The sequence below is a fragment of the Parascardovia denticolens DSM 10105 = JCM 12538 genome (genome assembly GCF_001042675.1).
GTDB lineage: Bacteria > Actinomycetota > Actinomycetes > Actinomycetales > Bifidobacteriaceae > Scardovia > Scardovia denticolens.
On record NZ_AP012333.1, the window covers coordinates 1,323,565 to 1,438,907 of the forward strand.

93 protein-coding genes, 5 tRNA genes and 1 CRISPR repeat array (2 of these 99 only partly in view) are annotated in these 115,343 nt (G+C 57.1%); of the genes, 20 read left to right on the top strand and 78 right to left on the bottom strand.

Annotated features, from left to right (window positions below):
• The 5 genes from PSDT_RS05500 to PSDT_RS05520 form a co-directional block, all read right to left on the bottom strand.
• On the bottom strand, window positions 1–545 hold the 5' portion of the coding sequence (locus PSDT_RS05500) for a hypothetical protein (protein ID WP_006288931.1). Its footprint begins 220 nt before the window's first position; only the first 545 of its 765 coding nucleotides appear in the window; its start codon is at window positions 543–545; its stop codon lies off the left edge, out of view.
• A gap of 122 nt (window positions 546–667) precedes the next feature.
• Window positions 668–1,561: an HAD family hydrolase gene (locus PSDT_RS05505; RefSeq protein WP_006288929.1), complete on the bottom strand. Its 894-nt coding sequence runs from the start codon at window positions 1,559–1,561 to the stop codon at window positions 668–670.
• 88 nt (window positions 1,562–1,649) lie between these two features.
• Entirely contained in the window at window positions 1,650–2,504 is an 855-nt protein-coding gene (locus tag PSDT_RS05510) for a sugar ABC transporter permease (RefSeq protein ID WP_223293577.1), read from the bottom strand.
• Between the two features lie 146 nt (window positions 2,505–2,650).
• Complete coding sequence (locus PSDT_RS05515) at window positions 2,651–4,060, bottom strand: carbohydrate ABC transporter permease (RefSeq protein ID WP_006290272.1); 1,410 nt, start codon at window positions 4,058–4,060, stop codon at window positions 2,651–2,653.
• Window positions 4,061–4,227: 167 nt separating this feature from the next.
• A complete protein-coding gene (locus PSDT_RS05520) occupies window positions 4,228–5,457 on the bottom strand; it encodes an extracellular solute-binding protein (RefSeq protein ID WP_006288923.1) in 1,230 nt (409 codons plus the stop codon).
• 214 nt (window positions 5,458–5,671) lie between these two features.
• Here PSDT_RS05520 and PSDT_RS05525 point away from each other — a divergent pair, with 214 nt between their 5' ends.
• The gene (locus tag PSDT_RS05525; RefSeq protein WP_006288922.1) at window positions 5,672–7,342 is read left to right on the top strand and encodes an alpha-amylase family glycosyl hydrolase; all 1,671 of its coding nucleotides are present in this window, start codon (window positions 5,672–5,674) and stop codon (window positions 7,340–7,342) included.
• A 6-nt stretch (window positions 7,343–7,348) separates the two neighbouring features.
• Here the strand turns inward: PSDT_RS05525 and prmC are convergent, their stop codons facing one another.
• The 11 genes from prmC to PSDT_RS05580 form a co-directional block, all read right to left on the bottom strand.
• Entirely contained in the window at window positions 7,349–8,332 is a 984-nt protein-coding gene (prmC, locus tag PSDT_RS05530; protein WP_006288921.1) for a peptide chain release factor N(5)-glutamine methyltransferase, read from the bottom strand.
• A 141-nt stretch (window positions 8,333–8,473) separates the two neighbouring features.
• The gene (prfA, locus tag PSDT_RS05535; protein ID WP_006288920.1) at window positions 8,474–9,574 is read right to left on the bottom strand and encodes a peptide chain release factor 1; all 1,101 of its coding nucleotides are present in this window, start codon (window positions 9,572–9,574) and stop codon (window positions 8,474–8,476) included.
• Window positions 9,575–9,779: 205 nt separating this feature from the next.
• Window positions 9,780–9,992 carry a 50S ribosomal protein L31 gene (rpmE, locus tag PSDT_RS05540; protein ID WP_006288919.1) on the bottom strand — a complete coding sequence of 71 codons (213 nt, stop codon included), beginning with the start codon at window positions 9,990–9,992 and terminating at the stop codon, window positions 9,780–9,782.
• Window positions 9,993–11,103: 1,111 nt separating this feature from the next.
• A CRISPR array of direct repeats spans window positions 11,104–17,223; the repeat unit is 33 nt; unit sequence ATTTCAATCCACGCTCCCCTTGCGGGGAGCGAC.
• Between the two features lie 238 nt (window positions 17,224–17,461).
• Window positions 17,462–17,752, bottom strand: coding sequence for a CRISPR-associated endonuclease Cas2 (gene cas2, locus PSDT_RS05545; RefSeq protein ID WP_006288918.1), 291 nt, complete (start codon window positions 17,750–17,752; stop codon window positions 17,462–17,464).
• 9 nt (window positions 17,753–17,761) lie between these two features.
• A complete protein-coding gene (gene cas1c, locus PSDT_RS05550; RefSeq protein WP_006288917.1) occupies window positions 17,762–18,793 on the bottom strand; it encodes a type I-C CRISPR-associated endonuclease Cas1c in 1,032 nt (343 codons plus the stop codon).
• Between the two features lies 1 nt (window position 18,794).
• Entirely contained in the window at window positions 18,795–19,487 is a 693-nt protein-coding gene (gene cas4, locus PSDT_RS05555) for a CRISPR-associated protein Cas4 (RefSeq protein ID WP_006288916.1), read from the bottom strand.
• 5 nt (window positions 19,488–19,492) lie between these two features.
• On the bottom strand, window positions 19,493–20,338 hold the full coding sequence (gene cas7c / locus PSDT_RS05560) for a type I-C CRISPR-associated protein Cas7/Csd2 (RefSeq protein ID WP_171821014.1): 846 nt from the start codon (window positions 20,336–20,338) through the stop codon (window positions 19,493–19,495).
• 48 nt (window positions 20,339–20,386) lie between these two features.
• A complete protein-coding gene (locus PSDT_RS05565) occupies window positions 20,387–22,300 on the bottom strand; it encodes a type I-C CRISPR-associated protein Cas8c/Csd1 (protein WP_006288914.1) in 1,914 nt (637 codons plus the stop codon).
• Complete coding sequence (cas5c, locus tag PSDT_RS05570) at window positions 22,297–23,016, bottom strand: type I-C CRISPR-associated protein Cas5c (RefSeq protein ID WP_006288913.1); 720 nt, start codon at window positions 23,014–23,016, stop codon at window positions 22,297–22,299. The genes PSDT_RS05565 and cas5c overlap by 4 nt, the downstream gene beginning before the upstream one ends.
• A gap of 9 nt (window positions 23,017–23,025) precedes the next feature.
• Window positions 23,026–25,470, bottom strand: a complete 2,445-nt coding sequence (locus tag PSDT_RS05575) for a CRISPR-associated helicase/endonuclease Cas3 (protein WP_006290255.1) — start codon at window positions 25,468–25,470, stop codon at window positions 23,026–23,028.
• Window positions 25,471–25,559: 89 nt separating this feature from the next.
• Window positions 25,560–25,633: transfer RNA gene (locus PSDT_RS05580), tRNA-Ile, on the bottom strand.
• Window positions 25,634–25,944: 311 nt separating this feature from the next.
• Here PSDT_RS05580 and ettA point away from each other — a divergent pair.
• Both ettA and PSDT_RS05590 read left to right on the top strand, forming a co-directional pair.
• Window positions 25,945–27,624: an energy-dependent translational throttle protein EttA gene (gene ettA, locus PSDT_RS05585; protein WP_006288911.1), complete on the top strand. Its 1,680-nt coding sequence runs from the start codon at window positions 25,945–25,947 to the stop codon at window positions 27,622–27,624.
• 82 nt (window positions 27,625–27,706) lie between these two features.
• Window positions 27,707–28,651 (top strand): acyl-CoA thioesterase, encoded by a 945-nt coding sequence (locus tag PSDT_RS05590; RefSeq protein WP_006288910.1) that lies wholly within the window; start codon window positions 27,707–27,709, stop codon window positions 28,649–28,651.
• Window positions 28,652–28,723: 72 nt separating this feature from the next.
• On the opposite strand, the gene PSDT_RS05595 is transcribed toward PSDT_RS05590, so the two are convergent.
• The 26 genes from PSDT_RS05595 to PSDT_RS05720 all read right to left on the bottom strand — a co-directional run bounded on the left by PSDT_RS05595 (window position 28,724) and on the right by PSDT_RS05720 (window position 61,069).
• Window positions 28,724–31,045 (bottom strand): glycoside hydrolase family protein, encoded by a 2,322-nt coding sequence (locus PSDT_RS05595; RefSeq protein ID WP_006290254.1) that lies wholly within the window; start codon window positions 31,043–31,045, stop codon window positions 28,724–28,726.
• Between the two features lie 141 nt (window positions 31,046–31,186).
• The gene (locus PSDT_RS05600; RefSeq protein ID WP_006288908.1) at window positions 31,187–32,146 is read right to left on the bottom strand and encodes a carbohydrate ABC transporter permease; all 960 of its coding nucleotides are present in this window, start codon (window positions 32,144–32,146) and stop codon (window positions 31,187–31,189) included.
• Window positions 32,147–32,180: 34 nt separating this feature from the next.
• Entirely contained in the window at window positions 32,181–33,086 is a 906-nt protein-coding gene (locus tag PSDT_RS05605) for a carbohydrate ABC transporter permease (protein ID WP_006288907.1), read from the bottom strand.
• Window positions 33,087–33,095: 9 nt separating this feature from the next.
• The gene (locus tag PSDT_RS05610) at window positions 33,096–34,427 is read right to left on the bottom strand and encodes a sugar ABC transporter substrate-binding protein (RefSeq protein ID WP_006290253.1); all 1,332 of its coding nucleotides are present in this window, start codon (window positions 34,425–34,427) and stop codon (window positions 33,096–33,098) included.
• 231 nt (window positions 34,428–34,658) lie between these two features.
• The gene (locus PSDT_RS05615) at window positions 34,659–35,735 is read right to left on the bottom strand and encodes a LacI family DNA-binding transcriptional regulator (RefSeq protein WP_006290252.1); all 1,077 of its coding nucleotides are present in this window, start codon (window positions 35,733–35,735) and stop codon (window positions 34,659–34,661) included.
• A gap of 23 nt (window positions 35,736–35,758) precedes the next feature.
• Window positions 35,759–37,801, bottom strand: coding sequence for a glycoside hydrolase family protein (locus tag PSDT_RS05620; protein ID WP_006290251.1), 2,043 nt, complete (start codon window positions 37,799–37,801; stop codon window positions 35,759–35,761).
• A 76-nt stretch (window positions 37,802–37,877) separates the two neighbouring features.
• Window positions 37,878–38,939 carry a LacI family DNA-binding transcriptional regulator gene (locus tag PSDT_RS05625; protein WP_048349428.1) on the bottom strand — a complete coding sequence of 354 codons (1,062 nt, stop codon included), beginning with the start codon at window positions 38,937–38,939 and terminating at the stop codon, window positions 37,878–37,880.
• A gap of 54 nt (window positions 38,940–38,993) precedes the next feature.
• On the bottom strand, window positions 38,994–39,683 hold the full coding sequence (locus PSDT_RS05630) for a YesL family protein (RefSeq protein WP_006288902.1): 690 nt from the start codon (window positions 39,681–39,683) through the stop codon (window positions 38,994–38,996).
• 2 nt (window positions 39,684–39,685) lie between these two features.
• Window positions 39,686–40,654 (bottom strand): carbohydrate ABC transporter permease, encoded by a 969-nt coding sequence (locus tag PSDT_RS05635; protein WP_006288901.1) that lies wholly within the window; start codon window positions 40,652–40,654, stop codon window positions 39,686–39,688.
• Between the two features lie 42 nt (window positions 40,655–40,696).
• Complete coding sequence (locus PSDT_RS05640; RefSeq protein ID WP_006290249.1) at window positions 40,697–41,614, bottom strand: ABC transporter permease; 918 nt, start codon at window positions 41,612–41,614, stop codon at window positions 40,697–40,699.
• A 71-nt stretch (window positions 41,615–41,685) separates the two neighbouring features.
• Complete coding sequence (locus tag PSDT_RS05645) at window positions 41,686–43,290, bottom strand: type 2 periplasmic-binding domain-containing protein (RefSeq protein WP_006288899.1); 1,605 nt, start codon at window positions 43,288–43,290, stop codon at window positions 41,686–41,688.
• Window positions 43,291–43,459: 169 nt separating this feature from the next.
• The gene (locus PSDT_RS05650) at window positions 43,460–44,734 is read right to left on the bottom strand and encodes an SGNH/GDSL hydrolase family protein (RefSeq protein ID WP_006290247.1); all 1,275 of its coding nucleotides are present in this window, start codon (window positions 44,732–44,734) and stop codon (window positions 43,460–43,462) included.
• A 10-nt stretch (window positions 44,735–44,744) separates the two neighbouring features.
• On the bottom strand, window positions 44,745–45,527 hold the full coding sequence (locus PSDT_RS05655; RefSeq protein WP_006290246.1) for an alpha/beta hydrolase family protein: 783 nt from the start codon (window positions 45,525–45,527) through the stop codon (window positions 44,745–44,747).
• Window positions 45,524–46,870 carry an MFS transporter gene (locus PSDT_RS05660; RefSeq protein WP_223293547.1) on the bottom strand — a complete coding sequence of 449 codons (1,347 nt, stop codon included), beginning with the start codon at window positions 46,868–46,870 and terminating at the stop codon, window positions 45,524–45,526. Before PSDT_RS05660 ends, PSDT_RS05655 begins: the two co-directional genes overlap by 4 nt.
• 140 nt (window positions 46,871–47,010) lie before the next feature.
• Window positions 47,011–48,102, bottom strand: a complete 1,092-nt coding sequence (locus PSDT_RS05665; protein WP_006290243.1) for an alpha/beta hydrolase — start codon at window positions 48,100–48,102, stop codon at window positions 47,011–47,013.
• Window positions 48,103–48,193: 91 nt separating this feature from the next.
• Entirely contained in the window at window positions 48,194–49,300 is a 1,107-nt protein-coding gene (locus PSDT_RS05670; RefSeq protein ID WP_006288894.1) for a LacI family DNA-binding transcriptional regulator, read from the bottom strand.
• Window positions 49,301–50,329, bottom strand: coding sequence for a hypothetical protein (locus tag PSDT_RS05675; protein WP_006288893.1), 1,029 nt, complete (start codon window positions 50,327–50,329; stop codon window positions 49,301–49,303).
• A gap of 123 nt (window positions 50,330–50,452) precedes the next feature.
• Window positions 50,453–50,983, bottom strand: a complete 531-nt coding sequence (locus PSDT_RS05680) for a DUF3180 domain-containing protein (protein WP_006288892.1) — start codon at window positions 50,981–50,983, stop codon at window positions 50,453–50,455.
• Window positions 50,980–52,005 (bottom strand): 2-amino-4-hydroxy-6-hydroxymethyldihydropteridine diphosphokinase, encoded by a 1,026-nt coding sequence (gene folK / locus PSDT_RS05685; protein ID WP_006288891.1) that lies wholly within the window; start codon window positions 52,003–52,005, stop codon window positions 50,980–50,982. The genes PSDT_RS05680 and folK overlap by 4 nt, the downstream gene beginning before the upstream one ends.
• A gap of 17 nt (window positions 52,006–52,022) precedes the next feature.
• Window positions 52,023–53,012, bottom strand: coding sequence for a dihydropteroate synthase (locus tag PSDT_RS05690; RefSeq protein ID WP_171821015.1), 990 nt, complete (start codon window positions 53,010–53,012; stop codon window positions 52,023–52,025).
• An 89-nt stretch (window positions 53,013–53,101) separates the two neighbouring features.
• Window positions 53,102–53,746, bottom strand: a complete 645-nt coding sequence (gene folE / locus PSDT_RS05695) for a GTP cyclohydrolase I FolE (protein ID WP_006288889.1) — start codon at window positions 53,744–53,746, stop codon at window positions 53,102–53,104.
• Window positions 53,730–56,135 carry an ATP-dependent zinc metalloprotease FtsH gene (ftsH, locus tag PSDT_RS05700; protein WP_006288888.1) on the bottom strand — a complete coding sequence of 802 codons (2,406 nt, stop codon included), beginning with the start codon at window positions 56,133–56,135 and terminating at the stop codon, window positions 53,730–53,732. The genes folE and ftsH overlap by 17 nt, the downstream gene beginning before the upstream one ends.
• 202 nt (window positions 56,136–56,337) lie before the next feature.
• Window positions 56,338–56,934 carry a hypoxanthine phosphoribosyltransferase gene (gene hpt / locus PSDT_RS05705; protein ID WP_006288887.1) on the bottom strand — a complete coding sequence of 199 codons (597 nt, stop codon included), beginning with the start codon at window positions 56,932–56,934 and terminating at the stop codon, window positions 56,338–56,340.
• A gap of 12 nt (window positions 56,935–56,946) precedes the next feature.
• Window positions 56,947–58,173: a tRNA lysidine(34) synthetase TilS gene (gene tilS, locus PSDT_RS05710; protein ID WP_006288886.1), complete on the bottom strand. Its 1,227-nt coding sequence runs from the start codon at window positions 58,171–58,173 to the stop codon at window positions 56,947–56,949.
• 2 nt (window positions 58,174–58,175) lie between these two features.
• Entirely contained in the window at window positions 58,176–59,432 is a 1,257-nt protein-coding gene (locus PSDT_RS05715) for a glycosyltransferase family 2 protein (RefSeq protein ID WP_006288885.1), read from the bottom strand.
• Window positions 59,429–61,069 carry an AI-2E family transporter gene (locus tag PSDT_RS05720; protein WP_006288884.1) on the bottom strand — a complete coding sequence of 547 codons (1,641 nt, stop codon included), beginning with the start codon at window positions 61,067–61,069 and terminating at the stop codon, window positions 59,429–59,431. Before PSDT_RS05720 ends, PSDT_RS05715 begins: the two co-directional genes overlap by 4 nt.
• Window positions 61,070–61,205: 136 nt before the next feature.
• Between PSDT_RS05720 and PSDT_RS05725 the strand changes: the two genes are divergently transcribed.
• Window positions 61,206–62,120, top strand: a complete 915-nt coding sequence (locus tag PSDT_RS05725) for a glycosyltransferase (protein WP_006288883.1) — start codon at window positions 61,206–61,208, stop codon at window positions 62,118–62,120.
• Between the two features lie 146 nt (window positions 62,121–62,266).
• On the opposite strand, the gene PSDT_RS05730 is transcribed toward PSDT_RS05725, so the two are convergent.
• Both PSDT_RS05730 and trmB read right to left on the bottom strand, forming a co-directional pair.
• Window positions 62,267–62,338, bottom strand: a tRNA-Glu gene (locus PSDT_RS05730).
• A gap of 132 nt (window positions 62,339–62,470) precedes the next feature.
• Window positions 62,471–63,418, bottom strand: a complete 948-nt coding sequence (gene trmB, locus PSDT_RS05735) for a tRNA (guanine(46)-N(7))-methyltransferase TrmB (RefSeq protein ID WP_006288882.1) — start codon at window positions 63,416–63,418, stop codon at window positions 62,471–62,473.
• 140 nt (window positions 63,419–63,558) lie between these two features.
• Here trmB and galE point away from each other — a divergent pair, with 140 nt between their 5' ends.
• The 3 genes from galE to PSDT_RS05750 all read left to right on the top strand — a co-directional run bounded on the left by galE (window position 63,559) and on the right by PSDT_RS05750 (window position 65,018).
• Window positions 63,559–64,569 (top strand): UDP-glucose 4-epimerase GalE, encoded by a 1,011-nt coding sequence (gene galE, locus PSDT_RS05740; protein WP_036737384.1) that lies wholly within the window; start codon window positions 63,559–63,561, stop codon window positions 64,567–64,569.
• A 254-nt stretch (window positions 64,570–64,823) separates the two neighbouring features.
• A tRNA-Asp gene (locus PSDT_RS05745) sits at window positions 64,824–64,897 on the top strand.
• Between the two features lie 45 nt (window positions 64,898–64,942).
• Window positions 64,943–65,018 (top strand) — tRNA-Phe (locus PSDT_RS05750).
• A gap of 141 nt (window positions 65,019–65,159) precedes the next feature.
• Here the strand turns inward: PSDT_RS05750 and PSDT_RS05755 are convergent.
• The 3 genes from PSDT_RS05755 to PSDT_RS05765 form a co-directional block, all read right to left on the bottom strand.
• The gene (locus PSDT_RS05755) at window positions 65,160–65,675 is read right to left on the bottom strand and encodes a low molecular weight protein-tyrosine-phosphatase (protein ID WP_006288880.1); all 516 of its coding nucleotides are present in this window, start codon (window positions 65,673–65,675) and stop codon (window positions 65,160–65,162) included.
• Between the two features lie 3 nt (window positions 65,676–65,678).
• Window positions 65,679–66,428, bottom strand: a complete 750-nt coding sequence (locus tag PSDT_RS05760; RefSeq protein WP_006288879.1) for a dihydrofolate reductase — start codon at window positions 66,426–66,428, stop codon at window positions 65,679–65,681.
• A 190-nt stretch (window positions 66,429–66,618) separates the two neighbouring features.
• A complete protein-coding gene (locus tag PSDT_RS05765) occupies window positions 66,619–67,494 on the bottom strand; it encodes a thymidylate synthase (protein ID WP_006290238.1) in 876 nt (291 codons plus the stop codon).
• Window positions 67,495–67,772: 278 nt separating this feature from the next.
• Between PSDT_RS05765 and PSDT_RS05770 the strand changes: the two genes are divergently transcribed.
• Entirely contained in the window at window positions 67,773–68,183 is a 411-nt protein-coding gene (locus PSDT_RS05770) for an OsmC family protein (RefSeq protein WP_006288877.1), read from the top strand.
• 167 nt (window positions 68,184–68,350) lie between these two features.
• Here the strand turns inward: PSDT_RS05770 and PSDT_RS05775 are convergent, their stop codons facing one another.
• The 3 genes from PSDT_RS05775 to manA all read right to left on the bottom strand — a co-directional run bounded on the left by PSDT_RS05775 (window position 68,351) and on the right by manA (window position 72,200).
• Window positions 68,351–69,430 (bottom strand): universal stress protein, encoded by a 1,080-nt coding sequence (locus PSDT_RS05775; RefSeq protein WP_006288876.1) that lies wholly within the window; start codon window positions 69,428–69,430, stop codon window positions 68,351–68,353.
• 162 nt (window positions 69,431–69,592) lie between these two features.
• Window positions 69,593–70,666: a CHAP domain-containing protein gene (locus tag PSDT_RS05780; RefSeq protein WP_143828280.1), complete on the bottom strand. Its 1,074-nt coding sequence runs from the start codon at window positions 70,664–70,666 to the stop codon at window positions 69,593–69,595.
• A 220-nt stretch (window positions 70,667–70,886) separates the two neighbouring features.
• Entirely contained in the window at window positions 70,887–72,200 is a 1,314-nt protein-coding gene (gene manA / locus PSDT_RS05785; RefSeq protein ID WP_006288873.1) for a mannose-6-phosphate isomerase, class I, read from the bottom strand.
• A gap of 57 nt (window positions 72,201–72,257) precedes the next feature.
• On the opposite strand from manA, the gene PSDT_RS05790 reads away from it, so the two are divergent.
• Window positions 72,258–72,542: a DUF2530 domain-containing protein gene (locus PSDT_RS05790; RefSeq protein WP_397224289.1), complete on the top strand. Its 285-nt coding sequence runs from the start codon at window positions 72,258–72,260 to the stop codon at window positions 72,540–72,542.
• A gap of 8 nt (window positions 72,543–72,550) precedes the next feature.
• Here PSDT_RS05790 and PSDT_RS05795 read toward each other — a convergent pair whose 3' ends face one another.
• Window positions 72,551–74,062, bottom strand: coding sequence for a sensor histidine kinase (locus PSDT_RS05795; RefSeq protein WP_006290234.1), 1,512 nt, complete (start codon window positions 74,060–74,062; stop codon window positions 72,551–72,553).
• Window positions 74,063–74,181: 119 nt separating this feature from the next.
• On the opposite strand from PSDT_RS05795, the gene phoU reads away from it, so the two are divergent.
• Window positions 74,182–74,862 (top strand): phosphate signaling complex protein PhoU, encoded by a 681-nt coding sequence (phoU, locus tag PSDT_RS05800; protein ID WP_006288871.1) that lies wholly within the window; start codon window positions 74,182–74,184, stop codon window positions 74,860–74,862.
• Between the two features lie 44 nt (window positions 74,863–74,906).
• Here phoU and PSDT_RS05805 read toward each other — a convergent pair whose 3' ends face one another.
• The 5 genes from PSDT_RS05805 to PSDT_RS05825 form a co-directional block, all read right to left on the bottom strand.
• On the bottom strand, window positions 74,907–75,497 hold the full coding sequence (locus tag PSDT_RS05805; protein WP_006288870.1) for a uracil-DNA glycosylase family protein: 591 nt from the start codon (window positions 75,495–75,497) through the stop codon (window positions 74,907–74,909).
• Window positions 75,498–75,717: 220 nt separating this feature from the next.
• The gene (locus PSDT_RS05810) at window positions 75,718–76,458 is read right to left on the bottom strand and encodes a phosphoglyceromutase (protein WP_006290232.1); all 741 of its coding nucleotides are present in this window, start codon (window positions 76,456–76,458) and stop codon (window positions 75,718–75,720) included.
• Window positions 76,459–76,508: 50 nt separating this feature from the next.
• Window positions 76,509–77,600, bottom strand: a complete 1,092-nt coding sequence (gene menA, locus PSDT_RS05815; protein WP_006288868.1) for a 1,4-dihydroxy-2-naphthoate octaprenyltransferase — start codon at window positions 77,598–77,600, stop codon at window positions 76,509–76,511.
• A gap of 52 nt (window positions 77,601–77,652) precedes the next feature.
• Window positions 77,653–79,254 carry a lysine--tRNA ligase gene (lysS, locus tag PSDT_RS05820; RefSeq protein ID WP_223293575.1) on the bottom strand — a complete coding sequence of 534 codons (1,602 nt, stop codon included), beginning with the start codon at window positions 79,252–79,254 and terminating at the stop codon, window positions 77,653–77,655.
• Window positions 79,255–79,427: 173 nt separating this feature from the next.
• Window positions 79,428–80,336 (bottom strand): beta-carotene 15,15'-monooxygenase, encoded by a 909-nt coding sequence (locus PSDT_RS05825; RefSeq protein WP_231859823.1) that lies wholly within the window; start codon window positions 80,334–80,336, stop codon window positions 79,428–79,430.
• Window positions 80,337–80,639: 303 nt separating this feature from the next.
• Between PSDT_RS05825 and PSDT_RS05830 the strand changes: the two genes are divergently transcribed.
• Together PSDT_RS05830 and PSDT_RS05835 are read left to right on the top strand one after the other, a co-directional pair.
• The gene (locus PSDT_RS05830) at window positions 80,640–80,951 is read left to right on the top strand and encodes a YhbY family RNA-binding protein (protein WP_006288865.1); all 312 of its coding nucleotides are present in this window, start codon (window positions 80,640–80,642) and stop codon (window positions 80,949–80,951) included.
• A gap of 63 nt (window positions 80,952–81,014) precedes the next feature.
• Window positions 81,015–81,091: transfer RNA gene (locus tag PSDT_RS05835), tRNA-Pro, on the top strand.
• A 133-nt stretch (window positions 81,092–81,224) separates the two neighbouring features.
• Here PSDT_RS05835 and PSDT_RS05840 read toward each other — a convergent pair.
• Window positions 81,225–81,806: a thymidine kinase gene (locus tag PSDT_RS05840; RefSeq protein ID WP_006288864.1), complete on the bottom strand. Its 582-nt coding sequence runs from the start codon at window positions 81,804–81,806 to the stop codon at window positions 81,225–81,227.
• A 271-nt stretch (window positions 81,807–82,077) separates the two neighbouring features.
• Here PSDT_RS05840 and PSDT_RS05845 point away from each other — a divergent pair, with 271 nt between their 5' ends.
• Window positions 82,078–83,517 (top strand): NupC/NupG family nucleoside CNT transporter, encoded by a 1,440-nt coding sequence (locus PSDT_RS05845; RefSeq protein WP_006288863.1) that lies wholly within the window; start codon window positions 82,078–82,080, stop codon window positions 83,515–83,517.
• Between the two features lie 122 nt (window positions 83,518–83,639).
• On the opposite strand, the gene PSDT_RS05850 is transcribed toward PSDT_RS05845, so the two are convergent.
• Window positions 83,640–84,368, bottom strand: a complete 729-nt coding sequence (locus PSDT_RS05850; RefSeq protein ID WP_006288862.1) for a deoxynucleoside kinase — start codon at window positions 84,366–84,368, stop codon at window positions 83,640–83,642.
• A 531-nt stretch (window positions 84,369–84,899) separates the two neighbouring features.
• On the opposite strand from PSDT_RS05850, the gene PSDT_RS05860 reads away from it, so the two are divergent.
• From PSDT_RS05860 to gdhA, 3 genes are all read left to right on the top strand, one after another.
• Window positions 84,900–86,882, top strand: coding sequence for a DUF4037 domain-containing protein (locus tag PSDT_RS05860; protein ID WP_006288861.1), 1,983 nt, complete (start codon window positions 84,900–84,902; stop codon window positions 86,880–86,882).
• Between the two features lie 106 nt (window positions 86,883–86,988).
• Window positions 86,989–87,651, top strand: a complete 663-nt coding sequence (locus tag PSDT_RS05865) for a DUF4125 family protein (protein WP_006288860.1) — start codon at window positions 86,989–86,991, stop codon at window positions 87,649–87,651.
• Between the two features lie 206 nt (window positions 87,652–87,857).
• Window positions 87,858–89,207 carry an NADP-specific glutamate dehydrogenase gene (gene gdhA / locus PSDT_RS05870; RefSeq protein WP_006291946.1) on the top strand — a complete coding sequence of 450 codons (1,350 nt, stop codon included), beginning with the start codon at window positions 87,858–87,860 and terminating at the stop codon, window positions 89,205–89,207.
• Window positions 89,208–89,325: 118 nt separating this feature from the next.
• Here gdhA and PSDT_RS05875 read toward each other — a convergent pair whose 3' ends face one another.
• The 8 genes from PSDT_RS05875 to arc all read right to left on the bottom strand — a co-directional run bounded on the left by PSDT_RS05875 (window position 89,326) and on the right by arc (window position 99,784).
• Window positions 89,326–90,615, bottom strand: a complete 1,290-nt coding sequence (locus tag PSDT_RS05875) for a hydroxymethylglutaryl-CoA synthase (RefSeq protein WP_006290228.1) — start codon at window positions 90,613–90,615, stop codon at window positions 89,326–89,328.
• Entirely contained in the window at window positions 90,612–92,015 is a 1,404-nt protein-coding gene (locus tag PSDT_RS05880; protein WP_006288857.1) for a hydroxymethylglutaryl-CoA reductase, read from the bottom strand. Before PSDT_RS05880 ends, PSDT_RS05875 begins: the two co-directional genes overlap by 4 nt.
• Window positions 92,012–93,343 (bottom strand): acetyl-CoA C-acetyltransferase, encoded by a 1,332-nt coding sequence (locus PSDT_RS05885; protein ID WP_036737534.1) that lies wholly within the window; start codon window positions 93,341–93,343, stop codon window positions 92,012–92,014. Before PSDT_RS05885 ends, PSDT_RS05880 begins: the two co-directional genes overlap by 4 nt.
• A 193-nt stretch (window positions 93,344–93,536) precedes the next feature.
• Entirely contained in the window at window positions 93,537–95,096 is a 1,560-nt protein-coding gene (locus PSDT_RS05890; RefSeq protein ID WP_006288855.1) for a proteasome accessory factor PafA2 family protein, read from the bottom strand.
• 3 nt (window positions 95,097–95,099) lie between these two features.
• Window positions 95,100–95,324 carry a ubiquitin-like protein Pup gene (locus PSDT_RS05895; protein ID WP_006288854.1) on the bottom strand — a complete coding sequence of 75 codons (225 nt, stop codon included), beginning with the start codon at window positions 95,322–95,324 and terminating at the stop codon, window positions 95,100–95,102.
• 110 nt (window positions 95,325–95,434) lie between these two features.
• The gene (locus PSDT_RS05900; RefSeq protein ID WP_006288853.1) at window positions 95,435–96,286 is read right to left on the bottom strand and encodes an inositol monophosphatase family protein; all 852 of its coding nucleotides are present in this window, start codon (window positions 96,284–96,286) and stop codon (window positions 95,435–95,437) included.
• A 190-nt stretch (window positions 96,287–96,476) separates the two neighbouring features.
• A complete protein-coding gene (locus PSDT_RS05905) occupies window positions 96,477–98,066 on the bottom strand; it encodes a proteasome accessory factor PafA2 family protein (protein WP_006288852.1) in 1,590 nt (529 codons plus the stop codon).
• Window positions 98,063–99,784 carry a proteasome ATPase gene (gene arc, locus PSDT_RS05910; RefSeq protein ID WP_006290226.1) on the bottom strand — a complete coding sequence of 574 codons (1,722 nt, stop codon included), beginning with the start codon at window positions 99,782–99,784 and terminating at the stop codon, window positions 98,063–98,065. Before arc ends, PSDT_RS05905 begins: the two co-directional genes overlap by 4 nt.
• Before the next feature lie 224 nt (window positions 99,785–100,008).
• Between arc and msrB the strand changes: the two genes are divergently transcribed.
• Window positions 100,009–100,992, top strand: a complete 984-nt coding sequence (msrB, locus tag PSDT_RS05915; protein ID WP_036737382.1) for a peptide-methionine (R)-S-oxide reductase MsrB — start codon at window positions 100,009–100,011, stop codon at window positions 100,990–100,992.
• 32 nt (window positions 100,993–101,024) lie between these two features.
• Here the strand turns inward: msrB and PSDT_RS05920 are convergent, their stop codons facing one another.
• From PSDT_RS05920 to PSDT_RS05945, 6 genes are all read right to left on the bottom strand, one after another.
• Window positions 101,025–102,230, bottom strand: coding sequence for an arginase family protein (locus tag PSDT_RS05920; protein ID WP_036737381.1), 1,206 nt, complete (start codon window positions 102,228–102,230; stop codon window positions 101,025–101,027).
• Between the two features lie 2 nt (window positions 102,231–102,232).
• Window positions 102,233–103,930 (bottom strand): ABC transporter transmembrane domain-containing protein, encoded by a 1,698-nt coding sequence (locus PSDT_RS05925; RefSeq protein WP_006290222.1) that lies wholly within the window; start codon window positions 103,928–103,930, stop codon window positions 102,233–102,235.
• On the bottom strand, window positions 103,923–105,533 hold the full coding sequence (locus tag PSDT_RS05930) for an ABC transporter transmembrane domain-containing protein (protein WP_169309812.1): 1,611 nt from the start codon (window positions 105,531–105,533) through the stop codon (window positions 103,923–103,925). Before PSDT_RS05930 ends, PSDT_RS05925 begins: the two co-directional genes overlap by 8 nt.
• 68 nt (window positions 105,534–105,601) lie before the next feature.
• Complete coding sequence (locus PSDT_RS05935) at window positions 105,602–106,909, bottom strand: PLP-dependent aminotransferase family protein (protein ID WP_223293544.1); 1,308 nt, start codon at window positions 106,907–106,909, stop codon at window positions 105,602–105,604.
• 98 nt (window positions 106,910–107,007) lie between these two features.
• Window positions 107,008–107,784, bottom strand: coding sequence for a type III PLP-dependent enzyme domain-containing protein (locus PSDT_RS05940; protein WP_006290220.1), 777 nt, complete (start codon window positions 107,782–107,784; stop codon window positions 107,008–107,010).
• Window positions 107,785–107,843: 59 nt separating this feature from the next.
• Window positions 107,844–108,233, bottom strand: coding sequence for a diaminopimelate decarboxylase (locus tag PSDT_RS05945; protein ID WP_006290219.1), 390 nt, complete (start codon window positions 108,231–108,233; stop codon window positions 107,844–107,846).
• Between the two features lie 476 nt (window positions 108,234–108,709).
• On the opposite strand from PSDT_RS05945, the gene PSDT_RS05950 reads away from it, so the two are divergent.
• Both PSDT_RS05950 and rpiA read left to right on the top strand, forming a co-directional pair.
• Entirely contained in the window at window positions 108,710–109,696 is a 987-nt protein-coding gene (locus tag PSDT_RS05950; protein WP_048349429.1) for a ribonuclease H family protein, read from the top strand.
• 72 nt (window positions 109,697–109,768) lie between these two features.
• The gene (gene rpiA, locus PSDT_RS05955; RefSeq protein ID WP_036737531.1) at window positions 109,769–110,467 is read left to right on the top strand and encodes a ribose-5-phosphate isomerase RpiA; all 699 of its coding nucleotides are present in this window, start codon (window positions 109,769–109,771) and stop codon (window positions 110,465–110,467) included.
• Between the two features lie 196 nt (window positions 110,468–110,663).
• On the opposite strand, the gene PSDT_RS05960 is transcribed toward rpiA, so the two are convergent.
• The 5 genes from PSDT_RS05960 to PSDT_RS05975 all read right to left on the bottom strand — a co-directional run bounded on the left by PSDT_RS05960 (window position 110,664) and on the right by PSDT_RS05975 (window position 113,439).
• Window positions 110,664–111,437, bottom strand: a complete 774-nt coding sequence (locus PSDT_RS05960) for an ABC transporter permease (protein ID WP_006288843.1) — start codon at window positions 111,435–111,437, stop codon at window positions 110,664–110,666.
• Entirely contained in the window at window positions 111,434–111,649 is a 216-nt protein-coding gene (locus tag PSDT_RS08430; protein ID WP_006288842.1) for an ATP-binding cassette domain-containing protein, read from the bottom strand. Before PSDT_RS08430 ends, PSDT_RS05960 begins: the two co-directional genes overlap by 4 nt.
• Window positions 111,640–112,077 (bottom strand): ABC transporter ATP-binding protein, encoded by a 438-nt coding sequence (locus PSDT_RS05970; protein WP_006288841.1) that lies wholly within the window; start codon window positions 112,075–112,077, stop codon window positions 111,640–111,642. The genes PSDT_RS08430 and PSDT_RS05970 overlap by 10 nt, the downstream gene beginning before the upstream one ends.
• 283 nt (window positions 112,078–112,360) lie before the next feature.
• Window positions 112,361–112,450, bottom strand: a complete 90-nt coding sequence (locus PSDT_RS08125) for a 30S ribosomal protein bS22 (protein WP_003817716.1) — start codon at window positions 112,448–112,450, stop codon at window positions 112,361–112,363.
• A gap of 83 nt (window positions 112,451–112,533) precedes the next feature.
• Window positions 112,534–113,439 carry a hypothetical protein gene (locus PSDT_RS05975; protein WP_006290216.1) on the bottom strand — a complete coding sequence of 302 codons (906 nt, stop codon included), beginning with the start codon at window positions 113,437–113,439 and terminating at the stop codon, window positions 112,534–112,536.
• Window positions 113,440–113,507: 68 nt separating this feature from the next.
• Between PSDT_RS05975 and radA the strand changes: the two genes are divergently transcribed.
• Window positions 113,508–114,908 (top strand): DNA repair protein RadA, encoded by a 1,401-nt coding sequence (gene radA / locus PSDT_RS05980; protein ID WP_006290215.1) that lies wholly within the window; start codon window positions 113,508–113,510, stop codon window positions 114,906–114,908.
• Window positions 114,909–114,990: 82 nt separating this feature from the next.
• Here the strand turns inward: radA and PSDT_RS05985 are convergent, their stop codons facing one another.
• Window positions 114,991–115,343 carry the final stretch of a hypothetical protein gene (locus PSDT_RS05985; protein WP_006288838.1) on the bottom strand. It continues 604 nt past the right edge of the window, so only the last 353 of its 957 coding nucleotides appear in the window; its start codon lies beyond the right edge, outside the window; it ends in the stop codon at window positions 114,991–114,993.

The following is a 115,343-nucleotide window of genomic DNA, read 5'->3' on the forward strand; positions in this document are numbered from 1 at the left end:
AAGCCCAGCAGGCTGATCCCCTGGTAGAGGAGCTCCTGACGGAAGCCCAGACGGAAGACGAAGATCCAGGTCAAGCCGATGATGACGGCGATGATCCGCCAGATCCAGCGGGTGAAGGATTCGAAGCGTCCGAGCCAGTCCCAGATGGCGAGGACGAAGGCGCAGACGGCCAAGGCCAGAACCGGGTTCTGGCTGCGCAAATCGACCCAAGTGCCTGAAGACACATAATCGTAAAGAGGCTCGCAAATCAGCCCCAGAGCCAGGAGGAAGCCCACGTAACGAGGTTTGAGCCCCCAATTCTCGTAATGGTCCAGGAAAAGCCAGGCCACCAGGGGCAGGGCCATCCAGGAGGCGGCCTCGCACAGGACGGCCACCGTCAGGACGGGCATGGGGATCTTCCCTAAGGTCAGGCCGTCGTTGCCGACCATGACCGTGGCGACCATCGACAAGGCCATGAAGAGGACCACGAAAAGGCTGAGACGGAAATCGCTGTTGCCTTTATGGATGCGGCCCTTCCGCTTTTTCGGCTCGCTACTCATCGGCATGGCGCTCCTTGTCTCGAAACCACAGAATCTGGCCTAACTGAAATTCCGAGACTGAAATTTGGTTGGATTGACAAATGACCTGAATGAATGTTACTACTGGTGTGGGCATCAGGCATCCGCCCTCACCAGCTCTTCCCCGTGATGAATTCGAAAACGGCCGGGTAATCGGCCCCATCCAGACAAAGCACGGCCCGGGAAGACCCCTCTTCCCGTGAGAGCTCGGGGATGGTTCCAGTCCGCAGGAGAATCCCGTCCACCCCTACTCCCCTGGCTCCCAGGATATCGCAGCCCACTTCGTTGCCTACCATGACCGCCCGACTGGCCGCGATAGCCCGGCTGGCCGTCTCTCGGCGGCCAGGACCGCTTCCCAGCCTATCGGAGCGATTTTCCGACCTGTCCGAGCCACTTTCCGATAAAGACAAGGAGTCGAGGATGCGGCTGAAGAAGCGGGGGGATGGCTTCTTGAAGCCGACCTGTGAGGAGAGGAAGATCTGGTCAAAGGAATCTTTGAGCGGTTCCATCTCCTGCTCGGTGAAAAGAAGCTGGGCGTTGGAAGCCAGGATGGTCATCACCCCCTCTTGCCTCAATCGCGCGAGGAGGTCGACGGCTTGAGGAAAGACCGCCAACTTCGAACGAGACCGGCGGCGGAAGAAGACGGCCGCGTCCGCGATCAGGCTGTGTATCTCCCGCTCCTCACGACCTGGCCCTACATCGAATCCGAAATCAGCCAAGGTTTTCCTGTAGACCGGCTCCAGGTCGATCTCGATTTCCTCGGTGTCCACCGACGGGTCGGAAGCCTCCCGATGGGCCAGCTCCTCTCTCTGCCTCATCTTCAGTTTGTCTTCCAAAGCGGATGCGGACGCCAAAGCAGGCGGCTTCGCGTGGCCCCCGGGCCAACCAGTGAGCCGGTCGGCCAGATAGCGGTGAAAGTCCTCCCACAGGCCGGGGTCGCCTTCGTCGGTGCGGATGTCCACCAAAGTCCCATAGAGGTCGAAAAGGGCATAAGAATAAGTCATGAGTCCATCTTCCTCGGGAAGGATCCCGGCCGACCGCGCGAACGCGAAAACGAAACGGCCGGCCGAGTCCTCCCGTCAGCCAAACCGATCAGCCCTTGACAGAGCCAGCCATGGCTTCCTGATAGAAGCGCTGCATGACGATGAAGAGGATGGCGATCGGGATGGAGACGCAGACGGCGCCCGCGGCGAAGCGGGTGTACCACTGGTAGATGTATTCCTTCTGCAACATGTTCCACAGCCCCAGGGCCACGGTCCATCCGCGCTGGTCACGGGCGATCACACCTGCCATCACGAAGTCGAGCCAGGGAGTCAGGAAGCCGGTGATGGCCTGATAGACGATCATGGGCTTGCAGATGGGGACGATGATCTTCCAGAAAACCTGCCAACGAGTGCAGCCATCCAGATAGGCGGCTTCGTCCAAGGAGGCGGGGATGGTGTCCATGTAGCCCTTCATCACGTAGAAGCCCGCGCCGGAGCCGGCCGAGTAGACGATGATCAAAGCGATGATCGTGGTCGAAGAACCGGTCAGCCCCATGGCCTTGAGGATGAAGTAGATGGCAACTACGGCCATGATGGATGGGAACATGCCCAGAATCAGGGCGATGTTCATGAAGGTCTTGCGGAAGTGGAAGCGCAGACGGCTCATGCAGAAGGCCACCGAGAGCACGAAGAACATGCTGATCAGGCAGACGAAGACAGCGATGATGAAGGTGTTCATGAACATCTGGGGGAAGTTCATGACATCCGTCTCCGTGAAGAGCTTCACATAGTTGTCGAAGGTGTAGTGAGTCGGGAAGAAGGTGTTTTGGTAAGCGCCTTGTTCCTTGTTGAAGGACTCAAGCAAGACCCAGACGATGGGCAGAATCCAGATGACGGCCATGATGGCCAGGAAGAGGTGGGTGAGGACGTCAGCAACCACCCTGCGGGTCTTCTGGTTCTTCAGGCCTTCCGCCCTGTTACGGTAAGCGAGGGATGGGTCTTCGGCCGCGCGGCCTGCGACCGCTTCCTTCGCGCGTCCGGCAGTCTGTTCGGCCACCTGGCCAGTCTGGTGAGCGGCCTGGTCGAAGCCCGGCTCAGTTTGCACGTCACTCACTGGAATCCCTCCTCATTCTTGTAGGAGCCGGAGTTACGATAGGTGATCAAAGACACCACCGCCAGGACGATGAAGGTCATGATACCAATCACCGCGCCGAGGCTGTAATTCTGCTTATCCACGGTCAACTTGTAAAGCCAGGTCACCAGAAGGTCGGTCTTTCCGGCCGAAGCGCCGACCGGCGTCGGATCGCCGTTGGTCAGCAGGTAGATGACGTTGAAGTTGTTGACGTTGCCCATGAAGGTGGTGATCAGATAAGGGGTCATCACGAAGAAGAGGTAAGGCATGGTGATCTTGCGGAAGATCTGCCACCAGTTGGCTCCATCGATCTTGGCCGCCTCGTACAGGTCGGCGGGGATATTCTGGAGGATGCCGGTCACCTGCATGATGGTGAAGGGGATGCCCACCCACAGATTGATGACGATGACGGTCACGCGGGCCCATGTCGGGTCGGACAGCCAAGGCAGGGGACCATTGATCCAGCCCCAGCTCTCCAGAAGCCGGTTGATGGCCCCATCCCGCTGGAGCATGGTACGCATGACCAACAGGGAGACGAACTGAGGAACGGCGATCGACATGGAGAAGATGGCGCGCCAGAAGCCCTTGAGTCTCGTCGTCTTCCTGTTGATGAGCATGGCCATGAACAGGCCCAGGAAGTAGTTGAGGAAGGTGGCGAAGAAGGCCCAGATCAGGGTCCAGGCCAGGACGCTGAAGAAGAGCGAGGCGTTGACCGTGGAGCCTGTGCTGGAGAAGACCTGCTTGAAGGCGGCGAAACCGGTCCAGCTGAACTGATCCACATGATCGGCGTCATAATTGGTGAAAGCCATGGAGATCATGAAGATCAAGGGCAGGATGGTGAAGATGAAGATGCCCAGGGTAGGCAGGAACATCATGGAAGTAGAAGCGTTCTCGTTGGCCAAGGACTTGAAGTCCTCGACGATGGTCGGGGCGTGTCCCCGCTCTTTGGCCAGGACTTCGGCCTTGTAGGCGGAGGACATGGCCAGGGACATGACCCAGATGAACAGGAGGACCAGGACGACGGTGATCACGCCGTAAAGGAGGACCTCCACGGAGGGATCGGGGTTCTTGTAGACCCAGAAACCGTTGACCTTGACCTTGACCTGCTTGCCACTGCCCAGCTTGGTCAGTTGGGAGAGATTGTGGGCGCCGTTGGCCACCATGAACCAGATGAAAAAGACCTCGATGGCCAGGAAGGCCAGGCCTTTGACGATCTGCTTGTGGACCAGGTTGCCGAGACCGAGAACGAAGAATGAAAGCTTGGCGATCACGCTGCCCTTCTTCAACGCATGCGCGAAGGAGAAGCGGGAGGGCGCGACGTAATCTTTACTGACTGCTTTTCTTTTCTTGCTCTTCACTGCGGAAGGAGCTTGAGCAGCTGTAGTCACAACCCACCTCCTTTGAGGGTGGAAATTTATAAGCCGATAATTAACGGAAGGGGCGCCAACAGCCAAGCGGCCGCGGGCGCCCCTTGCACTTGTCATCGCTCGGCGGGGCCGCCGAGAGGACTATTCTCCTCTCCGAGGCCCTACCGAAGGCATGCCCGCGGAGAAAGCTACTTCTTGTAGGAGTTCAACCAAGCGGTGGTCTTGTCCGCGCCGTTGCCGCTGTTGACGGACTTGTTGGCCAGGGACTTGCCGAAGGTCTCGCAAGGAGTCCAGAAGATGCTCATCTCGGAGATGATGGGCTGATTGACGGAGATGTCGGACACGGTGTTGATCTGAGCCACGGCGGCCACATCAGCCTTCACGGAAGAATCCTCGGCCAGGGTCTTGTCGGAAGGAACGATGCCACGCATCTTGAAGTGTTCCTGCTGAGCGTCCTTGGAACCAAGGAAGGCGGCGAATTTGGAAGCCCATTCAGGGGACTTGGAGTTCGGGTTGGCCGCGATGGCCTTAGAGCCGGAGAAGGGCTTGATCTGCACGGACTTGCCGTCCAAGGTGTAAGTCGGGGCAGGGGCGGCGGCGTAGTTGTCGCCCAAGGCCTTCTTGGCGTTCTCGGAATCCCAGGTGCCGGAGAAGAAGGCGTCGGCTTTGCCGCTCTGAACGGCGGCCAGACCGGAGCCATTGGAATCATCGGCGAAGTTGGGGTTGGCGACCAGCTTGGTCAGGTAAGCGGTCACAGAAGCCGCCTTGGCGAAGTTGACGCCGGCCTTGGCATCGGAGCCCTTGGATCCGAACAGGGAGCTGCCACCCACGCCCAGGTAGAAGGCGGGCAGGTACCAGGAATTGGAGATGGGGAAGGTCACCTTACCCTTGGAAAGCATGGTGTCGAGGTTCTTGATGTCGCTGGAGGAGAATTTAGACTTGTTGTAGTACATGAACCAGGTGTTGCCAGTGAAAGGAACGCCGTAGAGTTTTCCATCGGTGCCGGTGACGGACTGGATCATGGAATCGCTGTTCTGCTCCTTGACCTGCTTGGCGGCGTCATCGGACAATTCTGCGATGGCGTTGGCCTTGAGGAGGTCTCCCAGCTGATCGTTGGCGAACATGTAGACATCGGCGGCCGCCTTGGCATCGGTCTTCACCTTCTTGGAGGCGTCACCTTCGGGGACGACGACGTTCTTCCAAGTGAACTTGGTGCCGGAATTCTCAGAAGCGAACTTCTTCTCCATGGTCTGCAGCCAGGAGGTGCTCTTCGCCTGATCCTCCTGAGGACCCCATACAGTCAAAGTGACGGCGCCACCAGAGGTAGAAGAACCGCTGCTGCTGCTACCGCAGGCGGACAGGCCGAACATCATGGCAGACGCAGCGACGATGCTAATTACCTTAGTGAGTTTTTTCATAAGTAACTCTCCTTATGTATCCCATAACAATGCGGGATTCTTTTTCCTTCACGCTCAATGGCCAGTCGTCAATGGCTGATTTTGAACGTTCTAAACCAGAATAACAAATGCCTCCTCCTTTTCTCAAGGAACGACACGCCTGTTTTCAGGGAGCAACACGATCAATCCCTTCCCAGACCTTCCTTTGTAGCTTGACCGGCTTAGAATCCAGCCTATGAGCAACGAGGCGAAACAGTGGTTGGAAGACGCCGTCTTCTATGAAATCTACCCGCAAAGTTTTTATGATTCCAATGGGGACGGAATCGGCGACATCCCGGGCATCAGCGTCAAGCTGGACTATATCCGGGACCTGGGCTGCAACGCCTTGTGGATCAACCCCTGCTTCGACTCCCCTTTCAAGGACGCCGGCTACGACATCCGGGACTATACCAAGGTGGCCCCGCGCTACGGGACCAATAAAGACCTGATCGATCTCTTCGGCCAAGCCCACGAAAAAGGCATGCATGTGCTTCTGGACCTGGTTCCCGGCCATACGAGCGAAGAGCATCCCTGGTTCAAGGCCAGCAGCGAAGCCGCCCGTGGCAGCTTCTCCGACCGCTACATCTGGACCCGATCCGCCTTCGAAGCCCCGCAAGGCCAGCCTTTCATCGCCGGCGAGAGCGAGCGCGACGGGGCTTACGTCCTGAATTTCTTCAAATGCCAACCGGCGCTGAACTACGGTTACGCCCATCCGGACAAGCCCTGGCAGTGGATGGCCGGAAGCGAACCGGCCCGCAGGACGGAAGAGGCCATGAGCGAGGTGATCCGCTACTGGCTCTCCCGCGGCTGCGATGGTTTCCGCGTGGACATGGCCGATTCCCTGGTCAAGTTCGACGGGGACGACAAAACCTACACCATCGAGGCTTGGAAACGGATCTTCGCCCCCATCAAGAAGGACTTCCCCGCCGCCGCCTTCGTCTCCGAATGGGGACGGCCCTGGCTCTCCTTCAAAGCCGGTTTCGATATGGATTTCTATCTGGATTGGCGTTGGGACAAGCCGAACGGATATAACCGACTCCTGAGAAACACCGACTCCACCCTGGTCCGCGAGTCGGACCTCAGCTATTTCAACGCCGATTCCCCCTCCTCCCCCATCGATTTCCTTAACGACTATCTGCCTCAATACACCGGCGGCAAGCAAATCAACAAAGACGGCAGCTTCAGCTTCATCACCTGCAACCACGACACGCCCCGCATCGCCCCCCGCTTGCGGCCGGAGGAGATCAAACTGGCCTATGCCATGATCTTCACCATGCCAGGGGTCCCCTTCCTTTATTACGGGGACGAGCTGGGCCTGCATTACCGGAATCTGCCCACCAAAGAAGGCGGCTACGGCCGGACCGGGTCGCGGACCCCCATGCAGTGGACCTCTTATGACCCCCGGACCAACCCCACCTGCGGATTCTCCCAGGCGGATCCCCAGGACCTCTACCTGCCCGTGGACGAGCAGGATGATGGGATCAGCGCGGCGGCCGAGCGGGACGATCCCGATTCCCTCCTGAACTTCGTCAGGAAGCTGCTGGCCTTGCGGCACCGCTACCCCGCCCTCCGGTCGACTTCGGACTGGGAGGTCATCAACGCCGAATCCGGCCTGCGCTCTCTGACCTATCTGAGGAAGGACCCGGAAGGGCAGGACGACATTTCGGTCTGCATCAACCCCGGCAGGAAGGCGGAAACAGTGACCTTCGAGTTTCCCAGGCCCAGGCGGCACAAACTGCTCCTGAGCATCGGAGGCGAACCTGAGGTGGAGAGTCGGCCGGAAGAAAGGACCGATGGGTACGGCCGACGCCCGTCCATCTTCCGGGTGACCTTCCCCCCGCAAAGCGTCTGCATTCATCTGGTATGACGAGGGCTAACCCTCGGCCTTGTCGGCGACCAGGAAGCGGTCCCGCCCGGTCAGGTCCGGGGCTGTATGGGCCTGGGAGAAGCCGACGGATGTAGCGAAAGAGACCAGGGCGTGGGACTGGGAGCTGTCGTGTTCCATGACCAGCAGGCCGCCAGGCCGCAGGAAGGCCGCCGCCCGGCGGACGATCTTCTCCGGGATGACCAGACCATCGTCCGAGCCTCCGTAGAGGGCCACATCAGGGTCGTAATCGCGCACTTCCGGCTGCTGAGGGATCTGGGTGAGAGGGACGTAAGGCGGGTTCGTCAGAACCAGGTCAGCCTGGTCATCGAGCTGAGCCAAGGTCTGAGGCGAAGAAGCGTCCGCTTGAACGAGCTGATAACGGGATTTCAACTCCGGTCGGGACCAGAGGATCTGGTCCCGGTTTTTCCTGGTCCAGGCGATGGCCTGATCATCGATTTCCACCGCGTAGACTTGGGCCTTGCGGGCTTGCAGTTCGGTGACGGCCGCCAGGCCCACCACCCCGCTGCCGGCGCACAGGTCCAGGATGACCGGGGCGTCGATCGCTTGTTCGTCCACCCAGTCCAAGCCAATCTGGACCAAGGTCTCCGTTTCCTGCCGGGGAATGAAGACCCCGGGACCGACGGCCACCGTCAGGTAACGGAAAGGGGCCTTGCCTATGATGTATTGCAAAGGTTCCCTTGCGGCCCGCCGACCGACCCTCTCCTGCAGGTCCTGCAAAAAGGCCCTTTTGCCTTGGAGGGAGCCCTCGGACCCGGCCGGCAAGGCGACGAAGCAATGCCCGGCGGATTTGAGGTCGCCCAAACTGCCGCCCATGATGGAGGCCAAAGTCACGTCCGATTTGCTGACGCCGAAACTGTAGGCGATCAGAATCGCGGCGTCGTTATCCGCCTGTTCAATGCCGGCCTCGGACAGACAGCCGCTGATGGAGTCGATGACCTGACGGACCGGCGTCAGTAGAGTAAAATCCATGCAGGCCTACTCTTTCTGGGGATTCTCTTTCTGAGTATTCCCTTCCTAGACATTTATTCCTTTCCCCGGGTATTCCCTATCCGGGTATCCGGTTGGGGCAAACAAGCGGGTCGGCTTCATGCGGCCTATCCTGCCTCCGACCTAGTCTTGCTTGTTCTGGCTGGCCAGGCGAGCCTCTTCGTCGGCCTTGATATCGGAATCGATGACGGCCTGCAAATCGCCATCCAGAACGGCGTCCAGGTTATAAGCCTTGTAATTGGTGCGATGGTCCACGATGCGGTTCTCAGGGAAGTTATAAGTACGGATGCGCTCCGACCGGTCCAAAGAGCGAACCTGGGAGTGGCGCATATCGGCGGCTTCCTGGGCCTCTTCCTCGTGTTTCATGGCCAGAAGGCGGGATTTGAGCACGCGCAAGGCCGCCTGGCGGTTCTGGATCTGAGATTTTTCGTCCTGCATGCTGACCACGATCCCAGTGGGGATATGGGTCATGCGAACGGCCGAATAGGTGGTGTTGACCGACTGTCCGCCAGGGCCGGAAGACATGAAGATGTCAATCTTCAAATCCTTGGGATCGACCTCGATCTCGTCATCGTCATCGTCAGCCTCAGGAAAGACGATGACCCCGGCAGCGGAGGTCTGAATGCGGCCTTGGGATTCGGTCACGGGAATGCGCTGCACCCGGTGGACCCCGCCTTCGTATTTGAGAGAAGCCCAGACCCCGTCGGCCGGGGCCACGACCCCCTTGCTGCGGAAGGCGATCTGGATGTCTTTGACCCCGCCCAGCTCGGTCATGTTCTGGGACATGATCTCGGTGGACCAGCTGCGCTTTTCGGCGTAACGGGTGTACATACGCAGGAGGTCTCCGGCGAAGAGGGCGGCCTCTTCCCCACCGGCCCCGGCTTTGATCTCCATGATGGTGTCGCGGGCGTCATCGGGGTCGCGAGGGATAAGGGCGGTGCGCAGCTTCTCGGCCGCCTCAGGCAGGTCGGCCTCCAGCCTCTGGGCCTCCTGGGCGAAGCTTTCATCCTCGGAGGCGAACTCCTGAGCGGCTTCCAGGTCATCGCGAATCTGCCTGTAAGACTCATAGGCGGAGACGATCTGCCCCAGTTCGGCATGTCTCCGACCCAGTTTGCGGATCTTGTCCGGATCAGAGGCGACCTCGGGCTGGCTCATCTGCCTCTCGATCTCATGGTATTCATCCAAAGCCATTCGCGCTGCTGGAAAATCATCGGCTGTTGCCATCTGCCGTCCTTCAATCCGCAAATCCTGCGCTTTCGCGAGACCTGCATATCCCTTGTATCATCTCGATGTTTTATCGAGCCGTTTTTATTACACTGCTTTTATCAGACTGTTTTCATCCGGCTTCTGTCAAACCGCTTCAGCGAATAAAGAAAACGCCAGTCCCAAACATGACGGGCATGCTGAAAACTGGCGTTGAAAAGTCTGGCTACTTGTTCTTCTTGCCATAACGGGCTTCGAAACGAGCCACGCGGCCACCGGTGTCAAGGATCTTCTGCTTACCAGTGTAGAAGGGGTGGCAGTTAGAGCACACGTCAACGGTCATGTGACCGGACTTCTCGGTGGAGCGGGTAACGAAGTGATTGCCGCAAGAGCATACGACCTCAGTGGGCACGTACTCGGGATGGATATCCTTTTTCATATGATCTCCTAGGGAACTCAGGGAACCGGGTCGCCATGCCCCAGTGGCAGACGTGAACCGGAAACCTTGAGTGATTGTACGCCTTCATGCCGACTTGTCAAATCGGAAAGTAAATTCAGGTAAGAGCTGAACCAGTTACGCCATGATCGCATAGGCGCCGCTGGGATAGTGAAAAGCGCCAGGAAGACTTTGTTCTTACGTTCTAGTCTTATGGTTGGTTAGCGAGAACCTTATGCTCCATAGCCATGCCGATATCCCGGCATTACGAAATTTTAGAAATCCTGAAATAGGATCCAGCACTGGAATAAACCCCTCGCAGGGGTCCCAGCAGTGAAGCCTAGTGACTGATCCAATGAGCTTGAGGGACATATCATGTTTTCACATTTAGATGAGGTTGCAGGCCAGACGACTAGCGTTGAATAATCCAATAGCGTGCCTATATCGGATTGGAGTGTCCCGTGCCAGTGAATACAGTGTTGGATTGAGTGAAACGCCTGGGCTTGCTGACCGGCATCGCGAGCTTAATTCGTAGGGAGTGCATATGCCCTACCAGCAGAATAAGGACATGCGCATCATATAATCCGCGTCCCATCCACGATGCCAGCCTTCGCATGCTGATTCAACAAGTCGATAGCGTTTCTGTTAATGTGAGATATCACCAGTGAGTCCTACGGACTGGATGATTGACACGCTGATTATTTCGTTCACCATGCCATTTTCTCTGTGCCTATTTTGAATCTTACTAGCTGCTAATCTTTGTCTGAATTTCTCAGCGTACGACATGACTCGGCACCATCTCCGACTAGCTTTCCCGACCATAACTGTTGTGCAAGTCTCGCATCTCTTACCAGCACTGTAAAAAAATGCAGAAGAGTATAAAAGAGAACGTCTGGTTTCTATGCAGATTCACCGAAACTGCTCGTAAGCCAACAGTAAGCCTTCAGATAAGCTCCAATCTATCTGCTGAATTAGGATAAGACCCCTTGACATGATTTATGCGAATCAGAATCGTACCCAGCAGAAACGATCAATCACTGGAGGACTGACATTTTTAATCTATCCATTGTGAAAAAATCCATCATGACACTAGCCACATAGTCATCAGCATCAGGTTCCAATCCACGCTCCCCTTGCGGGGAGCGACCCTCCAGGAGCATTACACCGACCCCGGCAAGGTATTTCAATCCACGCTCCCCTTGCGGGGAGCGACCCGTAGCGAGGATGGGGGTGCGCTTGTCGGCGTTATTTCAATCCACGCTCCCCTTGCGGGGAGCGACCAGACATCTTCGACTTCCTTTCAAAAGTTGGAGTATTTCAATCCACGCTCCCCTTGCGGGGAGCGACCCTATCTGACGGCGAAAAACCATATCAGGAATCCATTTCAATCCACGCTCCCCTTGCGGGGAGCGACCGGTGGGCCGGCTGAACCGTCTGGTGGCGGGGTTATTTCAATCCACGCTCCCCTTGCGGGGAGCGACTGGCGGCCGACACGTACGTGTGGAGCGTGTGGGTATTTCAATCCACGCTCCCCTTGCGGGGAGCGACAGAGGGGCTTCAGGTTCCGGCAGTAGTCGATGAGATTTCAATCCACGCTCCCCTTGCGGGGAGCGACCGGGTGGGCCGACGTTTCCGGTGCTGTGAACACAATTTCAATCCACGCTCCCCTTGCGGGGAGCGACCGGCGACGTGAAAAGTAAAAACGACCAGGACTTATTTCAATCCACGCTCCCCTTGCGGGGAGCGACTCAGGCTCCCATCCTTGATGTTCCTTCCCAAAGGATTTCAATCCACGCTCCCCTTGCGGGGAGCGACTGGCGGGGTGCTTTCATCCAGGTGAGGATGTCGAGATTTCAATCCACGCTCCCCTTGCGGGGAGCGACAGGGAACTTCACCTCCGCGTGACGGCCGGTCAAGATTTCAATCCACGCTCCCCTTGCGGGGAGCGACGGGATAGTGTTATAATAGAACTATCAATCAATCAATTTCAATCCACGCTCCCCTTGCGGGGAGCGACATCGACAGGGAGCACCGGTGCTACTGCGAGTATCGATTTCAATCCACGCTCCCCTTGCGGGGAGCGACCCGTCGGGGTTCACGCTGTTGAGGCTGTTCCCGTCATTTCAATCCACGCTCCCCTTGCGGGGAGCGACCGTCACCCACCTCGGCCTCGCAGACAGCCACCTCATTTCAATCCACGCTCCCCTTGCGGGGAGCGACGTGCGCCCGTATGGGAATACGGCGACCTTCAATCTATTTCAATCCACGCTCCCCTTGCGGGGAGCGACCTCCGACTCCAACCCGGCGGCGGGGACAGCGGAATTTCAATCCACGCTCCCCTTGCGGGGAGCGACCACACGCTGTTCTTGTTGACGCCGAGGTGGTTGGCATTTCAATCCACGCTCCCCTTGCGGGGAGCGACCAGCGCATTGCCGTACGCCGTGGCGTTGCTTCTCAAATTTCAATCCACGCTCCCCTTGCGGGGAGCGACACTCCGGATAACCGATTTATCAGTTTGGCTTGGATATTTCAATCCACGCTCCCCTTGCGGGGAGCGACAGACAGGCTGGAGCTGACCTGCGACCAGTGGGCATTTCAATCCACGCTCCCCTTGCGGGGAGCGACTAACGTCGACGCCAAGACCAGGCTTCTGGTCAAATTTCAATCCACGCTCCCCTTGCGGGGAGCGACCTCAAAAGCAACCACAGCGTCGACTACGCGAGACATTTCAATCCACGCTCCCCTTGCGGGGAGCGACGCGGAGGATTGACGAGACCCGCCTCCGGGGATTATTTCAATCCACGCTCCCCTTGCGGGGAGCGACTACTGCCCGTCCTGCGGCAGGAAGGTGCGCCGGGTATTTCAATCCACGCTCCCCTTGCGGGGAGCGACTCACGCCATTCTGTGTAGCATATGTTACATTTCTATTTCAATCCACGCTCCCCTTGCGGGGAGCGACCCAGGATTCCAAGTCAGCGATGACCTTTTCGCGATTTCAATCCACGCTCCCCTTGCGGGGAGCGACCAAGACGGATGTCGACGACTCCACCAGCGAAGGATTTCAATCCACGCTCCCCTTGCGGGGAGCGACCAATCAAGGTGAGCTTGCTCCCCTCCCCGGTCCAATTTCAATCCACGCTCCCCTTGCGGGGAGCGACCCGGCTATCCGGAGCAATCCATTAAGGGGTGTATTTCAATCCACGCTCCCCTTGCGGGGAGCGACGAAGAGCGTCTTCCAATCATCCTTATTACCATAATTTCAATCCACGCTCCCCTTGCGGGGAGCGACACTCCGTTTCCGTGAAATGCAGGACGAACCGTTATTTCAATCCACGCTCCCCTTGCGGGGAGCGACCATCATGGCAGAGAACGGGCGTGCCGTCAGCCAATTTCAATCCACGCTCCCCTTGCGGGGAGCGACTGGATGCGGAATAAATATGCGGTATATTTATTCTATTTCAATCCACGCTCCCCTTGCGGGGAGCGACCGCAAATGTAACTTAGATTATTAAGCATGTACCATTTCAATCCACGCTCCCCTTGCGGGGAGCGACTGTTGATGACGAGGATGCGGCCGGTGGGTGTCATATTTCAATCCACGCTCCCCTTGCGGGGAGCGACGATATGATCAGATAAGCTACTAAGGAGGATGGCAATTTCAATCCACGCTCCCCTTGCGGGGAGCGACACGTATGATAGGCGACAAAGCATGGGACCTCGACATTTCAATCCACGCTCCCCTTGCGGGGAGCGACCATCGCCGACCTGGAGGCCTGGTTGGCCAAGCAAGATTTCAATCCACGCTCCCCTTGCGGGGAGCGACCCATGGTAGGTGTCCTTTCTGGTTAGTTTTTACCATTTCAATCCACGCTCCCCTTGCGGGGAGCGACCCATCAGCCTGGCGACTATGGTCCGTAATGGTCATTTCAATCCACGCTCCCCTTGCGGGGAGCGACTTCGCCGCGTCGGCCCGGTCGCCTCGTCGTCGGGATTTCAATCCACGCTCCCCTTGCGGGGAGCGACTAAAAAGTTGCGATAGAGAGCCCGGCGAGTGGGATTTCAATCCACGCTCCCCTTGCGGGGAGCGACTGATAACAACGAGGACAGTATCAATATTCACGCTATTTCAATCCACGCTCCCCTTGCGGGGAGCGACCACCGGCTATCCGGAGCAATCCATTGAGGGATGTATTTCAATCCACGCTCCCCTTGCGGGGAGCGACCCCTGCTCAAGAGGGCCGGAAAAGAAGGATATTGATTTCAATCCACGCTCCCCTTGCGGGGAGCGACCGAAAAGCCTGCCCCTCGTGTATAATAGGGAGCTATTTCAATCCACGCTCCCCTTGCGGGGAGCGACCGTCCGTGATGAGCCGCTCCCCTTTCTCTTCCGTCATTTCAATCCACGCTCCCCTTGCGGGGAGCGACCTCAATCGGTGGATTTTTATGACCTACACCTCAATTTCAATCCACGCTCCCCTTGCGGGGAGCGACCCGTGGCAGTTTGTCTTTTATGTAGGTCGGACTTTATTTCAATCCACGCTCCCCTTGCGGGGAGCGACACCGTTCCACTCTGTTTGCCTTGAGAGCGGGAGAATTTCAATCCACGCTCCCCTTGCGGGGAGCGACTGCACAGTTTTAAAAAGTATGCGATGCCGGGGATATTTCAATCCACGCTCCCCTTGCGGGGAGCGACTGGATGCGGAATAAATATGCGGTATATTTGTTCTATTTCAATCCACGCTCCCCTTGCGGGGAGCGACAACATCAAAAGTATGCATAGGGGCCAAACATACAATTTCAATCCACGCTCCCCTTGCGGGGAGCGACAGGTGGAGCCGGAAAAAATCGACATCAACGGTCTATTTCAATCCACGCTCCCCTTGCGGGGAGCGACACCTGAGCACGCTCCTGGGCGTCATCCTTGTCCCATTTCAATCCACGCTCCCCTTGCGGGGAGCGACTTGAGGTATCAAGGAGGTTAAGATGCGTTTACAGATTTCAATCCACGCTCCCCTTGCGGGGAGCGACCGATGTGTGGGATCTCGACCGATGGGATGACGTATTTCAATCCACGCTCCCCTTGCGGGGAGCGACTGGGGTTTGGCGGGGCCGGTCACCAAGTCTCGGCATTTCAATCCACGCTCCCCTTGCGGGGAGCGACCATGGTCATGCGGGTTGCCCGTTACTCGCCGTTATTTCAATCCACGCTCCCCTTGCGGGGAGCGACCTTGGATCAGGACAGTCTCGTTCTTGACAGGACATTTCAATCCACGCTCCCCTTGCGGGGAGCGACTTTTCTCGCATATGGCCCCATGCGTAGCGAGACGATTTCAATCCACGCTCCCCTTGCGGGGAGCGACGTCCTTTGACAGATTTTTTGGATAATGTCGTGTGATTTCAATCCACGCTCCCCTTGCGGGGAGCGACCCAGACCGACCAGGGGCCGGTCACCAAGTCTCGGCATTTCAATCCACGCTCCCCTTGCGGGGAGCGACGGATCTCCCCTTGTCTCATGCCGGTCAACAGACGATTTCAATCCACGCTCCCCTTGCGGGGAGCGACCATCGTGGATTCCGGCCACTCATCCAGCAGCTCATTTCAATCCACGCTCCCCTTGCGGGGAGCGACGCATCAGTATCAGCTTGGTAAGGATGGTGATAAAATTTCAATCCACGCTCCCCTTGCGGGGAGCGACGGGCCTGCCGGATGGGCGTCTGCTGGCTGGTGGTATTTCAATCCACGCTCCCCTTGCGGGGAGCGACTTACCGTGTCTGATAAAACAAGGTTGGAGACTTGATTTCAATCCACGCTCCCCTTGCGGGGAGCGACAGTTCCAAAAATGGTTCGTGCTTCTACCGGGGTATTTCAATCCACGCTCCCCTTGCGGGGAGCGACCCGTCAAGCCAGTCGGCGACGTCGACAAAGTCGCGATTTCAATCCACGCTCCCCTTGCGGGGAGCGACCTGGGCCGACCCCGGAAAGAGACACGCTCAGAAATTTCAATCCACGCTCCCCTTGCGGGGAGCGACCGTCAAGCCAGTCGGCGACGTCGACAAAGTCGCAATTTCAATCCACGCTCCCCTTGCGGGGAGCGACCGCAGTAGCAGTCCAAGTTGGTCCCATAGCACGGATTTCAATCCACGCTCCCCTTGCGGGGAGCGACCGCTTCCGGCGAAGCCGAACCCGTCGCCCGTGCTATTTCAATCCACGCTCCCCTTGCGGGGAGCGACCCGTCCACGGTGGGGAAGGTTTACCGGGTTGAATTTCAATCCACGCTCCCCTTGCGGGGAGCGACTTGCAGGAGGCCATCGGCAAGCAGACCGCCGTGCTATTTCAATCCACGCTCCCCTTGCGGGGAGCGACAGGTTATGCGATCCAATGGCCCGGCAATGTGTGGATTTCAATCCACGCTCCCCTTGCGGGGAGCGACTGAGTTCCTCGGCATGGATAATGTATTTGAGTTATTTCAATCCACGCTCCCCTTGCGGGGAGCGACCGCCGGGCGGGATAAAAGCCCCGCACCGGGTCGTATTTCAATCCACGCTCCCCTTGCGGGGAGCGACATGAAAACAACGTGAAGGACGATGAGAATCAGGAGATTTCAATCCACGCTCCCCTTGCGGGGAGCGACTCTTCAAACCTATCTTATAAAAATACGGGTTGTTATTTCAATCCACGCTCCCCTTGCGGGGAGCGACTTCAAAGGCGTTTCATTTCCTCCTATCCGGTCATATTTCAATCCACGCTCCCCTTGCGGGGAGCGACGGCTGCCCCAGCTCAATCATATACGATAACACAAATTTCAATCCACGCTCCCCTTGCGGGGAGCGACATAACATTGTCATGCAGCTTTTCGCATTCTACGAATTTCAATCCACGCTCCCCTTGCGGGGAGCGACCGCTGATAAAACCGATTGAAGGTGAATAATCATATTTCAATCCACGCTCCCCTTGCGGGGAGCGACCACTTCAATGATAGGACTGGTAATCCAATCAGTTATTTCAATCCACGCTCCCCTTGCGGGGAGCGACCAGGATGAGTACAAACCTGAGTATTTCGTCGATATTTCAATCCACGCTCCCCTTGCGGGGAGCGACAGGGACGGGGGGAATGTTCATCGCAATGTCTTCAAATTTCAATCCACGCTCCCCTTGCGGGGAGCGACTTTGACCTTGTTGTATGTGAGCCGGTTTATGATTTATTTCAATCCACGCTCCCCTTGCGGGGAGCGACCGCAGAAATGGACAAATAATCTCAGAAATCAAGACACGAATCCATCTCTATTCCTTTATTCTACCTATAAGAGGCAGAGAATTGACGCTTTTGTCATAAAATGTCTAAGACAAATAAGGCGCAATTACTAAAAACCATTTAGCTCATATTAAAACTTGGTGCGAAGATCCCAGGATTTCTATGACAGCTTCACCTCCGCACAACCGTAATGTTTCGCTTCCCATCTGGTCCCGAAACCTTAGATCATCATAATGCCATCCACCGGTATGTGCCGTTGAACACCTCGGTATTCTATTTTATTCGAGTATTTACTCCCAAGATTATAAAACCTTAAACTATCCACTTCCTCATCCATGATTTCGAACAAATCGTGTTTAAGCAAAAGATAATCCGCAGGAGTCACTTCACATTCGAAAACGCTGTTTTGTACTCTTTGACCAAATTTTGAGCACACCTTCGCGACCCTACGTAATCGCCTTTGCCCTGCAACCTCCATCGTATTCACATCATAAGCGACTATGACCATCATCATATTCCTCTACTTCCATAAAAATGACGGATATCCATCCAAATCTCCACGGATGACACGGGCAAGGAGGAGCGCTTGAGCATAGGGGACCAACCCCCATTGAATCTTCTCTTTGAGAAAAGGATGGGTCAACGTTTCCATTTTCCTCTTCTGCCACTCTGCAAGAAGCGTCTTCTTCCCGCTTTCATTCAGAAAAACACCGCCATTTTCCCGATGCTCGAAATCCTTTCCTGTGATGATACCCGTGTTCACAAGAGCAAGCACAAATCTATCGCCCAGAGGAGCACGCAGCTCCTCCATCAAGTCCAGAGCCAAGGATTCACGCCCTGGCCTGTCAACATGGAAAAATCCCGCATAGGGGTCCAGCCCCACCCCGTGAAGAGCTGCCGCGCAATCTCGCTCAATCAGCACATAGATGAAAGACATCAGGGCATTCATACTATCCATTGGAGGTCTTCTGGAACGATCCTCGAAGAAGAAATCCTCCTTATTGCGAAGAATCAGCTCATCATAAGCGGAAAAATATTGTTTAGCCGCCAAACCTTCAATGCCACGAAGCTTATCGAGACTGTTTGCATTCCTTGCGGATTTTATACTTTGAGCCAACTCTGCGCTAGCTTGCGACACCAAATCTATGTTAATCCTCAGTCCATGATCACGAATCGCTCGTTCCATCACCCAACGAGCGTTGAATATCTTACCTATGATCATATTCCGGGCAATCGGCAGAGCCCTCTCCTCATCTTCTGAAATCTCAAACTGTTCTTTACGCAACAGAATATTTCTATCAGCTTCGTCAAAAATCGAACAGTAATATCGACCGCGTGGAGAGAAAAAAGACAGGCTGATTCCCATTTCCGCGCATTTACCCATCAGTGCCGGGGAAGCGCCGCCATAGGTGAAGCTAAGAATGGATTCCAACGACCGCAAAGGAACTTTGCCAAGTTTTTTATCACCTTGAAGGATAAGAACATTCTCATCCTCAAGAGCCAAATAAGCATCCTCAGTCATAACAAATAACGTATTGAAGAGTTTTCTCATCCTACCTTTCCTCCTCAGAGTCGAGCATGGAATCCATATAAGAGCTCACCGATGGTATGGTGTATAGCTTCGGCAGACATAAATCCCGTAAGGAGCAGGCTTTGCATGCTTTTGTCGGCTTGACTTTCGGCGTTGCTCCACGTTCGAACAACCGATGCATCTCTGCGAACATCATCGTTACTTTTTCTCGCAGACCAGCCTCAAGCGGTACGACCTCTCTCCGCTTCACCTTTTGATAGAACAAGGCTCCCTCTGCGATATCGCAAGAGAGCATCTCTTCCAGACACATGGCCTCCGCACATAATTGGAGCCGGTCTGCGTCATTGTCTTTGGACTGCCCATGTTTATACTCAATCGGATAAGGAATCCACCTCCCCCTGCGCCCAATGAGAGGAACCCCTTGATTGGATTTATGGAATTCCACGACATCACAATCTCCCGAAATACCAAGCCTGCGAGAGAAAACCCGTAGATCTCTAAGGGTCAGTACATCTCCTCTCAATTCTGATTGGGCGTAATCATGCGCACGCGAATGTTCCAATCGACCAGACATAGTCAAATAGTTCTCTGACCACACTTGCTCGATGTGAATCAACGCCCATTGCCGCCGACAAAACGAAAAGTGCTGGATGCCGGAAAGGGCCAGCCATTGCTCTTCAGGATACTCGCTTGGCCCTTCCCGAACAATATCCATGCGTATCAGCGACCTTCCAATTTTTCGAACTGCAATCCCGGAATCAGACTCTGCTCAATACTGATATTCCCATCAGAATCCACCTTTACCGCCCTACGCACCTTTGCGGATGAATACTGACCACTCTTACTATCATGAGAGAACCATACAACCCAAAGGACCTCCATCGATCCTGAGGGCCGTGCAGAACTCTCATCATTTTCAAACAAGGTGACGAGGGCATGCTTAATAGCCTCTGCGTCTTCATCCGAGAACCCGGTTTTTTCAGCAAGCTGTGGGCTGATGCTCCCAAACGTAGTATAGATGGCACGGCCAGAAACACGATACTTCATACCCATGGTGTCCGGAGATTTCTTACCTGTATCAGTCGTCTCGCTATTCACGGATTTAGTGATCTGAATATCATCAATCGCCACCGGTGAAGTGGAAAAAGCCGGCTGTATAGTAACAGGACCGCGCACTCCCAGAGAGACCTCATCGACATCCTGTGCCTTTTTGAAAGCAAACACCTGACCGAATGCTCGCACATCAAACCACTGCCCGCATACCGCGTTCCGAACAAATTCCTTGTTTTTCTGTTCGTCCTTTGGTAATTCCTTCAAGAAAGAATTGAACCGATCCGATAATGACTTCTTCCCATCATCAGCTCGATCATCAGATTGGACGAAGATGCGTTTACCATCATCCTGAAGACGATTACGAATCTTCCGTTTCAACGCCACATCGGATACCTCACCGTATCCTTCCGACGTAGTGCGAGGACGATTCCCGTTGAGCGGATCTCCATTAGGATTCGCGTTTTCCGCGCTGAAAACTAGCGCAAAATCTATCTTATTTTGCAGCATGTGAATCTTACTCCTTATAACCTAGATATTGTGAATAATGCCGATTGTCGATTATCATGAGTTTACCGTTGCAGCTTCTTTCCTTTCCTTCGCCTTTTCCATGGAATATCGACGCTGGCAAGAAAAGCCCAGAAGGAAAGCGGGCGAAAGCGGAGAGTTATCCTCAAAGTCGTCACCATCGAAAAGGGCGACGACATCATCGATATCATTCTGAAAATAAGGCGCACCGTTACTAGCACCAATATAGGGGACAAGCTGTTTGTAAAGAGTCAACCACGTCGTACTCGGCTTTGCCACAAAATTCGACATTAGCTTCACCGCGTTGGTTGGTCTGGTTCCTTGAATCCCCTGTTTATACAGGACATTATTTTCGAATCGATCCGCTAAGGCCAATAACCGACCATATAGGTAGTCACGGTCTTTTCTTGATGTGTCCAGTTGCATCATTTTTTCCTTTCGCTCGGAACTCATTGGATTACTTGACTGTAATGCATCATCAATGAAGGATTTTTTCCATAGACTGCATGTCACTTCAAAAGATCGCCACCATTCCTTGAGATTATCGGGGCCGAAACTCATCGGTCGGGTAGCTCTATGGAAGGCGGACTCCAAAATTGCTTTGGGCATGCGCCTATTGCCAAACATGCACTCAATGAGTTGTTGCTTGACAATGCGCGAAAAGCGTTGATAGTTCTTGCTAGATCTGTCGCCTTCTACGCTATATGCGCTATTAATGATATCTCTATACGATGGAGCTCCGATATAAGTCACAACTTTTTGATTGGCTTTGTCAAATCGACTGAGAGGCCAGGCCATATCCACATGCCATTGCATGAGTTGTTCAAAGTATTGACTTTCTTCGAATTCACGGTAGAAAGTCACTCCCAGACGTCCAGACGTTGCTGCATCGAGAATGACCAAGACTATGGTTTTATAATGGTTGCTCAACACTTTGGGATTGCCGAAGCCACGAAGAAGACCACCGAATTGGCGAGCATAATCATAATCTGTTTCGACGAGCGCATCTTGAATGTTATGTATTCCTTCGTCATCTGCAAGCAGTGCCTCAACCGCATCAAGCGAATTTGCACTTGGCTCCACAATCTTTTCATTCGGAGTTTGCACGGCCCATAAAACGATGGCTTGAGTGTCCGTAAGCGTACCATGGGTATTCACCAACCACTTCAGAGTCAGATGAATCAGCTGCGAAGTATCCGCATCGATACGCAAAGCGTCATCTCGACCGGCGAATCTCCCTCGAAATGTGAAATTCGCGTTGTCATTAGCAGACACGAGCTTGGAATTCGCCGCAGTTTTTACTATGTTCTTGGGAAAATTCGCCGCCTGAGAGACAAACGGCAACCCTAGCATATCACGGCCGTTTTGATCCACGTTTTTCTTGAGATATGTCCGCCATAGCTTGCGGATTTCGTCCGAGTTCTCCACATGCGGGTCTCCTCCGCCGGGGACTTCTACCGCAAACCGTACTCCCGTTTTCTCATCTTTAAATCTTCCTTTATTATCCTTCTCAAGAAGATCGGTACCGTACTGCTTCGCATCCTCAGAAATGCTATGTTTCAATACATACCAGTAAATCGCGTTGAGATAGACATTATCCGCTTTCCACCGTGAAAGCTGATCAAGGTAAAGATCGACTTTTTCTCCGCCAATCTCCCTATCTAAATATTGGAGCTGGTCACACAACGGGTGAGGAACAGGTTTGCTCGTCCGTCCCGATGACTGTTCGCTACATGGAATAACAATCTGTTTTGGCTTGGCGCCTTTCTCGATCCGTATCAGTTCCCCGTCACTATCAATTGTCACACAAATCTGCGTTTTTAGAATGGTGCAGTTCAGAGGAAGAAGCACATTCCCAACGCCTTCCTCTCCATTGTCAGTAGCTTCTTCTTGGCCGGCTACCGATTGAATGGCGTCGTATGTTTGTATAAGGTTCGACCACAAACTCATTTTTCATCCTCCCCAACAAGGTGCATATTCTTCCCAATCGTGAACTCTTTCGCCTTGATCTTTTCATGTGACCGAATCACCCTGGAATCAAGCTGCTGCGAATCAGTCCGAGGAAACTCGATTATTCCATCTTTCATGACGGGAGTCCAAAAACGTGCCAAAAAGTCCTGGTCTGCATTCTCATCTGGATAGGAAAAACTGTGGAACATGTATCCTAAGTTCCACTCTCCATAAGAGTCATAAAAGCCAGGCTCTTCCCCGAAAACACATGGTTCTACATAACCTTGGCATTCTCTGGTCCCAAGAAAGACATCACGTCGGCCACCTTTTTCCACAGAACGTAAAGCGATTTGATGATGCTTATTCTCATCGCGATCACCAGCGAGTTCAGGGCGCTGATTGTTCCATTCGAAGTGAGCACGAATTTGATATTTGACGTCTTTAAGATACGTATAGTAGGAAAGATCATTCCCGCCATTATATTTTATCGGTCGAATACCCTTACTCTCAGTTTGCACACGGTTCATGACCCTTACAGCGTCGATTATCCAGATAATTGTTGGCTTCCAATAGATGCTTTCGACCATACCCTTCAAAGCCTGGTATGTGGGTACTTGATAGGAAAATTTCTCCCCTCCGACCCGCGTTGTGGCTTCCGAGAACAATGCATACCGCCCTGATATTGTGAATTCAATCGAATTCCTATGCTTCTGCATGTATCCTCCTCAATACATTTGTAAAGGCATTGGCGCCTCAACCGCTAAGCCGTACTCTTCGTTATAGTACTCTTGGTCAAGAACATATATTTCAAACGTGTCATCGACAAGATCAATTGCATGAGATTCGCGTAAGGATTGTTCCTCCCATTCAAAAAGCGAAATTGTATAATCTTGCAGATTATGTAACGCCTTATAGCGAGTATCCATATCGGATACGGAAAGGAGTTCCAGTAACTCTCCTGAATCTCCATACGGCACTATGACGTTACATGCTGCGCCAGGAATAAGATGAAAATTATCGCTTACCGTCTTGAACGCCTGTGCGTAATAGTAGGGAAAATCCGCTCCCCTGCGATTTTTGTATGTTCCTCGCCACATCCGATTTCGTGCGAGCAAATCATACGCAGAGGTATGGAATCCCTTCAATGGATAATCCATCTTACTGAATTGCTTCCGGTCATCGGGTTGAAGTCTTGCGAAATAACGACGATAATACTCCGTAAGCATGGCGTCGGATAGCAAATCCTCATCGGGATATTCCCTGATCAGCTGACTCATCAATTCTTTGCCAAGCTTGATATCAGGCAAATATGATAAACCCTTCTCATCCTTGACCGGGAAAACGTATACATTCTTGGGAGTCGGAGACTCTCCATTGCGGTTGCATCGCCCCGCGGCCTGCAATATGCTATCCAGCCCTGCCATCGCGCGGACAACGCAAGAAAATGAGATATCGACGCCGGCTTCAATCAGTTGTGTGCTAACGCAGATGATAGGTTTTGCCTCAGAAGATTTAGATGAATTTCGAATATGATTCAATTTGTCTTTCCTGTGCTTGCCGCACATGGAAGTGCTCAAATGGATAAGATCGAATTGCTTATCTTCATCTAATTTCCGCAAGGCCCGGTAAATGTTTTTCGCCTTAGATTTGAGATTTACGATAATCAGACAATTTCCATTCTCTCTCGCCCGGTCAAATGCAAATTCAGCGAGTTCGTCACAATCCTTATCTTTCGTAGAAGCAACAATATTGGTTCTTTTGAAAAGACCTAAATCATGCTCATTCAACTTTATGAGGTTTGGCTCTGAGGCTAAACATAAATTATCTCGATTCGTCTGCTCCAATAGTGGTTGCGTCGCCGAGCATAACAATATTGTCGAATCAAGGATTTCTGATAGGAAGCTAACGATTTCATTGAAAAGATTGATGGTATCGGTAGGCAAAGATTGAATTTCATCGAAGATGATGACGCTCTCGGCCATGTTATGAAACTTACGTAGGTTTGTCCCTCTAGCTGACATTATCGTTTCCAAGAATTGAACCATTGTCGTCACTATGATGGGATTATCCCATTGCTCTGCAACCAGTTTCCGCTTCTTCGACTTCGCGCTTTCCTCTTCCTTCTCCTCATCAGTACGCTCTTTCGTAATCTCTTCAATCGTTTCATTCATCGCACTTGAATAATGTTCGAGAATCAAATCATTATTCTCAGACAGGTCCAACATATCACGAAACGTTTGCGAAGTTTGCGTTGTAATGGACAAATATGGAATGACATAAATGATTCTTCGCTTACCTTGTTTTTGCGCATGCCGCATGGCGAAGTTCAATGATGCCAAAGTTTTCCCACCACCTGTTGGCACCGCCAGTTTATAAATCCCTGTCTTCCTGTCACTCGCCTGTCGACATGCTTGTGAAATCTTGCTTCGGATGGCATTGATGGAAGTTGTCGAATCAAAACCTGACATCTTTTTATCCAACTTGGAGATAAGTTCTTCCCACTGGACGATTTTCGGCTGATAAGTTGTACGGCTTTCGAATGATGCCGCATCTGTTCGATCCGCATCAACAAGACGCGAATATATATACTTTGCCAACAGTCCAAGGTAGAAAAACTTACTCTCACCGCTGAGCTGATTCCCCTGAGCATTTCTGATTTCGCTCATTTTAGTCCAAAAGGATCCGATTTTGTCAGTTGCTTCTAAGAATAACCTGCTTATTTGCGGTTGAAGGTCATTCAAGTTACGCTTGACTTCATTATACGAATATTTCTCACCTTGCTTATTCTCAGCCGAAAAATTATCAAAAAACGACTCCATTCCATCTTGATTCACGCAGTCTGGTAGCTCACCATGGTGCTTGGAAATGACAAGTTCAAGTAACTGCTGTGCTATCTTCGCATACCCGTTTTGGGCATCAAGGTCATTGATCATGAAAGCGCCCTGCCAGGCATGAATAACGGATCCTCTGATTCCATCATCAGATAGCAAATAATCTTGGAAATTTTTGCTTGCCTTACCGGCATCATGAAGGAAGGCAGCCAGCCGAGCTAAAGATGAGAATTCACCCTCAAATGCCCCGGATAGTGCAGCCGCGCCAGAAAGATGGCTCTGGAGCGTTTGGGTCCTTCCCGATTGATCTCTGCGAGCAAGCAAATCCTCCATGATCATTCCGCCTCCCTGCGCACCTGCGTATCCGCGGTCCCGGGTTTCACGGTCTGCGCGTTTTACGCGTATGGATGAAATTATGAAAACAGAAGTGGGGACGCAGGGGCTTGAACCCTGGACCGAACGATTATGAGTCGTTTGCTCTAACCGACTGAGCTACATCCCCGGACATCGCGCGATGCGGATCGCGAAACGCCAAACGCACAACCGCGGAATGCGCAAAGCAGAATGCAAAGCGCAAAAAGCGAAACCGGAACCGCATCATCCACCTTCTGATAATAGCAAACAGAAGCGAAGACGACATGGGCGGTCAGCTCCTCCCGTTAAAATGAGAGGAATCATCAAAGTTTGAATCAAATCCTTGAATCAAATCAAAAGGGAAAAGACCCGGAAATCCAAGAGACACAGACAGCCGGCTTTGTCGGCGACATTTCACATAATTTCAGATAATCAGACCAAGAAAAGAACGGGATTACATTGGCAGAATTCATTTATCAGATGATCAACGCCCGCAAGGCCTTCGGCGACCGGGTCATCCTCGACAACGTCACCTTGAGCTTCCTGCCCGGAGCCAAGATCGGCGTGGTAGGTCCCAACGGCATGGGTAAGTCCACCCTGCTGAAGATCATGGCCGGGCTCGAGACCGTCTCCAACGGCGAAGCCAGCCTCACTCCCGGCTACACGGTCGGCATCCTCCAGCAGGAACCCCCTCTGGACGAGAGCAAGACCGTCGGCGAAAACATCGAGATGGCTTTTGGGGACATCCAGCAGAAAGTCCGCCGTTTCAACCAGATCGGCGAAGAGATGGCCAATCCCGACGCTGACTTCGACGCCTTGATGAAGGAGATGGGCGAGCTGCAGACCGAGATCGACGCCGCCAACGGTTGGGATTTGGAAAGCCAGCTGTCCCAAGCCATGGACGCTCTGCAATGCCCCGACCCTGATACCCCCGTGACCGTCTTGTCCGGAGGCGAGCGCCGCCGCGTGGCTTTGTGCAAGCTCCTTTTGGAAGCCCCAGACCTGCTCTTGCTCGACGAGCCCACCAACCACCTGGACGCCGAGTCCATCCTCTGGCTGGAGCAGTTCCTGCATACTTACAAGGGAGCCGTCCTGGCCGTCACCCACGACCGCTACTTCCTGGACAACGTGGCCGAATGGATCTGCGAGGTCGACCGCGGCCAGCTCTACCCCTACAAGGGCAACTACACCACGTACTTGGAGACCAAGGCCAAGCGTCTGGAGATCCAGGGCCAGAAGGACGCCAAGCTGGCCAAGCGGCTCAACAACGAGTTGGAATGGGTCCGCTCCTCCCCCAAGGCCCGTCAGGCCAAGAACAAGGCCCGTCTGGAACGTTACGAGCAGATGGAGCAGGAGGCGCAGGCTTCCAAAAAGCTTGACTTCTCCGAGATCCAGATTCCGCCCGGGCCCCGTTTGGGCTCCAAGGTTCTGGAGGCCTCCCACATCCACAAGGCTTTCGGGGACCGCGTGCTCATCGACGACCTCTCCTTCACCTTGCCCCGAAACGGCATCGTGGGCGTGATCGGCCCCAACGGCGTCGGCAAGACCACCCTCTTCAAGACCATCGTTGGCTTGGAGCCTTTGACTTCCGGCAGCTTGGAAATCGGCGACACGGTCAAGATCTCTTACGTGGATCAGAACCGGGCCGGCCTGGATCCCAACAAGAACCTGTGGGAAGCCGTTTCCGACGGGAATGACTTCATCGAAGTGGGCGGGGTGGAAATCCCCACCCGTGCCTATGTGGCTTCCTTCGGATTCAAGGGTTCCGACCAGCAGAAGCTAACCGGGGTCTTGTCTGGCGGCGAGCGTAACCGCCTCAACCTGGCCCTGACCCTCAAGCAAGGCGGCAACCTCCTTTTGCTGGATGAGCCTACCAATGATTTGGATGTGGAAACCTTGGAAAGCCTGGAGAACGCCCTGATCGCCTTCCCCGGCTGCGCCGTGGTCGTCTCCCATGACCGCTGGTTCCTGGACCGCATCGCCACCCACATCCTCGCTTGGGAAGGCGACGACGAGAACCCGGCCAACTGGTACTGGTTCGAAGGCAACTTCCAGGCCTATCAGGAGAACAAGGTCCAGCGTCTGGGCGAAGAGGCCTCCAAGCCTCACCGTCTGCATCGCAAGCTGACCCGCAGCTGAAATCTCACGGATTTTGTCAGACGGTTTTATCGGATGGCTTCAGCGGACCCTCTCGGGGGCTATGTGGACTAAACTGTCCCCTATGACTTCTGTCAATCCTACGAATCCTACGGATCGGGGCAACGAAAGCAAGGCGGCCCCCATCTCTCCCATCGACCGTATCGTGGGGGTCCTCAAGCTGGGGACCCCCACGACTTCCCTGAATCATACTTATGTCAAAGGGGAAAGCCTTTACTTCCCCACTGGCCGTGTTTATGGCGGTCAGGTCATCGCGCAATCCGTGGTGGCAGCGGCGCGGACGGTCGAAGAAAGTCGTCTGCCTGAATCGATTCATGGCCTTTTCATCACGGCGGGGGATATTGGGCAGGACATTCTTTTCGATGTGGAAAACCTGCGCGATGGCCGTTCCTTCTCTTCCCGCAGGGTCAACGCCACCCAAAGGGACGGAGCCGTCTTCACCGCCATCTCCAATTTTCAGGAGAAGGGCCAGGACGGTTTCCACTATCAAGACCCGATGCCGGACGATCTTCCCGCCCCCGAAAGCCTCCCCTCCATGTATGATCTCATGAGCCCTTATCAGGAAGAGTCTCCCTTCGCCGATTATTACACCAATCAATCCCCTTTCGACATCCGCCATATCACTTCGGTCGTCCTGATGCATCGGGAAAGGGACGCTCAGGCTCGCAGGGACCGCCAGATGGTGTGGATGAAAGCGGATGGCCATGTGGAGGCGGACCAGGTGATCCATCGGGCGCTCCTCGCCCTCGGTTGTGACCAGCTCATGATGGAGCCAATCATCCGCCGCTCAGGCTACAGCTTCCTGGTTCCCGGGATTTCTTTCGCCTCGCTCGACCATTCCATGTGGTGGTATGAAGACATCGACATGAACGATTGGCTGCTTTTCGTGCAGGAAACGCCAAAAGCGGCCCATAGCCGGGGACTGAGCCAGGCTGAGGTCTATGACCGGTCAGGCAGGCTGGTGGCCGCCATGGTCCAGGAGGCCATGGTCCGCATCCCGAATCTGTGATCTGTGGTTCACCTGGGATTCCAGCAGCTGCCAGTGTTCCACAAGCTCGCATTCTGGTAGATCGCATTCCGCCTAATATTCCAGCCGATGAACCTCCATGGATTCGATGAGGTCTTTTCGCCCGATGAAAGTAAAAGACCGGGAGGAGAAGGGCCGGGATACAGCTGTAGCGGATGGAGCAGTAGCGGTCTCTGACGGATATGGTCTCCCCTCTTCGTGACTTTCGCGATTTCCGCGATTCCCGCTGCTCTCGTCAGTCCTCTCCTTGTCGGCAGATGAATCGCCATCGGTCTGTGGCGCGTCATCGGCATGCGAATCGTCATCGGCATATGACTCATCGTCCGCAAGCGAATCAAAAAGAACGGTGGCGGCATCCTGTCCATCGTTGAGGAAGACTTCGCAGACGGTCTCATCCATGAAAATCTCCAGTCGACGAACGGGAGAGACGGACGAAACCATCTCGACCTCATCGATCGGCAGGCCTTCCGTTCTCAGAACGACCCGTCCGGACTCGATTGAGCAAAACAACCGGGCCTTTCCTCTTTGCGCCAGCAGGAAGCGGCAAGGAGCCGAGGAAGCCCCCGTCGGATTTTCGTCAACAGCCATGCGTATATCGGCATAGTAGGGAGCCCCCTCGGTCGAAGCCAAGCACAGGTCATCGTTCGACCCCTTGCTTGTCCCCTCGCCTGAGTTTTCTTTAAGCTCCCCGCCCGACTTCTCGCCAATCTTTTCCCCCGGTCCCTTGCCCCACTGCAGGGACACAGGTTCGGCGATCAGTTCCTCATACACTTCATCCACCGGATGCATATACAGCCTGCCCTCGCGGCACGTCACCTGCCGGGGATAGGTCATGATTCCGTAGGAAGGGCTGGTTTCTTTGCGACGAACGCCATAGTGATCGCTGACCCAACCGATGACGATGCGTCGGCCACGGTCGTCCAAGAAAGACTGGCTGGCGTAGAAGGAATCGCCGAAATCGCACCAATCCGAGTTTTCGACTGAAAGGCGAGGATACCCCTGGCAGTCCTGCAGATGCCCCAGATACCAGCGGACGGGTTGGAAACGGCCATGTCCATCGCGGAAATGCATGAGGGCGCCCATGGCCACGGTATACCCACCCAGGCTGAAGACGTCGGGGCATTCGAAGGTCTTCGAAATCCCCTGCCGATAATCCATCAGGAGGGGACCTTGATAATGCCAGGAAGCGGGGTCATCCAAGGGCTGATCCAAAGAGCAGGAATAGCCCACGATGGCCGGAACCCAGTCCAGTCGCGGGTCCTGACCCGGATCCTCCTGCCAAGCGCAGGTGACGAAGTCCCCGTCATCGCCCCGCATATGGTCATAATCCAGCTTCTCCACCCCTTGGTCCCGGCGGAAAAAGGCGCAATCAACAGGGCGGACGGCGCCGGAGGAAGGGGAGGAGAGAGAGGAAGGGGAGGAAATGCCATTCCCCTCCCCTGACTCAAGAGCGTCGAGAGAGTCAGGCGAAGCGAGAGAGCCAGAAAAAGCGAGAGTGTCGGGCGAAGCGGGAAGATGTGTGGCCACGGCCATCAAGGCGGTCCCGGCAGGAAGCTTCGACCACGCGGACAAGGCGGTCATATCCACCTTGGGGTCGCGAAAGTCCGCCGCCAGACCAGGCAGGTTCCGGGGGACGACCTCCTCCTGCTCGGATACGTGGATTCCGTCCGCGCACAGGCAGGTGGTCTGGTACTCGATCTGATGCTTATCATCCTCCCCTAGCTGTTGGTGCCAGGTCAGGAAAAGGCGGATGGCGCTGGCCTGGCCCCCTAGGCAGGGCCGCCCCTCCTGATCAACGGTCAGCGCGGATCCGGAAAAGGCCCCGCCCCGAAGCAGGGAGTTCCGGTAAATCGCCTCCTGCGGGTCTATGGCCACCGGCAGGTCCACCCAGTGGATCAGATCCTTGCTGACGGCGTGCCCCCAGTGCATCGGCCCCCATTCCCAGCCGAAAGGGTTGAATTGGTAGAAAAGATGATACCGGCCCTGGAAACGGCAGAGGCCATTGGGGTCGTTCATCCACTGGCTGACAGGTTCCATATGGGTCGAAGTCTGCCGGGGGCCATAGGGGGTCAAAGCCTGAATCCCTTTGTCCAACAGGTCGGGGCAGTCGGTCAGGTAGGCGAAAGTCACCTCGACGCCCTGCGCGTGCGCCTGATAAGACCGGGTCGGATCCACGACGGCCGAGCAATGGAAATAGGACGCCAGCGGATTCACGTCGACCGCGACCAAACGCCCTTCCTGCGAGGCGTCCCCCACCGTTTTGACGACGATGCGCGGGGTCTGGCCTTCAGGCAGAAGGTCGGGCTGAACCTTCCCGTAAAAATCGACCCGCCGGTAGTCATCGCTGAAGAAAATCATAGTCTGTTCCTGCATCATTCACCTCCGAACTTCGTTCGTGGTAAAACCGATTCATCTATGCGAAAAAGACGCTATAAAGAAGGATGCCTCTTGCCCTAGAGATTCATCATATTATTTTGCAGCAAGAGGCACCTCCTTGCATAGAGCCTTTGGCCTACCTCATCCTTTCACTCCGGAAGCGGCGATCGAGCTGACGAACTGCTTCTGGAAGAGGACGAATATGATGATCACAGGAACGGTGATGACCGAGCTGTAGGCCATGATCTGCCCCCAGGAAGTCGTCATCTGCTGGAAGTACTGGACGCCGATCATGACCGGCCTCAAATCTTCCGACTGGACCACCATGAGAGGCCAGATGTACTGGTTCCACATCGGCAGGAAGCTCAGGATGACGACTGTAGCGGTCGCGGGGCCGGACAGGGGCATCACGATGCGGGAATAAATCCTGAACCAGCCTGCCCCGTCGACGCGGGCGGCCTCGTCCAGATCCCGGGGAATGGTTTCGAAATACTGGATATAGAGGTAAACGGAGAAAGCGTTCGCGACGAAGGGGATGATCTGCACCCAGAGGGTGTTGGTCCAGCCTTTGGTGAAATAAAGGCCGAACTGGTCGACCTGGGCCTTGGGCAGCTGGTTGACCCACCAGAGCAGGGGGATGGCGTAGGTTTCAAAAGGAACCATGAGGGTCGCCAGAATGAAAGTGAAGATGATCCCTTTCCCTCTGACCTGAAGACGTTGGATGGCGAAGGCCGCCATGGAGTTGACGACGACGCCCAGGGCGACCGTCACCACCGTGATGATGACCGAGTTCAGCAGGAAACGGCCGGCGGGGACCCGGGTGAAAACCTGGGAGTAGTTGTCCATGCTGATATGGCCCACAGGCAGGAAAGCCTTGAGCGAGCCCAGGTCAGACATGATTTCGTCATCGGGTTTGAAACTGGAGACCACCATGAAGATGAGAGGGAAGGCGAAGATGATCGCGAAAAGAATCCTGACGATCCATCCCCAGACGCTGAGATGGTTGCGTTTGTATTCGCTTTTCCTGATTTCGCTGGAAGCCTTCCTCCTGGCCTTTCGGTCGGAGCCGGAGCCAGCGGGCTGAAGTGTTGTTTGAGACATGATAAATCCTTTACTTGTTACCGGAAATGCCTGACTAAGCGTCTCGGGTCATTCGCCGCTGGATTCCGGAGATGATCATGATGATGACGAAGAAGACCAGAGCGATGGCCGATGCGTATCCCATCTCCTGCTGCTGGAAGCCTGAACGCACGGCTTCATACACGACCGTGGTGGTGGCGTCGCGGGGGCCGCCCTGGGTCATGACGTTGATTTGGGTGAACAGGCTCATCGCGGCGATGGTGATGGTGATCAGGATCATGTTCCTGGTGGATCTCAGGCATGGCCAGGTCACGTTCTTGAACTGCTGCCAGGGGGTGCACCCGTCCAGCTCCGCGGCTTCATAGAGTTCCCCGGGAATCGTCTGCAGACCGGAAAGCCAGATAAGCATATGCTGGCCGACAGCCTGCCAGATCGACATGACGATGATGGCCCCCAGGGCGGTTTGCGGGTTGTTGAGCCAGTCAACCGCCTGCCAGTGCCCAAAGGTCAGTTTCGCCATGACCTGGTTCAGCATGCCGTCATTCTGGTAGATGAACATCCACAGGAGGGAGACCACCACCATGGAAGTGATGACCGGCAGGAAGTAGACGGTGCGGAAGAAGACCGAGCTGCGGACCTGCTTATTGATCAATACCGCCAGGAGCAGGCCCAGACCTGCCTGGACAGGGACCACCACGATGGAGAAGATCACGATGTTGCGTAAGGCGTGCCAGAAAGTGGGATCGGAGAAGAGACGGGTGAAATTCTGGATTCCGATGAACTTAGTGGGGTTGGGGCTGATGGTCCTGGCGTTGGTGAAAGAAAGGCCGAAAGCCAGAACCATCGGGATGCCGATGAAAAGAAGAAGGAGGATGCAGGCGGGCAGAAGCATCCCCCACCCGACCGCGTTCTGATGACGGACCTCGTCGGAGACCGTTTTCGTTTTATTCGCTGCTGCCATTTCTACCTCCTACTTGCTGGCTTTCCGGTAATTGTCGGCACCGGCGATATTGCCATCAATGTGGTTGACGGCTTTATTCAGCCAGGAGTCAGTGTCAGCGCCGTTCATGATGTCACCTATGGTCTTCCTGAATTCGGTGGAAATGAAATTATAGGCAGGAGTCGCCGGCCGCATGGTGACGTACTTGCGGGAGATTCTGGTGAAGACCACCATGTCCCCTCCCTTGGCGAACTGCGGGACCATCTGCTGAGCCTTGGCCGTGGCGGGGATGTTCATGCCCGCCTTGGCCATCTGGGCGACGTACTTGTCCTGGAGGGAGAAGCGGATGTAGTCTTCCGCGGCGGCCTTGTTATTGCAGGTCTTCGTCACTCCAACGGTCCAGGACCCGCCGCCGGCGACCGACCCATGGCCGAAATCGGTCAGGGGCATGGCCACGATATCCTTGTAATCCTTGGCGTACTTCTGGAAAGTGCTCATGGACCAGATGCCGCCATAGAGCAGCCCGGACTTGTTGTTGACGAAATCCAGGGCGGTGTCGCTGCCTCCCCGGGAACTGATGTAGCCTTTGACGACCAGCATCCTCATCCAGTTGGCGAACCGGTGGCCGGCCGCGCCGTTCAGATAGCCATCGGAGCTGGTATAGGTCTTCCTGTTGACCAGGTCCCCCCCGAAGGATTGGAGGATGGGGGCATAGGCGTAAGCGTACCATTCGCTTTTATTGTCGGCGGTGCCGATTTCGAAGGGATACTGCCATCTGCCGGTTTTCTTCAGCTTGGCCAGGGCCTGGTTCATCTCGTTCTCCGTCCAGGGCTTGTCCACGGTCGCGATGCGGATTCCCAGCTTCTTCAGAACGGATTTGCGGGCGAACAAGGCCGTGGTGGCGTCAAAATAGCCGACGGTATAGGTCTGATTCCCCCACTTTCCGGTAGCGGAAGGCATCAGGTCTTTGATTCTCCTCGCAAGCGCAGGAGTGGTCAGAGGGGCCAGAATATTGGCCCATGCCCAGTAAGGGGTGTTAGGTTGATCCACGTCGACCATGCAGGGCAGATTCCCTGCGGACGAAGCGGAAACGACGGAATCGTTATAAGAGCTCTGAGGAAAAGCCTGGATCTTCACTTTCGCCTTTCTGCCGGGCCAGGCGTTATAATCGGCGACGATCTTCTGGACCGTCCCCAACTCTCCTTCCGACCCTGCCGTGTGGGTCCATATGGTTATTTCGTTGGCGTTGGATTTGGCCTTGGCCCGTTCCGCTTCACCGCAGGCGGACAAACCGGCGGCGCTGGTCACGGCCATGACGGCCGCGAGCAAGGCGGTCACCGCTCTCTTCGTTCGAAACAGCATCGTAGCCCTTTCGTTATTTTTCTTCCCGCTCTTTACACCACCGTAAACAGCAGTCACTGACTTTGTTATTCATGCTCAATGATGAGATTGAAAGGAAAACCCGCGCGAAACCTTCTTATCCAGAACCCTCGCTGCCAGGTTTTCCACTCCCCACTATATGATGTCAATCGATTGACGTCAACCTGGCGTTTTCCTCTTCCTCTCCCCTTTTCCAGCCGTTTCCAGATCCATTCAAGCGCCGCCGAAGACGATGGACCCCTTTTCGATGAGGGGGCAGGGCAAACGAACCGGACTGGCTGAATCCAGGGGAGGCAGAGGGAGGAAAGGCCCCTTCCGCCCTTCGCGTGAATCACGTCCGCGAATCCGGCCTCCCGCCTTAGGATCAATGAGGCTGATCACCTTGCTGACAGCCCAGTAGCCCATTTCGTAATGCGGCAGACCGATGGTGGTAAGACGGGGGACGAGGGTCTGCGCGAAGACCTGATGGTTATCCACTCCGATGACGCTGACGTCCTTGCCCACGTACAATCCCCGACGCGCGGCCTGAAGGTAGACGTAAAGCGCACGGGCATCGTTAAAGCAGAAAAAGCCATCAGGCTCACAGCGATCCCACAAATCCCCTACGGTCCGATAGTCCCCTTCGTCATTATCCACCGCCACCTCCCACTGGGGGTCAGGGGTCAGCCCCGCCTCCCGCAAAGCCTGATGGTAGCCCCGGCGGCGTCCTTCCTCGGCGATCATCGGTCCTGAACAACCGATGTAGGCGATCCTCCTGCATCCCGCTTCCAGCAGGCGCCGGGTGGCGTCGTAGCCGATGCGGAACTCATCCGGAGAGATGCTGGGGACCCTGTTCCCATCCGCATCCATCGCGTCCACTAAAACGGCTGGGCAGGCACGGATCTCCTGAGGAAGGTGAACATAACGGTTATACATTTTCGCATAGAGGAAACCATCGACCCCATAGCTTTTCAAGGCGTCGATCTCCTCCTTCTCGCTGGATCCGCCATCGGTGTTGACGGTCAGCATGACGTACCCGTTTTGGCTGGCGGCATCCTGCGCCTCCAGGATGAGCCGGCCGGCGAAAGGGGTGGTCGCCACCTCCTCGCTGACGAATCCCAGGATCCGGGTCTTATTCGTTCGCAAGGACCGGGCGAGGGGGTTCGTCTTATAGCCCATTTTCTGAGCGAGCTTGCGGATCCTGACCGCGTCCCCGGCCTTCACCCGCCCGCTGTCTTTACCATTGAGGACCAGGGACACGGTTGATACGGATACTCCCGCCTTCCGGGCTATCTCACGCATAGTAACCATGATTCCACTTTATCGGCTCAGCCTTACCTGGCGACCCTCCGCTTGTTCAGCGAGCGTAAACCATGCACGTCGAAAGAGGCGAAGCACTCCCCGCCATGGACGATTCGCAAACCCGTCTGGCCGGACGAACCGGAGCCATGGGGGTCATCGAAAAGAACCGTGGCGGCCTCTTCCCCATCGTTGAGGAACAGTTCGCATACGGTCCCGTCCATGAAAACCTCCACACGACTGACTGCCGGCAGATCGATGGCCAGGTTCAGGCGATCGGTGGGCAAACCATCGGTGGCCAGCCGTATCCGCCCTTTCCGTCCGAGCAGATGCAGGAGGCAATCCCCTTTGGATGCCAGGATCAGGTCGAAATCGCCGCGGAAGACCGCAGCGTCACCGGTAAAAAGCCGCAGATCCGCATAATAGGACCGCCCGGTCTTCTCAGCAAGATTCCCGTCATCGGCGAAAGCGATCGACGGCCCCAGCAACTCTTCGTAGACTTCTTCCACCGGGTGGCTGATCAGGCGGCCTTGCCGCAGATGCAGCTGACGGGGGTAAGTCATGACGCCGTTGGCGGGACTGGTGGCCGGGTTACGGATGCCGAACCAGTCAGCAACCCATCCGATGGCGATGCGCCGGCCGGAGTCATCCACGAAGGATTGAACGGCGTAATAAGAATCACCGCCATCGCACCAGCCGGACGAAGCCACCCGCATACGCAAGCACCGACCCGCATCGGCCGCCGTGGCGATGTCCCCGACATACCAGCGGACAGGCTGGAAACGACCGCCTCCATCCCTGTAATGCATCAGAGCGCCTATAGCGACCCACCGCCCGTCGAGCTTGAAAAAGTCAGGACATTCATAGGTCTTGGACACGCCATGCCGGTAATCCATCAGCAGAGGGCCGGCGTAATGCCAGCTCCCGGCGCGGGACAGATCGGCTCCTGCGACAGCCGTATAAGCAACGATGGCCGGGACCGATGAATGGTCGGCCTCCCATTCGCCTTTCCGATCCCAAGGGTTTGGGGCGAACCAGCCGCCATCGCCGCTCATATGCTCATCATCAAGGCTTTCCACCCCCTGGGCCCGACGAAAATCCTCCCCGAGCCGGGCGGGGAGATTCGTGGCGGCCACGATCACCGCTCGCCCTCGGGAACCTGCGCCTTTCGGCTCCAGCGCGGTCATATCGACCTTGGGATCGCGAAAATCAGGGGCGAGTCCGGGAGCCTCGTGGCCGATGACCAGGGACGGCTGACTCAGATGGATGCCGTCAAGGCTCAGGCAGGTCGCCTGGTACTCCACCTGATGGGCGGGATCCCCGTTTTTCTCCAGATGACAGGTCAGAAAAAACCGGATGGCATGGGCCCTGTCCCCCGGGCAGGGCCGACCCTGCCCATCAACGGGGATGGCGGAGCCGGAGAAGGCGCCGCCCGCATAAGAGGAATCGGAATATATCTCCGCCTGGGGATCCATGGCGAGAGGAAGATGGGTCCAATGGATCATGTCTTCGCTCACGGCGTGCCCCCAGTGCATCGGCCCCCACTTCCATCCGAAAGGGTTGAACTGATAGAAAAGATGATAACGTCCCTGGAACCGGCAGAGACCGTTGGGGTCGTTCATCCATCGGCAGGGGGGCTCGAAGTGGGTCGCCGTCTGGGAAGGGGGATCCCCCGGGATCCCCGCGCCTTCCCTTGCAGGAGACATGTCGATGAGCCGGATGCCCTTCTCCAGGATATCGGCGCACTCGTTCAGATAGGCGTATGTCACAGTCAGCCCCCGGACTTCAAGCTGATAGGCGGCGCCTTCTTTCAGTTGAGCCCACAGGTGGAAATAGACGTTTTCCGCCGGGGCTTCAAGGAGGGTCCTCTCCCCCGTCGATGAGTCGGTCATGACGATCCGAGGCCGGGGGTCGGCCCCGGGACCGATCCCCGTGGACAAGAGGCTGTTCCGAAGACCGCCATCGCCAGTGTCGGGGCGCTTGTCCACAAGTCCGTAAAAATCGATCCGGCTGTAGTCCCCGCTGGTTATCCGGATGGAAAACCGCGTATAAGCTGCTTTGTGGCTTGGTTGCGACATGATGAATCCTTTAGAAATGAAACGGTAAAGCTCCGGCCGTCGGCGTCCCCTTCGCTGAAGCGGGCGGCCGGATGCGTCAGCGATAAGGACAAGAGTCCCTTTTTATGAGGACGCAGTCGATCACAGTCTGGTGGGATGAGACCATCCTGGCCTTCGCGCCGCTGGGGAAGGTCATCGGAAGTCCTCCCATCCGCTTGCCTTCGATCTGTGAAACCATTGTGTCAACGGCCCAATACCCCATTTCGTAATGCGGCAGTTCCACAGAAGTCAGTCCCGGGTGCAAGGCTTTGATGATCAGAGGCTGATTGTCCACGCTCACGACGGTGATGTCCTTGCCGATCCGGAGCCCCCGCCTTTCAGACTCAGCGTAGATATATGTAGCCCTGATGTCATTGAAGCAGAAAATCCCATCAGGCTTCACGCGGTCGAACAGCTCGGCCGCTCCCCGGACGAGGTCTTCATCCGTATACTCGCTGTACAGCGATGCGCCGGATAGAGCATCCTTCGCAGGAAGGCCGGCCTCCCGCATAGCCTTGAAATAGCCCTCGGCCCTGAGATGTTTGGCTTGGATGTCATCCCTGGTATTGAAGAAAGCTATCCTCTTGCAACCGGCTTTGAGCAAAGCCTTCGTAGAAGAATATCCGATCCCCACCTCGTCGGGGGAAACCGCGGGGCAAACGCCTTTGCGGTCGGAGCCATCGATGATGACGGTCGGGTATCCTTCCAGGCCTTCAGGCAGGTCCACCACCTGGTTGAACATGCAGGCGTAAAGGAAGCCATCGACCCCATAACGTTTGAGAGTGTCGATTTCCTCCCGTTCCAAGGTCTTGTCACCATTGGTGTTCACCGTCAGGATCAGGTAGCCCGCCTGCCTGGCCGCCTCCTGGGCGCCAAGGATGATCCGTCCCGCGAAAGGGGTGGTCGCGATGGAGTCGCTGACGAAGCCCAGGATCTTGGAACTATTGGTCTTGAGGCTACGGGCCATGAGGTTGGACCTGTATCCCATGGACCGGGCCTTGTCCCTGATGGTCTGGGCCAGCGCGGGATTGACCCTTTTCTTGTCTTTGCCGTTCAGGACCAGGGAAACCGTTGCGGCGGAAACCCGAAGCTCGCGGGCTATGTCTTTGATGGTTACCATACGCTCCATTTCCTCCAAGTGTATCAGCCCTTGCAAAAGATACGGTTCAAGAAATCACATGTCCTCCTTCTTCTGCGTCAGGCCGTTTTCAGGGGCCGGGCCTTCTTCGCGCTGGCGGGCGGCGAAACCCGGCAGATGACCAAAAGAGTAGACCACCGCCTGAGCCGAGAAGATCGTCAGGGACAGGCCGAATCCCACAAAGACCCCCGGCCATTGGACGCAGACCCACCCGATCAGGAAGAAGACGGCCAGCAACATGAGGCTGCAGAGAGGCCGGGCGACGACCATGCCCAGGGACGTGCGCAGAATCCACCAGAGGCTTTCCTTGAAGTGGACGAACATCACCCATGATACAGCGCAGAAGAGGAGGAAGGCGACGATGATCACGACGAGAACGCCTGAAACCGCCAGGCCGGCCATGCCTGTGCGAAGGTTCCAGTTCACGACCCAGTAGTCATAGGCCAGAAGGAGCCCCAGACCGAGCTGAAGATACCCGATCGGCTGGGATTTCGCGAGACTGGCCTTCCATTCACGATGGAAGACGGCCCAGGTCTGGCGGACCTTCCATGACCGGTCGTCTTCCAACAACCAGATCCGGTACGTGGCGTTGGCGGCCGCTATGGAAGGGAAGAGGCCGATGATGACGAATCCCATGACCGTATGGACCAGTATGGCCACATTGACCACGAAAACGGTCAGGATCATTCGGCAGAAACGTTCGTACAAGGTCGCGAATTTCGCCATCGTCAGCCTTTGACCGCTCCGAGCATCACGCCCTTGTTGAAGTACTTCTGCAGGAAGGGATAGAGGACGAACAAGGGAACGGTCGCCACGATGATGATGGCGAACTTGATCTGATCCGCCGCCCTGATCTGGTCGAACGTCCCTGCGTTGACGGTACCCGCCGTCTGGTTCACCAGCAGAAGCTGCTGAAGGATGTTCTGCAAAGGCTGCTTGTTCCAGTCGGTCACATAAATCAAACCGGTCATGAAGTCATTCCAGTGCCCGACGAAATAATAGAGGCCGATGACCGCGAGGATGGCGGACGACAGAGGAAGGACGATGCGGATGAAATATCCCATATAAGACAGACCATCCAATTTGGCGGCATCAAAAAGCTCCTCCGGAATGGACGTCTCGAAGAAGGACCGGGCGACGATGACATTATAGACACTGACCGCGCCTGGCAGAATGAACACCCACATCGAATTGAGGATCCCCATCTGCTTGAAAAGCAGATAGTTGGGGATGAGACCGCCGGAGAAAAACATGGTCACCGTGAAAAGGAAAATGATGACGCGGCGCGGCTTCCACTCGGAACGGGAAAGGGCGAAAGCGCAGGGAATCGTCACCACCATGTTGACCAACGTCCCCAGGATGCAATATATCAGCGTGTTCTTATAACCATTCCAGATCTGACCATTCTCGAAGACCTTCCGATAGCCGCCCCATGTGACGCCCTGAGGAAGGAGCTTGACCTGCCCGTTGGCTACGGCGCTGGGATCGGAAACGGATGAGACGAGGACGAACCAGAGAGGATAGATCATGGAGATCACGGTCACGATCAGCAGACCGTAAATGATGATGGTAGCGACCCAATCGGAAGGCTTCTTTTTGTAATGGACCTTCGGATTCCATGGGATGTCGGCCGATTCTGTGGCCGTCGACCTGGCGGCCTGAGGCAGGCGGGAGGGGGCGTCCTTTTCAGGGCCCATCCCCGGTTCCTTCTTTCTTTCGGATGATGTCATTGTTTCTCCCTAGAAAATGCTGGCCTTGGTTACCTTCTTGGACAAGAAGTTCGCCGTGATCAGGAAGAGGAAGTTGATTACCGTGTTGAACAGTCCGATCGCCGTGGAGTAGGAAAACTGACTGTTCAAGATGCCGATCTTGTATGTGTATGTGGAGATGACTTCCGTGGCAGGCAGGTTCAGGGAATTCTGCATGAGGAAGATCTTGTCGAAGCCCACGCCCAGGACGGAGCCCATGCTCAGTATGAAAAGCACGGTCATGGTGGGCATGATGGCGGGGATGTCGACATACCAGATAAGTTGGAAACGACCGGCCCCGTCGATTTTCGCCGCTTCGTACAAGGAAGTGTCCACGGATGACAGAGCGGCCAGATAGATGATGGAATTCCATCCCACATGCTGCCACACCTCGGAAATCCAGTAGACGGCCGTGATCCAGCGCGTGCTGCCCAGAAGGCTTGTGCTGCCGAAGAATTGCCCGAGGATTCCCGACCCCGGGGTCAGGAAGATGTTGAGCATGGAGACGATCACCACTACCGAGATGAAATGGGGCATATAGGTGATGGTCTGCACAAACCCCTTGATTTTCGCGGAAGCGATCTGGTTGATGAGCAAAGCGAGGATGATCGGGGCTATGAAACTCATGACCAGGGTCCACAGGCTGATGCGGATGGTATTGCCCATGATCTCGCCGAACAGGGGGCTCTGGAAGAATTTCAGGAAGTATTTGAAGCCTGCCCAATCGCCTCCGGTGAGACCTTTCTCGGGATCGAATTCGCGAAAGGCCAGCTGGATCCCCCACATAGGGATGTAGGAGAAGACAAGGACGAAGACGAGAGCGGGGGCGGCCATGATCCACAGGTGCCAGTAAAGCCGGAAATGGCGGCCGATCCGCTGTGGTAAAGAGAGTTTGCTTGTGCGTGACATTGATGTCCTTTTGGATGAAGGGACGGGACGGCGGATTGTCGCGTCCCGTCCCTTCGGCGGCGTTTCAAGGCTTATTTGACGGCCTTGTCGTAGGCTTCCTGCCAGATTCTGATATTGTCCTTAAGCCCGAGAGACGGTTCGGAGACCTTCTTCACGTACTCGTCCCATTCCTTATCGACGTTGCCGTTCTGGAACCATGATGCGATCTTGTTGTTCGCATAGTTGGAAATGGAAGTGTTGTTGTCGGAGAGGGTGTCCAGCTGGGCGCTGGTAGGCTGGGTGTAGATCGGGATGACGTCCCTGGTGGGATCGACATGCTTCAAGGCCTCCTCATCGGCCTTATTCGCATCCGTGACCGCATCGGCATTGGTGTCGTTCTTGATGGTGATGGTATCCGGAATCCAGCCGGCGAAACGATCCTGAGCGGAGATCTCACGGGTGTCCACATACTTTTCGTAAACCTTGTCGGAAATCGTGTACGTGCTGCCGCTCTTATTCACATACTTGCCCAGGTCGCCGTAATACTGTTCCACCGAAATCTCCGGGTCGTACATGGCGTTGACCACCTTCCATACGGCCTGCTTATTCGGAGCCTTCCTGGAGACGGTCAAAGCGTAGGCGAATTCGGTCCAATTCTGGCTGTAATCCCATTTGACCTGGCTGTCAGGCATGGAGGCGCTTTCCTTCAGGGGAGGAACGGAAACGTATTGGTTGGAGAGTTTGCCGAAAGCGTTGTTGGCCGTCCAGTCAAAGACGAAACCGGTCAGGGCGGTCTTCCCGTCGCTATTGGTCTGGGCGGTGTACCTGGAACTGTCACGAGTGAGGGAATCCTTGGGAATCAGCCCTTCGCTCTCCAGCTTATGCAGGTACATGATGCTCTTTTTCAACGCGTCACTGGTGTAATAGCTTTTGACCTTGCCGTTCTGCACATAGTAGCCCTGACCGGAAGCGGACGACCCCATGAAATTGGTCGCCACTCCGGAGGAGTTCATAAGGGTCAGAGGCGACCAGATGCCGAAGTTGAGGCCATGGATGTTCATAGGGACCTCGTCCGCTTTGCCGTTGCCGTTGGGGTCTTTGGTCTTGAAGGCCTTGAGCACGTTCTCCAGCTCGTCCCAGGTCGCAGGCATCTTCAGACCCAGTTTGTCCAGCCATTTCTTGTTGATGAACATATGGGTGGCGGAAACGCGGTATCCTTTGCCTCGATCGGAAGGAAGGATCTGGATCTTTCCATTATCCTCCACCATCTTGCGCACGATCGGCTTGGCGGCGAAAAACTTCCTGACATTGGGAAGTTTGTTGAGAGAAGGCTCGATGTCTTCGAATTCCGAAGAATACTTGGAGATATCGGTCTTGTCATAAAGAGCCAGGCCGATATCGGGGAAATCGCCGGCGGCCATCTTGGCGGCTTTCTGCTGGCCCCAGGCGTTATCGGTGATCTCCGTCCATTGGATATGGCATTTGCAACGGGTTTCCAGCTGCTTCGCCCATGCCGTATCCGCGAGCTTCTGAGTGGTCGTATTCCGACGAACGGTGATGCGGACGATAGGCTTGCCGTCCGCATCAGTGGCCGAAGCTCCGGATCCGCCACATGCGGCGAGGCCGATGGTCATGGCGCCCGCGCAAGCGATCGCGATGAGTCTGCCGATACCACTCTTTCTATGCGTTTGAACCATTTTCTTCCTTTCGTATGACTCCCCGGTCATCACTGACCGGCTCCGTCATCGATTGACTATTCCGGGCTATTGAACCGCCCGATTGACATTATCGTGTGTTAAACGTTTAACGTCAAACGTTTAACACACGGCGTGTCGTGAAAATGGCGCAAACGGATGATCAACGTGCTCAGGCGCTTGGAAAGGAATCAGCGAAGCTCATCTTCGTTTCCCGGTCGCCTCCGTTTGCCGGCGGGAAAGCCCTTGGAAAACCCTTGCGCGGAAAAACCTTCCCAACGAAGCGTCGGGCGATTTCCTCATAAGTTTCCGTACTAGGATGAAGGCCATCAACCAGGGCGAGTCTCTCCACGTCTTCCGGCCCGAAGAGTTCCAGACCGTTTAAATAGGCAATATTCTCACCGCGAATGCGCCGTCTCCGGACGACCCTTTCGACTAAGAAGCGTGATTGCCCCAATGTCATGGCTCCTTTGGCTATGTCAGCTTTGTCCCCATAGCAGTAGCAGGTCATGGTTCCGTCCTCATGAAAACGGATGTCAGCGGGCCCTGGGACATCGTCGCTTCCCGGCCAGTAGATGGATGACACCAGCAGGATCGGAGTATCGGGATGACCCTGCCGTATGATGTCCAGGAAGCCATGAAGCGCAGGTTCGAAAACCCGCCGGTCCATGGCTCTCTCCCCGACGATGTTGACCCCGCAGGAGATGGAGATGAAATCGGCGTCAGTCTGGGCTATCGCTCGCGCCACAAATGGATCCAGCATGCATTGACCGGAGAAGCCCAGGTTGGTAACTTCGATGTCCACCTGGCAGGCTGCCGCGACCGGCCAGACGGACAAAGGCGTTTCCGCCTGGTAGCAGTCGCTGATGGAACTCCCATGATGGATCCATGCAGGGCGACCTGATTCAGGTGCAGGGGAAATGGGAGCATCGACCTGCAGATAAAGAAGTTCAGTGGAAAAAGACTGGGGCAGCCAAATCGTGACCGTTTTATCCCCCTGTGGTAAATCAGAAAAAACCACACGGGATTCCTCGCTGATCCGCGTCAGAGAAACCAGATTCCCCTCTTCATTGATAACCCGGATGATGTTGACCGGGGCAGGCACATCAGCGAACTTTCGGCCATCTACTGTGCAGGAAAATCGTTTTTCCTCCGGAGGCCCGCCTTCGAAATCGGTTCTGGTACAACGGACCCCCAGACTGACCCTTCGCGCTGTTATGCGGAAGGCAAGGCGAATCCCAGATCCGCCGCAGACCACAGATTTGACGGACTCATACATGAATTCAGCGAATTGGCCGAAAGCCTGTCGAGGAAGGCGGATTGGCATAAGACCAGGCTTGCCGCCATTCTCCCCTTGAGTCGGGATGACATCCAAGGCGCCAATCAGACGAACCGGGGTTCCATCAGGAAGAGCGATGATTTTGCTTGTTTCCCGCATCTTTCCCATCGATTTCCTCCTATGCCAACTGTTTTCCGAGAAAATCAGCCGCGTGTTCGGTAACAAACTCCCTGTCAGGGACGGAAGCCCAGCCATGATCGGCGTCTTCACGCACCAGCAAAACAGCCTGCTCGCCCCACATGTCTTTATACCTCCGAGCATATGAAAGCGGGACGAAATCCCTGGTCCCATGCATGAGCAGAACTTTCCCCTTAAACGGCTGCGCACGCCGATAAACATCAATCGAGGATGCGTCATCCACCATGGCAGGGCCCATCTTCATCCCCATGAAATCAAAAGACTCCCCAGCCTTGAAATTCGGCAATGGTTTACCTTGGATAAAGCCGGAAGCGATTTCATCGACGAAGAAGGCGGCGGTTGAACACATGACCATGGCCTTGACGGGAATCTCACTTTCGGCAGCCACGATGCTGCAGATGACCGCGCCGAGGCTAAGCCCACCGAGGGCGATTCGATCCTTATCCACATAAGGCAAATCCGCAACAGCTCGTAAAACCTGGCAACCTTGGCGAACATCCTTGGAAACACTTGTATCAAAGAATTCACCATCGCTCTCCCCATGACCCGCGCGATCGTAGGTCACAACTACCAATTCGCGAGCAGCGAGTGCCTTAGCCATTTGCACAATGAAACAGGAAACATCCACACGGTTTCCGCCGAATCCATGAAAAAGCACTGCTGCGGGATAAGACTGGCCTTCGTCAATGCCTCCTTCTGGCTCATAAACGGCTCCTCGAAGGGTCTCGCCTTCCACTTCACAAGAGAACGGACGCAGCTTCATTTTTCATCCTCCTTTCTGGAAATCAGAATATCTTGATCCGCTTCCTTCGCGTTGTCCTTGCGCTCTTCATCGAAAGTGTTGATCGCATCCTTGTGGAATCCGAGCCAGCCGATGAAGAAGCCGACTGCCGCGAGAACGGTGACGCAGATGTAAAGAGCGTTGATGTTCAGGGCGAGGAGGGCAGGGGTGACAGCGCTCAGAATGGCTGCTATCAGCCGAGAGACTGCATAGATGGCTCCCTGAGCGCTACCTCGGAGCATGGTTGGGAAGGATTCCTGCGTCCACACCTTCATGATGGTCTCGTAACAGAAAGCGCCGGCAAAGGTTGCGATATAAGTCAAAGCCGCGAGGGAGTAGATATTGAATCCAAAAATCACGGGAATCGCGATGGAGAAGGTGACCAAGACAGATCCAATGACATAATAGGGCATGCGCCATTGAGTATCGGTCACGGCCATGAACCAGGCGGCGCCGACGATGGCGAGAGGCATATCGACCAGGGTGACGGCAGAATAGGTGGACACAGAGATATGGGCGATATTGTAAGCCACGTAGGTACCAAAGCTGGAAGCGAGAGTGATGGAAATGCCGACTAGGGCGTAATAGATGACTAAAGTCAGGAAAGGTTTACGATAAGGCTTCTTGAAAAGATCGGACAAAGCGGCGTTGTCCGCTCGCTCAGTGTGAACGCCAGCGGCCTTCTCCGCATGGGCCCGGAGCCAGGAATCGGTTTCTGGAATAGTCAGACGAAGCAGAAGGGTGATGACTGCGACTGCGCCGAAGGCGGCGAAAATGATTTTGCCGCCGAATACTCCAGCGTTGCCAAAGAAGATTCCCAGCAGGACTGACATCAGAATGCCAAAGCCGCCAAGCAGGTTGGAGAACACCAGGATCTTTCCACGGTTTTTATCTTCAGCGGTCTCCGAAATAGTCGCCAAGGCCACAGGTAGGTCAGCGCCGACACCAATGCCCAGCAACAAAATTGCCGGGAGTAAAAACCCGAAACCGGTGTTGAACAAAGGAAGGAAAGATCCAATGACGATAATGCCCATAGTGATGGTGAAGATATGACGACGACCAAAGCGATCCCCTAGACGACCTCCGAGGAGCGAACCGATGGCGACGCCGATAGTCAAAGAAGCGGTCAGGAATCCGACCTGATTACCGGTCAGACCGCCCTTCTGGAAAAGAACAAGAGCAGTGGCCACACCAGTGATGGCTGCTTGATCGACGAAAGTAGCCATGCCACAAACGAAACCGACCCACCATGGGTTTGGTTTGCGCTGGATTTGCGCGTTTGGACTAGTAGAAGACATCTTTATCCTCCAGATATGTTTTCCCATTCCCCGCATCCATGCGAAGGGAATGACTTGATTCTTGAAATTGAGATTTTGCCTGAATACTTGTTGAATCGCGCCAACCGTTCATCGTCGATTTTCTGTTTACGGCTACTGCGATTCCCACGTTGATATTTGTAAAAAAGCTATCCTTGGGTTGAGGTTGTGGCCGCCTCCTTCCGTTTGAGCAAGCTCTCCTTGATCCCTTGACACAGGAAATCCAAGGCGTGCAAAGATTCCGGCAGTTCAGGGGTTGGATACCAATTGAAGAAACCGTGCAGCATTCCGGCCGCCTGGTACGAGTGCGTTGGAATTCCTTCTGCTTTCAAAGCCCTGTCGAAAGCGAAAGTCATACCCGCAAGGTCATCCCATTGGCAAGCTATGAGCCAAGCGGGCGGGAAATTCGACAAATCCCCTTGACCAGGGATAACCAAGCCCCGATCCTTTTCCAAAACCACGGAATCCAACCCACAGTAGTCCCGATACATGGTGAGGCAATCCTGGTCCGTGAAGCGCAAAGGGTCTGGAAGCAAAGCAGCCAGTCGGTTTTCATAATCGCCTTCCAGACTGGCCAATCTGCAGAAGAGCCCATAGACGCTGAAAAAACCCTGCGGACTTTTCAGCCTGGTCTGGCCAGCTAGTCTGTCCTGATTGATTTTCAGACATGCGGCCGCTGCCAAATTCGCTCCCGCACTTGCCCCTCCAAGAAAGAATGACACCTCTTGGCTCAAGTTGCCAAGCTCATTTTTGCTTAAAGAATCACCAGCCCACAGCCATGCGGAAACCACTTGCTCCAACGCTTGCGGGAAGAGTCCTTCCTCTGCGTCCAACCGGGACAAGGCGTAGTCAAGATTGAGGCAGCTGATTCCGGTGCGATCACAAATTTCCGCGCAAACAGCATGAGCTTCCGGCCAGAGTGGCGAGCCTTGGCTGAAGCCACCTCCATGGAGCCATAGCAAAAGGGCGTCTCTCGACCCCTTGCGTCGCTCATGTACTGGACGGTAAAGTTTCGCAGATACGGATGACAAACCCCTCTCCCCCGGAATACGGATGTCGGATATCTCCACCGACTCAGGACTGTTCCACTTACCTGCCGACCGCATAAAATCATCAGGAAGACTTCTTCCAGTGGGATCATTCTTATAGATTTCTACCATTTTCCTGGCAAAGAAAGGCGCGAGACCAAGAGAAATCCAGTCTTGTTCCCTGGAGGTATCCATCACGTCATTCACTGCCATAGTCCTGACTTTCGTGTCTACAGCTTTGCTAAATGCTTTTAGCAAAGCTAAGAACCATTATAGCATACATAATTGGAATTGTCAAAAAGAGTCACATACGAGGGACCGCGACGGAATTCCCTTCGATCAAAGGCATGGAAATCAGAATGCGCCTTCCCGACGAAGATGTCAGCCTTGTCTTGTCTTTCCCCAACAAAGCCCTGACGGCCTCGGTACCGAGCAATTGATGCGGTAGCTGAAAAGAGGAAATCTGAGGTACCGCGGCCTGGGCCAGCTCACTGCCATCAAAAGAGACAAGTGAGATATCCTCAGGGACGCGAATCCCTTGGGACCATAAGGCCTGGAAAACACCCACAGCCAGTTCATCATTCGCGCAAATAATCGCTGTCGGCAGCTGTCTCCACCCGCAAACCTCCCGGCCAATCGTACGCCCGCTTTTAATATCCCATTCATCACTAGTTATAAGCTTCCACAAAACATGACCAGCTTGCGCCATGCTTTCCTCAATCCCAGCGAGACGTTCCTGTAACGCCAGGGAATCCATGCCTTTCCAAATCCTCCCCTGGTAAACGCCTCGAGAGAAATTTCCAGCGAAAGCGATGCGATCCGTATGCCCATGGTCAAGTAACAGTCGCGCAGCATCCCGGCCCGCCTGCTCCTCATCCGGAAGAATCGAGACCAGGCTAGGATGACTATCATCGACACAATTCAGGAGCACCAGAGGAACCGTGGAAAGAATGTCGGGAACTTTGACTCGCCTTGTGAACATGGTGGCGAAAACAATCCCATCGACCTGCCGATCCAAGAAGGACTGAGCCAGCTGAGTCTCAAGTTTTTCGTCACCTTTGTAATCCGCAGCCATCAAGAGCTTACGGAATTCCCTTGACTCGTCAATCGCGCCGGAAATCATGGCGTTAGCGTGGGAAGTGGAAACTAGGTAATCAGAAAGGAGACCGATGACTTCGGATTTCCCCGTGCGCAACGTCCGAGCAAGAGGATTTGGACGGTAGCCCATTTCCCTTGCGATCTTTTTCACCCTGGTCGCTGTTTCTCGCGAAATCCGTTGGTCATCGCGCCCGGACATGATGAAAGACGCTGTAGTCAGGGATACGCCTGCGGCTTGAGCCAGCTGGGATAGCGTCACTTTGCCATGCGAAGGCCGCTTATGATGCGTCCCCTTCCCCTTATCCTCCACCATCTAGCTCCTGGGCGCGATGACGTTGGCGAAGTGGTTGGCCCCCATCGTCGAGGATTCGGGCAGGAAGGCAGGGTCATCCGGGTCCATCTGGGGATCAGGAACCGTATGGACCTCCACCGGGGTGTCGGGGAAGATCTCCTTCCCTTTGCCGGCGTTGTCGCGGATCAAGGCTGCGAAGGAAGCGTCGTCATGGAAGACGACCATATTGGAGTCATCCAGGAAGGCGGCGATTTCGCCGAAAGTCGGATAGTCCAGATTCTCTTTCGCGGCGGTGACGGCGGACGAAAGGGCGGATGAAACCGTGGGAGCATCTCCCCCCATCGTCTTGGCAGAAGGGCCTCCGGCAGCCAGGACCGGTGCGGCTGGCATAGTGCTCGACCCGCCCAAGTCGCGGGCCAGAGCCTCCCACCCCCGATAGGCCACGAAAGCATCCTTGCGGCTGTTCGACCGCCCGAAGACCCGGCTGACATACCAGGCCCGGGGATCGCAAGTGACGTCTTTGAAAGCCTGGTTTTTCTTCCAATTGGAAGCCTTACGAACTTTGACGATGGGGGTCGCCTGCGGGGTGACGATGCGGTCCAAGACCAGTTTGCGCAGCCTGGTCCACAAATCCCGGGCGTCCTTGAAGCGACGGGCGTTCCCAGAACCATCGGCGGACCGGCGGGAAGCGTACTGGCACAAAGCGGACAGGTGAACGACGGTCATCTCCCCCGACAGGGAAGCCTTCTGCGAATCCTGTGGTTCCCGAGAATCCCCCGAATCCGCGGAATCCTGCCAATCCTGCGGAAAATCAGCGAAATCCTCGACCGTTAACCGGTTCCCTTCCAATAAGTCGGCCACATCAAGGAAGACATTGGGCCGGTCCTTCAGGAAACGGTCGGCGCCCAGGGGGTACTGCTCCTGCGGAGGATAGGTGTGCAAAAGGGCGGCCGGGGAATCAGAGCCGACAGTGGAGTCATATACATAAAGCGAGATGGGTTTGCTTCCCTGGCTGGGGGATGTGGGAACGCGCAAGAGATAATGCGTCATAGGGCACCTTTCACAACATCGTGGCTTGAATCACCGTCGCCAGCGCAGCCACTTCCAGTGTAGCATGAAGACGCCGCCGGGCCCGGCGGCCTTTGGCGCTTCGGTGGTTCGGCGCTTCGGCCGTCAGCGGTCCCTCCCCTCCTGAGCGGCCACGGGCGGCTGATAGGAACGAAGGGGATCCTTACCCTTCTGAGACGGATTCTCCGGCCCATCCTCAGGGGGACGCTGGCACCAATGCTCGCCGATGATGCCGAAGACCACATCCAGCAGGCAGACCACCACGGCCGAGGCGCACTGGATGACGGCCGTCCGGTAATAGTCCAGCTGGATCCGGGGTAAGGCCATGACCAGCTGTCCCGCGTACCAACCAGCCAGGCCGGAGCACGACAGGCTCAAGGCTTTGCTCATGATCAAGGCGTTGACGGCGACGTTGGGGTTGATCTCCTTGCGGTCCCCCCGGGTGTAGCGCCGGACCTGGTAGGCGAAGAGAAGGATGACCAGGCCGGTGACGAAAAGGATGACCAGGATGTACCAGGGCACTCCCAGCAAAGAGACCCCTGACCGTTCGGTGATGAATTCCAGGACCCCTCCCGCCAGAAGACCGATCAGGAAGATGATGACGAAATACCACCATGGGGTGAAACGCGCTTTCATGCTGTACCTCCCAGAATCCACACGTCGGAGACCCTCGTGACCGCATCCCGGTCCGGGGCCCGCCGAAGCAAATCGATGATCGGCCCTCCATGCTCCCCCGGCAAGACGGCCTCGGGAGCGATGTCCGCCCAGGGGGCCAGGACGAAAGCCCGCTGCCAGGCGCGGGGGTGGGGCAAGGTCAGGTGAGGGTCCTGTCTGACCTGGCCATCGTAATCGATGATGTCCAAATCCAAAGGCCGCGATCCCCAATGCACTTCGTGACTGCGCCCATGAGCGGATTCGATCAGCTGGAGGGAAGACAGGAGCGAGTCGGGAGTATGGACGGTCTGCAGCAGGACGATGGCGTTGGCGAAATCGGGCGTGCCGTCGGGCATCCCCCAGGGCCGGGTGCCATACAGGGGCGAGATGCCGGTCACCTGATTGCCCGGGATGGCGTCCAGGGCGACCACGGCTGAGCGCAAAGTCTGTTCTTTGTCCCCCAGATTGGATCCCAGGGAGATGACGGCCTGATGGATTGTCTCCTCTTGATGGCCTTTTCCCCGGTCTTCCTGCCGGTCCGCCTGGCCATTCCCGCTTGTTGCGCCGCTGGATTCCTCGCCGCCCGCCGCACTGGCCTGACCTCCAGCCTCGCTGGCCGCCGCCTCGCCGGCTTCGGAGATCCCGGTCCTCTGGTTGCGCTCGATGGTCACGCTGACGTCATCGAAATCCACGGCTATGGGGGCATGCGGCTTATGGACGGTCACGCGGACTCGGTTCACCCGGTAGGAAAGGAGGACGGAATCGGCTATTTTCTGGGCCAGACGCTCGATCAGATCCACATGCTCCCCTTGGACCACGGACACGATCCGGTTGGCGATCTGGTCATAGCTGACGGTATCGGCCAAGTCATCGCTGCGGGTGGCGTCGGACAGGTCCAGGTACAGGGTCACGTCGATGATGAATTCCTGGGGCTCCTCATGCTCGGCTGCCAGAACCCCATGCCGACCCTGAACATGCAATCCGGTGATGGTGATCTTATCCATGTTCCTCCCCGCCTCTTTCATTTGACTTCGTTCCGGGTCTTCCGCCGGTCGTATTCCCGCAAACGGGCCCCGGCGATAAGGGCTCCCCGGTTGCCGCTTATTTCATGGACCCGCACGGCCCACGCCCCCCCTTCGGCGATCAAAGCGGTCAGGCCAGCCGTGACCGCGTCCCTGCCGGCCAGGGTCAGCCCGGTTTCGGGCATGGCTGCGGACCCCCCGAAACGATCAGCCATATCGACGATGAAACGTTTACGGGAAGCGCCGACCAGCACCGGATATCCGCTGGCTTGAAAGAGATCCAGAGCGGCGATCAGAGGCAGGTTGGTCCCCTCTCCGGGTTTGGAGAAGCCCAAACCAGGGTCGATGATGATCTGGTCCTGACGGACGCCTGCGGCGAGGACGGCCTCGACTTCCCGCCTGAGTTCCTCGCGGACCTGCTGGACCAGGTCGGGCTCGTGGTCAATCCGGACCGGATCCTGGCCGTTCTGGTTCTGGCTCTGGCTCATCCGCCCCTGGACAACCTCCCGCCTGGCCGAAGACGCGCCGGCACCCGTCGTCAGCCAGCCCCTCCAATCCTGGACGATGTATGGGCACCCGACCTGGGCGACCAAGGCAGGCAGGTCCGGGTCCAATTGGCCGCCGGACACATCATTGATCACATCTGCCCCGGCCTCTAAAGCGGCCCTGGCCACCGAAGCCCGGGTGGTGTCGATGGACAAAGGCAGCTCGAATCCTTCGGAGCGTAAGGAGGAGACCACAGTCCTGATCCGCTTCTCTTCCAGGTCGGCGGGGACGCGACGGGAGCCAGGACGGGTGGACTCGGCCCCGATATCGATGAGGTCCGCCCCCTGCCGCGCCATGTCGAAGGCGTGCTTCACGGCCGCTTGCGGATCCAGCCATAAGCCCCCGTCGGAGAAGGAGTCTTCGGTGACGTTGAGCACCCCCATCAGCAGGGTGCGGTCCAGGTCTTCGCCGGCCTTCCCCTTCAGGCCCAAACGGGCGTTCATCGCGGCATTTGCTGACATCCCGTCGGCCGCCATCTGTGCTGTCTTGACCATCGTTCCTCGAAATCCTTCCTTCGCGTTCCCTATACCGGCTAACGCAGCTGCGGAGCGTCCAGGATAAGCCGCAGGGCCTCGGCCCGGGTGTCGGATTGACGCAGATAACCGCGCACGGCCGAGGTGACGGTCCGGGCTTGGGATTCTTTGACCCCCCGCATCGACATGCACATATGCTCGCAATCGGTGATGACGATGGCCCCTTTGGCCCCGAGCTCATCCATGAGGGCGTCGGCGATCTGCTGGGTCATGCGTTCCTGGATCTGGGGGCGATGGGCGAAGACCTGGACCAGGCGGGCCAGTTTGCTCAGGCCCACCACCCGGTTCTTATCCGGAATGTAGCCGATGTGGGCGAGGCCATGGAAAGGCAGAAGATGATGTTCGCAGACCGAATAGAATTCGATGTCCCTCACCACGACCAGGTCCTCGGTGGCCACATTGAAACGGGCGCCCAAAACGTCCCGAGGGTTCTGGCTCATGCCGGAGAAAATCTCCTGACTGGCCCGGGCGATGCGGTCCGGGGTGTCTTTGAGCCCTTCCCGGTCGGGGTCTTCCCCAATGGACTGCAGATACAGGCGGACAGCCCGCTTGACCCCGTCCGCGTCAAACGGACGGGATGGACAGGATGGATAGGGAGGACGGGGCGAACGGGATGATTCGATTCCTTCAGTCGTTTCGCTCATCGTCATCATCCTGTGGAGTCGAAGTCGAATTCGGATCCGTTGGCGAGCCTGTCACCGGATTCATCGGTGGATTTGCCGGCTGATCCGTTGGCGGATTGGGGATCATCGGCTGAGCCGGAATCGTCGGCTGACCTGGTGTCCCTTGCGGATTCGGAGCCACCAGCGAATCCGGAGTCCCTTGCGGATTCGAGGTCCCTTGTGGGCCGGGAGCAGGCTGGGGAGCGGACGCCGTCTTCGCGGACGTGGCGTCCACGGCCACGGACGAGCGCAGATTCTCGGGAATCGGCACCGGAGGCAGATCCGAATCCGGCCTGTTTTGGTCGGACAGCCACAGCTGGCGTTCCGGAGCCTTCTTCAGATGGGAGAAGATCTCATCCAGCTCTTTCCGGTTGAGGGTCTCCTTGACCAGAAGCTGGCGGACCAGCTCATCCAGGACGTCCCGATTATCGGAGATGATCTTCCAGGCCTCGGTGTGAGCGGTCTCCAGAAGGGTCCGCACTTCCTCGTCGATCACCCGGGCGGTCGCCTCGGAAATCCGGCGGCCTTTCAAATCGTCCAAACCGCCTTCCTGCTGGGAATCTTCCCACTTGACCGAACCCAGGCGGGAGGAGAAGCCGTATTCGATGACCATGGCCCGGGCGATCTGCGTGGCCTTCTCGATGTCGTTGGAAGCGCCGGTGGAAGGATCATGGAAGACCACCTCTTCCGCGGCCCGGCCACCCATGGCGTAAGTCATCTGGTCCAAAAGCTCGTTACGGGTCTGGGAATAGCGGTCTTCGGTAGGCATGACGGCCGTGTAGCCCAAAGCGCGTCCACGGGGCAGGATGGTCACCTTGGTGACCGGGTCCGTGTAATGCAAGGCCGCCGCGACCATGGCATGGCCTCCTTCATGGTAGGCGGTGTTGCGCAGCTCCTTCAGGGCCATGCCGTTGGACCGGCGACGGGGGCCGGACATCACGCGGTCGATGGCCTCGTCGATGGCCCGGTTGTCGATCAGGTCCGCGTTGGACCGGGCGGTCAGCAAGGCGGCCTCGTTCAAGACGTTGGCCAGGTCGGCCCCAGTGAAACCGGGGGTTCGGACGGCCACGGTATGCAGGTCCACATCAGGCACGAAAGGCTTGCCTTTGGCGTGGACTTTCAAAATCGCCTCGCGGCCAGCCAGGTCCGGGGCTTCCACGGCCACCTGGCGGTCGAACCGGCCCGGGCGCATCAGGGCCGGGTCCAAGACGTCAGGCCGGTTGGTGGCGGCGATGACGATCAGGTCGGTGTCATTGCTGAAACCATCCATCTCCACCAGGAGCTGGTTCAAAGTCTGTTCGCGTTCGTCCACGCCCCCAGAAGCGGAAGAGCCACGACGACGGCCGACGGCGTCGATCTCGTCGATGAAGATGATGGCGGGCGCGGTCTTCTTGGCCTCGTCGAAAAGGTCACGCACACGGGAAGCGCCCAAGCCGACGAACATCTCCACGAAGTCGGAGCCGGCCATGGCGTAGAAGGGGACGCCGGCCTCGCCGGCGATGGCCCTGGCCAGGAGGGTCTTACCGGTACCGGGCTGGCCGTATAGAAGGACGCCGCGAGGAATGCGGGCGCCGAGCTTCCGGTACTTCTGCGGGTCTTTGAGGAAGTCCCGGATCTCCTCCACCTCTTGGACGGCCGCCTCTTCCCCTGCCACGTCGGCGAACTTGGTCTTCGGCACTTCGCCTTGGAGGAGCTTCTTGTTCTTGGGGCTGCCCAGGCCCAGCATCTCGCCGGCCCCGTCCCCCATCCGGCGGAAGAGCCACCACATGGCCAGGAAGAAGAGCACCAGAGGCAGGAGGGAGGAGACCAGGAGGGCCACCAGGTTGTTATCGGTGACGGTGGTGGAATCGAAGCCGTTGACCGACTGGGACTTCTGCACGGCCTGGAGGACCTGCTCCACTTGTCCGGCGACGTAGTAGAACTTGACGTCCTTCCCATAATTCCTGTTGACGGTGATCCTGTCGGACTTGGGGTTGTACTCCTGGGCGATAAAATCGCGGTCCAGCCAGATCTCCACCGAGGGTGACGTGCTGTTGGTCACCTTGACGTAACGGATTTTGTAAGGGGTCTTGACGATGGTCTTCTTGCCGTCTATGGTGGTGCCGACCTTGCGGGCGCTCTTGCCTTGCAGGATGCTCAGGCCCTGTTCGGTGGTGATGGTGCCCGCGCTGTTGTTGCTTCTGTTCATGAAATAGAAGCTGGCGATGACCAGGACGACCAGCAGGACGATCCAGACCACGCTGTTGGTCCACCAAGGGCCGGACCCCTGGGGGTTGCCCTGGTCGTTCTTGTTCCCCTGGTCATTCCCGCGGTTGCCGGGGTTTCGAGGATTCTGGAAGGGGTTCCCCTTCGGGTCTTGACCATAGGCCATTGGCACACTCCTTGACTAGCCGAAAGTCTTCTGACGCGAGGCTCTCGGAAAAACGAATCTTTAATCTACCGTGAAAGGCTGAAATCCATCTGAGTTTCAGCCGAAAGCTGTCCTCTCCCTGATGGGTCCGACGGTTTTCTTCCGCGCTTTTCCTGTTTCCTCATTGTTCTGCCTGCTATCGTTCTCTTTGTTCCTGTTTCGCTTATTCAGCCTGGTTCGTCTGGCTCCCGGTCGCCCGCTTCTCCACTTCCTGGTAGACGGAAGGCTTGAGGACGGCGATGGAGTCCAGGTTCCGATACCGCTCGTCATAATCCAACCCATACCCGACCACGAACTTATCGGGTATTTCGAATCCCTTGTATTTCACCGGGACATCGAACTTCCTACGGGCCGGCTTCCCCAGCATGGCGAAAATCTCCACCGAGGCCGCTCCCCTGCTTTTGAGCTCGTTCACCAGCCAATCCAAGGTGAAACCTGAATCGATGATGTCCTCGACGATGAGCACATGACGGCCAGCCACGTCGGTGGACAGGTCCTGACGCACGGTCACCTTGCCGGCAGACCGGGTGCCTGATCCGTATGTGGACAAGCTCATGTAGTCGATTTCCACCGGGATGGTCATGGCTTGGGAAAAGGTGGTCATCACGTTGGCCGCCCCTTTGAGCACGGCGATCAGCAGAGGATCCTTCCCCTCGTAGTCCTCGCTGACCTTGACGGCCATCCGCCTGATCTTCCCTTCAAGAGCTTCATGCGAAATGAGCTCTTCCGCGATATCGTCCTGAACGTCTTTGATTTGCATGCGTTCATTGTCTCATGACTGACTGACCTTGGAAAGGTAGGCGTAAATGTCGCTCGGGGCCTTCTGCCTGCGCGCTTTGACCAGGGTCAGGCGCCGCCCTTCGCCTCCCGGCCCAGGCAAGAGGCCCGACCGGCGCGGACCGACCAGAAAGGCGTCAGCCTGAAGGATGAAATTCTCCTTGATAGGGGATCCCGATCTCTCCAAGAGGCGGTAAAGGATCCGGGTCCGCAAGGCACGGTGGTAGGAGGGGTAATCCACCAGCCTGGCCACGGCACCGGCGCCAGCCCCGGGCAGTTCAGCAAGTTCGGGCAACTTCGCCTGCTCCGACAGTTCAGTCTGCCCAGTCAGCTCCTCCAATTCAGGCAGATCCGCCAATTTCGCCAGCTCAGCTTGCTTGACCGGCTGGCAACAGGCCTGGAAGGCGGTATCCGCCTGCGATTCCAGGTAATCGAAGTCCTCCTGATTCCTTTGCGTAGCCCCCGCCCAGACCTTGACCATATCCGAACCGGCGAAAGCGTTCAAAGCGGGGAAGAAATCCTGCCGGATCCGCGAGCGCAGGGGATAGTCACCAGGAAGCGGCCCCAGTGAGGCTTCCCCGTTGGCGGGGTCGTCCCACCAGGCCAGACCGGCCGCCCGACAGATGGCCTCTGTATCCTGGCGGGAGATCGCTTTCAGGAAAGGTCGGAGGATGAGGACCGAGTCTTTCTCGGTCCTCGCGGGGATGCCGGCCAAGGCCCGCAGGTCGGGATGCCGCAAGAGGCCCAAAGCCACCGTTTCCGCCTGGTCCGTAAAGGTGTGGGCCAGCAGGAGGCAGCGGCTCCCCTCGTGGCGGGCCAAGTCGGTCAAGGCCTGGTATCTCGTTTGGCGGGCTGCGGCCTCCATCCCCTGTCCATGGGGGTCCTTGACCTGCACCTTCCTCACGACGACGGGGGCCAATCCGAGCTTCCGGCATTGTTCGGCCGTCTGATCAGCCACCTGGCCGGAATCAGCCTGGAGCTGGTGGTCGATGATCGCGGCCCCGCAGCGGATCCCCCAGGAAGCGCAGACGATCCGGGCCACATAGGCCAAGGCCAAGGAATCCCTGCCGCCGGAGCAGGCGACCAGGACCAGAGGGGCGTCCGGGGCGGGATTATGCCGCCCATGGGAGGCGAAAAGCCGGGATTGCAGGCCCAATCCGGCGTGAGCCAAGGAATCCTTCACCGCCCCGATCGCCTTTTTCAACTGTGGGGAATAGACCATCGTCAGGCCTCCATCTTGGCCGCTTGGGAGGTCGGCACCCCCTTATGGGCGATGGGCTTCCATTGGGATTTGGCGAAGATGGCCACGAAGGCGATGGGCACGTAAGACAGCATGAAGAAGGGGAAGCTGAGGCAGTAGGCCACCAATTCCTTGTTGCTGGCCTGGATCCTCTTCCTCTCCAGGATGCAGACGAAGGCGGCCAGGAGGATGAAGCCCACGATGGTCATCAGCAGGGTCAAGCCGTAGGCGGACAAGCTGGCCACCTGGCTCTGCCAGGAGACGTAGCCCAAGGCCGAGTAGACGGCGGACAGGCCGTAGCGGATCAGGGAGATGATCATGAAGGGGCAGATGGTCAGGCTGAAGTCCACGGCCGACAGGTCCCTTTCCCTGACCGTCCAGCGGATCAGGCTGAGGCCGTAGTAGCGGAAGACCTGCAGGAAGCCCTTGCTCCAGCGGACCCGCTGGTCCCAGCTTTGTTTGAAGGAGACCGGCTGTTCGTCATAGAAGACGGCGGTATGGCAGTAGCCGATGTGGTCCCCGTTGAGGATGCAGTCCATGGTGAATTCCACGTCCTCGGTGATCAGATGGAATTTCCAGCCGGCGTTGCGCTCCATGACCTTCCTGGAGAACATGAAGCCGGTGCCGCCGATCCACCCGTTGTTGCCCAAGACGGAACGGCCGGAGTTGAGCAGGCGGGATTGGAAGATGAACCAGAGGGCCGACCCGGCGGACACCCAGTTCTCGGAGGTATTGGTGGAATTGCGGTAGGAGGTGACGGCGTCGAAGCCTTGGTTGAAAGCCTTGTTCATCTCGCTGACGTAGTTTTTGTCCACGATGTTGTCCGCGTCGAAGATGAAATAGGCGTCGTAGACCTGGTCGAGGCCCTCGCCCCGGATATGGTTGAGCATGTATTTAAGGGCGTAGCCTTTGCCCACCTGTTCCTTGTTGAAGCGTTCCAACACATGGCATCCCAGGTCCCGGCAGACTTGGGCGGTCTGGTCGGTACAGTTGTCGGCCACCACCCAGATGTCCACCAATCGCGAGGGATAAGTCTGGTTCTTCAAGGATTTCACTAGGTTGCCGATGACGGCCTGCTCGTTGCGGGCGGAGATGAGGACGGCGTAATGTTTGTCTTCCGGGGCGTCGGGATAAGTGACCGGCTTGGCCAGGAACCCCACGACGAAATAGAGGGCCTGGTAGCCAAAACTCAGGATTCCGAGGATGAGGATGATGACGTCAAGAAATTGCAGAAGAATCATGAGGTCCACTTCCCCCTCGGCCCGCGGCCGGCCGAGCCCGACGCCTTGTTTTTCCTGGCTTTTGAATCGGCCGGGGCGGATGCCTCTTCCTCGGACGGCTTTCCCCTGGACGGTTCTGCCTTAGATGGTTCTTCCCCAAGCGACTTTCCCTCGGAAGATTCCGTCGCGGAAGGCTCTTCCTCGACGCCGACGATCTTCTTGCCGGTCCTTTGAGGCCGGTTCTGCGGGATGGCCACCGTCTGCGACTGGTCTTCCTCGGCCATGGTCTTATAAACCGGATAAGACCCTTCTTCGAAAGACTCCTTCGAAGAAGCCTCCTCATCCTTGACCTCCACCTTCCGGCGCAGGTCCATGACCCGCTGGGCCATGACATGGGAGGAGGAACCCCGCGAAGTCCGGGGCAGCTTCTCGGACAAGGGGTTGATCACGTTCTTCTCCAAGGCCTCCGCCCCGGTGACCAGGCCGGACTTCTTGACCGGCTTGGGGTCATCCATGAGGTCGGAATCGATGAGGTCATAAGAACGCATGTAAGCCTGAAGCAGAGCCTGGATGCTGGCGGTGATGGGCAGGGCCAGGAAGGCTCCCAAAGCCCCGAACAGGCCGCCGAAGAAGAAGACGGACAGGAAGGCGACCGCGGGGTTGAGGTCCATCGTGTCTTTGGAGACCCGAGGCTGGAAAAGCATGTTCTCGATCTGCTGGTAGACCGTGATGTAAATCAGCAGGTAGACCGCATACTGCCAGCCGTTGGTCCCCCACGCGGAGATGATGGGGATGACCCCGCCCAGGTAGGTCCCGATGGTGGGGATGAACTGGGAGACCAGGCCGCACCAGATGGCCAGAGGAAGCCAGTAAGGGATTTTGAGCAGGATCATGAAAAGGGCCAGGAAGGTCCCGTTGAGGATGGCCAGGATGAAGCGGCTGTAAAGGTAATTGGAGATTTGGCCCTGCACCGTGGTCCAGATCACGATGAACTTGCGCTGGGACCTGCGAGGGATCCATTTGCAGACGCTGCGCCGGAGCTTGGGCCCAGCCGCGGAAATGTAATAGGCGACCAGGAGAATGGTCAGGATGGCCATCAGGCCCGAGACCACGGACGAAACGGTCGAATAGAGCTGGCCCAGATAGCCTTGGCCGTGGCGGGAGAGCTCCCGCAAGGCGCTGGTGCTCAAGTCGTTCATCTTCGGCAGCTCATACCCGGTCCAGGAAGAGATGGAATTGCGGATGTCGTTGTAGGTATTGGGGATGGTGGCGATGAGTTTGGTCGCCTGCTGGACCAGCATGATGCCAAAAACCGAGAAGAAGGCGATGACCACGACCACGAAGCCGATGATGGTCACCCCGGCCGCGGCCCCCCGCTTCCAACCATGCTTGACCAGGCGGATGATGAGCGGTTCCAAGGCCAGGGAGATGAAGAGGGCGACGATCACGTAGAAGACCACTCCGGAGATCTTCGGCCAGGAGTTCCAGACGAAGATACCCAGGAAAATGGCGATGACGGTATAGAACAAACCCCGCCCCAGCCATTCCGGCGGGCGGCGGGAGTCCCCTTTGGCGGGGAAAATCGTGGCCAGGTCAATCCGTCGGATGGCGCTGGTCTCAGAAATGTTGACGGTGTCCTCGTCTTTATCGGCATCCATCTGAATCGCCCCCAATGCTTTTTAGTAGGTCCATTATCGCATAGCCATCGAAGAAAGCGGCGGCCAAGAGCCAAGCGGGGAAACGGCCGACCGAGGGGCGGGGGCCGATGGCGAGGCCCTGCCTATAATGGGACGCATGGCATCTGTTTCGATTATCATCCCCGCTTGGAACGAAGCGGATCGCATTGGCCAGTGCCTGCTCAATGCGACCACCCAGACGGTTCCGGCGCATGAGATTCTGGTGGTCGACAACAAATCCACCGACCAGACCGGTGCCATCGTCGAAGACTTCATCTCCCGCAACCCGGACAGCCGCGTCCGTCTGCTTCACCAAGACCAGGTCCAAGGCCTCATCCCCACCCGCAATTTCGGCTTCAATCATGCCACCGGGGACGTTTTGGGCCGTTTCGACGCCGACTGCATGCTCAAGCCGGATTGGGTGGAGGTGGTCGGCCAGCTGTTCGACCAAGATCCGGAAGTGATGGGGGCCACCGGCCCCTGCACCTACTATGACATGCCCGGCAAAAGCATCAGCCTGGCCGGGGACAACAAGATCCGCAAGCATATCTACGTGGCCGACGGCAAAAGGCAGCTCCTGTACGGGTCCAACATGGCCATCCGCCGCAGCGCCTGGGAAGTGATCAAGGACGAGGTCTGCCTGGATCCCCAGGACGTGATGCATGAGGACATCGACATCTCCCTCCACCTGTTCGACCACGATTTCGAGACCGTCTACAGCCCCCAGATGATCACCGCCTGCTCGGCCCGCCGCATGGACACCTCCCTGCCTTCCTTCCTCAATTACATGAAGCGCTTCAAGAACACCTTCGAAGCCCATCCCGGGCATTGGCGCACCAGTAAACCCGAATACACCCTGACCGCCCTTTACCCGGCCATCCACCTCTTCTACCCCACTTATCAGAAGCATCTGGAAAAGCATGACATCGACGCGGCCGAAGAGATGTGGATCAAGGAATGGATCGAGCTGGCCGAGCAAGACAAGATGGACCTGCCCGACCAGGTCTTCCCCGACGACCAAGAGGAAGGCTGACCCCGCGATCAAGAGGAAGGCTGATACCATCCGGCGGAATACTCGCCCCGACCGACGGAATCCAGCGATGGAATCATCCGTATGTCTTCCATCTGTGGATTACCGGGCGAATCAAAAAAAGCCGGTCATATGACCGGCTGTATTTGTACCCCCGAAGAGAGTCGAACTCTTGTTGTCAGATTGAAAGTCTGGTGTCCTAACCGTTAGACGACGGGGGCGCACTTGATTAGAGTATACGAACGGCTGGATTTGCGCAAACGTCGGGACTCCCCGCGTGTTGTGCCGCCCTGTTTGCCATCTATTCGCAAGCCACCCGCCCTTACTTCCGTAAAGTTGCCCCTATTTGCCACTTACTTGCGGATCCGATAGGTGAAGTCGTGGATGACCCGCCCAGCCTTGATCCCCTTCTTCTCGAAATTGGTCAGGATCCGCCCTTCGAACCGGTGCGATTCCTGGAAATCGGCATGGGGCAAAGCATAGGCCTGGTCCGCCGTCCCCTTGCTCACGTGCTCGATGGGCAGGCTGACGGTCAGGGTGCCGATGTTGGAAAAATCATCCCGCCCATCCATCATCTCATGTACGTGGAGGGCGTAATCGCCGATGTCGGTGGCGATCCGCCAGACCCCGCCGGACGCCAGGGCCTCGCCCACATGGGAGATGAGGGGCTCCTGGACGATCCTTCTTTTGTGGTGCTTGGTCTTGGGCCAGGGGTCGGGGAAGAAGGTCCAGACTTCGCTGATGGATCCGGCCTCGGTCCGCGCGAAAAGCTCGGGGGCGTTGACTCGCGCGATGCGCAGGTTGGACAGGCCGTTCTTGCCGGCGAGGAGGAGGGTATGGGCGACACCGGGCTTGTAAACTTCCAGGGCCAGGTAGTTGACGCCGGGATGGGCAAGGGCGGCGGCGGCCGCGTTCTCCCCCTGCCCGCTCCCGATCTCCACAATCAGGGGATGGTCGTTCCCCCAGGTCTGACGGATGAGGTCCGCAGAAAAGACGAAATCCTCGGGGACCCCCAGCTCGTGGTCCGCCTGGCCGAAATCGAGCAGATGGTCAGGGGCGTAATCCTTCCAGGCATGTTCCAAACGCTTATCCAGCCGGGACGACCTGCGCACGAAGGAAACGATCCCCCGGCCAACGAAACGGCGGGGAGGTCCTTGCCGGTCATGGTCGTCGGCGCCTCGGCTTTGATCACGGTCTTGGCTTCGACCTTGGTCCTGTTTGTGGCCTTGGCCTTGGACTCGGCCTTGGCCTTTTCCTTCATCCGAGATCGAGACGGAAGAAGGAGATTCGTCTGTAGTCATAGGGGGTATTCTAGGGGATGGAGAGGAAGAGGAAGGCATTTCTTACATTTTCGAACACGTAACGAACATTTTCTAACATTTTTTCGTCAAGGGAGAGTATGATGCGAAGTGTCACTTCAAGTTCAACGATTGGAAGAATTATGACAGTTCTCGTCACGGGTGGCTGCGGTTACATCGGAGCCCACGTCGTTCACGCTCTCCATCGGGCCGGTCAGGAGGTCGTCGTCGTCGACGACCTCTCCTACGGTAAGCCCTCCCGCATCGAAGGGGCCCGTCTCTACGGCATGGACATCGCCGCACCCGGCGCAGACAAGCGCATGGCCGAAATCATGAAAGAACACGGGGTCGATTCCGTCATCCACTTCGCCGCCCGCAAGCAGGTGGGCGAATCCGTGGAGAAGCCCCTCTGGTACTACCAGCAGAATCTCAACGGCATGCTGAACGTCCTGTCGGCCATGAAGGAATCCGGGGCCAGCAAGCTGGTCTTCTCCTCCTCCGCCGCCACTTACGGCGTGCCACCGGTGGATGTGGTGCCCGAAGACGTGGTCCCCATGCTCCCCATCAACCCTTATGGCCAGACCAAGCTCTTCGGCGAGTGGATGGCCCGGGCCTGCGAGAAGTCCTTCGGCCTGCGCTTCTGCGCCTTGCGTTACTTCAACGTGGCCGGCTGCGGCCCCGTCGAATTGGAAGACCCGGCCACCCTCAACCTGATCCCCATGGTCTTCGACCGCCTCAGGCAGGGCAAGGCCCCCGCCATCTTCGGCGCGGACTACCCCACTCCCGACGGCACCTGCGTGCGCGACTACATCCACGTATCCGACCTGGCCGACGCCCACCTCGCCGCACTGTCCTACCTGGATCGCGATGAGCGCAAGTACGACGCCTTCAACGTTGGCACCGGCGAAGGCACCTCCGTCCGCCAGATTGTGGATGAGATCAAGTCCGTGACCGGTCTACCTTTCACCGAGTCCATCGAAAAGCGCCGGGCCGGTGACCCGCCGCACCTGATCGGCTCCCCCAAGCGCATCAACGAAGAGATGGATTGGCACGCCAAGTACGACGTGCATGACATCGTCGAATCCGCCTGGGCCGCCTGGCAGGCCAATCCCGACCACCATATTGATGTGGCCACTTGGAAGCAGGTCGACTAAGCCGCCAAGACAGGCTGAAAGGCTGGACCGCCCAGCCGGGCTTCCCGAGCTGTTCCGCTAAGGAAGACGGCCAGGCAAGGCAGCCAAGCCATCAAAGCGAATCAAAGGGGCTGGAATGTATTTTCCAGCCCCTTTCCCTTACTATTCCTTGACTTTTCAAGGTCTCTCCAAATTCATCGCAAATGCGACATGCCGATACTTGCGCCTGGGCTGGGCCTCCTGTATAGTTTCTTTCTGGTTGCTGATGCGACTGTGGCTCCGTAGCTCAGCTGGTTAGAGCGCCGCCCTGTCACGGCGGAGGTCACCGGTTCAAGTCCGGCCGGAGTCGCTTGGAGTGAAAACCCGGTTCATCCGGGTTTTTTTAAAGCTCCTTGGCTCTGTAGCTCAGTTGGTAGAGCGTACGACTGAAAATCGTGAGGTCAGCGGATCGATGCCGCTCGGAGCCACCAGAAAATGACTTTTAAGCCCCGCTAAGGGGCTTTTATTTTGTGGATTAAGTGGCACAAATCGCAAGTACGAAATGCGATATGGCGGAATTAAGCCACTCTTAATTTTTTTACTTGCGTTTTGTGTCACTTTCTTCACTAGACTCAGCCCAACTGCCGGCGCACCCAACCCACGATGTAAGGGGCCACCTGCTCGATCTGGTCCATGGCGATCTCGAAATCCTCCGGTCCCCCATACCAGGGGTCCACCAGGTCGATCTTATATTCCTGCCCAGGCTGGGGAGTCGGCAGGCTGGGGTCGAACGAGCGGTACATATGAACCTGGCCCGCCTTGGACGCCGGGACCTGACGCAGGAGGGAGCGCATGTGCGAGGCGGTCATGGGGAGGAAAAGATCCGTCCGTTTGATTTCGTCAGGCGTGATCCGGTGTGCGAAATGGCCGCGGGGCAAGGAGTAGCCCCGGGCCGTCAGAACCCGGCGGGCTCGGGGATCAATGGGATTGCCGTATTCCTCCGAACTGATCCCGCTGGACTCCACCTGCACCCGACCGGACAGGCCGGCGTCGTCGAAGAAGGCGCGTAGGACGATCTCCCCCATGGGCGACCGGCAGATGTTCCCCGTGCAGATAGTGGAAACCGTGTATTTACCGGCTGTGGTCATGGGTTATTCGCCTTTCAGGCGGTCCGCCCGCGCAGCCTGGTCGTGGTCGCGGTCGCGGTCATGATCCCGGTCCCTATCGATCCGGGTCAACGTACGGAAACGGTAACGGGATATCCCTTGGTCCTTCTCGGGCTTCTGCCAACCTCCATCCCAGCTGCATTCGAAAACGCCTTGGGCCAGGAGGCCATCCACGTCGGGGGCGAAGGCGTCCGCGTCCACGATGGCGTCCACATCGGTCAGATAGATATTCTGGGCGTAAGGAAGCATGGCCTGGTAGATCCGGGCCCCGCCAATCACCCAAATCTCCCCCCGGCGGATGCCGTCATCCGGGATGGCCGGCTGGGAGGCGATCCTCAGGGCTTCATCCACGCTGTCGGCCACGGTAGCGCCCGGAGCCTGGTAATCAACCTGGGACGATATGACGATGTTGTCCCTCTGGGCTAGGGGCCGACGTTGGGAGTTCAGGGACTCCCAAGTCCTGCGGCCCATGATGACCGGGTGGGAGATGGTCAGCTCGCGGAAACGCTTCATGTCTTCGGCCAGATGCCAAGGCATCCCCCCATCGATTCCGATGGCCCCAGGCCGGCCGTCAGGCGTATGGGCCTGGGCCCAAATCAGATTGATACAGGGAGAGGAGAAATTGTCGGCATCGTCATCGATGGCTTCTTCCTCCCATGCCTCCTCGGCGAATTGGAATCCTGCTTCATTGTCAAGAGATTGGTGGTAACCACTGCGACTACTGTCATGCTCCATATCGAACTAACTCCTTGTAAAACGAATAGTCCCCATCATACACGATGGGGACTGATAAGCCGAGGGGAAAGTCAAGCCGGGGGAAGACCGGCCGACCAGTCTAGTAGCCGAATCCAATTGCCGAATCGGGCGCCTCAATCAAACGGACAAATCAGACGCCAGAATCAGACGGCCGAATCCAACTGCCAGATCAGACGGCCACGGGAGCGGCGATCTTGGCCCCATGCTGGTAATTCAGCACATGGAAGTCCTCGTACTGGTAGTCGAAGAGGGAATCGGCCTTGTCCATGACCAGCTGGGGGTAAGGATAAGGCTGACGGGACAGCTGTTCCAGGAACTGGTCCACATGGTTGTCGTAGATGTGGCAGTCTCCCCCGGTCCAGACGAACTCGCCCGGCTCCAGACCCGTCTGCTGGGCCATCATGCAGGTCAGCAGGGAGTAGGAGGCGATGTTGAAAGGCACGCCCAGGAACATGTCGGCGGAACGCTGGTAGAGCTGACAGGAAAGCCTGCCATCGGCCACATAGAACTGGAAGAGGGCGTGGCAGGGAGGCAGGGCCATCCTCTCGACTTCGGCGGGATTCCAGGCGGAGACGATCATACGACGGGAGTCGGGGTTATCTTTGATCATCTGAAGCACATTGGCGATCTGGTCAATGGTGCGATGGGAGTCGTCCTTGGTCGGCGCCGGCCAAGACCTCCATTGGACCCCGTAGACCGGGCCGAGCTCGCCGGTCTCCGGGTCGGCCCATTCATCCCAGATGTGCACCTTGTTCTCCTGCAGCCAGCGCACGTTGCTGGAGCCTTTGAGGAACCAGAGGAGCTCATAGGACACCCCTTTGAACCAGACGGATTTCGTGGTGATCAGGGGGAAGGAGCGGGAGAGGTCGAAACGCATTTGTTTACCGAAGAGGGAGATGGTCCCGGTGCCGGTCCTGTCCGATTTGAGACTGCCGGTCATGAGGATCTCCCGGGCCAAGTCTTCGTAAGGGGTGGGGACGTCCGACTGGGGACGGGCGGGGACGCAGGCGCGGATCGCTTCCAGTTCTTCTTGTGTCAAAGCCATGGCTCCATCATATGGTCAGTCTGGGATAGAGGACTCGGCCGCCGCCGACTATTGAGACCGTTCCGCTCTTAGCGACAGGGGCAAATGAATGAGCCTGTTGTAGAGTTGTAGCTGAAAGCCGGCGGAGCCGATGGCTCCGGCCAAGGCGGCGGTTTCGGTTGCTCCGGCAGATCCGTTGCTCCGGTTGCTCCGAGAACCCCGGTTGCTCCGACGAAGAATATAAGAATATACGGAAAACACGAAAGATTCGGAAAACAAAACACGGAAAAGAGGTAACGATGGCACGTTTATGGGTGGACCGCAAGGCTGATGGAACCTGGGTCGGACACAAGGAAGGCGGGGCCGAAGTGGTCTTCGGGCACGGGGACGACGTCTTCTCCCCCGGCGATCTGATGAAGATCGCCCTGGCCGCCTGCGCTGGGCTGTCCAGCCAATTCGCGGTCGAATCCACTTTGGGAGAGGGAAAGGGGGCCATCATCGTGGTGGATGGCACCTACGATGACGCCACCGACTCCTACCTCAACTTCAGCGAGCAGGTCGTGGTGGACGCGACCGACGCCAAGATGGACCAGGCCGCCGCCGATAAGCTCAAGGAGCGGGTCATCCGTCACATCAACAAGGGGTGCACCGTCAAGCACACCTATCAGCAGGAGACCCCTGTGCGTATGGATGTGGCCATCCGCCACTGATCACGATGCGGATGCCGCGGCAGGTTCCATTGCGGATGCCACGACCGCTCTGACTAGGAAAAACGAAAAGCCGGGGGGCTGACCCCGGCCTTTTCCGTATTCCTTTTTTGAGAAGAGGGATCCCAAGAGGTCCTGAAAGATCCCGAGAGTCCCGAAAAGTCCAAATCCTACAGGGACTGGGCGCTTTGCGGGTCGATGGTGGACGCGACGTCGGCCGCCACTCCCTCATCCGGGCTTTCCAGCGACACCTGCCGCACGCCTTCCACGGTCTCCAAGGGGACGGGGGGCACGTCGGCGGCGGAGCGCGGGTTCTCGTTCATCTCGGTCTCAGCGGCCTCCACATACTTGCGTGGAACCACGTAAACCGGGCCCACCGCATGCTGAATCAGCCCTTGACTGACCGACCCGAAGATCAGGCCGGTGAATCCTCCTCTGCCGCGGGATCCGACCACGACCACGTCGCTGGTCTTGCTGGCCTTAGTCAAAGCGTCCACGGCGGACCCTTCCAAGACCTGTTCCTCGATCTGCAAATCCGGATATTTCTCCCGCAGAGGCTGGGTCCTCACCTTGAGGTCATCCAGGTAAGAGGCCATGATGTTCTTCTGCTCGTCCTCATCCAGTCCATTGGCCCCCACCGGGGTGATGCCGGTCATGGCCGGGACGGCGGAAAGCACGGTCAGCTTCGCCCCCCATTGGTTGGCGAATTCGGCCGCGATCTGGATGGCCCGGACCCCCCACTTGGATTCGTCTGCCCCCACCACCACGTTCTTGATGGTGTTGCTCAGGTGCATGACATTGCCTTCGTCGTCGGTGTAAGGGATGACCACGACCGGGCAATAGGCCGCCGCCGGCAGGCTGGAACTGGTGGTCCCCAGCATGCGCTCGGCCAAGCCGCCTTTGCCTCGGTTACCGATGACAATGAGGTTGTAGTTGTGGGAGAGCTCGATGAAGACGCTGGCCGTGTCCCCGGTGACGATCAAGGTGGTCGCCTTGACCCCCTGGGCTTCGGCTATGGCCTTGGCCTTCATGAGGATGGTTTGCGCGTCGTTATGCGCAGCTTTGTCATCCCCCATGGAGGTATAAGTCACATCGAAGGAGACGGCCGCGTAAGACGGCAGGGAATATGCGCAGACGATATGCAGGGTCAGACCGGCGTGATGGGCGTAATTCGCAGCCCACCACACGGCTTTATAGCTGGCGTCGGAGCCATCGACCCCGACCAGGATGGCTTTGTCGTACTTTGCCACGATTCCTCCTTTGGAACGCACGTCCACTTTCCTTCAATTTTACGCAATTTTCATCGACTTGCATAAATGACAATCAGGAAAGGCGTGTCCCAAGAGGACAACCTGCAAGAAATCCCCGTGGAAATCCCTATAAAGAAACCCTCTATGGGAATCAGCGGAAAATCAGCTATGGATGAACTGGAAGTTACTCGGATTGCTGATGGTACGGATGTGAATCACGCCCTGCCACACGGCCCCGCATTCGGAGATGGTGACGGTCCCATCAGGATTGACGGATTCGACGATGGCCACGTGCCCGTAAGAGGGGTCGGAGCCTTCCTGGCCAGGGGCGAAGACCATGACATCGCCCACCTGGGGCTTGTTGTCCACGGCGTAACCCATGCCACGGGCAGAAGCGGCCCACTGACCGCCGTTGCCGAAGTGGGACCCCACCGGCAGACCCAGCTGGTGGCGGCGCAAGTAGGCCCACCAGGTGCACTGGGAGAATTCGTAGGCATTGCCGGAGTCCCCGGTCGCATGGTTGACCTTCATGGTCTCGGCGGCGGGGGCGGTGTAAGAGAAGAGGGTGGTCGGCTTGGAAGTGGAGTCAGCCTGGGAAGCGACGAGGGCGGAAGTGGACGGCTTGACGACGGATTCCACTTTGGCCTTCTGGGTGGAAACGCTCAACTTAGCCGTGTCCACATTGGAGGAGTTCGTATCCAGGTTCCAGCGGGCGGAAGAATCCTCGGTGACGGAAGCGGTCTCAGTGGCGGAAGGCTGGGATTGGCGGTCTTCATGACGGCTGACGGAGGAGGAGCCCAAGGACTGGCTCTCCACCACTTGGGAGGAGGAAGAGCCGTGGGCGGCCAAAGTCTGATTGGCGGCCGAGGCGTAAACGGTCCCGATGGTCCCCATGAGCATGGTGGCTGCTGAGGCGACCATGAATTGCCCGCGACGGGCCGATTTCTGTTCCATCAGGCGCAGGTCTTTGCGGGTGACGGGGGCGGAATTCAGCTTCTCCAGCAGGGCGAGGTCCAGGTCATGCCGGACGGCGAAACTGGGGGCATGGGCGGGGGTGGTGTCTATGGGGACGGCTGGCGCCAGATGCCGGCCGGGCTTGGGTCTGTGGGAGGTCACGGAAAGGGAGGATCCACCAGTCGCGAGGTCGACGTGTTTCCCAGCGCCGGAAGCCTTTCGGCCTGCCTGCGAGTGCATGGTATGGCGCGACGAGGGGCTGACGTGTGCTCCATGTGACATAAAAGGTCCTCCTTGATAGACCTCCACCACCATAACAAGGCCGATAGAGAAATTCAATTTATTTGTGAAGATTTCTCCCGAATCGTGGAATCGGACGGAAGAAACACGTCCAAAATTGTCCACCAGTCGCCTGGGAATCGCCTGACGAATCCCCCTGTCAGCGAAAAGCCCGTCATGGCTCCCGTCGGAACCATCCCTCGCGACCGGCCAGGCAAGGCCATCACAAAGCGCACGAGGCCAGGATGTAGGATCCGGGTGCGGGACTCCCTCCGCTGACGGTCACCGATTTTTCGCTGGCGGGGATGAAGGCGGCCTCCCCCTGTTTCAGGTCGAGCACCTGGCTGTTGGTCCGGCAGCGGACGATCCCCTCCAGACAGACGATCACGCGGGGGCCGCCTTGCGAAGCCAGGACATGCTGGGGGCCCACCGCTTGGGCGAAGCGGGCCTGGGCCTGGCGCAGGCGGTCGCTGACCGCCCACCAGTGGTCCGGCTCCTGGCAGCGGGGGTCCACATGCCCGTACGCCAACATGAATTCCTGCAAAGTAGGCCGGTAAGTCACCACATCGGCCTGGAGGATCATCTTGATCAGGCCGGAGGAAGGGTCCAGAGGAGGGGCCGGCCGGCAGTCCATGTTTTCCAGGAAACGCGGCAGGTCTTTGTACTTCCCGGTCAGACCGGCCCGCAGAACGTTGTCGGAATTGGTCATGATCTCGGCCCCCGTCCCTGACAGGTAGGCGTGCACGATCCCGGTGGGGATGAAAACGGATCCGCCCTGTTGCAGTTCCACCGGGTTCATCATGGCGATCGCCAAGGCGCTGCGGTCAGCAGGAAAAGCTTCGGCCGCCCGGGCCGCATGGGCCAGGGGACTCCCCGGGTCGCATCCGAAGGAAGCCCGGATGATGGCCTGGCTGACGGAAGGGTCCCCTTCCCGGCAGGTCCCGTCCTCTTCCCAGCCCAAGGCTATGCGAAAGGCCTGATTGACGGCGTTCCGGGCCCCGGTCTTGCCTTTATCGGCCCCGGCCAAAACCTCCACCATCCTGTGGGCCAGAGGATGCTCGACCATGCTCAAGGCCGCGATCTGCTTCCTGAGGGGCAGAAAACCGACCGAAGCGCTGAAATCCTCCAAGGCCACCACCATCTCATGCTTGGCCACAGGGTCTTTGAAAGTCCGGCAGGGGTCCGACAGGTCCAGGCCCGACTCGCTCTCCCTGGCGAAGCCTTCCCTCGCCCGGTCCAGCGAAGGATGCACCTGCAAAGACAAGGGCACTTGGGCGGAGATGATTTTGAAAAGGAAAGGCAGGGAGTCCCCCCACCTCTGGACCACCTCGTGCCCCAACATGAATTCAGGAGCCCGGTCGATGGCCTCCGCCAAATTGATCCGGTCCCCGTCCACATCCAAGACCGAGGGGGATTCGGGATGGCCGCTGAACCATAATTCGGCCAAAGGGCCCGGTTCGTCAAGATGGAAGAGGCTCTGCAGGCGCTGGGTGGACCCCCAGGCGTAGTTTTTGCGAACCGGCTCAATCCGATACATATGGCCTCCTTAAAGCCCCATCAACATCATAGCAAGTCCCGTGCGGTTGGCGACCTCATGAGTACAATGGGGGACGTGAAACTCGCGCCTATTTACGATCCTGAAGTCCGCAAGCCAGCCCCCCATGCGGCGCAGGTGGATTTGCGCGTTCTTTTTTGGGTGGGGACCATCCTCTGGGTCATCGCGGCGGTCGTCTACGGCATCCTCATGCTGCTGGGCCATCAGATGCGCAGGGAACTCCATATCTGCCTTTTCGGCGTCCTCATCGGGGCCCTTCTGCTGGTTTGGGAATTCCTCAACCGCAAACAGTACCGCCTTTTCGCCCTTTTCCCGCAGAGTTGAGGGGAGCATCAGGCCAAAGGCAGGGCCACGGTGAAGGTCGATCCTTGGCGAGGGGCCGACCACACACCCACCGACCCGTGATGGGTCAAAGCCACATGCTTGACGATGGCCAACCCCAGGCCAACCCCGTCAGCCGTCCTCTCGTTCTGGTTCTTGCCCCGATAGAAGCGCTCGAAGATCCTCTTCTGATCCTCCTTGTCCATCCCCTGACCGTGGTCGATCACGCGAATGAGGGCGGAACGGCCGTCAGGCGACCGGCTGGAAGTGAGGACCACATCGGAATGGAAGGGCGAATACCGGATGGCGTTGTCGACCAGCTTTTCCAAGGCGGCCACCATCTCCTCCTTGTCCGCATGGATGAAAAGGCCTCCCTGGCAGCGGACGTCGATCCTGATGTTCTTGGTGGCGGCCGACGCTTTCAAATCGGCCGCGGCTTCCTGCAGCAGAGGAGCGACTTCCATCCGGTTTTCAGGCGATGGGACCAGGTCTTCCTGGGCCTTGAGCAGAATGAGCAGGTCGGCCACCAGATGGTTGAGATGCTGGCTTTCCTGGGTGACGGTCCGCGCGTCTTTCTGGAGGATGGCCTTGTCCATCTTGCCCTCTTCGATGTCGCGGTTCAGGTCGGCCCCCAATTTTTCCAAGGCTTGAGCGGGAACTAGGAGCTGCTGGCTGATGTTGGTGACGAAATCATCGCGGATCCGGGCGAAACGGCGTTCCTGGCTTTTGTCCTGGACCAAGACCAGGACCAGGTGGGCGGAGATCTGGCGCACGGTCACGGTCAGCCAATTGCGCCTAGCCACAAGCTGCAGCTGCCTGTCTTCCTCGGATAAGTCGGATGGGGCGAGGGCGGCTGGCGAGGCCTCCGCACTGATTGAGGCCGGACCCTTTTCCCCGCCTATGGCAGGCAATGCAGGCAAGGTGGCTCCCACCCGGGCCGGCAGGGCCATATCGTCCGGCGTATGCGTGACCAGGTCGAAGATCTTCCTCTCCCCGCTGCCCCTTACCTGATGGATGGCCTCCAGCAGCTCCTCGTTGCAGACAGAGTCATTGCGGGCCAGCCCCAATTGATACACCTGCGGGGAGGAACGGACGATGTCGTCGTCTTCATCCACCACCATGGTGGCCGCGTCGATGGTGCTCAAAATGGTGATGGCGGACGGGGCCAGATCGTCTTCCTGCTTTCCTCCCGGCCTCTCGTCATCATCGGAATCATCGTCGAAGTCATCGGAATCGTCATCAGGGCCATCGCCCCGGCCACTGCCTCCCCCTCCCCTACGGCGATGCTTCCGGTTGTGCTTCCACCACCAGACGGCGTCGGACAAGCTATGTCGGTTGGTTGGCCGACCGCGGCCTTCCGTCTGCGCCTCCGCCTCCGCCGAGCCCTGTCTCGCCCTGCCCCGGGCCGAAGCGGCCAAGGAGCGGATCCACCGGATCAGGAAGTAGGCCACCGTCCCCAGGCCGATGGCGAGCATGACCAAGAGGATGGACAAGGCGGAAAAGGCGAAGGCGTCGAAATGCATACTCCCATTGTGACACAGATATGGCAAGTCCGCCGGCCCGGGCCCGGAATTTATGGCCGATGCTTTACCATAGAGACCATAAGGAACGACAAGGCAGCCGGACAAAGGATGGGACAGCGATGCGAGTTATCTTCACCAAGGAATTGAAAATGGTCGCCGATGACCTGGACCGTCTGAGCAAGGGCGTGCATCTGGCGATCGACCAAGCCGGCAAGGCCTTGTTGGACAGCGACATAGATACGGCCCAGGCGGTGATTGACGGCGACGCGGCTTTGGACAAGCTGGAGAACGACATCCTCAACCACTGCGTGACCCTTCTGGCCCAACAAAGCCCGGTGGCCACGGACCTGCGCATGGTCGTCTCCACCCTGCGTCTGGCGGCCACCTTCGAACGCATGGGCGACCTGGCCCGGCATATCGCGGAAACGGCCCGCCGCGCCTACCCCCAATGCGCCATCGACGATTCCGCCCGCGAGGTCTTCGAGCAGATGCAGCAGTTCGTCTCCCACGCTTCGGCCCAGCTGACCACTATCCTGGATACCCGGGACGTTCGCATGGCGGAAAGGCTCATCATCAATGATGACAAGCTGGATGCCTTGCACGAGAAGACCTTCGAGCTGGCGACCAGCGACGCCTGGCCGGCCAGCCGGCAACAGATCATCGATCTGGTCCTCCTGGGCCGCTACTATGAACGCTTCGGGGACCACGCCGTTTCCGTGGCCCGGATGCTGGTCTATATGGTCTCAGGATTCGACCCCACCAAAGAGCCTCAGCTGGAGAGGGACCAGGAAGTCTCCTAGCCTCTTTTCCCCTCTCCCTCACTCCTTCCCCCTATAAATAATATCTATTCCTCGTTCAGAATCCCCCGAATCCTCTCTTGCAAGAGGGGGATCACTTCCTCCTGGTACCAAGGGTTCTTCTTCAACCAGAGCTGATTGTGCCAAGACGGATGAGCCAAAGGCATGAATTCCGGCAGGTAGCGGTCATAGTCCCGGATGATGTCCGTCAGCTTGACCGAATTCTTCTGATGCAGATAGGCGTGGACCGCGTACGTTCCAACCAGAAGGCTCAGCTCGATTTTCGGCATGAGCTTCAGAAGCCGCGGATGCCATTTTTCGGCGAAACCCGGCCTGGGCGGCAGGTCGCCGGATTTTCCGGCTCCGGGGAAATAGAAATCCATGGGCATGATGGCTATGCACGGGGAGGTGTAGAAGGTCTCCCGATCCACCCCCATCCATTCCCGCAGTTTGTCTCCGCTGTGGTCGTTCCATGTCTGCCGGGTCTCTTGGGCTATGCGTCCCGGGGCCTGGCCGATGATGACCAGCCGGGCTTGCTGATTGACTATATATAAGGGATCGATTCCCTGTCTGGTGTAGTCGGCGTTCTGTTCATCGGCCTTGATGTCTTCGAAGATCTTGGGGAAGGAATCAGTCATGCTCGTTCACCGCCTTGTTCTCGTCTGTCCTCATGGGTCCTGATTGGCCTGGATTGGCTCTAACCGGCTCTAACCGGAGTTAATCGACACTCTGGCAGGAATCCGGGTACGAAAAGGTCCTCTGACCTATCGGACTAGAGGACCCTGCTGAAAAATCAGCTGCTTTTCGCTTGGCGGCTTTGCTCCGCCGAGCCTTAAGCCTTATTCGGCCTGCTTTAGCCTACTTCTGGCCTTGGGCGGCGACGGCGGCTGCGCCTGCCGCGGCGGCTTCGGGATCCAGGTATTCGCCACGGGGCTTGATGGGCTTGAAGTTCTCATCCAGCTCATACAACAGCGGAATGGCAGTGGGGATGTTGACCTTGGAGATCTCTTCCTCGCTCAGGTTATCCAGCATCTTGACGATGGCGCGCAAGGAATTGCCATGAGCGGCGATCAGGACGGTCTTGCCGGACTTAAGTTCGGGGACGATGTCGCTCTCCCAGTAAGGGGTGACGCGCTCGACCACGTTGGCCAAGGCCTCGGCTTCGGGAACCTCGGAAGCGGTGTAACGAGGGTCGTGAGCCTGGGAGTATTCATCGTCAGGGTTGATGTCAGGCGGCGGTGTGCCATAGGAACGGCGCCAGATCATGAACTTCTCGTCGCCGTACTTTTCGCGGATCTCGGTCTTGTTCTTGCCCTGCAGAGCGCCATAGTGACGCTCGTTCAGACGCCAGCTGCGCTTGACGGGGATCCACAGGCGGTCTGCCTCATCCAAGGCGTAATTGGCGGTGTTGATGGCACGACGCAGCAAAGAGGTGAAGACGATGTCAGGCAGGACGTTCTTCTCCTTGAGAAGCTGACCGCCACGCTTGGCTTCTTCCACGCCCTGCTCAGTCAGAGGGACGTCAACCCAGCCGGTGAACTGGTTTGTCTTATTCCATGCGCTCTGACCATGTCGGAGCAGTACTAATTTGTAAGTCATGGTCCCGATTTTACCCACCGGCTCAGACGAGGACGGGCGCGCATCAGGCCTCAAATCAGAGGCAGGAAGGCGAAAGGAAGGAAGGAAATGGCGGAAAAGCTGATGGCCGCGGAGACCAAAGTCAAGGCTCGCCGGAAATCCCGTCGATGCAGACGAAGCCAGAGCGAAACGTCCATGACCGATTGGATCGATAAGCCGGTCAAGCAACAAACTATCATGGTCGCGAGTGAAGAACGGGGCGGAAGGGGGTGGGTCCCGGATGCGATCAGAGGAATGAAGGGAGAGGATACAAGCAGGAAAAAGGCTCCGGCCTGGGCAAGGAGAAGGGCCCCGAGGCAGATGGCAAAGACGGCCTCCCCCCTCTTCCTGCCCCAACGAACCATGAGCGTCCTTTTGCCATGGAATTCGTCATCATCGATATCGCGCAGATTGTTGACCATCATCAGACAGGCGGAAAAAAGCCCGGGAATCAGGCAGGCGAGAAAGGTGAAGACGTAGGCGAATATACAGGTACAGGTGAAGACAGGCTGAGCCGATCCGGATCGGACGAATCCGGCCGGAGGGCAAAAGGGCCAAGGGGAGCCAAGCACGCAGTCCGTCCCCAACACGGCGACAGGGCCGAAGAAAAGAAAGGCGGCGACTTCCCCCCAGCCTGCCATCCCGTAGGGATGCCGGCCACTGGAATAGGCCCAGGCCGCGGCCAAGCATACGACGCCCACCGCCATCAGCGCCCACAGGCCGGTAAGGGTCACAACCACCAACCCGGAAAGGCAGGCCAAAGCCAAAAAGCCCACAGCGACGGCCAGAGCCGCCTTAGGCCTCACTCCGGAAGCGACCAGCCGGACAGGGCCGGAAACGGGGCCATCCTCGCGGTTCGCCCTTCTGGCCTCATCGCGACCCCTGGTCCCATCGGAGTAATCATTGAGGAAATTCACCCCGATCTGCAGGTTCAGGCTGACCAAAAGACAGAAGGCGGCCAGCAGCCAGAACCGCGGCCATCCATCGGCAGATCTGGGAAACCCCTGCAGACGGGCCAGGACGGTGGCGGTCACGACGGGGAGGAAGGCCATGGGCAGGGTCCGCCAGCGAAAGCCGGCCATCCACAAGGCCAGCCTCCGCCGTCGCTCTTTTCGCCCGTCCATGGGAATCCTTCCCGCCCGGTCCCGACCATCGAATCGGCCAGGAACCCTGATTTTAAGCCTGAAGAGGTTTGACCAAGGGGAAGGTGATGGTTTCGCGGATGGTGGCGCCGGTCAAGGCGATGAGCAGACGGTCGATTCCCATGCCCATGCCGCCGGCCGGGGGCATGCCCACGCCCAAAGCTTCCAGGAAGTCCTCATCGATATCCATGGCTTCGGAGTCTCCGGCCAAAGCCATCTTGGCCTGGTCCACGAAGCGCTGCCTCTGGACGACCGGATCGTTCAGTTCGGAATAGGCGGTGGCGAGCTCAAAGCCGCGCACATACAGATCCCACTTCTCCACCTGTCCGGGAATAGACCGGTGGGACTTGGTCAAAGGCGAAGTCTCCACGGGGAAATCGCGCACGAAAGTCGGCTCCCACAACTGGCGGGAATCCTCCGTATAGAAGTGTTCCCACAGGTGTTCCACCAGTTTGCCGTGGTTCTCCACCTCCTCCCGTTCCACGCCCAGCTTGTCGGCCAAAGCGGCAAGGTGTTCCACGGAAGTCTCCGGAGTGATCTCCTCCCCCAGCTTCTCGGACAAGGAACCATACATGGTGATGGACTTCCACTCCCCGCCCACGCTGTAAGGAGTACCGTCAACCAGAGTCAACTCGGTGGTGCCGAAAGCGTCGATGGCCGCCTGCTGGACCAAGGACTGGGTCAGTTTGGCCATGGTGTCATAAGTGCCGTATGCCTCGTAGGCTTCGACCATGGTGAATTCAGGCGCATGGGTGCCGTCCGCCCCTTCGTTGCGGAAGTCGCGGTTGATCTCGAAGACCTTATCGATGCCGCCGACCAGCATGCGCTTGAGGAAAAGCTCAGGAGCGATGCGCATGAAAAGATTGATGTCGAAGGCGTTCATATGCGTTTCAAAAGGACGGGCGGTGGCCCCGCCATGATTGGTCTGCAGCATGGGGGTCTCGGCTTCCAGGAAGCCACGCTGATCGAAGTTCCGACGCAGGGAGGCCACCACTTTGGCCCGGTTACGGACCATGTCGCGGGACTTCTGGTCCACGATCATGCCCAGATAAGGCTTGCGGGTGCGCTGCTCTTCGTTCAGCTCCTTGTGCAGGGCCGGAAGCGGGCGCAAAGACTTGGAGGCGATCCGCCACTGGTCGACCATGATGGACAGCTCGCCGGTCTTGGAAGCGATCACCCGGCCATGAAGGAAGAGGTGGTCGCCCAAATCCACCAGCTGCTTGTAAAGCTTGAGGGAGTCAGCTCCGACTTCCCGCTTGGAGACCATACCTTGGATATGGGTGCCATCCCCGGCGGCCAACTGGACGAAGCAGAGACCACCGCCGTTGCGCAGGAAAAGCACGCGGCCGGCCAAGCCGACGAAGTCGTCGGTTTCGGCCCCGGCCTCTAGAGTGGATTTGCCTTCCTCATCCGTATATTTGGTTACCACTTCCTCGATGGTGGAGGTGATATCCAGCTTGACAGGATAGGGGTTGATGCCTTCTTGCAGCATGAGGGCGCGCTTGGCCACGCGCATCTGCACCTGTTCGGGATGGGCGCTGGGGCCGAATTCCTTGTTGGAGACGTCGATGGCATCATCCAGGCTGGAGCCGGCATCGATCCTGGCTTGGATGGCCGCGTCCTGGTCCTGGAGCATCTCCGCATGCTTGATGGTTTCCAGCCCCCGCTCGGCTTGGTCTTGATCGGCCTGCAACTGGGCCTGATCATTGGCGATGGCGGCGTTGAAAGCCACATCCTCGCTCACGTCTGTCATTTCCCCTGCCTATCTGCTAACTAAAACTTACTCCGCCTTAGTTTACGCAAAGCCCACTACCGCTTTCCGCCTGACGAATCGGACTGATGACCCCGCCGTTTGACCTTGTCCACAAGCTTGCGCACCACGTGTACAGGCAACCAAATGAAAACGCATATCGCCAGCGCGGGAAGCACGATCATATAAAAGGGGATGGTGGGGTCGCGCAGGACAGAGCTCGCCACGGCGATGGACAAGCAGTAGACGGAGGCCAGTTTCAGGCCATACCTTTTTACTAGGTGACGCATGCCTGCGGCAAAACCGCCGGAGAACAAGGGCTCCTCCTCATTCCCTTCATCACCATCATCATCCTCTCCTCCGCCCTCACCCGCATAATCATACCTGAATTTCCGGCCCCTGAGCCGCATAGTCGCTTCGTAAGAGAACTTCACGAACATCTGTCCAAGCAGATACGAGGACACGGCCACCAAGATAATGCCTAATACGCTATAAGTCACTAACCCCATGAGGGCGGTCGCCACGATGCCGATCACGAAGGCGATGTCCTGCTCTTTCATCTGGTCTTGAAAAGACTTTTGGGCGGGAGGGTCCAACTCCTCATCAGACAGCGTCTTCTTACGTCTGCTCTTACGCTTGAGCCGATGATGCAAAGCGAAAGCGTTCCACCCCATGCCAATCACGAAGGCGATGATGGTAAAGACCAGCACCACACGCCACCTATAGGAGGAAAAATAGACTGATAGGTCCGGCTGCGACCGCATGGCTTCGACAACGCTCAGGCACATCCCTAAAACCACGGAATCAAGATCGATCAGGAAAGTGTAAAAGGCCACCAGGACCCCGGAAAACCGAGGACGCTTGATCAACAGGGCCATGATGGGGGTCATCTCAGCGCAGGCCCAGCATAGGGCGAAGAAAACCGTGACCGCGCCGGCGAAATCCCCGAGGAACTTCCACTTCGGCATAGCGTCGGTCATATCCATCGCAGCCCAATTATCCAGGGCCCCGATAATAAGGCAGAATGGCGAGAGGGATAAGAAGTTGGGAGAGTCGTCCAAATCGATATAGGAGCGAAAATACCAGGGAAGATTCGCGTCCCGAGGATTCGCGCCTCTTGTCTTCTTTTTCCTTGACATACGCTCGCTTGGTTCCTTTTGCTCAGACTGGAAGGTTGGACAGGTACCATTCTAAGCCCTCTTTCGATACCGTTGGATAGCATGAGAACAGTAATCGGATAATCACCTCCAAGCAGCCACGATAGGATAGCAATGGCACGACCACTGACAAAAACGCAATTGAAGACTCTGAAAACCATGGCTATGCCTCTGAAGCCCTTGCTCATCATCGGCAAGAACAACGTGACCGACGCCGTGGTCAAGCAGGCGTTCGGCCTCTTGGCCCAGAAAGAACTGATCAAGATCCAGGTTCTGGCCGATACCTCGGAGGTTACGGTCAAGGAGGCGGCGGAAGACCTGGCTGGTCAGCTGGGGGCGACCGTGGTGTCCGCCATGGGCAACCGGGCCGTGCTTTTCAAGCGTTCCAGCCGCAAAGACATTGAGCATATCAAGCTGGGAGCTTGACACACGGCTCACCCTGGCCGATTTGATTTCCGAGCCTTGGGCTAGTATCTTCTGTGTTGGTAACGGGCTGTAGCGCAGCTTGGTAGCGCGCTTCGTTCGGGACGAAGAGGCCGTGGGTTCAAATCCCATCAGCCCGACCAAAAAGGAGACCCCGCTTCATGCGGGGTTTTTCTATATTCCGATTATATTCCCCTGCTCTGCGGCCGTATCTGGCGGCGAACCCAACGGCTTCCTTCAGCTACGTTCATCAGTCATGCTTTTCACCAGCCATGCTCAATCGGCTGGTTTGGCCTCGGGATGGAAATAATGATGCCGGCAGACGGAGATGTAGGTCTCGTTGCCGCCGATCTGGATCTGCTCCCCCTCATAGACCGGCCGGCCGTCCTCGGTCCGCAAGACCATGGTCGCCTTTTTGCTGCAGAATTGGCAGATGGTTTTGATCTCCTCAATCTTATCAGCCAATAAAAGCAGATGGTAGGACCCTTCGAAAAGCTTGTTCTGGAAATCGTTTTTGAGTCCGAAGCACATGACCGGCACTTTAAGGTCATCCACCACCCGGGCCAGGTCATAGACATTCTTCTTCGACAGGAACTGGCATTCATCCACCAGAACGCAGTAAGGCTTCGTCTCCAAACCTTGGAGGAAGGCGACGATGTCGGTATCGGGATGGATGGGGACGGCCTGCCGGGTGAGACCGATGCGGGAGGAGATGTTGCCGTAGCCGGAGCGGGTATCGACGGCCGAAGTCATGAGGACCACCGATTTGCCTTGCTCTTCGTAGTTATGCGCGACCTTGAGGATCTCGATGCTTTTGCCTGAGTTCATGGTGCCATAACGGTAATAAAGCTGGGCCATTGTTCTCCTCCTTAGGACGACGATCGGAAGGGCGAGCCGTCATCAATTCTTACCACGAGATGATTACCGGCTTGGGAGGGGCCCGACACACATCGCCGTCGGCCCGTCTCATATAGAGAACGGGCTTCTCCCTTGATTTTCCTTGTCATTCCACGCCGACGGGCGGTCAAATGGCATCTTTGTGTTTTATCTCACTTTCTCAGGGCTTGCCCTCCATCAGACCCGGCCGATACCATGAAGAAGTTGTCTCAAAATGAAGGAGAACTGTTCAATGAGCCCTCTCTACCTAACGCTCAACATAGTGGGAATCCTGGTCTTCGGCTTCGTCGGCTGGCTTTTCTCCCATGACCGCAAACACATCGCCTGGGGATCGATCGGCATCATGGTCGTCCTCAACATCTTCATCGCCTGGTTCCTCACCTCGTTCTCGTGGGGGCGGGCGGTCGTCAGCGCGACCGCGGCCGGCTTCACCCAGATGGTCAACGCCGCTTTCAAAGGCATCAACTTCGCCTTCGCGAACTGGGTCGGCCCCAATGGCATCAACCCTAAGCCGGTGAATTTCGTCGCCTCCTCCCTCCTGCCCATCCTCCTGGTCGTCCCCATGTTCGACATCCTCACCTACATCGGCTTCCTGCCGTGGATCATCAAGTGGGTCGGCCGCGCCTTGAGCTTCATCACCAGGCAGCCGAAATTCGAGACCTTCTTCTCCGTGGAGATGATGTTCCTGGGCAACACCGAAGCCCTGGCCGTATCCAAGCTGCAGCTGCAGAAGATGAAGCCGGCACGGAACCTGACTCTGGCCATGATGTCCATGAGCTGCGTGACCGCCTCCATCCTGGCCTCCTATATTCAGATGGTCCCCGGCGAATTCGTCCTGACCGCCGTCCCCCTGAACTGCATCAACGCTTTGATCGTGGCCAACCTCCTCTACCCCGTTGAGGTTTCCAAGGAAGAGGACACCATCGCCACCCTGGCCGATGAGGCCGAATCGCAGGCAGCGGCCGCAGCCTCCGCCGACGCCACCAGCGCCGAGGCCGCCGCCCCTGCTTCCGCACAGGTCGTGGAGACCGCCGCCGAAACCGAGACCGTGGCCGAAGCGGTCGAGCCCGCCGAAGGCGATCAGACCGAAAAGTCCGTCTCCTCCTGGTTCTCCAAGGTCTTCAAGCGCGATAAGAAAGACGGCGAGCAGAAGGCCGTCAAGCCCCAGCGTGAGCCCTTCTTCTCCTTCCTGGGCGATTCCATCCTGGGCGCCGGAAAACTGATCCTCATCATCACCGCCAACGTGATCGCCTTCGTGGCCTTGGCCGCCCTGATCAACATGCTGCTGGGCCTGATCAACCCCAACCTGACCTTGGAGCGCATCCTGGGCGTCTTCCTCTATATCCCCTCCCTCCTGTTGGGTCTGGACCCCGGCACCGCCTGGAACATGGCCGGCTATATGGGTATGAAGCTGGTGACCAACGAATTCGTGGTCATGAGCGAAATCACCAAGACCATCGGCACCTTCGCCCCTCATTACAAGGCCGTGCTGACCGTCTTCCTCACCTCCTTCGCCAACTTCAGCACCATCGGCATGGTGACCGGCTGCTTCAAGGGTCTGGTGGGCAAGGAAAAGAACGACCTGATCGCCAAGAACGTGGGTCGTTTGCTCTTGTCCGGTATCCTGGTTTCCCTCTTGTCCGCCGGTATGGTCGGCCTCTTCGTCTGGTAAACCATCAATAAACCAGCCAATCACAAGTGAATATCAAAAGGCCCGGCGAATGACCGGGCCTTTTCCTTACTTTTCCTTATCAATCAAAGGCAAAAGCTAAGCGAGCGAAGTGCGGCGGCTGGCTAGAAAGCCTGGACCCCTTCGTAGCGCTTGCTGCGCAGTCGGTCGAAATCGGACTGGCTGAGGGTGCCCACTTCCACCATGGCGGATTCGATCTTGTCCAAGACCTGGTTGCGATGGTCCTTGTTCTCGGCGAAGTCGAAATGGTTGCCGTCTATGGTCACCAAAGCGGAAGACTTGTAGTTGTCCTTCCAATCGGCGTAATAGTCGATCAAAGTGCTGTAGTACTCCTTGAGAGAGGGATCCTCATCCACCTGTTCAAAAGGACGGCCCCTCTTCTTGACCCGGTAGAGCATGGTTTCCAGGTTCACGTCCACGAAAATCATGAGGTCGGGGGACTTCTTTTTGGCCGCGTAAGGCAGCTCTTCCAGCATGTTGTCCAGCAGGGACTTGTAGATGTTCCACTCTTCCTCGGTGGCGTGGCCCTGATCGGTGTTCATCTTCATGAAGATGGAATCCTCGTAGATGGACCGGTCCAGGATGTTGTTGTCTTCCTGCATGGCCTTCTTGATCATGGCGAAGCGACGGTTGAGGAAGTAGACCTGGAGCAGGAAGGCGTAAGGATTGGTTTCCGCCTTGCCTTCTTCCACCAGCTTGTTGCCGTGGTAGAAGAGAGGAAGAACGGGATTGTCTTCTACAGGCTCGAAGAAGGCCTTGGTCCCCAGTTCATCGGACAGGATTTGCGTCAGCGTACTTTTTCCAGCGGAGATGACTCCAGCACAAGTCAACAAAATTCGACTCACCCCTTTGCATGCGGTCTGCATGGTCTTTGAAATTATCGCGTTTTACGGTCAAGGTTTGCCGGTCTTCCCGGTTCCGACCGGTGGCGAATGACACCGGTGAAACTTGCTCGCTAGGCAAGCCTAGCAGTCGGGCCCCCTCTCGTCCAGCCCTCCGAAGTCGTGGATCCGGAAGGTTATTTAGGGGGAAGAGGTGGGGTGGAATGACCTTCGTTTCCCTATGACGATGGTCGTGAAAGACCGGTTTCCATCCCGCGAATCGGCTTGGGGATGGAGGATGGACTTGCCCTTTTCCGGTTTGGAAGAGGAGGATGCCCCTTTCTGGGATATCCCTATATTTAGGGGGAAGGTCAAGGCAAGCGTGTCATATCTACCGCTTTTTCTAGAGGAAATGTGGCCTATCTCTCATTTCGACCCATAGCATGTTTCCTCTTTCGCCTTCTCCCCTTTCGCCATCGCCCCCTCCCCTGAACAGGGATTCCTCAGAGCTGAGATTTCGCTTCTTCCCCATAAGATGGAAGCATGACCGACATCACCGATGATGATTCCCCCATAAACACCGAAACCTTCCTGACCGATCTGGACGCCATCTACAGTCGCCATACCGGGGCGAGCGAGGCCGAGCCTTACATGCTCGACGCCCTGGAGACCGCCGCGGAAGCCGGGGATGACGCCGCCCAGCTGACCATCGTCAACGAGCTCATGGGCTTCTACCGGTCCCAAGGCAGGCATGAGGACAACACCCGGCTGGCCCAGGCTTCCCTGGAGTTGGCCCTGCGGATGGGGCTGGAAGGCAGCGAGGAATGGATGACCGTGCTCATCAACGCGGCCACCGCCATGCGGGCGGCCGGCTATTACGACCAGGCCCTGGCCTTGTATCAGCAAGCCCTGCGCGCCAGTCAGGACCTGCCGAACGCCTCTCCAAGGGACAAGGCGGCCTTGCATAACAATCTTTCCATGCTCTACTCCGAAACCGGAGACCTGAAAACCGCCTTGAGCGAGCTGAAAACGGCCTTGGACCTGATGACCCAGGCCAGCACGGACCCCGAGAACGACATCGACCTCGCCACCACCCATACCAACATCGCCCTCCTCCTTCTGCAAACGCCCGCGGAAGAAGACCCCGCCGCCCTGCCGCAGGCCTTGGAAGAAGCCAAAAAAGCCTTGGATATCTACCACCATGACCCTTCGCTGGACCTGACCAACTCCGCCCATTACGCCTCGGCCCTGGCCGGATACGCCCAAGCCCTCTTGCTCAACGGACGTCCGACTGAGGCGGTCTCCTATTACGATCAGGCCCTGGCCTCGATTTCCGAGACCTATGGGACCGACACCGATTATTACCGCACAACGGCGGCGAACGCCCAGGTGGCCCGCCAGGCAGCGGCAGGCGGGAAGGCAAGCGGGACAAAAGACAAAGCATCGGGCAGGACGATGAACGGGACAAGGAACGAATCGGCGGACGAATCGGCCGCAGCCTCCCCGGCTAAAACCCGAATGGATCCGCCGTCCGCATCCCCAGCCACGACTTCGGACACTCCCCAGACCCGGATCAAAGGACTGGCCTTGGCCCGCAAATACTGGGAAGCCTATGGGAAACCCCTGATCGCCGAAAAATACCCGGCTTACACCGGCCGGATTGCGGCGGGATTGGTCGGCCACGGGTCCGAATGCTACGGCTTCGACGACCGTTTCTCCCAGGACCACGACTTCGGCCCCCGCTTCTGCCTCTGGCTGACCGAGGAGGACTACCAAAGCATCGGCGACGCCCTGCAGGCCGACTACGATTCCTTGCCCTCGGAATTCCTGGGCTACCACATGAAGGCCAAAACCGTCCGCTCCCAAGGGGAGAGGAAAAGGGCCGGGGTCTTTTCCATCGACTCCTTCTTCGAATCCCTGACCGGCCTGGCCGCTCCCCCAAGCGAAGACGAACTCATCCTCTGGCTCAACCTGCGTGAAGACACTCTGGCGGCCGCGACGAACGGACGGGTGTTCGCCGACCCTCTCGGCGCCTTCTCCTCCCGCCGGCAGGCTTTCAAAGACATGCCGGATGACATCCGCTTCTGTCTGATCTCCCGCAGGCTGGGGATGATCAGCCAGGCGGGTCAGTACAACTTCCCCCGCATGCTGGCTCGGAAAGACCGGTCTGCCGCCACCCTCTGCCTGGCCGAATTCGCCGACGCCGTCTCCTCCTTGGTCTTCCTGATCAATAATCCTCTGATCGTGGGTTACGCGCCATACTATAAGTGGCGCTTCGCCGCCCTGCGCCAACTTTCCGCCCGGCCGGCCACCCGCCTGAGCCAAGTCTGCCCTTTGGTGGAGGAGATCCTGGCCAACGGGCCGCAGGCGGAGACGACGGAGCTCATTGACCAAGTCTGCCACTTGATCGTCGCGGAGCTGAAAAACCAAAGCCTGACGACCAGCCCGGAGGAATTCCTGGAATGGCAGCGGCCTTTCATCGAAAGGCATATCTCCCCCCGGCATTCCTTCCTGCGCAGCATATGAACATCTGAAACAAGGCGAAACGGCCAAGAACCGTTGAACGGGACAAAAGACAAAGCAAAAATCAGGCGAAGTCGAAGCGGCCGGAAAACGGAAACCGAAAGGAAAGATGATGACCGGGCACAACAGCGACGGGGAACCGGAATTGACGGACAGGGAGTTCCTGGACCTGGCGGGAAAAGTGGTCAGGCATGAATGGGACCAATTCCAGAAGGTGGATAACGAAGGGGGCCGGGCCTTATGCCAAGGGGATTGGCCTACCTTCCACCAGATGCGGCTGAGCCAATTCCTCACCTGGACCGCTCCCCTTCTCCTGAGCTATTCCCGGGACCTGGATCAGGCCGACCGCGAAGGCCGCAATCTTTTGACCGAGAAATACGCCCGGATGATGGAGTCGACCGACCGGGATTACTATCTGGCTCACCTGCGGGCCTTCCTGCCGGTCCTTAGCCAACGGCGGCTGGACCAGCAAGAGGGAATCATCCGGACCCAAGTCGAGTGGGCCCGCGCTTTCACGCAGGACCATCCCCGACTGGGGTCCCGGATGCGAAGATTGACCAGCGCGGAAGACCGGCCGGACAGCACCAGTTTCGAGACTTATCTGCGTGGGGAGCTGGGAACCTATTCCCAGCGCACCCTGGACCTTTACCAGGCCTTCGTCTCCCATGCGAAAGAGGAGGGGATCAATCTCACCCAGCAAACGGTCGGCTGGACCGTCCGCATGTCCGGATTCTCCAACCTGGCCGAAGCGGAAGCCAGCCCGGCAGAGTAGGAAACCAGTCCGTCAGAATCAAAGACTATTCACAGAAATTTAAAATGTGAGACAAATCGTCTTAGTATTCAGACATTGGGATAGACTGGAAGCCGGTTTCGCCTTTCGCTTACGCCGACCGAAGCGGCCGTCCGCAGGCGGACGAACCGAGGAAAATCAAATCAAGAGCAGAATCATAGAAAATGACAGCGAGTAAAGGAAACGATATGGCTTTTTCCAACGCCTACGTCCAGCGCGTTTACGATCAGGTCGTCCAGCGCGACGGCGACCAGAAGGAATTCCTCCAGGCCGTCCGCGAAGTCTTCGAGACCCTGGAACCAGTGGTCGAAGCCCATCCCGAATACGAGGCCAACGGCGTCCTGGAACGCATGGTCGAGCCGGAAAGGGCCATCAAGTTCCGCGTGGCCTGGGTGGATGACCAGGGCAAGGTCCAGGTCAACCGCGGCTACCGTATCCAGTTCAACTCCGCCATCGGCCCTTACAAGGGCGGCCTGCGCTTCCACCCCACCGTGACTGAATCCGTGGTCAAATTCCTGGGCTTCGAACAGATCCTCAAGAACTCCCTGACCGGCCTGCCCATGGGCGGGGCCAAGGGCGGTTCCGACTTCGACCCCAAGGGCAAGTCCGACGCCGAAGTCATGCGCTTCTGCCAGGCCTTCATGACCGAACTCAACCGTCACATCGGCCAGTTCACCGATGTGCCCGCCGGTGATATCAACGTGGGCGGCCGCGAAATCGGCTACCTCTTCGGCCAGTACAAGCGTCTGCGCAATGAACATTCGGGCGTCCTGACCGGTAAGGGCCTGGAATTCGGCGGCTCCCTCATCCGGACCGAAGCCACCGGTTACGGTCTGTGCTACTACGTGCAGAACGCCCTCCAGTCCTTGCGCCAGGATTCCTTCCAAGGCAAGACCGTGGCCATCTCCGGTTCCGGCAACGTGGCCATCTTCGCCATCGAAAAGGCTCAGCAGCTGGGCGCGACCGTGGTCACCGCCTCCGATTCCAACGGTTACATATATGATCCCAACGGCATCCAGCTGGACGTGGTCAAGGACATCAAGCTCGCCCATCGCGGCCGCATCAAGGAATACGCCGACCGCGTCCCTGGCTCCGAATACCACGAAGGCTGCTCCGGCGTCTGGACCGTCAAATGCGATATCGCCCTGCCTTGCGCCACTCAGAACGAAATCGACGAAGAATCCGCCAAGACCCTGGTTGTCAACGGCTGCACTGTAGTCTGCGAAGGCGCCAACATGCCTTCCACTCCGGAAGCCATTGAAGTCTACAAGGCCAACCACGTCCTCTACGGCCCGGCCAAGGCCGCGAACGCCGGCGGCGTGGCCGTCTCCGGCCTGGAGATGAGCCAGAACTCCCTGCGTCTGTCCTGGACCCGGGAGGAAGTGGATGACCGGCTCAAGGGCATCATGAAGACCATCGTCGATAATTCCCTGGCCGCCGCCAAGGAATACGGCCATGAAGGCGACCTGATGATGGGGGCCAACATCGCCGGCTTCACCAAGGTGGCCGACGCCATGGTCGCTCAGGGAATCCTCTAAACCCTCAGGATTTCCTGGAAACATCAGAAATCCCGGAAAACATCACAAGGCCCGGCCAGGAGCGATTAACTCCCAACCGGGCCTTTTCATATGTCCCTATGCTCAACTGCCCGGCGAATCACCAGCGGGGAGAATCCCCCAACCGCCGGTAAATCCGCTCCTGACCTTCCACCCGGTCCAAGATGAAGGGATTGGTCTTGTCAAGTAGCTGCCGGGTCGTGGTGAAATCCTCCGGCCCATAAGGGACCACGTCTTGGAAGACCCGCTCGTAGGAATCGATGGCGAGCTTGAACCGCTTGTCCAGCATGGCCCGGGTATGGTCGCTATGGAGAACCTGACGGAAACCCGGGCGCAAGATCCCGGAGAAGAATTCGCCGACAGCACCGGACCCGTAAGAAAAGAGGCCGATCCGATCCCCCTCCTGCAGACTGGGGTCGTTATCCAGAAGAGAGAGCAGGCCCAGATACAAGGATCCGGAGTAGATGTTGCCCACCCGCCGGGAATACACGGTACTCAGCCGGTAGCGATCCCGCAGCCGGTCAGTCGGCTCCTTGCGCAAAGAGCCAGAAGAGCCTTCATCCAGAAGCTCCCAGGCATCCAAAACCGGCTTGAAGGCCTTCATCCCCATCTTGGTGTAAGGCAGATGGAAGCAGAGGGCGGCGAAATCGGCCAAAGTCCTGCCGGTCTCCTGCCCATAACGCTTCCAGACCTTGCCGAAGAAATCCACGTATTGCTCGGTCGAATACTTGCCCCGGGCCAGGGCCATGTCTGTGTAAACCGGTCGCCAGAAGTCGCCGATGCTGGCCGAGTAGGCCGTGCTATGCGGTTCCAGAACCATCAGTCGCGGGTCCCGGGAGACCACCATGGCCATGGCCCCCGCCCCCTGGGTCACCTCACCGGGTGTATCAAGCCCATATCGGGCTATATCGGCGGCGATGACCAGGGCCTTCTTATCCGGATGGGCTTTCACATAATCGTAAGCGGTCAGGAGGGCGGCGGTCCCACCAAAGCAGGCCTCTTTGATCTCCAGGCAGCGGCACCAGGGCGTCAGGCCAATCAGGTCATGGACGAAAAGGGCCGAGGCCTTGCTGGCGTCCACCCCGGATTCCGTCCCCACGATGAGCAGGCCCACGTCATGGAAACCCGCGGCTTCGGTCTCTCCGGAAAAATAAAGGGCTTTGAGGGCGGCGGCGGCCCCCATGGTGACTATATCCTGGTTGGAAGGAGCCACAGCCTGCTGGTCTTGCCCGATACCGTTGGTGAACTTATCCGGGTCCACTCCCCTCTTCCGGGCCAGCTCCACCAGGTCTATGTAAAAAGCGGGGGTGTAGAGGGCCAGGGAATCGATGCCGACTTCGGCGTTGGCCGCGATGGGATTTTCGGTCACATTCTTAGTCATGTCAGTCATGCTTGCTCCTTGTCCTCTCTCTGATCCTTATACTCGTTCTGGTTCTTACGCTCCCCACGCTCTCTCTGATCCCTCTGGTCCCTGATTCCGGCCAGCAAAACCTTGGCTCGAGCCAGGGATTTATCATCCTTCTGCAAAAGGTCGGACACTTGTTCGATCTCTTCCCCTTGGGCTCCGGCGGCCATGGCCAAAGACCGGGCCTGCAAGGCCATATGCCCTTCCTGGATTCCCGGTCCGGCCAGAGCCCGCAAGGCGGCCAGATTCTGCACCAGGCCCAAGGCGGCCAGAAGGCACTGGAATTCATCGGTCGACTGGCAAGCCAGCATTTTCTTAGCCAGGCCGGCCAGGGGCAGAGAGCTGGTCGCCCCGCCCACCAGACCTACTTGCAGGGGAAGGGTCAGTTGCCCGCACAGTTTCCCTTGGCCGTTCAGACTCCACTGGCTCAGGGGCAGATAAGTCCCGGTCCTGGCGGCGAAGGCGTGGGCTCCGGCTTCCACCGCTCGGGTGTCGTTGCCGGTGGCCAGGACGGCGGCGGAGATCCCGTTCATGATGCCCTTGTTATGGGTGACCGCCCGATCCGGGTCGGATTGGGCCAAATCGGATAAGAGGGCTATACGACCGGCGATCTTCTGGCCAGCCATGGTTTTCGTGGCGAACGTTTCCGGAGCCAACTCCACGTGAGCCGTCACCGCGGCGGCCAGGGGGGAATTGTTGGTCAAAATCGCCACCAGCCGGGGCCGGCCCGTCCAGGCTTCAGCGGCGTTCGCCACCGCTTCGGAAATGGTATTGACGATGTTGGCCCCCATGGCGTCGCAAGGGTTGACCAGCAAAGACAGTTTGACGAAATAGCCGGAGAAGCCGCTTAATCTCGAAGGCCCCAAAGGCTTCAAAGGCGCCGAAGACCCCAAAGGCCCCTGAGCGGGAATCAGGTCCACCCACAGGTCGGTCAGGCCTCCCCCATAAGAGACGATGGAAGGATGGGCGGCGGCGGCCAGAGAAAAGACATCCTCCCGATGCGATTCCAGGATGGTCTTGACTTCCTCGGCCTGCGGGCCGGAGTCAGCGCAGAAAACGACCTCGCCGGTGACCAGTCGCTGGGCCGGACTGGCGGCGACCCCTCCGTTGAGGTTGGCGATGCGGGCCCCGTTGGAAGCGGCGGCCACCACGGACGGCTCCTCAGTGACCATAGGCACCTGGTAGGTCTTGCTATTGACGGTCAGGTTCCGGGCCACCCCCAGGGGCAGGGAATACTGGCCGATCACGTTCTCAATCAGGTTCCGGGCCACATCCGGGTCCAGGCCACCAGTCCGGCCCAGCTCTTCCGCTTGCTCAGGCGTCAAGACCCCTTCCGAGACCAAGGTCTCCCGCCGCCGCTCAGGATCCATCTGATGGAACTTCATGCGAAAACGCCTTCATCCATGGCCACTTGCATGGCCACCCCGATCCCTCCGCCTACGCACAGGGCGGCCACCCCGGACCTCTTCCCGCGAGCGCGCATGGCGTAAAGCAAAGTCACCAGGATCCGGGCTCCGGAAGCGCCAAGCGGATGGCCGAGGGCGATGGCCCCGCCGTTTACGTTGAGCTTGCCTTCGGGGATCCCCAGCTGTCGGGAGACGGCGATGCTCTGCGAAGCGAAGGCTTCATTGATTTCGAAGAGGTCGATCTGGTCGAGCTGGGTGCCGGTGCGGTCCAAGAGCTTTTCGATGACCCGCTTGGGGGCGTATCCCATGAAATCGGGGTTGATGCCGCCTTCGGCGTAGCCGGAGATCTCGGCCAGGTAATCGATCCCCCGCTCCTGGGCCAGGTCTTTGCACATGAGGATCAGGGCCGCGGCCCCGTCGTTGATGCCGGAGGCGTTCCCCGCGGTCACCGTTCCCAAAATCTGGGTGGTGTCTCCGACCGACTCCCCTATATGGCCGCCGAAAGGATCGTCGGGATCGACACGGTCGACCCCCATGACCTTCCCCCGGTTATCGGGGATGCTGGAAGAAGCGATGTCGGCCGCATCCACCCCGTCGGGCACGAAGACGGTCCGCAGGCGACGCAGCTTGTCCAGATTGGTGTCGGCCCGGGGTCCGTCATCCTCGTCGATCAGGATGTCCCCCTTGCGGGTGCGGATGGTGACGGGGGCTATTTCGTCGTCGAAATTCCCTGATTTCTGGGCCGCCACGGCCTTGACATGGGAGTTGAGGGCGAATTCGTCCTGCTGATGCCGGGTGATGCCGAACGTGCGGGCCACGTTCTCGGCCGTCATCCCCATGGGCTGGCCGGTGAAGGCGTCGGACAGGCCGTCCCGGAAGATGCCGTCCACGAATTCCACGCTCCCGTACTTATGGCCGAACCGCATGCGGGGGGCGTAGTAAGGGGCTCCGGACATGCTTTCGGTCCCTCCGACCAGGACGATGTCGGCGTCCCCCAAGATGATGGCGGCCTGCCCCAAGCGGACGGCCTTGAGACCCGAGCCGCAGACCTCGTTGACGGTCATGGCCGTGCTGGAGGTGACAAGCCCGGATCGCAAGGCGATTTGCCGGGCCACGTTCTGCCCGTTGTTGGCTTGGAGGACATTGCCGATAATGGCCTGGTCGATCTCGGCCGCGTCCAGACCCGACCGGGCGATGGCGGCCTTGGCGGCGACGGTCCCCAGTTCCACCGCCGTCACGTCTTTCAGCGAGCCCCCCAAGGCCCCGATAGGCGTGCGGGCGGCGCTTACGATTACAACGTCAGTCATCATTTCCCCTCGAAAGAGTCAGAGTACGGCACGAAAATACCATAAATCCCACGGGATTCCCCACTTTATCCCTTTTCCCGCCGATCATTTGGGCCAAGGGCGCATTGGGCACAATAGTTTTACGGCTGGAAGAGGGCCTGGGCCGCCTCGATCCTCACGCCTGAATCCTCGCCTCAAGCCCGAATCCTCACGTCTAAAGCATGGGGAAAAGATCCGCGGCCGAATCGGCCTCCACCTGCCCGGCCCAGCCGTCCACCGTGGATCTGGCCGTTTCCAAGGCGGCTTCGTCTTGATCCCTGAAGGGGTCAAGCAGGTCGACCGTCAGATCGGGGCAGGAAGACAAAGGGGACAGGATGGTGCAATGGGTCCAATCGCAGGACCAGGTCAGGTTATGGTCCTGGGCCAGGCGGATGAGGGCCGCCCTCATCCGCGCCCGGGTGGACTGGGGGGCATGGTCGCGGAAGAAGGCGACCTGGTCGTCCTGGGCCTGTCTGCGGACCACTCCCCGGTCCAGCAAAGACCGGTAGACCAGGTCCTGGGCCAGGTCATGATAGGCCTGGTCCATCTGGATCAGGCGGAGGAGGCCGGGACGGGACCCTTGCGGGAAATCTTGGACCGGCCGACCGGCGACCTTCTCCAACAGCAGCCTTTTGGCGGCCCAATCGACCCAGGGAACCAGTTTGAGCCAGGCTTGGGAACCGGGATCCTCCTCCATGCTCAGGAAACGGTCGATGGTCTCTTTCCACAGGTCCAGCAGACGGCGATAGGCGGGCTCCACCCTTTCGATCTCCTCCTGATGCCTGTCCGCCATCGAGCAGATCCGGTCCCAGTAAAGGCCTTGGATCCGCGCGGCTGTCAGACGCCGCCCATCCTCCAGAAGAATCGGGGTCTGGCCAAGGCTGTGACTGATCTCCCTCATGGCCGCGGCAGGGTCCGCCAAGGCGAAGGACCGGCGGAGGTCGTCCAATCGACGGTCGCCTTTCCCCTCCCCCTCTTCGTCCTCTTCCCAAGCCTCCTCGATCAGGCATAGGACCAGGTGGGTGATGGCCGCCTTCATCCAGGTGGCGGTCTGGGAACGGTTGGATTCGCCGGCGATCACATGCAGACGCCGGTAGAGGCGGGAATCGGCGTGGGTCTCGTCCCTGGTGTTGATCATGGGCCGGGAATGGGTGGTGGCCGAGGAAACCGCCTCATCCAGGAAATCGGCCCGGGCGGAAAGCTGGAAACCGTTCTGATCCATGTGACCGGTGCCGGTGAAGATCTGCCGGGTGACCAGGAAAGGGATCAGGGTTTCCTTCAAAAGCAGCAGGCCCAGGCCCCGATGGATCAGGTAGTTTTCATGACAGCCGAAGGCGTTGCCTTGGCTGTCCACATTGTTTTTGAAAAGATGGAAGATGGATTGAGGGCCGTAGGACCTTTCCACTTCGGCCTGCGCCTGATGGCAGAGATCTTTCATGAGGGATTCCCCGGCCAGGTCCGCCACGAGCAGGTCACGGGGGCGGATGGCCTCGGCCGTGGCGTATTCGGGATGGGCCCCCACGTCCAGGTAGATCCGCGACCCATTGGGCAGGAAGGTGTTCGCCGCCCGGTACCGCCTTTGGACCGGCCGGAAGAGCAAGGCCGCCAGACTCTCCGCGCTGGGGTCCGGCCTTTCGCAAGCCGCATCCGCCACCTGCCCGGTCAGACCGGCCAGACCGGTCAAGCTAAGCCCGTACTCGGTCTCCAGACCCATGATCCGACGGAAGAGGGGCATGGCTCACTGGCCGCCCTTCTGAACGAAACGGTTGACGTATTCCTCCGCGTTCTCTTCGAGGACGGACTGGATGTCATCCAAAACGGCACCCATGGCCTGGTCCAACTGGTCCACCTCTTCCTTGGCCGCGCTATCCACCGGCTTGAGGTCTTCATCCTGGTCCTTCTTCGCGCTGGCTGAGGCCTCGGCTTGCGAAGCCTGCGAGACGATCCTTCGATGTTCGTTCATCGTAACCTCCTATTCACGGCCCACCTGGCCGGCTACTCGTCAGACCAACCAGCCGTCAGGCCGACCAATCACCCGTCGGACCTAGCCGCCGAATCTGGCCGTCGCTTCGGTCACAAGGCCAGATAAGCCTGCAATTCATCGGTCAGCAGCCCGTTCGTAGCCAAAATGTTGTTCTTCTGATACCAATCGATTTCGGACCCATCCCACTGCCTCAGGCTGGCCCCGGACTCCCAGACCACGATGCTGCCGGCGGAGACGGCCGGGATGTCCCAATTGTGCAAAGAAGGCTCGAAATAGGCGTCATAGGTACCATCGGCCACCTTGCACAGGTCCAGGGAGGTGGGCCCCATTCGCTTGATATCGGCCGGCAGCCCGGCCATGGAAGCGACGGTGGCGATGGCCTGTTTGGACTCCTCCGGGAAGTAGGACATGCCGAAGGAGACCACGGAACCGCGCAGGTGCTGGGTCATGGAAGGGACGACCGGCTCCCGCTTGAGGCCGACTTTGGAAGGGCGGATCCGGATGGCCCCCTGTTTGCGGGCGGCCAAATACGTGGTCTGCAAAGCCGGGGCGTGCACGATGCCCAGGATGGGGTAAGCCTGACCCGTTTCGTTGAGCTCGAACAAGGAAACGGTCAAAGTCCACTCAGCCAGGTTCCGGGTGAAATTGACGGCCCCATCCACCTTGCCCACGGACCAGTAGCGGCCTCCGGGATGGCGATCGGAACCGACCTCCTCCCAATAGCCGTCGAAGGGGGCGATGGACTCGATCTGGGCATGCAGGAACCTGAGGACGTTGTCGTCGACGGCGGATGTGACCAAGGCGCTGTCGACCCCGCGGGAATCCACGTCCAAAGACTCCTTGGAATTCCAAGTACGAGGCGAAATCTGCACCTGCAAGGCATGCTCGCCCGCCTCCACGACCGCTTCATAGAGATTCTTGGCGATCTCACGCAGCTCCATGGCCGCTCCTTTTGATACGTCGTCCGTACGAATGGCCCCTAGCGATGGTCCATACGAAAATGCTGATTGGAAGTCCACCTATATCCCACCGACAATGCAGGGAATGGACTATGGTCCCGTTTTCAGGTATCTTACCTATGCTCGGAGACGATTCAGGGGTGAGAAACGCTGGGATGACCGCTGGGTGAACTCAGCCGATCAAGGACCTGATCTTCTCCTCCAGGTCATGCCCGGTTCCGCCCTCAGGAAGGAGGGGGTCGGGGAGGCGCAGATGATGAGCCCGTCCTTGAGAATCGACCAAAGTGGCCGACTCCCACGAGAGGGAGGCCAGGTTATGCGGATGGTTTTTGATCAGGATGGCGCGCAGGACCGCCCGGGTCCCGGCCGGGGGCTGATTGGAGGCTTGGATGACCTGCTCCGGCGTGGTCCAGGACCAGGCTTGCGGCATGGCCCGGAAACGCAAGGACTCCGGCCCCAACTGGGCCCACTGCAGGTCCGCGGCCCGCAGACGGCGATCCGACCAAGAGGCCTTCCACCGTCTGCGCAAGGATTCCAACAAGCGCCATTTGGCGAACCATTCCAAGCGCCCGGCCGGTCCGTCCAAGGCGGAAGAGAGCCGCTGGCCGTCATCGGCCGTCCGTGCGACCAAGGCCAGGTCCCGCAAGACCTGCCCCCACAAATCCACCACCTGCCTGGTCTCCTGATCCGGCCACAGGGGCAAGCCGGTCGAATCCGCCCCATACAGGCGGGCGCCGCAACGACAGACCGCCGACCGCAACCTCACCTGCATCTGCCAAGCGGTCAAGTCCTCCCCCGATTTCAGGCGGATCGGCCGGCGTAGGGTGAGGTCCCGGGAGACCTGCCGCAAGGCGGCCACAGGGTCGGGCGGAATCAGGGAGTCAAGAAGGAGGCGGACCTGGTCCGGCTCTTCTTCCTCAAGGAGCCAAAACAGGAGGCTGCTGGTCCCCAATTTGAGGACTTCCGGGCATTCCATGCAATTGGCGTCGCCGACGATGACATGGAAACGCCGGAAATCATCCCGGTCATGGGACTCATCCCTGCTGTTGACGATGGGCCTGTCGAAAGTCGTCTGCAGGCCGACTTCCTCCTGACAGTAATCGGCCCGTTGGCTGATCTGGAAACCGGCTGGGGAGCCGGGACCGACCTCCTGGCCGAGACCCCAGCGGCCGGAACCGGTGAAGATCTGCCTGCTGACGGCATGGATGAGGAAGATCCGGGCCAGGTCTTCGAAGGGGACCGCCCTTTTGATCCGATAATTCTCATGCGCTCCCCAGGCCGCTCCCCTCCCGTCGCAATTATTGCGGTAAAGGATCAGGCCCGCCTCCTGGGCGGCCTCCTGCATGAGCCGGTCGCCCGCCTTGTCGTAAAGCAGGGCCTGAAAGGGATTGGTCGTCTCCGGGGCCGAATATTCGGGATGGGCGTGGTCCAAGTAGATGCGGCCTCCGTTGGGGGCCATGACGTTGGTGATGTTCAGCCGGGGGTCGTCGGTCAACAGGCCGGGATGGGCCCGGCTCCGGGGGACGTGAAAACCGCGGGCGTCCTGGGTCGGATGCTCCGTGGCGTAATCCCAGGTGATGGGAAGGGAACCGGAACCACAACGGCCGGCGGCCTCCACCAGCCGTCGGGAGAGGAGGACTGGGTCCGGGACCGAATCCGGGGCTAAGGCCGCGGCCGGAGCCGAAGAGGAGGTTGAAGCGGAAGACATGGCAGGGACGATCCCGTACTCCGTCTCCGTCCCCATCACCCGGCGCACGGTCACCAGAGTTCCTCCTCCAGGTCGGCCACGCGGGCCCGGCGGTCAGACCCGGTGCGACGCCCATGGGGCGAAGGCTCGATCCGGCGGATATCGCCCACGGCGATCCCGTTGACCCGGGCCCACTGCTCCACTGTGGTCTGCGAGACGGAATCCACCGTCTCCACGTATTCCTCTTCCACCGCGTCCATGATCATCTCCCGGGAGATGGCCACGGTCGCCCGCTTGTCTTCCGAGGCCAGGGAAGCCTTGACCGCCTTGGTCTTCACCCGGTCCACGATGTTGCGCAGGATGGCCCCGGAAATCAGGTCGCTGAAATAGACGGGGGAAGCGATGCCCTGGGTGTTGATGATGTCGCAGACATGCTTGGAATCGCTGCGGGCGTAGGCTTCGTCGGCCAGGAGGGCGATCATGTTCTCCGCCTTGTACCCCTTCTCCAGGGGCAGGTCGGCCGTCAGATAGCGGGAGAGGATGGATTTGGCTTGGGGCAATTCAGGCCGGGGCACTTTGATCTTCACATCCAAGCGGCCGGGGCGTAGGACGGCCGGGTCGATGATGTCGATCCGGTTGGAGGTCCCGATGACGATGACGTTGTTCAGCTCGTCTATCCCGTCCAGCTCGGTCAGGAACTGGGGGACGATGGTGGTCTCCATATCGGAGGAGACCCCGGACCCGCGCGTGCGCAAGAGGGAATCCATCTCGTCGATGAAGACGATGACCGGCACGCCGGACGCCGCCCGTTCCCGGGCCCTATCGAAGACCTCCCGGATGATCCTTTCGGCCTCGCCCACGTATTTGCTCAGGAGCTCCGGTCCTTTGACCGAAAGGAAGACCCCTCGGGCCCCGGGAATGCCGGGGGCGCTCGGGTCCGTCTGCTCGTGCTCGTCGGCGAAGCCCTGGGCCAGGGAATGGGCGATGGCCTTGGCGATCATGGTCTTGCCGTTGCCGGGAGGTCCATAAAGGAGCACCCCCTGGGGCGGCTTCAACCCATACCGCTCGTAAAGCGCCCGGTGGAGGAAGGGAAGCTCGACCGCGTCTTTGATCTCCTCCACCTGCCTTTCCAGGCCGCCGATGTCCGCGAAGGAGACCCGGGGGACCTCTTCCAAGACCAGTTCCTGTCCATCGGTCGGCTCGACCGCTTCCAAGGCGAAACGTGATGTTGGATCCACCAAAACCGTGTCTTCGGCGTCCAGCTGGGTGTCCAATAAAGTATGGGCCCTCCTGACCACCATCTTGTTGCCGGCGTTGTCGGCCACGACCAGGCGGGACCCGGGCAGGGACTGCCTTACGGTGTAGATCTGCCCTTCTGTGGCCACCCCGGTCGCTTTGACCAAAAGATTCCTGTCATTGAGGTAGACCCTCTGCCCCGGCTCCAGACGGGCCGCATCCAAGTCGGCGGACACGGGGACGACCAGGCGGCGGGAACCGACGGAAACCAGGACCCGGGCCTCTTGCCTGCGGCTGCGGGCGTCGAAAAGGGAGGACTCGATCTTCACGAAGACGGCCTCGGTCAACTCCCCTTCCTTCATGCCGGCCAAGGAGGCCTTCATCTTGGTGAGCTCGTCGCTGGCCCTCATCAGGGCCTGGCTGAGAAGCTCGTTCTTTTTCTCCAGATCGTCCCGGGACTTCTCGGGGCTCGTTCCCCTGCGCCTTTCCTGGTCCGCTTCCCGCCCCACTGTTTGATTCATCCCCTGGCTGCCTGCCCGGGCTTCCTCGTAATCCATGGAACCTCCCTGCTACGGTGTCAACCGGACCAGCCGATCTGATTCAGCACTTCCATCTTAGCCAAAGCGCTTATACAGCCGTCCGCAGGCGTTTTGGACCGGCCGCTGCAGGCCCCCTCCCCTTTTTGGGTCCAAAGGTAAGCTTGCCGGGAAACTCCCCCCAACGAGGCCTTCCTTATCCCTTCGGCTTCGCTATGCTGGGGGAAGCTACAGAAAGGGGCATCATGACCGATCAGACCAAGGACCAGACAAGCCGGCAGACCGTCTACATAGCTGGAGGCTGTTTCTGGGGGATGCAGGAATACCTGAGACGGATCGACGGGGTCCTGGCCACCGAGGTCGGTTACGCCCAGTCCCAGATGGCCGACCCTTCCTATGAGGAGGTCTGTTCCGGGGCCACCGACGCGGTGGAAACGGTTAAAGTGGTTTTCGACCCGGCCCGTGTGGCCTTGACCACCGTGACCCGGCTCTATTTCGATGTCATCGACCCCTTCTCCCTCAATCGACAAGGAAACGACCAAGGTCGCCAATACCGCACCGGCCTTTATTTCGACCCGGCGAGCCCTTGGGCCGGCCAACAGGAAGAGGCTTTCCGCAAGGTCATGGGAGAGGTGGCGAAATATCTTGGATGCACGTCCGTCGTCGAAGTGGAAGCGCTGAAGAATTTCTACCCCGCCGAGGACTATCACCAGGATTATCTGGAAAAGAATCTGGGCGGCTATTGCCATATCAGCCCGGCCAAAATCGCGAACGTCGCCACCCGGCAGAAATTCATCGACCGCGTCTATACCCTCAGCCCCCTGCAATTCTCCGTCACCCAGGAAGCGGATACTGAGCAGCCCTTCGCCAACGAATACGACCAGACATTCGACCCTGGGATTTACGTGGACATAGTCAGCGGCAAGCCTTTGTTCGCCTCCACAAGCAAGTATGACTCCGGCTGCGGCTGGCCGGCCTTCGGCAAGCCAATCAATCCCGACGACCTGGTGGAGATTCCCGATCACCAAATCCCCGGGCGACCGCGCACCGAAGTGCGGGTCAAGGATTCAGGCATCCACCTGGGGCATGTCTTCACGGATGGACCGGCTGAATTCCACGGAGTCCGCTATTGCATGAACTCCGCTTCCCTCCGTTTCATCCCCCTCGCCCGCATGGAGGCCGAAGGCTACGCTGACTACATCAGCCTGGTCACCGGAGCGGAGGGATAGGCGCGGGACCGCGGAAAATGGTATTCAGAGGTTCACGCTTTTGTTGCAGCAGAAATTTCTCTAAGAAAAATTTCTGCTGCAACTTGCCCTCCAACTCGACTTTTACCACCGATAAATTCCACTAAATCACACCCAATTATCTTTCGATTATCACTGATGATATTAAGAAGACACTTCAATTGTCGAAGACTAATCCCATCAGGCAAGGGGGTTCCTGTATCTGGCATCACTGATGGATCAAGAACATCTATATCAATGGATAGATACCACGGTATATCTTTCCTTAATTCTTTCAGACTATCTAGCGTCTGGCTCTCTTCAATATCTAAAGGGGAATAACTGATGATTTTTCTACAATTCACCCTTGGCATCATAATCAGTTGTCGGACACCGATTTGGACTATACTCTCGACCTGATCCAGACCTGCAATGAGGCCCATTACATTCCCGTGGTGAAGCTTCCTTTGCCAATCATTCTTAGATAATGGTTCAAGAAAATCACTATGTGCATCAAAATCAATTATACCAATTTGCTTAATACCAGACTCTAAAATTCCCAATATCGCAGGATAAGTGATTGAATGATCACCACCCATTATTGCCGGAATGATACTCTTTTGAGATAACTGATGGGTCATTTCAGATAGCCCTATCAAAACATCGCCATTTCGAGTCTGCACCTCACTGCCAAGGTCACCTAAATCCACCGCTTTTACTCCGCCTAGGACAATCTCCTTTGTAGCGGGATCCCACATTCCTTGATTTTTCTTATCATACTGAAAGATGCTACGAGATTCATGTCTTATGGATTCCGGAGCAAAGCGACTTCCACCCTGATACGAGACCCCTGCATCATAGGCGACTCCCAACGCCGCAACGCTGATTTCCTCATCATATAGAGTGTCCGCGAGTGTCTGGAAAGGAAAATTAAACACACCTCGGTTGTATTTTCCCCAATCTCTATTATGCGGCTCCCACAGGTGTATCAGATTCTTTGAGAGGAAAAAGCCAATCAGCCTCTGCGCTCCTTGTCCGTCCAAAGAATATTCCCGAATGACCGACTGCACATCTCTAGGAAAAGCAAAAGCATCAAGAATATGAAAGACACTCATCGGTAGATGGATATCTTCTCCTGTTTCGAAGTCACGCATAACGGCATATTCTGGACTGCCAGATTCTCCTGCGTAATACATTTGTCGGTTAACTACGTATAAGGCCATTCCATCATCAACTTTCACTATCATTCCTGGATGTCAGGAAAAATTGAATCCAACCGTAACACTTCATCGGCAGCATCAATCGTGTACTGTCTATGCGCAATGGAGAGAATAGTCCTCCCCGGAAGCTCTTCCTCCACAAGTTTCTGCAAATCGGCACCTTCCTTTTTCGGAAAGATAGCAAACGCCTCATCCATGATATACAGTCGTGCTTTTTGCAGAAGAAGCCGAGCAAGAGCCAGCTTTTGAACCGTTGCCGGGGAGATTTCGCAGCAATCCATAGGATTGTCGATTCCTCCGATCAGACTTTGCAAACCGAGCAGATTCAGGGCTCTGTCGATTTCGTCATCTGACCTCTTGGGGCACCCGAGCGTGAGATAAAACCGATAGCTGTCATGAAAAGGCGCATTGACCTGTTCCAAGTAGGTGATCTCTTGAGGCTTTGGCGCAGTAAGATGTCCGCTGAGCCAAACATTTCCCGCCATTTCATCTTCTTCATTTATAAGCCCGCTGATTATCAGGGCAAGGCTCGTCTTGCCCGATCCGGAAAGGCCTACGAGGGCGGTATGACTGTTTCTCTTCACCTGCGCCGATAGTCCATCAATCACGTTTTTCCCGAACCTATAGCGAAACTTCAGTCTCTCCAAACAAATTGAATGAAGGTCCATCGGGTTGCTTTCGCTCCGCTGATATTTTCCCGTTCGTTCATTCCGGTCCTTCCTAGAGCTTGGAGAATTCCCATTCCCTTGTATACCGAAGATCCGACGCAAGGCGGCCCAAGAAAGTTGGAATTGATCCATCCAATACACCAGATCATCCATAGGATTAATGATCAGTTGAGCGTTCATCGCGATCGCTACGACCGTACCGATCCTTATCTGCCCGTTGATAGCCATCAACCCGCCAAAAAACGTCACAAGTACGATAGGCATATAGTATCCCACTTGCACCAAAGGAAACCAGAGATTCTGCAATTGAAGCGTGCGCTCTTCTGTTTTCGCGACATTTTTTGCCGCGCTTCCCAATCTCTGGAGGATGGCTCCCTCCTCATGGAAAATCTGGATTGATTCACGGGAATCGACTGCATCCGCTATCAAATCGTCAAACTCCCCATGCGCTTCGAGCTCTCCTATATACGCTTTTTCAGAATGAAATACATACCAATTCGTCCCGAAAAAGATAATTGGCCAGCAGGATAAAAGAATCAGCCCTAGTCGCCAATCAAGAACAATCGAGCTCGCCGATATGAAAATCAGATAGAAGATTGCGACCAATACCTCAGGAATACCTATTCTTACGATATCCGCAACAGCGTCCACATCATTGGTAATGAGGGATAGAACATCGCCACGCTTTATCCGCTCCAAAACGGTAAGCGGAACGTTGAAAGTCTGCTCCACGACATGAGCCCTCAAATCGGAGAAGACATTCTCCCCAAAAATCCATGACTCACGTTGAGCCACCCATGTCGTGAGGAAACGGAAGAAGAGCGCGCCTATAATCATGCCCACTACAACGCCGATCCGTTGGAGAGAACCGGATGAATTCAAAAGGTCAATAAGCCATCCGAAAAGAATTGAAATGCTGACGGCAAATAACGATGCGATCAAATACGAACAGAGCAGACCCCAAAAATATCTACGGTATTTGTGCGCAATCCGGAAGAATTCTCTTCGCGTTAGCCTCGGAGACGCGACAAATGCTTGTCTCATCTCATTCATTTTCACGCATTCCCTTCATATCGGATAGGGGAGGATTTTCGGGCAAAATTTCCTTCAACTCAAACACACCATCTTTCAGCACAACTTGACTTGTATCCCAAGTATCGGATAAATCCCAGCCCTCTTCCACGATAATCGTGGTGGCAAGATTAGCCCGGAACAAGATGATCCTTTCGACCATCTCTCTGGCAGTAGCGATATCCAAGGCTTGCGTCGGGTCAAGGAGTACAAGGGATTGGGGCCGATTTATCAATGCCTTCGCGATAACGAGACGTTGGCGCTGCCCTTCGGAAAGGCTATTCCCATTCCGAGTGATTTTAAGATTCACATCACCTGTTTCGCCGAATAATTCGTCAAGGCAGGCGGCTTTCAGAGCATGAAGCTGCTCTTGCTCCGTATGATTCCGTCCACAAAGTATCTGAGAGACCGAGCCAGCAACAAAGCTCATCCGAGGATCGATGATAAGTGGATCAACTTCGTCTTTTAGAACCTTGAGGGAGGAAGCAAGTGATTCCCTCTCAGACGTCCCTTGGACGCTCACAGAATGAAATCCGGATTTTTTCAACAAGTTCCTCAAACCGGGGCCGACCTGGGCTTCAGCCCGTTCTTCATTATCTGTCTGCCGATGAAGGGGATGCTCTTCCTGACCTTCCGACCCATTCTCAGAAGCGGAATGGAGTATTCGACTTTCTCTGCGTAAACCCACAACCATCGGGATGATGACCTGGATTCCACCGATAATTCCGGAAACCGGTTCAAAAAGATAGGAGCTTAGTCCATAAAATGTAATGATCTGTGGAATGGTCACCATGCCTCGCCGCCATAGGGCTATGCCGATTATCAATGATGCTGCCAAAGCCAAGGAGGGAATGGAGTTTTGAATACTATCAAGCAATGACCGCATCGCAGCCACTCGCAACGCCTGATTCCGTAAGCTTTTCGAACGTTGGCTATAGCGTTTTATAAAATCATCCCTCCCATGTACGCCTCGTATCGCGCGCTGTTCGGTAACGGCATCCGAGGCGAAAGAAGTCAACCTGCCTGATTCTTCCCTGTACCCCTGCAAAAAGCGTTCCATTTGCCTCAAAAGGGGAATCGTAGATAAGGCGCATAAAGGAATCAACATGATGACCACGAAACCGATGCTGATGACCTGGGAAAGAAGATAAATCCCGGCAATCAGAAAAATCGCAAGATTCGCAATGATATTCGCTACTGCTTCAAAACCTTTGGAGATTCCATCGATATCATTTTCCACGAACTCTTCCAAATCGCCAACGGATGCACTGATTTTTTCTCCAGACACAAGGAGCCCCATGACTCTTTTCTTCGAACGTAAAGAAAGATCGATTTGAGAATGTATGCTGACATTATGGGAGATGACGGAAAAAGTTATGCGGCCTACTACTGCCATGAAGAACAGCGAGCCATAAATCATGATGGCTTCCCCGTCTTTCTTTATTGCGGAATCAATAATGAAACCTGACCATAGGGGGAAGGAGACCTCGCACAGGGAGCGTAAAAGCAATATGCCAGTCAGCGCCGCCAACCGCCCCCTCTTACCGCGATAGGTCTCATTCATAAAACGAATCAATTGAGCCATCCGCCCCATGACATACTCGCCTTTCGTCTGCCTTGGCTTAAGTTTCATCCGCATTGATTTAAATTGATCTAAATTGTCAACTTGGCCAACGGTATGCCGGAATATCGTTTCCGCAAATCGTCGATTGTTCGGAATGCCGACAACTCTTGGAATATTTCCATAATCCGATCCCCTGATTCACCCCAACAAGACCCCATCGAAACTTTAATAAACCCGCTATTAACACGTTTATCCGAAATGATGATATCGAAGCGCGGAAAAATGAAACCGAAACTCCCGCCGTATGTTAACGAGGTATGTCGGCGCTTAGCCTCCCACGAAATTACACTGGCTACTAATGATAAGTCATCAATTGTAGCAGACTCGTCCATCTCGATGATGGAAAATGGGCAAATTCCCATTTTACCCATTTCAATTCCTGGAAAATGTAATTTCTTGAAAATACCACTATTCATTTTTGGATACAGATTCGTAGCGAACCTTGCGTTATTTGCAGCTATTAGGGCTTCATGCTCATACAGATACTTTGGGTTGAGAATGAAATGATAGTCTAGGCAAGCCAAAGAGAATAGATTCAAGCTCCGACCTGTAATACCTCTTCGCTCACGAAGTCGTTCTTCGAAACGGTAAAACAGCGTCGATTCCTGAAGATGATATATCTCTGCAACACCAAGATTGATAAGCTCTAGTCCTGCTTGATCCAATTTAACAGCAGAACGTAAATCAATCACGGTGTCAACTCCGATGATTTTTGCTTTTCGCAAGAACTCATTAATACCCCATGCCTCGGGGGTCAATGTAGAATCTATGATGACGATTTTGGGCGGACTGTGGAAATTTGATAAAAATCTCGGATTAGCAAACTCTGTCGATAATGACAGGTCATAAATTACAGATTCTAGGAATAGAATATCCAGCTCACCTATCTCATCTAAGTCAAAAGTTGAAGCCGATGAATTCACTATTCGAATTCCGTTATTCTTCCCTAATCTATCAAGAAGTAGCCGACTCTCAAAATAACTGGATAAAGCCAACATCCGCACTTCTCGTTGCTTTGTGCTTCCAAGGATTGAAAAGACTTCTTCAAGAACAACAGAAATTGCTGCCATTCCACAGTTAAAGAGGACGACGGGGCAAGTCCTCCCGGTTTGCTTTTGTATTCGATGCGAGTAACGATTCTCAAATTCAGCCGCATCAATATTTCTTTCATAAGAATATGATAATCGGTTATGCGAAGGTAGTTCAAAACATTTACCGTTTTGGGGAGATAGATCCGTCTCGCAAAGCCGCTCAGCAACGGTACGTCGTAAAGCTGTTTTTACTTGTCCAGCATATCTTCTAACCGACTCTTCATTCTTTGGCTGCTCCTCTATCAAAACTTCCTTCCTGCTACACTTGTACCAGTCTGGAATACACTGAGAAGCTATTCGATTCAATCTATTAATTTCGAAAATGAGCGATTCCTGAGGAGACATTAGTCACTATCCTTCATCCCAAATACTCGTTGAATATCTTTGCCCTCTTCACTATCATAGCCATACTTTTCAGGTCTTCCAAGAAGATTAAAATTCCTGAAATTTGTGTACGTATACGCACCAACGTTGGTAATAATTATCTTATCCCCTACTCGTAAATCGTCCGGTACAAGCAATCTTGGAACTCGATTCTCTTGACTTTTACCAAAAAAATCATTCTCATATAAGGAATTCCCGCAAACTATCGCTTGATGATATTCAGTGTCCCGTCGAGCCTCTTGATAGTGATAAACCTTAGGAATAACCCACGGACATATATTCCAAGCCGAGCAATCAAGCCCTATCAGGTCATCTCCGAAGTAACGATTACCATGTTCAAGACTGACAACAGTCGTGACTAGATAGCCGAACGGTCCAATCAATCCTGCTCCCGGCTCAAATCGAAATTGCAGATTATTCGCATACTTGATCTCGTTTATAGTCCTAATATAGGAGAACACCTTCTCTGCCCTATCGCGATGTGCGAAAAAAGTATAAAATCCACCTCCAAAGTCTATCGTCGTAATAGTTGGATATTCAGCAATTATTCTTTTACAGTATTCAAATTCATATAGAAGCCGCTCGGGAGAAAGTTGACCCGTGTGAAAATGCAGGCGTTTAACAATTAATTTTTGCGATTTCAAATATTCTCGAAGCTGTTCATTAAATGGGTCAATACCAAAGCGGCTATTTTTACCGAATGTTCCTTCATCTTCAATCTCATGCGGAAACGTCACCCGAACACGAAGACCAATAACCTTACTTTTATTCGCGTGAGTACCCGACGTAAGCCTTATCAACTGATCATAAGATGAAAAATCAAGTATAGAGTGCGCTTGTGCCAGATATCAACCTGGTCCGGGTGAGTAAAGCTAGGGCCAGTCGCCGAAATCTCATCAAAACCAATTTTCTGAGCCAGCTTAAATTCGTTAGAGGATGCAACATCTACGCCCAGCTTTTCCTCGCGCAGAAGCCGAAGAATGTCCGGCTCATAGCAGGCTTTTAAAGCAAAATTCAACTTTGCATTTCCTAAGAGACATATCGAATGTTGATACTCCTGTACTGCGTGACGAATCCCAGTAAAATCAAAAATTATATAAGGAGTTTCAAAACTTCTTGTAATAGAAAACACCTCATTAGGTATTGGTTGGTTCAACTTATGACGAGGAATGAACGTTGTACTCATGCGCGTAAATTTAAATTTGATACCGCGGTCGACTACCACCCATTACATCAAATTCCATTGAAAGAACAGGGCGCGTTTTCTCTACGACTATCCCACTATCCATAGTATCTTCGGCGCTCCCTAGCCCAAGCATATCAACAAGAGAAAAGAATTCGGAGTCCAAGACATCGTGCGTAGAATTCTTTTTGACACTATGTGCGCTAACTGCCATTTTCAGTATCTCCTAAAAAACAATACATAAAATATATCACATCATTTGCAATATATCAAATTTCTTCGAATAAACCCTGAAAACTCGATTTTATTTTTCATCTTTCCTTATTAAAAAGAATCTTTATCCCCTTGGCTGCGTCTGGAATTCAACCTCATGGAATAGTGAAAAGGCATAGGGCTTATCCGAGGCAAAGGAAGAGCAAAAGACAAGAATGGGGAAGCAAAAAGCCGTTGTTGCCCCCTCTCCGTTTACAATGGACCCTATGAATAATCAGGTCATCGTATCCACTGACGGCAGCGCCTTGGCGAACCCTAACGGAGCCATGGGATGGGGATGGGCGGAGCACGTCCCCGCGGGGAGGAAACCGATCGCGTCCACCGGACAGGATTGCGACTGCGGCGGGGCCAGCAACGGGACCAATCAGATCGGCGAGCTTTCCGCGGTCCTCCAAGCGCTGCGCACCCACCGGGGCTCTTATCCCCTGCTCATCGAAACCGATTCCCAATACGCCATCAACTGCTCCACCAAGTGGATCCATGGCTGGAAGAAGAACGGATGGAAGAATTCCAAGAAGGAGCCGGTCAAAAATTCGGACCTGATCAAGGCCATTGATGGTGAGATCCGCTCGCGGGCGGGAAAGGTATCCTTCACCTGGGTCAAAGGACACGCCGGGGATTTCTACAATGAAAAGGTCGACGATCTTGCTCGCGGTTTCGCGGAAAAGTGCCGGGCAGGCGAGATCAGCGGCTACATGCCTTATGAAGGATGGCTTTCTTTGATCAATTCCGACTATGGCCGCGAGATGACTATGCCAAGCGATCCAACACAGGCTCCGCGGAAAGACGACCCGATTTTCGACGCTCGGCAGACAGGATTCCTGGCCGCTGACCCGATCGCCGCATCCCCGGTTACTCCTGACCTGGCACCTGCCGCTCCGCAAGACGCCGCTCGTGCATCCGAACAGCCGGTCGGCAGACAGCAAGCCGCTATCCCACAAGCGGCACCCCCTGTCGGGCGGCCAAAATCTTTTGGATTCCAGGACCAGCCCCTCTACCCTGACAGTCCGCAAACGGTCACCACCGAGCTGGTGGCCAAGCTCAATGAAGCCACCGCCCAATTCAATCTGGCCGCCCAGCGACTGGAGGCCGCCAGCCAGCATATGGACCAGGCCGTGGCCAAGCTTGACGAGGCCATCCGCCGCTTTGACGATAGCAGTTGGGATAATAACCATCAGGAAACATTGTTCTGACGCCGCCTGTCGGACCCTGTTTCGATTTCATTGAAACTACAATCATCTTCACGATCGAAGGAGCAAATGATCATGGATAAAGCAACTCAGGACGCATTGAAGAAGGCAGCCGGCGTGCAAGCCGCCCAGCTGATCCAGGACGGGATGACCGCCGGTCTGGGCACCGGGTCCACCGTGCGTTTCCTGGTCGACGAGCTGGGCCGCCGCGTGCAGGAGGAGGGCCTGAAGTTCACCGGCGTCACCACTTCCCGCCGCACTCAGGAGCAGGCCGAAGGCTACGGCATCAAGATCGTGGCCGTGGACGATGTGGACCAGATCGACATCACCATCGACGGGGCCGACGAAGTGGACAAGAACTTCAACGGCATCAAAGGCGGCGGCGCCGCCCTCCTCTGGGAGAAGATCGTGGCAACCAATTCCAAGAAGATTATCTGGATCGTGGACGAGTCCAAGGTGGTGGACACCATCGGCAAGTTCCCCCTGCCCGTGGAGGTCATTCCTTTCGGAGCCGGCCACGTGGTCAAGCGTTTCGAGAAGCGCGGTTACAAGCCTGTTCTGCGTCTGGATGCCGAAGGCAAGGAAGTCCTGACCGATGAGAAGAACTTCGTGGTCGACCTCCACCTGGACCGCATCGAGCATCCTCAGGAGCTGGCCCAGGACCTGATCACCACCGTGGGCGTGGTGGAGCATGGTCTCTTCCTCAACATGGTGGACACCGTCATTGTCGGCGACCCCAATGGTCCCCGCGTCCTGACCAACCCCAATAAATAAGTCCAATCAGGAATCGGTGTATACGAAAGGCGGTTACAGAAAAGAGCCCTCTATTTGGAAGGGCTCTTTTCTGTAACCGCCTTTCGTATACACCTTTAAATTTTTACCTTAATTCTTACCTTTTTTGGGCCATACCCACCTTGGGAACCATGCCCCATAGGTCATACCCATGAAACCAGGCCCATACAAGCCCACTTCACTCCTGAGGAATCTCCAAGAGCTGGGCCCGCTTGTTGAAATAATTGCGGTGGGCCAGGTAACCAGCAATCACCGCCCCCAGGCCGGTGGCGGACAGCAGCATGAAGGTGACCATGATCTGGTACTTGATGGCGTAAACCGGATCCACCCCGGCGAAGATCAGGCCGGACATCATCCCCGGCAGACTCACCAGGCCCACGGTCTTGGCCGAATCGATGGTGGGCTGCATGGCGGTCTTGATGCTCCGCCTCAGGATGGACATGCTGGCCGCCTTGACGGGAGCTCCGAGGGAGAGCTTCTCCAAGACCTGCTGCCTTTGGTCGTGGAAGCTGGAATAAAGGGTCTTGTAGCACAGGCCAATGGCCACCATCTCGTTGCCGGCGATCATGCCGGTGATGGGGATGATCTGGCTGGGGGTCATCTTGACCGTGCGGGTAATCAGCAGGATTCCCAAAGTCACATAGGTGCCGATCAACATGGCCACGATAGCCTGCCAAAGCTGCCTGCGGCTGTTGGGATCGCGCTTGTTGGCATTCCAGGAGGCGTTGAAGATGATGAGGAGGGTGATGGCGATGGTGAAAAAGACGTTGTTGACGTGGAAGATGAACTTGAGCGCGTAGCCGACCACGGCCAGCTGGATGATGGCCCGGGCCACGCTGAAAAGCACGTCTTTGGCCAGGCCCAGCCGCTCTTTGGCCGAAATCCCCACTGAGACCAAGACCAGGGCGAAGGCCATGAACAGGGACCAATCACTGACTTGAAGGTTTTTCATTCCTCCACCCTCCCTTCGACGATATGGATGATCCGCCCGGCTTCCTCAAGCTCTTGGGCGTCATGGGTCACTTGGACGATCGTCACCCCGTCCTTTTTCACCGAGTCGATCAGCTGGTGGACGATGCCCTTGCTCGCTTCGTCCAGGCCGGTGGTCACTTCGTCCAGCAGCAGGACCTGGGGCGGGAAGAGGAGGTTGCGAATCAGGGCCACCCGTTGCTTTCCCCTCCGGACAGCTGGCTGATTTTCTTATCCATATAGGAGGCCGGCAGATCCACCCGCGAGAGGAAGCTTTCAGCCCGGACGGGGTCGAACTTCTCTTTGCGGATTTCGAAGGGGAAAGAGAGATTGTCTTTGACCGTCTCCCCGAAAAGGACCGGCTGCTGGAAACAGTAGGAGACCCGCCTGCGATAGAGGGCCGGATCCATAGTGGAGATGTCCGCGCCTTGGAAGAGGGTCGTCCCGGAAGTGGGGGAAATCAGGCCTGCCATGATCTTGAGGATGGTGCTTTTACCGCCCCCGGATGGGCCGGCCAGAGTCAGGAAGTCGTTCTTTTCCACGGAAAAGCTGACTTCGGTCAGGATGTTCGTTTCTTGGTCAGCCACTCGATAAGTGACCTGACTGACGTCCATATACGCCATGAAACCTCCTGGAGGGGTTGGCTGATAATGCCGGTTAAGGATGAAAGCCGATTAAGGGTGGAAGAAGGGGATGGGGGCTGAAGGGAAGGAAGGAAAAGGAAAGGAAGAAAAGGAAGAAAAGGAAGAAAGGAAGTAGGGGGACTGAGAATGAAAGGTCAAGGATAAAAATGGAAAGAGAAAGGAAGGATGAGGGAAGAGAAAAAGCCCGGCGCCTTCAATCCTTGGGACGAGGTGCCAGGCTTTTTTTCAGGGCCGAAGCCCTGTCACGATTGCGTGAGTCGCACTACTTGCGCTGATGACGAGTCTTGCGCAGCATCTTGCGGTGCTTCTTCTTACTCATCCGCTTGCGACGCTTCTTGATGACAGATCCCATCAGAGCCTCCGTTTCCTAATGAACACAACTTTCGACATCCTACTCCAGCGAGAGGACACAGCGCTTGGCTGATCCCCTTTGGCCTACTTGGCCGCGTAATACTTGGCGAAGAAGTCGGTCATCCGGTCTTTCGGCCCGGTCATCTGGAAGAGGGCGGTGGCGTTCTGCTCCACGGCGACGGCCCGAGAGGGATCCTTGGCGTCCTCATGGACGGTGTAGGATCCGGTCTGACTTCCGTTGACCACGACGTTGCCGGTCGCGATCTGTTTGCCCGTGAGCTGGCCGCTGATCGCCTGATATTGCTTCAAGGCGTAGTCGGACGTGGACCACTGGGCCACGGTCACGGTCATCTCCTGCCCTTTGACTCCATTGGAGTAGGTGGCCACATACTCTTCAATGGGTTGGGAGGATTCCCAGACCTGGGTGACGGTCACCGATTGGCGGCTATAAGTCCCGGAGGAATCCGGCAAGACCGCTTTGACCAAGGCGGAAGCGTTGGATGGCAAAGGCTGGGGCGGGATGGTCGGGGTGGCGTTCGCGCTGGTCGTAGCCACCTGGTTGGTGGGCATGCCGCCTTTCTTCTTCAGGGCCCAACCAGGCCAAAGGAAAGCGGTGACCACCGCGGCCACGATCAAAAGGATGGCGATCAAGGAGACGATCAGCCGATTGCGGTGGGACCGGCTACGGGCCGCGTCCTCTTCCTGCGGCTCCGGGCCTCGCTGACCTTCAGACTCCTGCTGGGAGGCCTGGCCATCATCCTCGGACTTCCCGTCTTGCCTCCCGCTGTGACTGCGGCCTTCCCCGTTGCGACCATGGTCCATGGAATCCGGCCCCGGGACTGTTTCCTCTTGATCCTCCCCTGCGGTCTCTGGGGGAACCAGGCTGGCATCTTCCCCGCCTCGCCGCACCCTGCCCTCATCCTTACCGACGCGGCCCCTCATGGGCATATCCGCGAAGGGGCTGGTCTCCTGTTCCTGTTCATCGGTCATACGCCTATCTTCGCATGCCTTGGGGACGCCTGCGGCGCTTGTCTTCAATCTTCGATAGCGTGCCAAGTATGGCGAAATCAAACGTTCAGTATGTATGCTCGGACTGCGGCTGGAACGGAGCCAAATGGTACGGCCGCTGCCCCAACTGCGGCCAATGGGGAACGATCGAGGAGTTCCACGAAGCCAAGATCTCCCCTGCCTCTTCGCGCGCATCCTCCGCCAAACCCCTCAGTAAGAAAGAGAAAGACCGGATTCTGCGCCCCGTCACCGATGAGGGGCTGGAGGACGTGGTCCGCATCCCCACCGGTTTCGGCGAATTCGACCGGGTTTTAGGCGGGGGCATCGTCCCCGGGGCCGTCATCCTCATGGCCGGCGAACCAGGAATCGGCAAATCCACCCTCCTGTTGGAGACCGCGGGAAACATAGCCCGGTCCCTGGTCTCCACCGGAAAGCGGGTCCTCTACATCTCCGGGGAGGAATCGCTGAGCCAGATCCGCATGCGGGCCCGGCGCATCGGAGCGGTGGTGGACAACCTGCTTCTGGCTTCCACCATGGACCTGGGAACCGTGGTCTCCCTGATTCAGGAGGAAAAACCCGCCCTGGCCATCGTGGATTCCGTCCAGACCATCTCCAGCCCGGACGTGGACGGCATCCAAGGAGGCAACGCCCAGATCAGGCAGGTGGCGGCGGAAGTCATCGACTGCGCCAAAAGCCTGGATATCCCCGTCATCTTGGTCGGTCATGTGACCAAGGATGGGTCTATCGCCGGCCCCCGTACTTTGGAACACTTGGTGGATGTGGTCTGCCAGTTCGAAGGGGACAGCCAGACCGCCTTGCGGCTTTTACGCAGTCTGAAGAACCGATTCGGGCCGACCGACGAGGTGGGATGCTTCGACATGAGCGGGGAAGGGATCGAGGAGATCACCGACCCCAGCGGGCTCTTCGTCAGCGCGGCGGACCAGGCGGCCGAAGGGACCTGCATCACTTTCATCGTGGACGGGCACCGCAGCCTGCCGATGGAGATCCAGGCCTTGACCACCTCTTCCGCCCTCCCCGCCCCGCGACGGACCACCAATGGGGTGGATTACAACCGCCTGGCCATGATCATCGCCGTCCTCTACCGCCATGGCCGCATCAACCTGCTCAGCAGCGACGTCTACGTGTCCACCGTGGCCGGGGGGTCGGCCCGCGAGCCGGGCTGCGATCTGGCCATCGCCGCAGCCTTGGCTTCGGCTTCCAAAGGCAAAGCCATCGCCCGGACCACCATAGCCATCGGGGAGATCTCCCTGACCGGGCAGATCCGCCCCGTTCCCCGGATGGCCAACCGCCTGAGGGAAGCCGCCCGGCTGGGCTTCACCACGGCCCTGGTCCCCGTCCATCGGAAGGGTTCCTCCTGGCAGCAGGTGGAAGGGATGAAACTGGTGGAAGTGGCCACGGTGAAAGAGGCTTTGGCCGCCTTAGGGATTTAGAATTTCAAAGCCGGGACGGCGGAGACGGTCACGATGACCGGAATGGCCGGGAAAGCCAAAGGGCCAGAAGGGCGGCGAAGGCCTAACGGTTGTTGCCGTTGGCCCCGCCGTTTCCATTAGCCTCGTTGTTACCATTGTTACCATTGTTACCATTGTTGCCGCCGTTGCCACCTTGGGAACCGTTATCCCCCTTGTTCCCGGTCGAATCCCCGGATTTATCGGACGAATCCTTGGCCGAAGGGCTGGGGGCCGGAGGCTGGGTGACGATGAAGGGGACGGTCGGCGACCTCAGGGCAGGGTCGTCCTTGATGTAGGTATAAGCGGTGTAATTGCCCGGCTGCACCGTTTTCAGGTCGTGGTCGGCCTTGCAGCCATCCGCGGAGGCTTTGGTGTTCCAGGCGATTTGTTGACTGTCTTGGTCCTTATCGGTCATCA

Bases quoted from the DNA above. Each gene is read 5' to 3' on its own strand.
- phoU (WP_006288871.1), top strand. From the start codon at position 74,182: ATGCGAGTTATCTTCACCAAGGAATTGAAAATGGTCGCCGATGACCTG.
- PSDT_RS05805 (WP_006288870.1), bottom strand. From the start codon at position 75,497: ATGACTGATTCCTTCCCCAAGATCTTCGAAGACATCAAGGCCGATGAA.
- PSDT_RS05625 (WP_048349428.1), bottom strand. From the start codon at position 38,939: ATGGTAACCATCAAAGACATAGCCCGCGAGCTTCGGGTTTCCGCCGCA.
- PSDT_RS05725 (WP_006288883.1), top strand. From the start codon at position 61,206: ATGGCATCTGTTTCGATTATCATCCCCGCTTGGAACGAAGCGGATCGC.
- PSDT_RS05680 (WP_006288892.1), bottom strand. From the start codon at position 50,983: ATGAAAGCGCGTTTCACCCCATGGTGGTATTTCGTCATCATCTTCCTG.
- PSDT_RS05605 (WP_006288907.1), bottom strand. From the start codon at position 33,086: ATGGCAGCAGCGAATAAAACGAAAACGGTCTCCGACGAGGTCCGTCAT.
- PSDT_RS05865 (WP_006288860.1), top strand. From the start codon at position 86,989: ATGATGACCGGGCACAACAGCGACGGGGAACCGGAATTGACGGACAGG.
- PSDT_RS08125 (WP_003817716.1), bottom strand. From the start codon at position 112,450: ATGGGATCTGTCATCAAGAAGCGTCGCAAGCGGATGAGTAAGAAGAAG.
- PSDT_RS05875 (WP_006290228.1), bottom strand. From the start codon at position 90,615: ATGACTGACATGACTAAGAATGTGACCGAAAATCCCATCGCGGCCAAC.
- PSDT_RS05825 (WP_231859823.1), bottom strand. From the start codon at position 80,336: ATGCCGAAGTGGAAGTTCCTCGGGGATTTCGCCGGCGCGGTCACGGTT.
- PSDT_RS05795 (WP_006290234.1), bottom strand. From the start codon at position 74,062: ATGCATTTCGACGCCTTCGCCTTTTCCGCCTTGTCCATCCTCTTGGTC.
- PSDT_RS05880 (WP_006288857.1), bottom strand. From the start codon at position 92,015: ATGAAGTTCCATCAGATGGATCCTGAGCGGCGGCGGGAGACCTTGGTC.
- PSDT_RS05945 (WP_006290219.1), bottom strand. From the start codon at position 108,233: ATGAGTACAACGTTCATTCCTCGTCATAAGTTGAACCAACCAATACCT.
- PSDT_RS05675 (WP_006288893.1), bottom strand. From the start codon at position 50,329: ATGACGCATTATCTCTTGCGCGTTCCCACATCCCCCAGCCAGGGAAGC.
- PSDT_RS05575 (WP_006290255.1), bottom strand. From the start codon at position 25,470: ATGATCATGGAGGATTTGCTTGCTCGCAGAGATCAATCGGGAAGGACC.
- PSDT_RS05610 (WP_006290253.1), bottom strand. From the start codon at position 34,427: ATGCTGTTTCGAACGAAGAGAGCGGTGACCGCCTTGCTCGCGGCCGTC.
- manA (WP_006288873.1), bottom strand. From the start codon at position 72,200: ATGTATCGGATTGAGCCGGTTCGCAAAAACTACGCCTGGGGGTCCACC.
- PSDT_RS05925 (WP_006290222.1), bottom strand. From the start codon at position 103,930: ATGAATGAGATGAGACAAGCATTTGTCGCGTCTCCGAGGCTAACGCGA.
- tilS (WP_006288886.1), bottom strand. From the start codon at position 58,173: ATGGTCTATTCCCCACAGTTGAAAAAGGCGATCGGGGCGGTGAAGGAT.
- PSDT_RS05670 (WP_006288894.1), bottom strand. From the start codon at position 49,300: ATGGTGGAGGATAAGGGGAAGGGGACGCATCATAAGCGGCCTTCGCAT.
- PSDT_RS05505 (WP_006288929.1), bottom strand. From the start codon at position 1,561: ATGACTTATTCTTATGCCCTTTTCGACCTCTATGGGACTTTGGTGGAC.
- PSDT_RS05565 (WP_006288914.1), bottom strand. From the start codon at position 22,300: ATGAGTTTGTGGTCGAACCTTATACAAACATACGACGCCATTCAATCG.
- gdhA (WP_006291946.1), top strand. From the start codon at position 87,858: ATGGCTTTTTCCAACGCCTACGTCCAGCGCGTTTACGATCAGGTCGTC.
- cas2 (WP_006288918.1), bottom strand. From the start codon at position 17,752: ATGATGGTCATAGTCGCTTATGATGTGAATACGATGGAGGTTGCAGGG.
- lysS (WP_223293575.1), bottom strand. From the start codon at position 79,254: ATGCTCCAGGACCAGGACGCGGCCATCCAAGCCAGGATCGATGCCGGC.
- PSDT_RS05595 (WP_006290254.1), bottom strand. From the start codon at position 31,045: ATGATGCAGGAACAGACTATGATTTTCTTCAGCGATGACTACCGGCGG.
- prmC (WP_006288921.1), bottom strand. From the start codon at position 8,332: ATGGATTTTACTCTACTGACGCCGGTCCGTCAGGTCATCGACTCCATC.
- PSDT_RS05960 (WP_006288843.1), bottom strand. From the start codon at position 111,437: ATGAAAAACCTTCAAGTCAGTGATTGGTCCCTGTTCATGGCCTTCGCC.
- PSDT_RS05650 (WP_006290247.1), bottom strand. From the start codon at position 44,734: ATGGGAAAGATGCGGGAAACAAGCAAAATCATCGCTCTTCCTGATGGA.
- PSDT_RS05810 (WP_006290232.1), bottom strand. From the start codon at position 76,458: ATGACTTACAAATTAGTACTGCTCCGACATGGTCAGAGCGCATGGAAT.
- PSDT_RS05755 (WP_006288880.1), bottom strand. From the start codon at position 65,675: ATGACCACAGCCGGTAAATACACGGTTTCCACTATCTGCACGGGGAAC.
- PSDT_RS05720 (WP_006288884.1), bottom strand. From the start codon at position 61,069: ATGGATGCCGATAAAGACGAGGACACCGTCAACATTTCTGAGACCAGC.
- PSDT_RS05620 (WP_006290251.1), bottom strand. From the start codon at position 37,801: ATGTCGCAACCAAGCCACAAAGCAGCTTATACGCGGTTTTCCATCCGG.
- PSDT_RS05630 (WP_006288902.1), bottom strand. From the start codon at position 39,683: ATGGCGAAATTCGCGACCTTGTACGAACGTTTCTGCCGAATGATCCTG.
- PSDT_RS05830 (WP_006288865.1), top strand. From the start codon at position 80,640: ATGGCACGACCACTGACAAAAACGCAATTGAAGACTCTGAAAACCATG.
- PSDT_RS05590 (WP_006288910.1), top strand. From the start codon at position 27,707: ATGACTTCTGTCAATCCTACGAATCCTACGGATCGGGGCAACGAAAGC.
- PSDT_RS05765 (WP_006290238.1), bottom strand. From the start codon at position 67,494: ATGGCTTTGACACAAGAAGAACTGGAAGCGATCCGCGCCTGCGTCCCC.
- PSDT_RS05780 (WP_143828280.1), bottom strand. From the start codon at position 70,666: ATGTCACATGGAGCACACGTCAGCCCCTCGTCGCGCCATACCATGCAC.
- PSDT_RS05665 (WP_006290243.1), bottom strand. From the start codon at position 48,102: ATGGCAGTGAATGACGTGATGGATACCTCCAGGGAACAAGACTGGATT.
- PSDT_RS05975 (WP_006290216.1), bottom strand. From the start codon at position 113,439: ATGACCGATGAACAGGAACAGGAGACCAGCCCCTTCGCGGATATGCCC.
- PSDT_RS05520 (WP_006288923.1), bottom strand. From the start codon at position 5,457: ATGAAAAAACTCACTAAGGTAATTAGCATCGTCGCTGCGTCTGCCATG.
- PSDT_RS05635 (WP_006288901.1), bottom strand. From the start codon at position 40,654: ATGGGCCCTGAAAAGGACGCCCCCTCCCGCCTGCCTCAGGCCGCCAGG.
- trmB (WP_006288882.1), bottom strand. From the start codon at position 63,418: ATGACTACAGACGAATCTCCTTCTTCCGTCTCGATCTCGGATGAAGGA.
- PSDT_RS05840 (WP_006288864.1), bottom strand. From the start codon at position 81,806: ATGGCCCAGCTTTATTACCGTTATGGCACCATGAACTCAGGCAAAAGC.
- PSDT_RS05890 (WP_006288855.1), bottom strand. From the start codon at position 95,096: ATGCCCCTCTTCCGTCGGATCATGGGTCTGGAGACCGAGTACGGGCTT.
- PSDT_RS05770 (WP_006288877.1), top strand. From the start codon at position 67,773: ATGGCACGTTTATGGGTGGACCGCAAGGCTGATGGAACCTGGGTCGGA.
- PSDT_RS05600 (WP_006288908.1), bottom strand. From the start codon at position 32,146: ATGTCTCAAACAACACTTCAGCCCGCTGGCTCCGGCTCCGACCGAAAG.
- cas4 (WP_006288916.1), bottom strand. From the start codon at position 19,487: ATGGATATTGTTCGGGAAGGGCCAAGCGAGTATCCTGAAGAGCAATGG.
- menA (WP_006288868.1), bottom strand. From the start codon at position 77,600: ATGGACGGGCGAAAAGAGCGACGGCGGAGGCTGGCCTTGTGGATGGCC.
- msrB (WP_036737382.1), top strand. From the start codon at position 100,009: ATGACCGATCAGACCAAGGACCAGACAAGCCGGCAGACCGTCTACATA.
- PSDT_RS05885 (WP_036737534.1), bottom strand. From the start codon at position 93,343: ATGACTGACGTTGTAATCGTAAGCGCCGCCCGCACGCCTATCGGGGCC.
- galE (WP_036737384.1), top strand. From the start codon at position 63,559: ATGACAGTTCTCGTCACGGGTGGCTGCGGTTACATCGGAGCCCACGTC.
- rpiA (WP_036737531.1), top strand. From the start codon at position 109,769: ATGGATAAAGCAACTCAGGACGCATTGAAGAAGGCAGCCGGCGTGCAA.
- prfA (WP_006288920.1), bottom strand. From the start codon at position 9,574: ATGGCAACAGCCGATGATTTTCCAGCAGCGCGAATGGCTTTGGATGAA.
- rpmE (WP_006288919.1), bottom strand. From the start codon at position 9,992: ATGAAAAAGGATATCCATCCCGAGTACGTGCCCACTGAGGTCGTATGC.
- folE (WP_006288889.1), bottom strand. From the start codon at position 53,746: ATGAGCGAAACGACTGAAGGAATCGAATCATCCCGTTCGCCCCGTCCT.
- PSDT_RS05845 (WP_006288863.1), top strand. From the start codon at position 82,078: ATGAGCCCTCTCTACCTAACGCTCAACATAGTGGGAATCCTGGTCTTC.
- PSDT_RS05930 (WP_169309812.1), bottom strand. From the start codon at position 105,533: ATGGCTCAATTGATTCGTTTTATGAATGAGACCTATCGCGGTAAGAGG.
- PSDT_RS05640 (WP_006290249.1), bottom strand. From the start codon at position 41,614: ATGTCACGCACAAGCAAACTCTCTTTACCACAGCGGATCGGCCGCCAT.
- arc (WP_006290226.1), bottom strand. From the start codon at position 99,784: ATGGATTACGAGGAAGCCCGGGCAGGCAGCCAGGGGATGAATCAAACA.
- cas1c (WP_006288917.1), bottom strand. From the start codon at position 18,793: ATGAGAAAACTCTTCAATACGTTATTTGTTATGACTGAGGATGCTTAT.
- PSDT_RS05895 (WP_006288854.1), bottom strand. From the start codon at position 95,324: ATGAACGAACATCGAAGGATCGTCTCGCAGGCTTCGCAAGCCGAGGCC.
- radA (WP_006290215.1), top strand. From the start codon at position 113,508: ATGGCGAAATCAAACGTTCAGTATGTATGCTCGGACTGCGGCTGGAAC.
- hpt (WP_006288887.1), bottom strand. From the start codon at position 56,934: ATGCAAATCAAAGACGTTCAGGACGATATCGCGGAAGAGCTCATTTCG.
- PSDT_RS05525 (WP_006288922.1), top strand. From the start codon at position 5,672: ATGAGCAACGAGGCGAAACAGTGGTTGGAAGACGCCGTCTTCTATGAA.
- PSDT_RS05715 (WP_006288885.1), bottom strand. From the start codon at position 59,432: ATGATTCTTCTGCAATTTCTTGACGTCATCATCCTCATCCTCGGAATC.
- PSDT_RS05660 (WP_223293547.1), bottom strand. From the start codon at position 46,870: ATGGGAAAACATATCTGGAGGATAAAGATGTCTTCTACTAGTCCAAAC.
- folK (WP_006288891.1), bottom strand. From the start codon at position 52,005: ATGGATAAGATCACCATCACCGGATTGCATGTTCAGGGTCGGCATGGG.
- PSDT_RS05690 (WP_171821015.1), bottom strand. From the start codon at position 53,012: ATGAACGCCCGTTTGGGCCTGAAGGGGAAGGCCGGCGAAGACCTGGAC.
- PSDT_RS05900 (WP_006288853.1), bottom strand. From the start codon at position 96,286: ATGGAGCTGCGTGAGATCGCCAAGAATCTCTATGAAGCGGTCGTGGAG.
- PSDT_RS05970 (WP_006288841.1), bottom strand. From the start codon at position 112,077: ATGGCGTATATGGACGTCAGTCAGGTCACTTATCGAGTGGCTGACCAA.
- PSDT_RS05760 (WP_006288879.1), bottom strand. From the start codon at position 66,428: ATGGAGCATGACAGTAGTCGCAGTGGTTACCACCAATCTCTTGACAAT.
- ftsH (WP_006288888.1), bottom strand. From the start codon at position 56,135: ATGGCCTATGGTCAAGACCCGAAGGGGAACCCCTTCCAGAATCCTCGA.
- PSDT_RS05655 (WP_006290246.1), bottom strand. From the start codon at position 45,527: ATGAAGCTGCGTCCGTTCTCTTGTGAAGTGGAAGGCGAGACCCTTCGA.
- PSDT_RS05790 (WP_397224289.1), top strand. From the start codon at position 72,258: ATGAGTACAATGGGGGACGTGAAACTCGCGCCTATTTACGATCCTGAA.
- PSDT_RS05645 (WP_006288899.1), bottom strand. From the start codon at position 43,290: ATGGTTCAAACGCATAGAAAGAGTGGTATCGGCAGACTCATCGCGATC.
- PSDT_RS05950 (WP_048349429.1), top strand. From the start codon at position 108,710: ATGAATAATCAGGTCATCGTATCCACTGACGGCAGCGCCTTGGCGAAC.
- PSDT_RS05615 (WP_006290252.1), bottom strand. From the start codon at position 35,735: ATGGTTACTATGCGTGAGATAGCCCGGAAGGCGGGAGTATCCGTATCA.
- cas5c (WP_006288913.1), bottom strand. From the start codon at position 23,016: ATGCAGAAGCATAGGAATTCGATTGAATTCACAATATCAGGGCGGTAT.
- PSDT_RS05860 (WP_006288861.1), top strand. From the start codon at position 84,900: ATGACCGACATCACCGATGATGATTCCCCCATAAACACCGAAACCTTC.